Annotated in this window: 99 protein-coding genes, 2 tRNA genes and 16 pseudogenes (2 of these 117 only partly in view); 74 read left to right on the forward strand and 43 right to left on the reverse strand. The window is 68.2% G+C overall.

Annotated elements, in window-relative coordinates:
• The 3 genes and pseudogenes from QUE79_RS25415 to QUE79_RS08755 all read left to right on the forward strand — a co-directional run.
• A pseudogene (locus QUE79_RS25415) lies at positions 1–476 on the forward strand (ThiF family adenylyltransferase) (its annotated part extends 661 nt beyond the left edge of the window); the annotation flags it as partial.
• Between the two features lie 280 nt (positions 477–756).
• Positions 757–1,839 carry a GTP 3',8-cyclase MoaA gene (gene moaA / locus QUE79_RS08750; RefSeq protein ID WP_286346322.1) on the forward strand — a complete coding sequence of 361 codons (1,083 nt, stop codon included), beginning with the start codon at positions 757–759 and terminating at the stop codon, positions 1,837–1,839.
• Positions 1,840–1,841: 2 nt separating this feature from the next.
• Entirely contained in the window at positions 1,842–2,111 is a 270-nt protein-coding gene (locus QUE79_RS08755; RefSeq protein WP_286346323.1) for a MoaD/ThiS family protein, read from the forward strand.
• A 237-nt stretch (positions 2,112–2,348) separates the two neighbouring features.
• On the opposite strand, the gene QUE79_RS08760 is transcribed toward QUE79_RS08755, so the two are convergent.
• The gene (locus QUE79_RS08760; protein ID WP_286346324.1) at positions 2,349–3,362 is read right to left on the reverse strand and encodes a LacI family DNA-binding transcriptional regulator; all 1,014 of its coding nucleotides are present in this window, start codon (positions 3,360–3,362) and stop codon (positions 2,349–2,351) included.
• A gap of 136 nt (positions 3,363–3,498) precedes the next feature.
• Between QUE79_RS08760 and QUE79_RS08765 the strand changes: the two genes are divergently transcribed.
• From QUE79_RS08765 to QUE79_RS08780, 4 genes are read left to right on the forward strand one after another with little or no spacing between them, the layout of a single operon-like run.
• The gene (locus QUE79_RS08765) at positions 3,499–4,443 is read left to right on the forward strand and encodes a carbohydrate ABC transporter permease (RefSeq protein ID WP_286346325.1); all 945 of its coding nucleotides are present in this window, start codon (positions 3,499–3,501) and stop codon (positions 4,441–4,443) included.
• Between the two features lie 9 nt (positions 4,444–4,452).
• Positions 4,453–5,340 carry a carbohydrate ABC transporter permease gene (locus QUE79_RS08770; protein ID WP_286346326.1) on the forward strand — a complete coding sequence of 296 codons (888 nt, stop codon included), beginning with the start codon at positions 4,453–4,455 and terminating at the stop codon, positions 5,338–5,340.
• On the forward strand, positions 5,337–6,719 hold the full coding sequence (locus QUE79_RS08775; protein ID WP_286346327.1) for an ABC transporter substrate-binding protein: 1,383 nt from the start codon (positions 5,337–5,339) through the stop codon (positions 6,717–6,719). Before QUE79_RS08770 ends, QUE79_RS08775 begins: the two co-directional genes overlap by 4 nt.
• 28 nt (positions 6,720–6,747) lie before the next feature.
• Positions 6,748–7,986, forward strand: coding sequence for a Gfo/Idh/MocA family protein (locus QUE79_RS08780; RefSeq protein WP_286346328.1), 1,239 nt, complete (start codon positions 6,748–6,750; stop codon positions 7,984–7,986).
• An 84-nt stretch (positions 7,987–8,070) separates the two neighbouring features.
• Here the strand turns inward: QUE79_RS08780 and QUE79_RS08785 are convergent, their stop codons facing one another.
• Both QUE79_RS08785 and QUE79_RS08790 read right to left on the reverse strand, forming a co-directional pair.
• Positions 8,071–8,472 (reverse strand): TOBE domain-containing protein, encoded by a 402-nt coding sequence (locus tag QUE79_RS08785; protein WP_286346329.1) that lies wholly within the window; start codon positions 8,470–8,472, stop codon positions 8,071–8,073.
• A 102-nt stretch (positions 8,473–8,574) separates the two neighbouring features.
• Positions 8,575–9,999, reverse strand: a complete 1,425-nt coding sequence (locus QUE79_RS08790) for a glycosyltransferase family 87 protein (RefSeq protein ID WP_286346330.1) — start codon at positions 9,997–9,999, stop codon at positions 8,575–8,577.
• A gap of 103 nt (positions 10,000–10,102) precedes the next feature.
• On the opposite strand from QUE79_RS08790, the gene QUE79_RS08795 reads away from it, so the two are divergent.
• Positions 10,103–11,464, forward strand: a complete 1,362-nt coding sequence (locus QUE79_RS08795) for a molybdopterin-dependent oxidoreductase (protein ID WP_286346331.1) — start codon at positions 10,103–10,105, stop codon at positions 11,462–11,464.
• Positions 11,461–11,913: a hypothetical protein gene (locus tag QUE79_RS08800; RefSeq protein ID WP_286346332.1), complete on the forward strand. Its 453-nt coding sequence runs from the start codon at positions 11,461–11,463 to the stop codon at positions 11,911–11,913. The genes QUE79_RS08795 and QUE79_RS08800 overlap by 4 nt, the downstream gene beginning before the upstream one ends.
• 224 nt (positions 11,914–12,137) lie before the next feature.
• Here QUE79_RS08800 and QUE79_RS08805 read toward each other — a convergent pair whose 3' ends face one another.
• Positions 12,138–12,806 carry a methyltransferase domain-containing protein gene (locus QUE79_RS08805; protein ID WP_286346333.1) on the reverse strand — a complete coding sequence of 223 codons (669 nt, stop codon included), beginning with the start codon at positions 12,804–12,806 and terminating at the stop codon, positions 12,138–12,140.
• The gene (locus QUE79_RS08810; protein WP_286346334.1) at positions 12,803–12,964 is read right to left on the reverse strand and encodes a hypothetical protein; all 162 of its coding nucleotides are present in this window, start codon (positions 12,962–12,964) and stop codon (positions 12,803–12,805) included. The genes QUE79_RS08805 and QUE79_RS08810 overlap by 4 nt, the downstream gene beginning before the upstream one ends.
• Positions 12,965–13,074: 110 nt before the next feature.
• Here QUE79_RS08810 and QUE79_RS08815 point away from each other — a divergent pair, with 110 nt between their 5' ends.
• The gene (locus QUE79_RS08815) at positions 13,075–13,869 is read left to right on the forward strand and encodes a response regulator transcription factor (protein ID WP_286346335.1); all 795 of its coding nucleotides are present in this window, start codon (positions 13,075–13,077) and stop codon (positions 13,867–13,869) included.
• Complete coding sequence (locus QUE79_RS08820; RefSeq protein WP_286346336.1) at positions 13,866–15,056, forward strand: sensor histidine kinase; 1,191 nt, start codon at positions 13,866–13,868, stop codon at positions 15,054–15,056. Before QUE79_RS08815 ends, QUE79_RS08820 begins: the two co-directional genes overlap by 4 nt.
• A 127-nt stretch (positions 15,057–15,183) precedes the next feature.
• Here the strand turns inward: QUE79_RS08820 and QUE79_RS08825 are convergent, their stop codons facing one another.
• From QUE79_RS08825 to QUE79_RS08845, 4 genes and pseudogenes are all read right to left on the reverse strand, one after another.
• A complete protein-coding gene (locus QUE79_RS08825; protein ID WP_286346337.1) occupies positions 15,184–15,828 on the reverse strand; it encodes a TIGR04282 family arsenosugar biosynthesis glycosyltransferase in 645 nt (214 codons plus the stop codon).
• Positions 15,829–15,940: 112 nt separating this feature from the next.
• Positions 15,941–16,537: a glycosyltransferase family 2 protein gene (locus tag QUE79_RS08830; RefSeq protein ID WP_350271671.1), complete on the reverse strand. Its 597-nt coding sequence runs from the start codon at positions 16,535–16,537 to the stop codon at positions 15,941–15,943.
• 75 nt (positions 16,538–16,612) lie between these two features.
• Positions 16,613–17,670, reverse strand: a pseudogene (locus QUE79_RS25420) (NAD-dependent epimerase/dehydratase family protein).
• Positions 17,667–18,563, reverse strand: coding sequence for an MTAP family purine nucleoside phosphorylase (locus QUE79_RS08845; protein ID WP_286346339.1), 897 nt, complete (start codon positions 18,561–18,563; stop codon positions 17,667–17,669). The pseudogene QUE79_RS25420 and the gene QUE79_RS08845 overlap by 4 nt, the downstream one beginning before the upstream one ends.
• 51 nt (positions 18,564–18,614) lie before the next feature.
• On the opposite strand from QUE79_RS08845, the pseudogene QUE79_RS08850 reads away from it, so the two are divergent.
• The 10 genes and pseudogenes from QUE79_RS08850 to QUE79_RS08890 all read left to right on the forward strand — a co-directional run.
• Positions 18,615–19,520 (forward strand): annotated as a pseudogene (locus tag QUE79_RS08850) (molybdopterin molybdotransferase MoeA); the annotation flags it as partial.
• A complete protein-coding gene (locus tag QUE79_RS08855) occupies positions 19,478–19,837 on the forward strand; it encodes a hypothetical protein (protein ID WP_286346678.1) in 360 nt (119 codons plus the stop codon). The pseudogene QUE79_RS08850 and the gene QUE79_RS08855, both read left to right, overlap by 43 nt.
• Positions 19,830–20,312 (forward strand): cyclic pyranopterin monophosphate synthase MoaC, encoded by a 483-nt coding sequence (gene moaC, locus QUE79_RS08860; protein WP_286346340.1) that lies wholly within the window; start codon positions 19,830–19,832, stop codon positions 20,310–20,312. The genes QUE79_RS08855 and moaC overlap by 8 nt, the downstream gene beginning before the upstream one ends.
• A pseudogene (locus QUE79_RS08865) lies at positions 20,309–20,817 on the forward strand (MogA/MoaB family molybdenum cofactor biosynthesis protein). The gene moaC and the pseudogene QUE79_RS08865 overlap by 4 nt, the downstream one beginning before the upstream one ends.
• The gene (locus QUE79_RS08870; RefSeq protein ID WP_286346341.1) at positions 20,810–21,241 is read left to right on the forward strand and encodes a molybdenum cofactor biosynthesis protein MoaE; all 432 of its coding nucleotides are present in this window, start codon (positions 20,810–20,812) and stop codon (positions 21,239–21,241) included. The pseudogene QUE79_RS08865 and the gene QUE79_RS08870 overlap by 8 nt, the downstream one beginning before the upstream one ends.
• Positions 21,242–21,292: 51 nt before the next feature.
• Positions 21,293–21,922, forward strand: a complete 630-nt coding sequence (locus QUE79_RS08875; RefSeq protein ID WP_286346342.1) for a hypothetical protein — start codon at positions 21,293–21,295, stop codon at positions 21,920–21,922.
• Between the two features lie 42 nt (positions 21,923–21,964).
• The gene (locus QUE79_RS08880) at positions 21,965–22,189 is read left to right on the forward strand and encodes a hypothetical protein (RefSeq protein ID WP_286346343.1); all 225 of its coding nucleotides are present in this window, start codon (positions 21,965–21,967) and stop codon (positions 22,187–22,189) included.
• 234 nt (positions 22,190–22,423) lie between these two features.
• Positions 22,424–22,826 (forward strand): annotated as a pseudogene (locus QUE79_RS26135) (ATP-binding cassette domain-containing protein); the annotation flags it as partial.
• A 170-nt stretch (positions 22,827–22,996) separates the two neighbouring features.
• A pseudogene (locus QUE79_RS26140) lies at positions 22,997–24,175 on the forward strand (ABC-F family ATP-binding cassette domain-containing protein); the annotation flags it as partial.
• A 5-nt stretch (positions 24,176–24,180) separates the two neighbouring features.
• Complete coding sequence (locus QUE79_RS08890; RefSeq protein WP_286346345.1) at positions 24,181–24,663, forward strand: hypothetical protein; 483 nt, start codon at positions 24,181–24,183, stop codon at positions 24,661–24,663.
• Positions 24,664–24,884: 221 nt separating this feature from the next.
• Here QUE79_RS08890 and QUE79_RS08895 read toward each other — a convergent pair whose 3' ends face one another.
• Positions 24,885–25,406: a MarR family winged helix-turn-helix transcriptional regulator gene (locus QUE79_RS08895; RefSeq protein ID WP_286346346.1), complete on the reverse strand. Its 522-nt coding sequence runs from the start codon at positions 25,404–25,406 to the stop codon at positions 24,885–24,887.
• Between the two features lie 67 nt (positions 25,407–25,473).
• On the opposite strand from QUE79_RS08895, the gene QUE79_RS08900 reads away from it, so the two are divergent.
• Together QUE79_RS08900 and QUE79_RS08905 are read left to right on the forward strand one after the other, a co-directional pair.
• A complete protein-coding gene (locus QUE79_RS08900; protein WP_286346347.1) occupies positions 25,474–25,767 on the forward strand; it encodes a putative quinol monooxygenase in 294 nt (97 codons plus the stop codon).
• 56 nt (positions 25,768–25,823) lie between these two features.
• Positions 25,824–25,895 (forward strand) — tRNA-Gln (locus QUE79_RS08905).
• Between the two features lie 75 nt (positions 25,896–25,970).
• On the opposite strand, the gene QUE79_RS08910 is transcribed toward QUE79_RS08905, so the two are convergent.
• From QUE79_RS08910 to QUE79_RS08930, 5 genes are all read right to left on the reverse strand, one after another.
• The gene (locus QUE79_RS08910; RefSeq protein ID WP_286346348.1) at positions 25,971–26,756 is read right to left on the reverse strand and encodes a sugar phosphate isomerase/epimerase family protein; all 786 of its coding nucleotides are present in this window, start codon (positions 26,754–26,756) and stop codon (positions 25,971–25,973) included.
• Positions 26,757–26,952: 196 nt separating this feature from the next.
• Complete coding sequence (locus tag QUE79_RS08915; protein WP_286346349.1) at positions 26,953–27,486, reverse strand: hypothetical protein; 534 nt, start codon at positions 27,484–27,486, stop codon at positions 26,953–26,955.
• Between the two features lie 14 nt (positions 27,487–27,500).
• Complete coding sequence (locus QUE79_RS08920) at positions 27,501–27,623, reverse strand: hypothetical protein (protein ID WP_286346350.1); 123 nt, start codon at positions 27,621–27,623, stop codon at positions 27,501–27,503.
• Positions 27,624–27,712: 89 nt separating this feature from the next.
• Positions 27,713–28,597: a L,D-transpeptidase gene (locus QUE79_RS08925; protein WP_286346351.1), complete on the reverse strand. Its 885-nt coding sequence runs from the start codon at positions 28,595–28,597 to the stop codon at positions 27,713–27,715.
• 76 nt (positions 28,598–28,673) lie between these two features.
• The gene (locus QUE79_RS08930; protein ID WP_286346352.1) at positions 28,674–29,846 is read right to left on the reverse strand and encodes a hypothetical protein; all 1,173 of its coding nucleotides are present in this window, start codon (positions 29,844–29,846) and stop codon (positions 28,674–28,676) included.
• 247 nt (positions 29,847–30,093) lie between these two features.
• Here QUE79_RS08930 and QUE79_RS08935 point away from each other — a divergent pair, with 247 nt between their 5' ends.
• The gene (locus QUE79_RS08935) at positions 30,094–30,273 is read left to right on the forward strand and encodes a twin-arginine translocation signal domain-containing protein (protein WP_286346353.1); all 180 of its coding nucleotides are present in this window, start codon (positions 30,094–30,096) and stop codon (positions 30,271–30,273) included.
• Positions 30,231–31,025: a ferritin-like domain-containing protein gene (locus QUE79_RS08940; RefSeq protein WP_286346354.1), complete on the forward strand. Its 795-nt coding sequence runs from the start codon at positions 30,231–30,233 to the stop codon at positions 31,023–31,025. The genes QUE79_RS08935 and QUE79_RS08940 overlap by 43 nt, the downstream gene beginning before the upstream one ends.
• Here the strand turns inward: QUE79_RS08940 and QUE79_RS08945 are convergent.
• From QUE79_RS08945 to QUE79_RS08955, 3 genes are read right to left on the reverse strand one after another with little or no spacing between them, the layout of a single operon-like run.
• Positions 30,983–31,879 carry an alpha/beta fold hydrolase gene (locus tag QUE79_RS08945; RefSeq protein WP_286346355.1) on the reverse strand — a complete coding sequence of 299 codons (897 nt, stop codon included), beginning with the start codon at positions 31,877–31,879 and terminating at the stop codon, positions 30,983–30,985. The genes QUE79_RS08940 and QUE79_RS08945 overlap by 43 nt on opposite strands.
• Positions 31,876–32,730: an alpha/beta fold hydrolase gene (locus QUE79_RS08950; RefSeq protein ID WP_286346356.1), complete on the reverse strand. Its 855-nt coding sequence runs from the start codon at positions 32,728–32,730 to the stop codon at positions 31,876–31,878. Before QUE79_RS08950 ends, QUE79_RS08945 begins: the two co-directional genes overlap by 4 nt.
• 24 nt (positions 32,731–32,754) lie before the next feature.
• Positions 32,755–34,038 carry an MFS transporter gene (locus tag QUE79_RS08955; RefSeq protein WP_286346357.1) on the reverse strand — a complete coding sequence of 428 codons (1,284 nt, stop codon included), beginning with the start codon at positions 34,036–34,038 and terminating at the stop codon, positions 32,755–32,757.
• Positions 34,039–34,190: 152 nt separating this feature from the next.
• Here QUE79_RS08955 and QUE79_RS08960 point away from each other — a divergent pair, with 152 nt between their 5' ends.
• Complete coding sequence (locus tag QUE79_RS08960) at positions 34,191–35,177, forward strand: LacI family DNA-binding transcriptional regulator (protein ID WP_286346358.1); 987 nt, start codon at positions 34,191–34,193, stop codon at positions 35,175–35,177.
• Between the two features lie 30 nt (positions 35,178–35,207).
• Here the strand turns inward: QUE79_RS08960 and QUE79_RS08965 are convergent, their stop codons facing one another.
• From QUE79_RS08965 to QUE79_RS08980, 4 genes are read right to left on the reverse strand one after another with little or no spacing between them, the layout of a single operon-like run.
• Positions 35,208–36,140 (reverse strand): LacI family DNA-binding transcriptional regulator, encoded by a 933-nt coding sequence (locus QUE79_RS08965; RefSeq protein ID WP_286346359.1) that lies wholly within the window; start codon positions 36,138–36,140, stop codon positions 35,208–35,210.
• Positions 36,028–37,527: an MFS transporter gene (locus QUE79_RS08970; RefSeq protein ID WP_286346360.1), complete on the reverse strand. Its 1,500-nt coding sequence runs from the start codon at positions 37,525–37,527 to the stop codon at positions 36,028–36,030. Before QUE79_RS08970 ends, QUE79_RS08965 begins: the two co-directional genes overlap by 113 nt.
• A gap of 6 nt (positions 37,528–37,533) precedes the next feature.
• The gene (locus QUE79_RS08975) at positions 37,534–37,863 is read right to left on the reverse strand and encodes a hypothetical protein (RefSeq protein ID WP_286346361.1); all 330 of its coding nucleotides are present in this window, start codon (positions 37,861–37,863) and stop codon (positions 37,534–37,536) included.
• Positions 37,864–37,865: 2 nt separating this feature from the next.
• Positions 37,866–38,816, reverse strand: coding sequence for a DUF6772 family protein (locus tag QUE79_RS08980; RefSeq protein WP_286346362.1), 951 nt, complete (start codon positions 38,814–38,816; stop codon positions 37,866–37,868).
• Positions 38,817–39,118: 302 nt separating this feature from the next.
• On the opposite strand from QUE79_RS08980, the gene QUE79_RS08985 reads away from it, so the two are divergent.
• The 4 genes from QUE79_RS08985 (at position 39,119) to QUE79_RS09000 (ending at position 43,681) form a co-directional block, all read left to right on the forward strand.
• On the forward strand, positions 39,119–39,958 hold the full coding sequence (locus QUE79_RS08985; protein ID WP_286346363.1) for an endo alpha-1,4 polygalactosaminidase: 840 nt from the start codon (positions 39,119–39,121) through the stop codon (positions 39,956–39,958).
• 423 nt (positions 39,959–40,381) lie between these two features.
• A complete protein-coding gene (ngcE, locus tag QUE79_RS08990) occupies positions 40,382–41,764 on the forward strand; it encodes an N-acetylglucosamine/diacetylchitobiose ABC transporter substrate-binding protein (RefSeq protein ID WP_286346364.1) in 1,383 nt (460 codons plus the stop codon).
• A 16-nt stretch (positions 41,765–41,780) separates the two neighbouring features.
• Positions 41,781–42,779 (forward strand): carbohydrate ABC transporter permease, encoded by a 999-nt coding sequence (locus tag QUE79_RS08995; protein ID WP_286346365.1) that lies wholly within the window; start codon positions 41,781–41,783, stop codon positions 42,777–42,779.
• Entirely contained in the window at positions 42,776–43,681 is a 906-nt protein-coding gene (locus QUE79_RS09000; protein ID WP_286346366.1) for a carbohydrate ABC transporter permease, read from the forward strand. Before QUE79_RS08995 ends, QUE79_RS09000 begins: the two co-directional genes overlap by 4 nt.
• A 31-nt stretch (positions 43,682–43,712) precedes the next feature.
• Here QUE79_RS09000 and QUE79_RS09005 read toward each other — a convergent pair whose 3' ends face one another.
• The 5 genes from QUE79_RS09005 to QUE79_RS09020 form a co-directional block, all read right to left on the reverse strand.
• On the reverse strand, positions 43,713–44,180 hold the full coding sequence (locus QUE79_RS09005) for an N-acetylmuramic acid 6-phosphate etherase (protein WP_434011050.1): 468 nt from the start codon (positions 44,178–44,180) through the stop codon (positions 43,713–43,715).
• Entirely contained in the window at positions 44,062–44,532 is a 471-nt protein-coding gene (locus tag QUE79_RS26145; protein WP_434011051.1) for a hypothetical protein, read from the reverse strand. Before QUE79_RS26145 ends, QUE79_RS09005 begins: the two co-directional genes overlap by 119 nt.
• Positions 44,533–44,680: 148 nt before the next feature.
• Entirely contained in the window at positions 44,681–45,556 is an 876-nt protein-coding gene (locus QUE79_RS09010; protein ID WP_286346679.1) for an N-acetylglucosamine kinase, read from the reverse strand.
• 129 nt (positions 45,557–45,685) lie between these two features.
• On the reverse strand, positions 45,686–47,092 hold the full coding sequence (locus QUE79_RS09015) for a C1 family peptidase (protein ID WP_286346368.1): 1,407 nt from the start codon (positions 47,090–47,092) through the stop codon (positions 45,686–45,688).
• Positions 47,089–48,267, reverse strand: a complete 1,179-nt coding sequence (locus tag QUE79_RS09020; protein WP_286346369.1) for a serine hydrolase domain-containing protein — start codon at positions 48,265–48,267, stop codon at positions 47,089–47,091. Before QUE79_RS09020 ends, QUE79_RS09015 begins: the two co-directional genes overlap by 4 nt.
• Positions 48,268–48,476: 209 nt before the next feature.
• On the opposite strand from QUE79_RS09020, the gene QUE79_RS09025 reads away from it, so the two are divergent.
• From QUE79_RS09025 to QUE79_RS25430, 9 genes and pseudogenes are all read left to right on the forward strand, one after another.
• Complete coding sequence (locus tag QUE79_RS09025; RefSeq protein ID WP_286346370.1) at positions 48,477–49,475, forward strand: LacI family DNA-binding transcriptional regulator; 999 nt, start codon at positions 48,477–48,479, stop codon at positions 49,473–49,475.
• Between the two features lie 121 nt (positions 49,476–49,596).
• Complete coding sequence (locus tag QUE79_RS09030) at positions 49,597–50,904, forward strand: ABC transporter substrate-binding protein (protein WP_286346371.1); 1,308 nt, start codon at positions 49,597–49,599, stop codon at positions 50,902–50,904.
• 68 nt (positions 50,905–50,972) lie between these two features.
• Positions 50,973–51,926, forward strand: a complete 954-nt coding sequence (locus tag QUE79_RS09035; protein ID WP_286346372.1) for a carbohydrate ABC transporter permease — start codon at positions 50,973–50,975, stop codon at positions 51,924–51,926.
• Positions 51,927–52,113: 187 nt separating this feature from the next.
• Positions 52,114–52,836: a carbohydrate ABC transporter permease gene (locus tag QUE79_RS09040; protein WP_350271672.1), complete on the forward strand. Its 723-nt coding sequence runs from the start codon at positions 52,114–52,116 to the stop codon at positions 52,834–52,836.
• Between the two features lie 50 nt (positions 52,837–52,886).
• Positions 52,887–54,935, forward strand: a complete 2,049-nt coding sequence (locus QUE79_RS09045; protein WP_286346373.1) for a beta-galactosidase — start codon at positions 52,887–52,889, stop codon at positions 54,933–54,935.
• A pseudogene (gene yicI / locus QUE79_RS09050) lies at positions 54,932–57,189 on the forward strand (alpha-xylosidase). The gene QUE79_RS09045 and the pseudogene yicI overlap by 4 nt, the downstream one beginning before the upstream one ends.
• Positions 57,190–57,309: 120 nt before the next feature.
• A complete protein-coding gene (glmU, locus tag QUE79_RS09055) occupies positions 57,310–58,842 on the forward strand; it encodes a bifunctional UDP-N-acetylglucosamine diphosphorylase/glucosamine-1-phosphate N-acetyltransferase GlmU (protein ID WP_286346374.1) in 1,533 nt (510 codons plus the stop codon).
• A gap of 43 nt (positions 58,843–58,885) precedes the next feature.
• Positions 58,886–59,461: pseudogene (prs, locus tag QUE79_RS25425) on the forward strand (ribose-phosphate diphosphokinase); the annotation flags it as partial.
• The gene (locus QUE79_RS25430; RefSeq protein ID WP_350271690.1) at positions 59,404–59,820 is read left to right on the forward strand and encodes a phosphoribosyltransferase family protein; all 417 of its coding nucleotides are present in this window, start codon (positions 59,404–59,406) and stop codon (positions 59,818–59,820) included. The pseudogene prs and the gene QUE79_RS25430, both read left to right, overlap by 58 nt.
• Before the next feature lie 91 nt (positions 59,821–59,911).
• Here the strand turns inward: QUE79_RS25430 and gnd are convergent, their stop codons facing one another.
• Positions 59,912–61,315, reverse strand: coding sequence for an NADP-dependent phosphogluconate dehydrogenase (gene gnd, locus QUE79_RS09065; protein ID WP_434011052.1), 1,404 nt, complete (start codon positions 61,313–61,315; stop codon positions 59,912–59,914).
• A 317-nt stretch (positions 61,316–61,632) separates the two neighbouring features.
• On the opposite strand from gnd, the gene QUE79_RS09070 reads away from it, so the two are divergent.
• The 3 genes and pseudogenes from QUE79_RS09070 (at position 61,633) to mfd (ending at position 66,614) form a co-directional block, all read left to right on the forward strand.
• Positions 61,633–62,241 carry a 50S ribosomal protein L25/general stress protein Ctc gene (locus QUE79_RS09070; protein ID WP_286346376.1) on the forward strand — a complete coding sequence of 203 codons (609 nt, stop codon included), beginning with the start codon at positions 61,633–61,635 and terminating at the stop codon, positions 62,239–62,241.
• A gap of 36 nt (positions 62,242–62,277) precedes the next feature.
• Positions 62,278–62,864: pseudogene (pth, locus tag QUE79_RS09075) on the forward strand (aminoacyl-tRNA hydrolase).
• Positions 62,865–62,999: 135 nt separating this feature from the next.
• Positions 63,000–66,614, forward strand: a complete 3,615-nt coding sequence (mfd, locus tag QUE79_RS09080) for a transcription-repair coupling factor (RefSeq protein WP_286346377.1) — start codon at positions 63,000–63,002, stop codon at positions 66,612–66,614.
• A 290-nt stretch (positions 66,615–66,904) separates the two neighbouring features.
• Here the strand turns inward: mfd and QUE79_RS09085 are convergent, their stop codons facing one another.
• Positions 66,905–68,134 (reverse strand): Na+/H+ antiporter NhaA, encoded by a 1,230-nt coding sequence (locus QUE79_RS09085; protein ID WP_286346378.1) that lies wholly within the window; start codon positions 68,132–68,134, stop codon positions 66,905–66,907.
• A 106-nt stretch (positions 68,135–68,240) separates the two neighbouring features.
• Between QUE79_RS09085 and QUE79_RS09090 the strand changes: the two genes are divergently transcribed.
• The 9 genes from QUE79_RS09090 (at position 68,241) to QUE79_RS09130 (ending at position 77,515) form a co-directional block, all read left to right on the forward strand.
• Positions 68,241–69,185 (forward strand): MazG nucleotide pyrophosphohydrolase domain-containing protein, encoded by a 945-nt coding sequence (locus tag QUE79_RS09090; protein ID WP_286346379.1) that lies wholly within the window; start codon positions 68,241–68,243, stop codon positions 69,183–69,185.
• Between the two features lie 76 nt (positions 69,186–69,261).
• The gene (locus tag QUE79_RS09095) at positions 69,262–69,861 is read left to right on the forward strand and encodes a TetR/AcrR family transcriptional regulator (protein WP_286346380.1); all 600 of its coding nucleotides are present in this window, start codon (positions 69,262–69,264) and stop codon (positions 69,859–69,861) included.
• Between the two features lie 445 nt (positions 69,862–70,306).
• Positions 70,307–71,554, forward strand: a complete 1,248-nt coding sequence (gene hisS / locus QUE79_RS09100; RefSeq protein ID WP_286346381.1) for a histidine--tRNA ligase — start codon at positions 70,307–70,309, stop codon at positions 71,552–71,554.
• A 117-nt stretch (positions 71,555–71,671) separates the two neighbouring features.
• Complete coding sequence (gene eno, locus QUE79_RS09105; RefSeq protein WP_286346382.1) at positions 71,672–72,952, forward strand: phosphopyruvate hydratase; 1,281 nt, start codon at positions 71,672–71,674, stop codon at positions 72,950–72,952.
• A 268-nt stretch (positions 72,953–73,220) separates the two neighbouring features.
• A complete protein-coding gene (locus tag QUE79_RS09110) occupies positions 73,221–73,766 on the forward strand; it encodes an FtsB family cell division protein (RefSeq protein WP_286346383.1) in 546 nt (181 codons plus the stop codon).
• A gap of 29 nt (positions 73,767–73,795) precedes the next feature.
• A complete protein-coding gene (locus QUE79_RS09115) occupies positions 73,796–74,332 on the forward strand; it encodes a DUF501 domain-containing protein (RefSeq protein ID WP_286346384.1) in 537 nt (178 codons plus the stop codon).
• 7 nt (positions 74,333–74,339) lie between these two features.
• Positions 74,340–75,605: a S8 family peptidase gene (locus tag QUE79_RS09120; protein WP_286346385.1), complete on the forward strand. Its 1,266-nt coding sequence runs from the start codon at positions 74,340–74,342 to the stop codon at positions 75,603–75,605.
• 39 nt (positions 75,606–75,644) lie between these two features.
• A complete protein-coding gene (locus QUE79_RS09125) occupies positions 75,645–77,153 on the forward strand; it encodes an NAD(P)/FAD-dependent oxidoreductase (RefSeq protein WP_286346386.1) in 1,509 nt (502 codons plus the stop codon).
• 288 nt (positions 77,154–77,441) lie between these two features.
• A tRNA-Leu gene (locus QUE79_RS09130) sits at positions 77,442–77,515 on the forward strand.
• An 8-nt stretch (positions 77,516–77,523) separates the two neighbouring features.
• Here QUE79_RS09130 and QUE79_RS09135 read toward each other — a convergent pair.
• The gene (locus tag QUE79_RS09135; protein ID WP_286346387.1) at positions 77,524–77,907 is read right to left on the reverse strand and encodes a hypothetical protein; all 384 of its coding nucleotides are present in this window, start codon (positions 77,905–77,907) and stop codon (positions 77,524–77,526) included.
• Positions 77,908–78,762: 855 nt separating this feature from the next.
• The gene (locus QUE79_RS09140; protein ID WP_286346388.1) at positions 78,763–79,863 is read right to left on the reverse strand and encodes a hypothetical protein; all 1,101 of its coding nucleotides are present in this window, start codon (positions 79,861–79,863) and stop codon (positions 78,763–78,765) included.
• 198 nt (positions 79,864–80,061) lie between these two features.
• On the opposite strand from QUE79_RS09140, the gene QUE79_RS09145 reads away from it, so the two are divergent.
• Positions 80,062–80,643 carry a LemA family protein gene (locus tag QUE79_RS09145; RefSeq protein WP_286346389.1) on the forward strand — a complete coding sequence of 194 codons (582 nt, stop codon included), beginning with the start codon at positions 80,062–80,064 and terminating at the stop codon, positions 80,641–80,643.
• A gap of 43 nt (positions 80,644–80,686) precedes the next feature.
• Positions 80,687–81,598 (forward strand): M48 family metallopeptidase, encoded by a 912-nt coding sequence (locus QUE79_RS09150; RefSeq protein WP_286346390.1) that lies wholly within the window; start codon positions 80,687–80,689, stop codon positions 81,596–81,598.
• Between the two features lie 45 nt (positions 81,599–81,643).
• Here QUE79_RS09150 and QUE79_RS09155 read toward each other — a convergent pair whose 3' ends face one another.
• Positions 81,644–82,870: a winged helix-turn-helix domain-containing protein gene (locus QUE79_RS09155; RefSeq protein ID WP_434011041.1), complete on the reverse strand. Its 1,227-nt coding sequence runs from the start codon at positions 82,868–82,870 to the stop codon at positions 81,644–81,646.
• Positions 82,871–83,113: 243 nt separating this feature from the next.
• Here QUE79_RS09155 and QUE79_RS09160 point away from each other — a divergent pair.
• Positions 83,114–84,105, forward strand: a pseudogene (locus QUE79_RS09160) (AI-2E family transporter).
• Positions 84,098–85,339 carry a threonine ammonia-lyase gene (gene ilvA, locus QUE79_RS09165; RefSeq protein ID WP_286346392.1) on the forward strand — a complete coding sequence of 414 codons (1,242 nt, stop codon included), beginning with the start codon at positions 84,098–84,100 and terminating at the stop codon, positions 85,337–85,339. The pseudogene QUE79_RS09160 and the gene ilvA overlap by 8 nt, the downstream one beginning before the upstream one ends.
• A 61-nt stretch (positions 85,340–85,400) precedes the next feature.
• Here the strand turns inward: ilvA and greA are convergent, their stop codons facing one another.
• Complete coding sequence (gene greA / locus QUE79_RS09170; protein WP_286346393.1) at positions 85,401–85,892, reverse strand: transcription elongation factor GreA; 492 nt, start codon at positions 85,890–85,892, stop codon at positions 85,401–85,403.
• 114 nt (positions 85,893–86,006) lie between these two features.
• Positions 86,007–86,447, reverse strand: coding sequence for a DUF4307 domain-containing protein (locus QUE79_RS09175; protein ID WP_286346394.1), 441 nt, complete (start codon positions 86,445–86,447; stop codon positions 86,007–86,009).
• 75 nt (positions 86,448–86,522) lie between these two features.
• On the opposite strand from QUE79_RS09175, the gene QUE79_RS09180 reads away from it, so the two are divergent.
• From QUE79_RS09180 to QUE79_RS09185, 3 genes are read left to right on the forward strand one after another with little or no spacing between them, the layout of a single operon-like run.
• Positions 86,523–87,188 carry a PIG-L family deacetylase gene (locus QUE79_RS09180; protein ID WP_350271673.1) on the forward strand — a complete coding sequence of 222 codons (666 nt, stop codon included), beginning with the start codon at positions 86,523–86,525 and terminating at the stop codon, positions 87,186–87,188.
• Positions 87,185–87,397 carry a hypothetical protein gene (locus QUE79_RS25435; protein WP_350271674.1) on the forward strand — a complete coding sequence of 71 codons (213 nt, stop codon included), beginning with the start codon at positions 87,185–87,187 and terminating at the stop codon, positions 87,395–87,397. The genes QUE79_RS09180 and QUE79_RS25435 overlap by 4 nt, the downstream gene beginning before the upstream one ends.
• Positions 87,394–87,720 carry a hypothetical protein gene (locus tag QUE79_RS09185; RefSeq protein WP_286346395.1) on the forward strand — a complete coding sequence of 109 codons (327 nt, stop codon included), beginning with the start codon at positions 87,394–87,396 and terminating at the stop codon, positions 87,718–87,720. Before QUE79_RS25435 ends, QUE79_RS09185 begins: the two co-directional genes overlap by 4 nt.
• A 46-nt stretch (positions 87,721–87,766) precedes the next feature.
• Here QUE79_RS09185 and trhA read toward each other — a convergent pair whose 3' ends face one another.
• Positions 87,767–88,405: a PAQR family membrane homeostasis protein TrhA gene (gene trhA, locus QUE79_RS09190; RefSeq protein WP_286346396.1), complete on the reverse strand. Its 639-nt coding sequence runs from the start codon at positions 88,403–88,405 to the stop codon at positions 87,767–87,769.
• 101 nt (positions 88,406–88,506) lie between these two features.
• Between trhA and QUE79_RS09195 the strand changes: the two genes are divergently transcribed.
• From QUE79_RS09195 to QUE79_RS09230, 8 genes and pseudogenes are all read left to right on the forward strand, one after another.
• Positions 88,507–88,941, forward strand: coding sequence for a peptidase inhibitor family I36 protein (locus QUE79_RS09195; protein ID WP_286346397.1), 435 nt, complete (start codon positions 88,507–88,509; stop codon positions 88,939–88,941).
• A complete protein-coding gene (locus QUE79_RS09200; RefSeq protein ID WP_286346398.1) occupies positions 88,941–89,831 on the forward strand; it encodes a hypothetical protein in 891 nt (296 codons plus the stop codon). Before QUE79_RS09195 ends, QUE79_RS09200 begins: the two co-directional genes overlap by 1 nt.
• Before the next feature lie 331 nt (positions 89,832–90,162).
• Complete coding sequence (locus tag QUE79_RS09205; RefSeq protein ID WP_286346399.1) at positions 90,163–91,005, forward strand: peptidoglycan-binding domain-containing protein; 843 nt, start codon at positions 90,163–90,165, stop codon at positions 91,003–91,005.
• 1 nt (position 91,006) lies between these two features.
• A complete protein-coding gene (locus tag QUE79_RS09210) occupies positions 91,007–92,917 on the forward strand; it encodes an ABC transporter ATP-binding protein/permease (protein ID WP_286346400.1) in 1,911 nt (636 codons plus the stop codon).
• A 134-nt stretch (positions 92,918–93,051) separates the two neighbouring features.
• Positions 93,052–93,813 (forward strand): annotated as a pseudogene (locus tag QUE79_RS09215) (isoprenyl transferase); the annotation flags it as partial.
• Between the two features lie 70 nt (positions 93,814–93,883).
• Positions 93,884–95,011, forward strand: a complete 1,128-nt coding sequence (locus QUE79_RS09220) for an aminotransferase class V-fold PLP-dependent enzyme (protein ID WP_286346401.1) — start codon at positions 93,884–93,886, stop codon at positions 95,009–95,011.
• 272 nt (positions 95,012–95,283) lie between these two features.
• Positions 95,284–96,663 carry an RNA 5'-3' helicase PhoH2 gene (phoH2, locus tag QUE79_RS09225; RefSeq protein ID WP_286346402.1) on the forward strand — a complete coding sequence of 460 codons (1,380 nt, stop codon included), beginning with the start codon at positions 95,284–95,286 and terminating at the stop codon, positions 96,661–96,663.
• A 201-nt stretch (positions 96,664–96,864) separates the two neighbouring features.
• Complete coding sequence (locus tag QUE79_RS09230; RefSeq protein ID WP_286346403.1) at positions 96,865–97,416, forward strand: prepilin peptidase; 552 nt, start codon at positions 96,865–96,867, stop codon at positions 97,414–97,416.
• Positions 97,417–97,525: 109 nt separating this feature from the next.
• On the opposite strand, the gene QUE79_RS09235 is transcribed toward QUE79_RS09230, so the two are convergent.
• The 5 genes and pseudogenes from QUE79_RS09235 to xseA form a co-directional block, all read right to left on the reverse strand.
• Positions 97,526–98,938, reverse strand: a complete 1,413-nt coding sequence (locus QUE79_RS09235; protein WP_286346404.1) for a class II fumarate hydratase — start codon at positions 98,936–98,938, stop codon at positions 97,526–97,528.
• 83 nt (positions 98,939–99,021) lie between these two features.
• Positions 99,022–99,624, reverse strand: coding sequence for a carbonic anhydrase (locus QUE79_RS09240; RefSeq protein ID WP_286346680.1), 603 nt, complete (start codon positions 99,622–99,624; stop codon positions 99,022–99,024).
• A 52-nt stretch (positions 99,625–99,676) separates the two neighbouring features.
• Positions 99,677–100,345, reverse strand: coding sequence for a DUF4245 family protein (locus tag QUE79_RS09245; protein WP_286346405.1), 669 nt, complete (start codon positions 100,343–100,345; stop codon positions 99,677–99,679).
• Entirely contained in the window at positions 100,342–100,563 is a 222-nt protein-coding gene (locus QUE79_RS09250) for an exodeoxyribonuclease VII small subunit (protein WP_286346406.1), read from the reverse strand. Before QUE79_RS09250 ends, QUE79_RS09245 begins: the two co-directional genes overlap by 4 nt.
• A gap of 9 nt (positions 100,564–100,572) precedes the next feature.
• Positions 100,573–101,808 (reverse strand): annotated as a pseudogene (gene xseA / locus QUE79_RS09255) (exodeoxyribonuclease VII large subunit).
• A gap of 149 nt (positions 101,809–101,957) precedes the next feature.
• Between xseA and QUE79_RS09260 the strand changes: the two are divergent.
• Positions 101,958–102,971: a 4-hydroxy-3-methylbut-2-enyl diphosphate reductase gene (locus QUE79_RS09260; protein ID WP_286346407.1), complete on the forward strand. Its 1,014-nt coding sequence runs from the start codon at positions 101,958–101,960 to the stop codon at positions 102,969–102,971.
• Positions 102,968–103,642, forward strand: coding sequence for a DUF6264 family protein (locus tag QUE79_RS09265; protein WP_286346408.1), 675 nt, complete (start codon positions 102,968–102,970; stop codon positions 103,640–103,642). Before QUE79_RS09260 ends, QUE79_RS09265 begins: the two co-directional genes overlap by 4 nt.
• 105 nt (positions 103,643–103,747) lie before the next feature.
• Here the strand turns inward: QUE79_RS09265 and fbaA are convergent.
• A pseudogene (fbaA, locus tag QUE79_RS09270) lies at positions 103,748–104,775 on the reverse strand (class II fructose-bisphosphate aldolase).
• 127 nt (positions 104,776–104,902) lie between these two features.
• Between fbaA and glpX the strand changes: the two are divergent.
• Positions 104,903–105,901 (forward strand): class II fructose-bisphosphatase, encoded by a 999-nt coding sequence (gene glpX, locus QUE79_RS09275; RefSeq protein ID WP_286346409.1) that lies wholly within the window; start codon positions 104,903–104,905, stop codon positions 105,899–105,901.
• A 7-nt stretch (positions 105,902–105,908) separates the two neighbouring features.
• On the opposite strand, the gene rmuC (QUE79_RS09280) is transcribed toward glpX, so the two are convergent.
• Together rmuC (QUE79_RS09280) and rmuC (QUE79_RS09285) are read right to left on the reverse strand one after the other, a co-directional pair.
• On the reverse strand, positions 105,909–106,313 hold the full coding sequence (rmuC, locus tag QUE79_RS09280) for a DNA recombination protein RmuC (RefSeq protein WP_286346410.1): 405 nt from the start codon (positions 106,311–106,313) through the stop codon (positions 105,909–105,911).
• 110 nt (positions 106,314–106,423) lie between these two features.
• A pseudogene (gene rmuC, locus QUE79_RS09285) lies at positions 106,424–107,317 on the reverse strand (DNA recombination protein RmuC); the annotation flags it as partial.
• Between rmuC (QUE79_RS09285) and iolC the strand changes: the two are divergent.
• From iolC to iolD, 5 genes and pseudogenes are all read left to right on the forward strand, one after another.
• Positions 107,290–108,257 (forward strand): annotated as a pseudogene (gene iolC / locus QUE79_RS09290) (5-dehydro-2-deoxygluconokinase). The pseudogenes rmuC (QUE79_RS09285) and iolC sit on opposite strands and share 28 nt — an antisense overlap.
• Entirely contained in the window at positions 108,250–109,173 is a 924-nt protein-coding gene (locus tag QUE79_RS09295) for a class I fructose-bisphosphate aldolase (RefSeq protein WP_286346411.1), read from the forward strand. The pseudogene iolC and the gene QUE79_RS09295 overlap by 8 nt, the downstream one beginning before the upstream one ends.
• 56 nt (positions 109,174–109,229) lie before the next feature.
• Positions 109,230–110,759, forward strand: a complete 1,530-nt coding sequence (locus tag QUE79_RS09300; RefSeq protein WP_434011042.1) for a CoA-acylating methylmalonate-semialdehyde dehydrogenase — start codon at positions 109,230–109,232, stop codon at positions 110,757–110,759.
• Positions 110,760–110,806: 47 nt separating this feature from the next.
• Positions 110,807–111,724: a 5-deoxy-glucuronate isomerase gene (iolB, locus tag QUE79_RS09305; RefSeq protein WP_286346412.1), complete on the forward strand. Its 918-nt coding sequence runs from the start codon at positions 110,807–110,809 to the stop codon at positions 111,722–111,724.
• 41 nt (positions 111,725–111,765) lie between these two features.
• Positions 111,766–113,438: pseudogene (gene iolD / locus QUE79_RS09310) on the forward strand (3D-(3,5/4)-trihydroxycyclohexane-1,2-dione acylhydrolase (decyclizing)) (it continues 209 nt past the right edge of the window).

Genomic DNA, 113,438 nt, shown 5'->3' on the forward strand with positions numbered 1-113,438 from the left:
CGTGCGCCGACGTCGGGGTGCTCGGCCCGCTCTGCGGCACCGTGGGGTCGGTCATGGCGTCCGAGGTGCTCAAGCTCGTCACGGGTGCCGGCGAACCGCTGCTCGGGCGAGTCGTGACCATCGACGCTCTCGGCGGATCGTGGCGTGAGAGCCGGCTCGTCCGCTCGCCGGCTCGAAGGGCCGCGCGGGCGCAGGATCGACGGACTCCGCGCTCGGCCGTCCCCTCCAGGCCCGCCGAGGCCCCGGCGATCACGGCCGACGACCTCGAAGCCCGCCTGGTCGAGCGAGCGGAGGGGCGCGACGACTTCGTGCTGCTCGACGTGCGCGAGCCCGCCGAGCACGCGGTCGCTGCGATCCCGGGCGATGTCCTCGCCGCGGGATTCGGATCGACCAGCACCGAGCATCCTGCCCTCGACCCGGCCGTGCCGGTCATCGTCTACTGCGCCCGCGGCCCGCGCTCGCAAGCGGCGGCGCGGCTGCTCGCCGACGAAGGACTCGACGCCACCGTCGTCTCCCGGGGCATGCTCGGTTGGACGCTGCGGCCGGGCGCGCTGGCCACCGGCACGGCCGCGTCCGCAGCGGGCCGAGTCGCCCTGCCTCTCGCCGACATCGATCCCGGGGTTTCCACCCCAACCTGCACTCCTAGGGCGTGTCCCTCACGTCACCGCGGGCCGCGTGTGCCCTGGATCGCGATCTGCGGCGGCGGGTTCCGTGAAGCCGTACCCGGCTCGCAGGGACCTCGATTACGCTCGGGGGATGACGGTCTCGCTCGGCATTCCCCTGATCAAGGGCCGGCCCGATCCTGCTCTCCCGCCGCGGCCCGCCGGTGCGCCGGGTCTCATCGACCGCTTCGACCGGGAAGCGACCGACCTCCGTGTCTCGCTGACCGACAAGTGCAATCTGCGGTGCACCTACTGCATGCCCGCCGAGGGGCTCCCGTCGCTGCCGCGCGACCAGGCTCTGACCGCCGACGAGATCGTGCGGCTCGTCGGCATCGCCGTGCGCGACCTCGGTGTGCGCCAGGTGCGCTTCACCGGCGGAGAGCCCCTGCTGCGGCGCGACCTCGTCGAGATCGTCGAACGCTGCGCCGCTCTCGAGCCGCGCCCCGAGCTCTCGCTGACGACCAACGCGATCGGGCTCGCCGAGCGGGCGACGGCGCTGGCCGCCGCGGGGCTCGATCGTGTCAACGTGTCGCTCGACTCCCTGCACGCGCAGACGTTCCTCGACATCACGCGCCGCCCGTTCCTCGACCGCGTGCTCGCCGGGGTCGATGCAGCCGCCGCGGCCGGGCTCGGCCCCATCAAGATCAACGCGGTGCTGCTGCCCGGCGTCAACGATCACGAAGCGCCCAGCCTGCTCGCGTGGGCTCTCGAAAAGGGCCACGAGCTGCGATTCATCGAGCAGATGCCGCTCGACATCGGTCACACCTGGAGTCGGGAGACCATGGTGACGGCCGCCCGCGTGCGCGAGCTCCTGGCCGATCGCTTCGATCTCGCTCTCGCCGACGAGCCGCGGGACGGCGCACCCGCCGAGCGCTTCGTCGCGAGGGGGCGCCGCGACGAGGCCGGTCTCGAGGGCACCGTCGGAATCATCGCCTCCGTCACCGAGCCGTTCTGCGCCGACTGCCGTCGCACTCGTCTCACCGCCGAGGGCAGTGTGCGCAGCTGCCTCTTCTCGCACACCGAGACCGACCTCCGCGACGCTCTCCGGGGCGGCTCCTCCGACCTCCAGGTCGCCGACCTGTGGCGCGATGCGATGTGGGCGAAGCCGAAGGGGCACGGCATGAACGACGCCTCCTTCGTTCAGCCGAGCCGCTCGATGAGCGCGATCGGAGGCTGACCGTGGCTGTCGTCACCGTCACCCTCCGCTTCTTCGCCGCGTCCAGGGCCGCGACCGGTCTCGACGAACTCGAGTGCGTCGCCGAACACGAACCCACCCTCGGCGAGCTGATCGCCGGGCTCGCTCCCGCGCGCGGCACCGACCCCGACGAGCTGATGGGTGTCCTCGACCGGTGCTCGTTCCTCGTCGACGGGATCTCGACGCGCGACCGCTCCCAGGTCGTTTCGCACGGCGCCGTCGTCGACGTCATGCCGCCTTTCGCCGGCGGCTGACCCCGGGCAAGGATCCCCCGGGCGCGCCGACCTCGGGGCGAACGGCGAACACCCGGGGACCGCCGCGCGGGTTGCTCGCTGCGGTCCGCCGGGTGACTGCTGATCCGGTGGTGCTGTTGATCGTGTTGCTGTCCGGCCTGTGGTCTCTCGCCGGACGGAGAGGGTCGCGCCGGAATCCGGCGTCGACAAGTCATTCGGTGCCGATCGCGGAACGGATTGGCAAAAAGTTCTTCTCTTTCAGAGGGCCCGGCGGCGCACCGGCGGGGCCGTGCTCGCGGCGGGCCGGAGCTCCGGGGTGACGAGCTCACCCTCGACGTCGGCGCCGGGGTCGTGGAGTTCGGCGACGAAGCGTTCCACGACGAGCTCGGCGATCCGATCGACCGGGACGCGCATGCTGGTGAGCGACGGGACGAGCGATCGGCCGATGACGCTCGAGTCGAAGCCCGACACCGAGATGTCCCCTCCGACCGTGAGGCCGAGCTTCTCCGCCGCGCGATAGACGGACAGGGCCAGGGAGTCGGACGAACAGACGATCGCCGTCGGACGGTCCGGTTCGCGCAGGAACGCGAGGGCGGCCGCGTCCATGCTCTCCTGGTCGTTGTGCACGGTGACGACCCGGGGGATCAGCCCGTGCTCGGCGATGGCCGACAGGTAGCCCTCCCGTCTCTCGTCGTCCCAGTACGCGATCCGGTGACCGAGGAAGGCGACGTGCCGGTGGCCGAGCCCGATGATGTGCTCGGTCGCCTCGTGGGTTCCGACGACGTTGTCGACGTCGACCCACGCCTGTCTCAAGCCCATCGGAACGCGCCCGAAGGACGCGAACGGCGTGTGCGTGTCTTCGACGATCTCGAGCCGCTCGTCGGAGCCGAACATGTCGCTGAAGACGAAGCCGTCGACCCGACCCGAGCGGACGAGGTCGCGCATTCCTCGCGCACCGTTGGACGTGATGAGGACGTGGTACCCGTGGTTGCCCGCCTGGGTGACGAGCGCCCGGATGAAGTCGCCGACGATGACGTTGTCGGGGGTGAGGGCGGTCTCGCTGAGCGGGTAGGCCAGTTGACCCGAGCGGCGCGAGCGCATGCTGCTCGCGCCCGGATGAGGCGTGTAGTCGAGGCGCTCGATGATGTCGCGGATCCGCTCGCCGGTCTCCTGACCGACGCGGCCCTTTCCGCGGATGTAGTTCGACACGGTCTGACGCGAGACTCCGGCCTCGCCGGCGACGTCATCGATGGTGACGCGGCGGTTGTTCATCGACTTTCACCTCTCGTATCGACGGCGGGTGTTGACACGGACTTGAGTGCTCTGCAACCATATCGGCACACGCGGTCGAACGTTCAACCATGAGCCGCATCCGTCGCACAAAGGAGTTGCAAATGGGAACCATCGAATGACCCAGATCGCCGCCGGCAGGCCAGCAATCCAACCCGCAGCCGAGGAGCCGAGAAGCACCCACAGCAGCGTTCGAAGACGCTCCCTCACCGCCTACGGCCTTCTGGCGCCGAGCCTGTTCGGCGTCATCGTGTTCCTCGGGATCCCGGTGATCCTCGTCGTCGTCTTCTCGTTCCTCAAGTGGAATCTGCTGACGGCGCCCACGTTCGTGGGACTGACCAACTACCTCGACGTGTTCCAGCACGAGGGTGCGGGGCACGCACTCCTCGTCACCTTCTACTACTTCCTGCTCAACATCCCGGTCCAGACGGCCCTCGCCCTCGGCATGGCGCTCCTCATGAACCGAAGGGGCCGGTTCACCGCCCTCATTCGCGTCCTCTGCGTCCTGCCGTACCTGGCGACACCGGTCGCCATGGGTGTCGTGTGGCAGTGGATCTTCGCCCCGCAGACCGGCGTCGTGAACACGCTTCTGCACTTCGTCGGGGTCTCCGGGCCCGACTGGCTGAACTCGCCCGGATGGTCGATGCCCGTGGTCGCGTTCGCGAACATCTGGCAGTTCGTCGGCTACAACATGCTCTTCTTCCTGGCCGGGCTGCAGGCGATCCCGCCGATGCTCTACGAAGCCTCCGCCATCGACGGTGCCAGCACCGTGCAGCGGTTCTTCCGCGTCACGCTGCCGCTGCTCCGCCCGACGATGCTGTTCGTGCTCGTCACCGGGGCGATCGGATCGTTCCAGGTCTTCGACTCCGTCTACGTCATGACGAACGGTGGTCCGGGCACGAGCACGACGGTCATGAACATGTTGATCTACCAGAACGGCTTCATCGGATTCCGGATAGGCGCGGCATCCGCACTGTCGGTGATCCTGTTCGCGGTGATCCTGGTGGTCACTCTCATCCAGTTCCGGTACTTCAACCGGCGCACCGTCTACGAGCTGGTCTGAGGCGCGATCATGACGACACTGACGAAAGCACCCGCCGCCCGCCTCGCGAGGACGACCACGGCGACGCCGCCGGTCACCCGCGGAGTCCGCACCTTCCTCTACGTGATCGTGCTGCTCGCGATCGCTGCGATCTTCATCACGCCGTACCTGTTCTCCGTCATGGCGGCCTTCAAGCCGCTGTCCGAGATCCAGGCGGACCGTGCGTGGGATCTCCCCAGCCACCCCACATTCGACAACTTCGTGACGATCTTCACGCAGTACAAGTTCGGGACGTTCCTGCTCAACACCGCCGGAGTGACGATCATCATCACCATAGGTCAGGTCGTCTTCTCGCTGCTCGGGGCCTACGCGTTCGCTCGCATCCAGTTCCCCGGCCGCGAGGCGATCTTCTGGGGCTACCTCAGCATGCTGATGGTCCCGAACGTCGTCACGATGATCCCGCTCTACGTCATGATGTCGAAGGTCGGTCTCACCGACACCTACTGGGCGCTGTTCCTGCCGTACGTGTTCGGAACGCCGTACACGATCTTCCTCATGCGGCAGTACATTCAGTCGATCCCGTCCGAGGTGATCGAGGCGGCCCGGCTCGACGGCTGCTCGGAGCTCGGAGTGCTCCGCCGCGTGGTCGTCCCGATGTCGCGGCCGATCATCATGACCGCCACGATCATCGCGGTGATCTTCTCCTGGAACAACTTCCTCTGGCCGCTCATCTCGACCAGTTCGAACGACCTCCAGGTCCTGAGCGTCGGGGTGGCGAACTTCAACTCGAACTTCACGTCGCAGTGGAACCTGGTCCTCGCAGGATCCCTCGTGGCGCTGATTCCGATGGTGATCCTGTTCGTCCTCTTCCAGAAGCACATCGTCAACTCGGTCAACCTGTCGGGAGCGAACCGATGAGCCCGCAGAAGTCGACCGGCGTCAGCCGGCGGCAGTTCCTCGGGCTGACCGGTGCCGCCGCAGGAACCCTGGCGCTCGCGGGATGCTCCGCGTCGTCCTGGGGATTCCGCGGAGCCGGTTCGAAGACAGCCGAGATCACCTACGCGCTGTGGGATGCCAACCAGCAGGTCGGCTACCAGAAGTCGATCGACGAGTTCCAGAGGGCCAACCCCGACGTCCACGTCACCATCGAGCAGATCCCCTACGGCAACTATCAGCAGAAGATCACGGCGCAGTACATCTCGGGCGATGCGCCCGACGTGTTCTGGGTCAACACCCCGTGGCTCGGCGACTGGGCGAAGGGCGGGCTGCTCACGGACATCGCCCCGAGGGCGAAGAAGGCGAACATCGACTTCGGGCAGTACATCCCGACCCTCGTCGACCTCCACCGCGACGGGTCGAAGCTGTGGGGCCTCCCGAAAGACTGGGACACGATCGCGATCTACTACAACAAGCAGCACCTGGCGAAAGCCGGCTTCCGGACCCCGCCCACCGACCTGGCGTGGAATCCCGAGGACGGCGGATCGTGGCTGCACTTCTTGAAGCAGGTCACGCTCGATCACAAGGGCAGGAACGCTCTCGATCCGGCCTTCGATCCCGGCAACGTCGACGTGTACGCAACCGCCATGACCAACGAGTTCCAGGCGATCTTCGGCAGCTACCTGGCGATGAACGGTGGCGCCATGCTGCCCCACGCCTACGCGACCAAGTCGGTCTTCGACAGCAAGGCCAACCGCAAGACGATGACGTTCTTGACGGAGATGCTCCACGCGGCGCACGTGCTCGTGCCGAACGGTGAGACCGGACCGAACGGTAACAGCAACAACTCGCAGACGATCTTCGCCTCGGGCCGCATGGCCATGTGGCAGGCCGGTGACTGGAACACCGGCTCCCTCGCGGGGCTGTCGGACTTCCATGTCGGGGTCATTCCGCTACCGATCGGCCCGAAGGGTCGGATCAGCGTGATCAACGGCCTCACCGACGGGATCGCCAGCAACACCCGGAACCCCGAAGCCGCCTGGCGGCTCGTCCAATGGCTCGGCAGCGAGAAGTCGCAGCGGATCATGGGATCCGGCGGCTACATCTGGCCCGCAATCGAGAAGCTCGATCCGCTCTTCCAGTCGTACTGGAAGAAGAAGGGCGTCGACGTCACCCCGTTCCTCACCGAGGCGCAGGGAAAGGTCGTCAACTTCCCGGTCGGCACGGGGATGAACGAAGCGCTGAGTAACGTCGAGACGGCCCTCGGCCCGACGTTCCTCGGGCAGAAATCCGCCACGTCGGGCCTTGCCAGCGCAACCGAGATCCTCGATTACCGGATCTCGTACGCGACCACGACCTGAACCACCACCCCCTGAAGAAAGGCCACACATGGTATCCATCGGCATGATCGGCGCCGGGCAGTTCGCCGGTTCGTTCGCGAAACTGTTCGACATCCACCCGGACGTCGAACGAGTCCTGGTCACCGACCTCCTGCCCGAACGCGCGCACGAGCTGGTCGAGCGCGAGAGTCTCGCCGGCTTCGTCGCCGACTTCGACGCCATGCTCGAGTCGGACGTCGACGCCGTCGCGATCTTCACGCAGCGCTGGACGCACGGCCCGCTCGTCGTCCGCGCGCTCCGCGCCGGCAAGCACGTCTACTCGGCCGTCCCGATGGCGATCACGGAAGACGAGATCGCCGCGATCATCGAAGCGGTGAAGGAGACCGGGCTCACCTACATGATGGGAGAGACGAGCTACTACAACCCCGCGACGATCTACGCCCGCAACAAGGTCGCCGAGGGCGCCTTCGGCCGCATCATCTACGCCGAGGGCGACTACGTCCACGACATGGATCTCGGCTTCTACGCGGCGTACCAGTACAGCGGCGGCGAGAACTGGAAGGCGACGGCGAGCTACCCGCCGATGCTGTATCCGACGCACGCCATCGGCGGAGTCCTCGGGGCCATCCCCGGCCACGCCGTGAGCGTCAGCTGCATCGGCATCGTGGACGACCGCGGAGACGGCGTCTTCGACAAGGAGGTCAGCCAGTTCGGCAACGACTTCTCGAACGCCAGCGCGCTGTTCGAGCTGAACGACGGCAGCGTCATGCGCACCAACGAGATGCGCCGCGTCGGCTACCCGTCGCAGATCCGCGAGTCGCGCTTCCGCTACTTCGGCACCGAGGCCAGCTTCGAGCAACTCGCCACGGTCAGCGTCTGGCAAGACAAGAAAGAGGTCGTCGACGTCAGCGAGCAGATCACGACCAAGCCGACGCTGGCACACGACGACCCCGCACTCGCGAACGTCGACCCGGCGCTCCGCGACGCGTTCGTGTCGGGCTACGCCGAGGTGCACGACATCTCGCGCCTGCCGGAGGAGTACCGCGGGGTGCCGAGCGGCCACGAGGGGAGCCACCACTTCCTGGTCGACGACTTCGTCCGTGCCGTGGTCGACGGCACGCTGCCGCCCGTGAACGCCTGGGTGGCCGCGCGCTACACGCTGCCGGGCATCATCGCCCACGAGTCGGCGAAACAGCACGGTGCACGCCTGCCGATCCCCGACTTCGGCGACCCGATCGAGCCGTCCCCGGCGGCCGTCGAGGCCGGAGCGGCACACCGCGAGGGCTGACGCCGAGAGATGACCACCGGAGGCATGGCGCGGCTCGCGACCGTGCCTCCGGCCGTCCTCAGGCTGCGCGCCTCGTCCGCTCGCCTACTTCGTCGTCGGCGTCTCGATGATGACCATCGTCGCCTTGACCACCGCGACCGCCTCCGAGCCGAGTTCGAGACCGAGGTCGTGCACCGCCTCGGTGCTCATGAGCGACACGACGCGGAACGGCCCGCACTGGAGCTCGACCTGTGACATCACGGGATCGGAGGTGATGCCCGTGACGAGGCCGACGAACCGATTGCGCGCCGAGCTGTTGCCATCGGACGGATCGTCCGGCAGGACGGCGTTCCTCCGGGCCAGCTGAGCCAGCGCGAGGCCGTCGACGACGGTGCGGCCCGAGGCGTTCTTCGAGCTCTCGAGGGTTCCGTTCTCGATCCAGCGCCTCACGGTGTCGTCGCTGACTCCGAGGTAGCGGGCGGCTTCGGTGACCCTGATCTGCGGCATGCGGCGAGCCTACTGCCGGGCTTGCACAGCCGTCGGCGAGGGCAGACTCCGAGACGGTGCCCACCCGGCTTCCGTGACCCTGATCTGCGGCATGCGGCGAGCCTACTGCCGCACGCCGGGGGCGGGCAGAGGCCTGCGGCGGAGCAGAGCCCACTCGTCGCGGGCGCGCTCGCGGATCCTGCCCCACCACCCCGGCCCCGACCGGTGGATGCTGACGATCACGATGATGAGCAGAGCCACCCCGAGCGTCGAGGCCCGGACGTACGCGAACGGCCAGAACTGCCGGACGGAGATCGCGAGGGCCACGGCCAGCCACTCCCAGCGGCCGGTGAGAGCGACGAACGGGACGAGCAGCAGCGCGTACCACGGGTAGCGCGGGCTCAGCACGAACAGGAAAGTCCCGATCATCACGAGCTGCCCGAGCCACGGTGCGGCAGGATCGGTCGTGCGCCAGACGATCACGGCGACGACCAGCAGGATCAGCACGGCCACGACTGTCGTCGCCTTCCCGTGCACGAACAGGTAGACGAGTGCGAAGCCGGACCCGTCGTCGACGCCCTCCTCCGACAGGTACCCCGGCAAGTACCCCAGCACCTTCGGCCCCGTCGACAGCAGGTACGGGACGTAGAGCAGCACGAAAGTCGCCGCGGCGCCCACGATGATCTTGGCGGGCTGGCGGCGGAGCAGGGCGGGCGCCGCCACGATCGGGATGAGCTTCGTCGCGATGGCGGCCCCCAGTGCGATGCCGCCGAACCAGCGCCGACCGCCGGCGACGAGAGCCGTCGCCACGAGCGCGAACCCGGCCGCCAGGAGGTCGATGTGCGAGTTGGTGATCCCCTCGGAGGCGACCAGCGGACACCAGGCCCAGAGCGCGGCCCAGCGCGGGTCGAGCGAGCGGCGTCGCAGGATCACGAGGAGGCCCACCGTGATCGCGAGGCTCAGGATCAACCCGGCGGCCTGCAGCGGCCAGTAGGCGGCATCCACGGCGACGACGCCCCGGACGGCGGCGAAGTAGAGCTCGGCCGCCGCCGGGTAGATCGTGAGGACGCTCGGCCGGTTGATCGTCGTGCAGAGCCTTTCGTGGCTGCCGTACTCGTGCGTCGAGAACACGCGCGTGCCCGTGCAGGTCTCCTTCCCGGCCGAGGTGGTGACCGTGGCGGGGAACAGCCACGGGGTGCGCAGGCTCTCGGTCACGCGCGAGTTCGGGGTGTGCTCGTAGGGCGAGAGGCCGTGGTCTTGCACGATCCCGTCCCACGCGTAGCGCGCCGAGTCGGTGCTCGTGTTCGGCGGCCCCGAGACCGCTGCGCCGCCCACCAGCGCCGCTCCGACGAGGACCACGACCGTGACCGACTTCGCGGGGACCCTCCGCAGGAGCAGGAAGGCGCCGATGAAGAGCGCCCAGCAGACGAGGGTCCAGAGCTGGAAGGAGTGGCCGATTCCGGCGACGTAGAACCCGAGCGCGTGGACACCCCAGCCGACGGTGGCGGCGAGGATCGTCACGCCGAGGAGGCCGAGGAAGGTGCGCACGTGCCCACTCTGCCCGAACCGAGAGGGCTTCCGGTCCGAACTCCTTACGACTCGGCGACATCTGACCCCAAAAGGCCCGATCACGCCTGCCCAGGACCGATCCATGGTGAGATTCAACATGCGCGAACTGATGTACGGACTGCGACGGTCGATGACCTCGCCGAACCGTAACGCGCGCACCGCCGTCGTCCTCGGTCGCCTGCTCGGTCTCGCTTTCACGATCTGCCTGTTCACAGGCCTCTACAGCCACTTCCTCCAGGAGCCCGCGTCGTGGATGCACTTTCCGACGCAGCCGGTGTCGCTCTACAAGTGGACGCAGGGCGTCCACATCACCGCCGGCATCGCCTGCTTCCCGCTGCTGTTCGGGAAGCTCTACGCCGTCTTCCCACAGCTGTTCCAGTGGCCGCCGATCAAGACACCGGTACAGATCCTCGAGCGCGCGTCCATCGCGCTGTTCGTCGCGGCGTCGCTCGTGCAGATCTTCACGGGGCTGCTGAACACGTTCCAGTACTACCCGTGGCCGTTCCCGTTCAAACAGGTGCACTACGCCCTCGCGTACGTCATCATCGGCTCGCTCGCCGTGCACATCGGCATCAAGCTGCCGATCATCGCGCGCTACTGGCGCAAGAAGGACTCGTACGACGAGGACGGCACCTTCCTGGTCGGGGAGTCCGACTACGTCCCGCCGTCGAAGCACCGGGTGGCGCGGGAGAAGCTCGCGACGTACGTCGTGTCGAAGGACGAGCTCGAGGATCCTGCGCTGGTCATCCCGGCCGAGGTCAGCGCGGCGTCTGTCACCTCGCGGCCTCCGAAAGGCATCGTGGGGCGGATCTTCGACTGGATCGACCGCACCCCCGACGTCGACGTGAAGACGTCGCGGCGCGGCTTCTTCGGCGCGATCGGCGTCACCACCGGCGCCGTCATGGCGTTGACGGCCGGCCAGTCGTTCAAGCCGCTCGATCGCCTCAACGTCTTCGCCCCGCGCAAGCTCGCGTACGGCCCCAACGGGCTGCCGATCAACCGGACCGCCGCCGCCGCGCAGGTGCTCGAGACGGCCATGGACCCCGGCTGGCAGCTCGTCGTGTCGAAGGGCTCCGCCATCCGCACCTTCAGCATCGCCGACCTGATGGCGATGCCCCAGTACGAAGCCGCTCTCCCGATCGCCTGCGTGGAGGGCTGGAGCCAGCTGGCGCACTGGAAGGGTCCGCGGTTGCACGACGTGGTGGGCGCCGTCGGGGCGACGGACAGCGAGCAGCTCAAGATCACGTCGCTCGAGAAGAAGGGCGGCTACCGGGTCACCCTGATGGGCTCGGAGTACGTCCACGACCCCAACACGCTCGTAGCGCTGCACCTGAACGGCGAGCGGTTGACCATCGACCACGGGTATCCCGCGCGGATGATCGCGCCGGGCCGCCCCGGGGTGCTGCAGACGAAATGGCTGAGCCACCTGGAGATCGTCACATGAGACTCGCCCGCATCCTTCTCGTCGGCGTAGGCGCCCTGGCGATCCTGCTCGGCGCCTGGGTGATGTTCGACACGGTCAAGCCGAAGAGCATCTGGGGGTTGCTGACCTGGCTGATCGCCGCGGTGATCCTGCACGACGGGATCATCTCGCCGATCGTGGTCGGGATCAGCGTCGGGATGCGCCGCGTGGGCAGGACCATTCCCGCCGGCGTCCTCGCGATCGTGCAGGCCGGCGTTCTGGTCGGCTGCGTGTTCACCCTGATCGTGGTGCCGGAGATCATCCGGAAGGCGAAGATCCCAAAGAACTACACGGTGCTGCCGTTCGACTACGGCACGCGCCTCGGTCTCCTGTGGATCGCAGTCGCGGTGCTCACCGCGCTGGTCGTCGTGGTCTACCTGCGCACCCGTCGTCGCACCCCGGCTGCCGTAACGCGTTTTGCGGACAACTAGACGCGCCGCGGCCGGTCGCTTTGTCCGCACGCCGTCGGGTGGCTCGACTTGGTGCTGGGCTGCCGCAACGCGTTTTGCGGACAACGAGACGTGCCGCGGCTGCGGGTCGTGTCCGTAAGACGCGTTGCGGCAGAACTACGCGCCCCGGCGCGAGGAGACGTGCTGCGGACACTTAGGCGTGCCGCGGCAGGTCTATTTGTCCGCAAAACGTATTGCGGCAGGGGTTATCGGCACAGCCTGACGAAGACGCGAGAGTCGATCCGCCAGACCTGGTCGAGCTCGAGGCCCGCCGCGGCGGCGTGACGAGCCAGGGCGGTGGCTCCGACCTCGGCCCACGGGAACGTCGACGACGTCCGGCCGTCCTCGTCGACCACGTGCGCGGTGAAGACGTCGTCGACGTCGTCGTCCGGCTGCGTCTCGACGAGGACGGCGCCGCGGCGGCCGAGGAGTTCGGCGGAACGCGTGAGAAGAGCGGCAGGATCCCCGCCGATGCCGATGTTGCCGTCGATCAGGAGCGCCGTCTTCCAGTGGCCCTCGCGCGGCAGGCGGTCGAAGACGCTGCGAGCCAGCACGGGCAGCCCCGCGCGACGGGCGACTTTGACCGCCGCGCGGGAGACGTCCACGCCGAGGCTGACGAAGCCGAGGTCGATGGCAGCGGCGACCATGCGCCCCGGGCCGCAGCCGATGTCGAGAATCGGCCCGGACTCCCCGGCGAGGATGGCGCGGTCGACGTCGTCGGCGGCCGCCATCCAGCGTCCGAGGTCGTAGTCGTTGCCGGGGTGACCTTGGTCGCGGACGAGCGTCAGCTGCCCTTCGCGGCGGAGGGCGTGAGCGTACGGCTCGGAGCCGCCCGACCCGAAGGTCGCCTCGCGGCCGAGCTCGGCGATGCTCATCGGAGGGCCCCTCGGCGGAGTTCGAAGTGCGCCGCGGGGCGGTGGGTGCCGCGGTCGTCGCGGGTGGGGAAGTCGAGGTGGGTCACGTGTACTAGTTCGGAGCGGAGGGGGCGTCGGTTGCCCCGGAACGGCTGGAAGACGTGGAGCGGAGGGGACATGGACCGAGGCTAGGCGCGTCAGAGGACGCTCGTGCGCCGCAATCCTTACGGAACCCGAACATCTGTGGAAACGCGCCTCGCGCCCTCCGCGGACGCGGGATCATTTCCTCATGACGCTTTCGTCCCCGACGCCCGCCACCGCCTCCGAGGCGGTCCCGTCGCGCGTCGTTCTCGTCGTCGAAGACGACCCGATCGTGGCCGAGGTGGTCGTGTCGTACCTGCGCAGGCGCGGGCACGTCGCCGAGCTGATCACCGACGGTCTCGCCGCCGTGGCCCGCGTTCGCGAGAGCCGACCCGATCTGATCCTGCTCGATCGGATGCTGCCCGGCATCGACGGTCTCGAGGTGTGCCGACGCATTCGGGCCGAGGTCGACGTGCCGGTGATCATGCTCACCGCCCTCGGACAGGAGGACGATCGCATCGACGGGCTGGAGGCGGGCGCCGACGACTACCTCGTCAAGCCGTTCTCGCCCCGCGAGCTGATGCTGCGCGTCGACGCGGTCCTGCGCCGGACCGCGGTGCCGTTCGAAGCCATCTCCGTGATCCAGCGCGGGCCCTTTCGGCTCGACACGTCTCGGCGCGAGATCACGCTCGACGGCCGCGTACTACCGCTGACCGTTCGCGAATTCGACCTGCTCGAGTTCTTCGTGCGGCACGCCGACCAGGTGTTCCGGCGCGACGAACTCCTGAAGGCCGTGTGGCAGTGGGAACTCGGCGACCTGTCGACCGTGACGGTGCACGTGAGGCGCCTGCGCGAGAAAGTCGAGCCCGATCCGTCCTCACCCGTTCACCTGTTGACGGTGTGGGGCGTCGGCTACCGGTTCGCACCGACGCTCGCTCGCCCGACGCTCGCTCGCCCGACGGCCGCGGACTCGGGTGCCGCGGACGAGGCAGGTTCGGAATGAGCTTCGTGGACTTCCTGCACGTCTGGGCTTTCGCTCTCGGCGCGGCCGTCGCCGTCGGCGTCGTGGCGCTGGTGGTACTGCGCCTTCTGAGGAGCGCGAGCCTGGTGCTGCAAGTCGTCGTCGTCGCCGTCGCCACTGTCGGGTCGCTCGTCTTCGGGATGCTGATCGCGTCGAAGCAGATGTACGTCTCGTCGAACGACTTCGCCCTGTTCCTGTGGCTCGCCCTGCTGGCCGGCGCGGTGTCGGTCGGGCTCGCGATCCTGCTCGGCTCGTCTCTCGTGCGCAACAGTCGGCGCCTCGTCGTGCAGGCTCGCACCGTCGGTGCCGGGCCTGAAGGCCCCGCCGGGCGCGAGGGCGCGGGCGGCTCTGGCGGCTCTGGCTTCGATTCGGGGCGCCACGTGGCGAACGAGTTCGCGGCGCTGGGGCGCGAGCTGGCGGCGTCCGACCTCCGCCTTTCGCAGTCGCGCGAGCGCGAGGCGCGCGCCGAGGCGGCTCGCCGTCAGCTCGTCGCTTGGATCTCGCACGACCTCCGCACGCCGTTGGCCGGCCTTCGCGCCATGGCCGAAGCGCTCGACGACGGCGTCGCCGAAGACGCCCCGAGATACCACCGCCAGATGCTGGCCCAGGTCGACAGGCTCGGCGGCATGGTCGACGACCTCTTCCAGCTCTCGACGTTGCACGCCGGCGCCCTCCGTCTCGCCGTGCAGACGATGAGTGTCACCGAATTGGTCGACGACATCGTCGGCGAGCTGGGGCAGATCGCTCGGTCGCGCGGGCTCACGTTGGTCGGTCGTGACGTCGCCGACATCGCGCTGGAAGCCGACCCCGACGAACTGGCCCGCGCGGTGGCCAACCTGACGATGAACAGCATCCGGTTGTCTCCTCCCGGCAGCGAGATCGTGCTTTCCGCTCGACTCGGCGAAGACGACTTCGTTGTGCTCTCCGTCACCGACTCGGCCGGCGGCATTCGTGAGACCGACCTGGGCCGCGTGTTCGAGCCGGGGTGGCGGGCGAGCGTGTCGCGGACCCCGGGTGCCGGCTCGCCGGCCCAGGTGGGAGGCGCCGGCCTCGGTCTCGCGATCGTGCAGGGCATCGTCGTGGCCCACCACGGCCGGGTGACGGTGTCGAACGTCGACGCCGGGTGCCGGTTCGAGCTGGTCCTGCCGCGTCGCTCCGGTCTCGTGTAGGGAGGGACGCTCTGCCGTCGACGTGACCTGCCGAGAGGGCCGAAATGTACCTCCGGTGCAACCAAAGCGTGCATTTCGGCCCTCTCGAGGCCCCCGAGGACCGGGGGCGTGGCCGATCCGTGATGCGTCAGGCGGGCTCCACGACGAACTGCCGGATCACGTCGAAGTCGCGAAGCGTGCGGGCGAAGCGCGTGTCGGGTGCGAGCCCGGCGACGGTGCGAGCGTCGTCGATCGTGTCGACGTCGGTCAGCTCGGGCAGGAAGTCGACCTCGAGGCCGTGGCGGGCCAAGCGGTGGAGCTGGTGGTTGCCCGTGTCGCTCTGAGACATCGGCACACCGCGGACGACGTCGCCCGTCGGGTTCCGGAGCGCCAGCGCCCAGTAGCCGCCGTCGTCGGCCGGACCGAACCAGGCGTCGACGCCGGTGGGCCACTCCTCGAAGACGGGTGCCAGCATCGCGGCGGTGAGTTGCGGGGTGTCCATCCCGACCAGCACGAGGGGCTCGTCGATCAGGTCGAAGACGGCGCCGAGCCGCTCGTCGAGCCCTCCGGAGACCTGCGGCACGACCTCGTACCCCGCCGCGTCGGCCGGCGGGTTCTCCCCGTCGAAGAGCAGGATCCGACGACTCGCCGGCAGGGCGGAGAGCGTCTCGAGCGTGTCCGAGAGGCTGGCGGAGGCGACGAGCGCCGCCTGCTCGAGGGTGAGCGGCGGGTGCAGTCGCGTCTTGACCTTGCCGGGCAGGCACTCCTTGGCGATCACCACGAGCGCGGTCATCGGGTCACCGCCGACGTGGCCGCGGGGCGCGGAGCGGCGGCCCGGGACGGTGCGTCGCGCAGCAGCGCCGACATGTCGTGGATGGCGCGCATCGTCCCGCGCAGGGTTCCGGTCACCTTGCTGCGCCCGACCCGCGGCGAGTACGGCGCGTCGAGTTCGACGATGCGGAAGCCGCGCTCCGACCCGCGCAGGACCATCTCGAGCGGGTAACCGCTCCGGCGATCCTGCAGGTCGAGGAGAGGAGGTCTTCGCGGCGCGCGGCGCGCATCGGACCGAGGTCGTGCAGGCGCACGCCCGAGGCGCGGCGCATCAGCCGCGCGAGGACCAGGTTGGCGAATCGCGCGTGAAGCGGCCATGCGCCGCGGACGGTCGGGCGTCGGCGGCCGAGAGTGAGGTCGGCGTCACCGGCGGCGACGGGAGCGACGAGGCGAGGGAGATCCTGCGGGTCCATCGAGGCGTCGGCATCGCAGAAGGCGACGACCGGCGCGGTGGCCGCGAGAAGGCCGGCGTGAGCGGCGGCACCGAAACCGCGTCGTGCTTCGGAGACGACGGTGGCGCCGAGTTCGCGGGCCAGGGCGGCGGAGCGGTCGGTCGAACCGTTGTCGACGACGATGGCGCGATAGCCCTCGGGGAGGCGGGAGAGGATCCACGGCAGCGCGGCCTCTTCGTCCAGACAGGGCAGGATCACGTCGACGACGGCGATGCTCATGATGACTCCGGTTCTGCGGCAACCCCAGACGGTGCCGCGAAGAGTGTTCGGAGCCGAGGTCGATTCGGTGGGATGTTACACGCTCGCGCGGAGCGGCGCGCTCGCGAACTCCGCCATGCCCGCGTCGAACGACACCGAGGGCGACCAGCCGAGCTCCACCCGGAGACGTTCGGACGACGCCGTGATGTGCCGGACGTCGCCGGAGCGGTACTCGCCCGTGACGACGGGTTCGAGGCCGCCCGCGTGCCGGCTCAGGGCGGCGGCCATCTCGCCGATCGTGTGGACGTGGCCCGAACCGACGTTGAAGGCCCGGAACGTGTCGGCGCCCTGCTCGGCCGTCCAGTCGAGGGCGGCGACGTTGGCGCCGGCGACGTCGCGCACGTGCACGAAATCGCGCCTCTGGGCGCCGTCCTCGAACACGCGAGGGCTTCGCCGCGCTCGATCGCCGAGCGGAACAGCGACGCGACTCCGGCGTAGGGCGTGTTCTGCGGCATGCTCGGGCCGTAGACGTTGTGGTAGCGCAGCGCTGCGGCGCGTCCGCCGGTGCTGCGGGCCCACGACGTCGCCAGATGCTCCTGCGTCAATTTGGTGATGGCGTACACGTTGCGGGGGTCGAGAGGCGCATCCTCCGCGATCAGCTCGGGCCGGAGGAGCTCGCCGGCATCGTCGCGGGGGTCGAAGACGCCGGCGTCGAGGTCGGCGATGCGGCGCGGGGCCGGCCTCACGATCCCGCCGCTCCCGCGGTAGGCGCCCTCGCCGTAGACGACCATCGACGAGGCCACGACCAGGCGGTCGATCTGCGCCCGGGCCATGGCCGCGAGCACCACCGCGGTGCCGAGCTCGTTGGTCGAGACGTAGTCGGGAGCGTCCTGGAAATCGACTCCCAACCCCACTTTGGCCGCCTGGTGACAGACCGCCGTGACGCCATCGAGGGCTGCGTCGACGGCCGCAGGATCCCGGACGTCGCCCTCGCGGAAGTCCACCCGCGGATCGAACGTCGGCCGGGCTCCGTGCACGTCCGGCCGCAGGTCGTCGAGGACGCGTACCGCCCAACCTCGCTCGAGCGCCGCCGTCACGACGGCGCCGCCGATGAAACCGGCACCGCCCGTGACCAGGAGCAGGTCGTCGCTCACGCCGGAGGCCGGGGAGCGGCGCTCACGGGGCGTGCGAGCACCTCGGTGACCGCCGCCGCAGGGATCAGCTCGCGCGGCGCGAAACCGGCCGGGATGGCCGCGACGATCCGCTCGATCGCTCTGACGATGACGGGTTGCGCCTCGGCGAGTCGCTTCATCACGAGGTCGTGACTCACGCTGTCGCCGTCGGGGGAGTCGTCCTCGTCGCTCGGGGCCAGACCCGCGTCGCTGTCGGTGACGAACGACAGGTTGACCGTGCCGATGTTCAGCTCGGCCGCCAGCGGCACCTCGGGCACCATCGTCATGTTGACGGTGTGCGCGCCGGCCTGCTGCCACCAGAGCGACTCCGCGCGGGTGGAGAACCGCGGCCCCTGGATCACGACGCAGGTGCCGGAGGGAGCGAACGAGCCGAGCTCGGAGGCGAGGGCGTCGATCGCGAAACGGCGAAGCGCAGGATCGAAGGGATCGGCGGCCGCCAGGTGCTGCACCGAGCCCTGATCGAAGAACGTGTCTGCCCGGCCCCAGGTCCGGTCGATGAACTGGTCGGTGACGACGAGGGTCCCCGGCGGGTAGTCGGGGTGCACGCCGCCGACGGCGGACGACGAGACGATCGCTTTCGCGCCGAGCGCTGCGAGCGCCCAGATGTTCGCGCGGAAGCCGATCTGGTGCGGCGGAACCGAGTGGCCTGCGCCGTGCCGCGTCAGGAAGGCGACTCGCTTGCCGCCCAGGACGCCGACGGTCACCGGGCTCGACGTGCGGCCGTAGGGCGTGTCGATCTCGTACGACTCCGCGGTGCCGTCGGCGAAGAGCGAGTAGAGGCCCGAACCGCCGATCACCGCGACGTCGACGCTGGGGAGCCGGCCTGTGGAGGAGTCCCGAGGGTCCGTTGTCATGGGTGCGACACTACTGGGAGACATCCCCGAGTTGGTGAGAGCGAGGCGCGAGTGCGCACCATCGAAGAACACAGCCGGCAGATCGGAGCCCTGGTCGACTCCGCCCTCGCCGGTCGGTCCTCCCACCGGGTCGAGCTCGCAGAGACCGGACTAGCGCGAGGCGTCCTGGCTGCCGACGTGGTGTCGGGCATCGATCTGCCGCCCTTCGACAACTCGCAGATGGACGGTTACGCGGTCGCCTCGGCCGACCTCGCCGAGGGCGCTGCCGCCCTGCGCGTGGCCGCGCGCATTCCTGCCGGGCATGCGCCCGGTTCGCTCGCTCGGGGTACCGCGGCTCCGATCATGACCGGCGCTCCGATCCCCGACGGCGCCGACGCGGTCGTGCAGATCGAGCGTGCCGATCCTGCGAGCTTCCTTCCCGAAGGTCCCGGTCACGTCGTGACCCTGCCCGGGCCGATCGCCCCGGGCACGTTCGTCCGACGCTCCGGCTCCGACCTGCCGCGCGGGCGAGTCCTGTTCCCTCAGGGCACCAGCCTGGGCGCGCCCCAGTGGGGGTCGCTCGTCGCCGCCGGCGTCGACAGCGTTCTGGTCGTCGACCGCCCGCGGATCCTGCTCGTCTCGACGGGCGAAGAACTCGCGGCCGCCGGTCGTCCGCTCGAGCCGGCCACGATCTACGACGCCAACGGGGCGTCGATGTCGGCTGCGCTGACAGAGGCCGGCGCCGAGGTCGTCCTCGAGCGCGTCGGCGACGACCCCGAGGCCCTGCTCGCCGTCGTGCGCCGGCACGCCGGGGTCGATCTGATCGTGACGACGGGCGGGGTGAGCGAGGGGGCGTACGAGGTGGTGCGCGAGACGTTCGGGCCGCGAGGCGTCACCTTCGGCGCCGTGGCCATGCAGCCCGGCGGGCCGCAGGGTTGGGGTTCTCTCGCGGTCGACGACGCCTCGGTGCCCGTCGTCTGCTTCCCCGGCAACCCGGTCAGCGCGCTGATCTCGTTCGAGGCGTTCCTGCGCGCGCCGCTGCTGCGAGCGGGGGTCGGGCGCTGCCTCGGCGCGAGTCGACGGCGATCCTGGCCGAGGGAGCCGACTCACCGCCCGGCAAGCACCAGATCCGGCGCGGGCGCCTCGACGAGGCCGGCCGCGCCCGCTTCGTCGGCGGGCCGAGCTCGCACCTGCTGCACGCGTACGCGGTGGCCACGCACCTCGTCCACGTCCCGCTCGGAGTCAGCCGGGTCGAAGCGGGCGACGAGGTCGTAGTGTGGGCCCTCGATGACTGATTCAGCGGGGTCCGGGCTGTCCCACGTGCGCGACGACGGAAGCGCGCACATGGTCGACGTGACGGCGAAGGCCGAGACCAAGCGCGTCGCCGTCGCGCAGGCCGTCCTGCACACCCGACCCGACGTGATCCTGCAGATCTCCGACGGATCGCTGCCCAAGGGCGAGGCCCTCGGCACGGCGAGGATCGCCGGCATCATGGCCGCCAAGCAGACCTCGAACCTGATCCCGCTCTGCCACCCACTGCCGATCGGCTCGGTCACCGTCGACTTCGAGACGGGCTCCGACTCCGTGCGCGTCCTGGCGTCCGTGTCGACGCGCGGGGTGACCGGCGTCGAGATGGAGGCGCTGACGGCCGCCTCGGTCGCCGCCCTGACCCTGTACGACATGATCAAGGCCGTCGACAAACGGGCCATGATCGACGCGATCCAGGTTCTCGAGAAGTCCGGCGGCAAGTCGGGAGACTGGTCGGGATGAGTCTCGTCTCCTCCGACTCCGCTGCGCACCCGACCCGCACCGCGCTCGTCGTCGTCGCGTCGACCCGCGCCGCCCGGGGCGAGGCGCCCGACCGCACCGGCCCCGTCATCGCCGAGTGGCTCGCCGAGCGCGGCTTCACGGTCGACCAGCCGGTCGTCGTCGCCGACGGCGAACCGGTGGGCCAGGCGCTGATCGCCGGTATCGCGCAGCCGGTCTCGGTCATCGTCACGACGGGGGCACGGGCGTCACGCCGACCGACGCGACCCCCGAGATGACCGCGCCACTGGTCGACAAGCGCCTGCTCGGCATCGAGGAGGAACTGCGGCGTCGGGGCTCGGCTCACACGCCGATGGCTCTGCTGTCGCGCGGCGTCGTCGGGGTTTCCGGTCGCACCCTCGTGGTGAACCTGCCCGGGTCCCCCGGGGGCGTCCGCGACGGGCTGACGCTCCTCGACGAGCTGCTCGATCACCTGCTCGATCAGATCGGGGGCGGCGGCCATGACTGACCCTCGAGTGCTTTCGGCCCGCGTCACCGACTCTCCCCTGTCGATCGCGGCCGTCTCCGACCTCGTCCACGCCGCGACGGCCGGCGCCGTCGTGACGTTCGAGGGTGTCGTCCGCGACCACGACGGCGGTCGCGGGGTCACCGCTCTCGAGTACGAGGCGCATCCGACCGCCACCGACGTCCTGCGTGAGGTCGCCCTCGACATCGCGATGCGTCATCCTGCCGTTGCCCTCGCCGTCGAGCACCGCACCGGCGCGCTCGCCGTGGGCGACGTCGCCCTCGCAGCCGCCGTGTCGAGCGCGCACCGAGCCGAAGCGTTCGCGGCCTGCGCCGAGCTGGTCGACGAGGTCAAGGCGCGCGTTCCGATCTGGAAGAAGCAAGACTTCGTCGACGGCTCCAGCGAGTGGGTCGCCTCCCTCGGCTGATCCCGATTGTCGGTCGCCCGCGCTATTTTCTGCGCAGGCGGAAGGAGGCGTATGAACGACAACGAAGCGCCGAAGGCTGGAGACATCCTCAAGACGATCCACACGATGTTCGGTGTGTCCTGGGATCGCGTCTTTCAATGGGTCGTCGTCGGCTGCGCCAGCGCCTGGTTCTGGATCGCCGTCGTTCTCCCCTCCTGGCATTCCGAGCCCCGAAGCGTGGCCCGGCCCTTCTCCTGGTTCGTCGACATCGCGAAAGACCTGGCGATCCCGATTCCCGGGTGGGCCCATTCGGGAATCGCCTGGTTCGACTCTCCCGAGCGGGGATGGCTGTCCGTTGTTCTCGCCTCGATTGCTGCCCTCTGCGCCACCTGCTTGGTCACGTCGAAGGCGAGTTCCGGCCTGGTGGTCCTGGCTGTTTCGTCCGAGCTTGCGGCCATCCAGATCACGGGTGACCTTCGGCCCGTGCTGTGGACCTTCCTCTTCGCCTGCATTCCGTTTGTGGGTGCCTGTGTCGTCGCCCTGCTGCAATCCGCACGCGTCATCAACGACGACACTCTCCGTTCGCATTTCTTCATCCACTTCATCGTGTCCGACTTTCTTGTCGCGGGGATGAGCATCATCTGGCAGCCGGTTCTGGCGCCGTTCCTCGGATTCTTCGGACTGGTGAGCGTCTTCGGGTGAGGTGATTCTTCCGAGCCCGCCGAAGAACTCGTCGCTGATGCGATGCGACGGCTCAAGGAGCGGGGAGGAAGCCTGGCGGAGTCACCGGCCGTCGACGTGCTGGCAGTGCTCGTCGGCCTCTCTCTCGGCACGCCGACGACCTGGCGGCGAAAGTGGCTCGCCTCGCGGATCGAGTACGCCATCACGCGTGAGCCGATCGGGGCTCGCGTCGTCTCACCCGACTTCACCACCGCGGGGCAGCGCTGGGATGATCGCACAACCGGCTAACCCCCCGTCCCTGCTGACACGACGCTGCCGCGGTCTGGAGCCGCGTGCACAGAGCGAGCGTTTCGGCCTCCGCGGCGGAGTCGCACCCGCCGCGGTCTCGGGTGCCGGGCCGAGCGGCTCGACGCCGGCGCGGAGCGGCATCCAGCCGCAGCCCCGTACCCTTGCTGGGTGGCACACCTCCTCGGCGCAGAAGCGCTTCACCTCGAATACCCGACCCGCGTCATCTTCGAGGGCGTGACCCTCGGCATCGACGAGGGGTCGCGCATCGGCGTCGTCGGGCGCAACGGCGACGGCAAGTCGACCCTCATGTCGCTGCTCGCAGGCCGTCTCGAACCCGACTCCGGAAGGGTGACGCGACGGCGCGGCATCACGATGGGCGTGCTCGACCAGCGCGACATCCTGCCCCTCGACTCGATCGTCAGCGACGTCATCGTCGGCGGCCGCGACGAGCACGAGTGGGCCGGCGACGCCCGCATCCGCGACGTCATCTCGGGCCTCGCCACCGACATCCCGTGGGACTCCACGATCGGCGACCTCTCCGGAGGGCAACGCCGCCGCGTCGCCCTCGCGGCCCTCCTCGTCGGCGACTGGGACGTCCTGTTCCTCGACGAGCCCACCAACCACCTCGACGTCGAGGGTGTCGCCTGGCTCGCTCAACACCTCAAGCGCCGCTGGTCGCCGAACCAGGGCGCGCTCGTCGTCGTGACGCACGACCGGTGGTTCCTCGACGAGGTCTCCACCGACACCTGGGAGGTGCACGACGGCATCGTCGAGGCCTTCGAGGGCGGATACGCCGCCTACGTGCTGCAGCGCGTCGAGCGCGATCGCTCCGCCAGCGTCACCGAGGCCAAGCGCCAGAACCTCATGAAGAAAGAGCTCGCGTGGCTGCGCCGCGGTGCTCCCGCCCGCACCGCCAAGCCGAAGTTCCGCATCGAGGCCGCCGAGACCCTGATCGCCGACGAACCGCCGGCCCGCGACAAGGTCTCGCTCTCGCAGATGGCGACCTCGCGCCTCGGCAAGCAGGTCGTCGACATCGTCGACGCGTCGGTGTCGTACGGCGAACGTCAGGTGTTGAAAGACATCGAGTGGCGGATCGCCCCCGGCGAGCGAACCGGTGTGCTCGGCGTCAACGGTGCCGGCAAGTCGACCCTGCTGAAGCTCGTCACGGGCGCGGTGCTGCCCACCACCGGCCGAGTCACCCGAGGCAAGACCGTGAAGTTCGCGGTGCTCGACCAGCAGCTCGCCGACCTGCACGAGTTCGCGAACGAGCGCGTCAACACGGTCGTCTCGCGCTACCGGTCGTCGTACGTCTCGGGCGGCAAAGAGCTGACACCGGGCCAACTGCTCGAGCGCCTCGGCTTCACGACTCCGCAGTTGCAGACCGCCGTCAAAGATCTCAGCGGTGGCCAGAAGCGCCGGCTGCAGTTGCTGCTGATCCTGCTCGACGAACCCAACGTGCTGATCCTCGACGAGCCCACCAACGACCTCGACACCGACATGCTCGCGGCCATGGAAGACCTCCTCGACACCTGGCCGGGAACGCTCCTCGTCGTGTCGCACGACCGGTACCTCCTGGAGCGCGTCACCGACATGCAGTACGCCGTGCTCGACGGCCGCATGCGGCACCTCCCCGGCGGCGTCGACCAGTACCTGGCGCTGCGCCGCGAGGCCGTGGACGGCGCCGGCGAGGCCACCGACCGCCCGACCGCGACCCAGGGAGCCTCCGCCTCGGTCGCCGCGGCAGCAAAGGCGTCCGGCCTCAGCGGCGCCGAGAAGCGGAACGCCGAGAAAGAGCTGGCCTCGCTCGATCGCCGGATCCAGAAGGCTGCCGCCGAGCGTCAAGCGCTGCTCGACACGTTCGCGGCGCACGACCAGAACGACTACACCGGGCTCGGAGAGCTGCAGGCGAAGGTCGCCGCCGTCGAGGCCCGCAGCGAAGAACTCGAGTCGGCCTGGCTCGTCGTCAGCGAGAAGCTCGAGGGCTGAGCCCGATGGCCGCGGCTCCCGACGCGTGGCAGACCACGGTCACGTCGCGGGTGCTGTCCGTGACGTCGGTGGTGCTCGCGGCGGCCGCCGCGGTCGTGCTGGCCTACTGGCTGGCCGTCGGGCAGAACGTCGACCTCCTCGTGGTCGTGATCGCCCTGATCGTCGTCGCGGCCTTCAGCGCGTCCTGCGCACGGGTGCGGGTGACGGTCGGATCGACGGGGGTCGTCGTCGACTCCGTGGTGCTCGGCTTCCCGCTCGCCCAGTTCGCCCTCGACGACATCGCCGACGCCTGGGTCGACCTCGTCTCCGTCGGGAGCTGGTACGGCTGGGGCTATCGCGCCACGCTCGGCGCGAGCGGCGTGATCCTGCAGCGCGGCCCCGGGCTCGTGCTGTCGTTGGTCTCGGGCAAGGAGTTCACCGTGACGCTGCCGTCGGCCGGCGCGGCGCTCGCCGCGCTGGAGGCTGCTGCCGATGCGCGTGGTGTCTGACGCGCTTGTGCGTGCTGCTGCCCACCTGCTGCCTCCTCCTCCCCCTCCCGCCGGGCCGCCCCTCCTGCCTGCCGTCCCCTCGCCCTCCAGAAATCGAAGGGGATTTTCGGCCAACGGCCTGCGATCGGCACGGGGTCGTCGCCTGCGGAAGAATCCCCTTCGATTTCTGGAGGGGTGGTGCGGAGGGGTGGTGCGGGGGTGGTGGGGAGGGGCGACGGGGGCTAGTCGCCGAGCGTGAGCGACAGGGCGCGGAGGAGCGCGGTGAGCCGCTCCCGGTCGTCGGGGGAGAGGTCGCCGAGCAGGTCGGCCTCGGCGCCGATCAGGTTCGAGATGGCAACGTCGACGGCGCTGCCGCCCCGCGGGGTCATCGTGACCAGGATGCCCCGGCCGTCGCGGGGATCGGTGCGCCGCTCGACGAGGCCGCGGGTGACCAGGCGATCGATGCGGTTCGTCATCGTGCCGCTCGAGACCAGGGTCTGCGTCAGAAGCGCCTTCGGCGAGAGCTGGTAGGGAGCACCGGCGCGGCGGAGGGCCGACAGGACGTCGAATTCCCAGGACTCCAGGTCGCTGGCGACGAAAGCGGCTCGGCGGGCGCGGTCGAGATGCTTCGAGAGCCGCCCCACCCGCGAGAGGACGTGCAGCGGGGCGAAGTCGAGGTCGGGGCGCTCGCGATTCCAGGCGTCGACGATGCGGTCGACCTCGTCTTGCGCTGCGGGTGTCGCCTGCGCATCCTGCTCGGGCATTGGTCCATTATGTCGGCCTACCATCACCAGCGGCCCGCATCGAGGCTGGCCGGAAGCGAGGAACACCATGTCCGATCTCAACGTCGTGGCCGTCATCACCGCCAAACCCGGTCGGGAGGACGCCGTCCGCTCGGCTCTCCGCGAGCTGGTCGGGCCGACGCTCGCCGAAGACGGCTGCCTGAGCTACGAGCTCTTCGAGTCGCAGGCGGAATCCTCCGTCTTCGTCACGATCGAGAAGTGGCGCTCGCAGGCCGACCTCGACGAGCACGTGAAGTCACCGCACCTCGCGGCCGCCATGACGGCTGCCGGAGACGCGCTCGCCGCAGCGCCCGCCATTCACCCGCTGGCGCCCGTGGCCTGACGCAGACCGGCGGCCCAGCCGCGATCTGGCAGACTATGTGACGCGCGAAAGCGCGGTCCGCCTTGGTGTAATGGCAGCACGACAGCCTTTGGAGCTGTTAGGTCTAGGTTCGAGTCCTGGAGGCGGAGCTTCGAACGGCCAGGCAGCCTGCGGCACTGTCGGCACGGGGCACCGGGGTGGTGGTGACCCCGACGCACGTCCCCCTAAGCGAGTTCGCTCTCGACGACAGACCGCTGCGCCGCAAGCCCCGCCCACTCGTCGTCGTTCTCGCCGTCGTAGACGAGGGCGAAAGGGCCGTCGTAGCCGGCTTCGAGGACGGTCGAGATGCTCCTGCGGTAGTCCGTTTCGTCCATCACGGCGCCGTGCCAGTGGGCTTTCGCGTGGCACGTCTCGGCGAAGCGGGTGATTCGGGCGAGTTCGGCGTACTTGTCGGCGCCGGTCCAGTTGCCGAGATCGATGAGGAGTCCGACGGCGTCGTCCAACGGCTCGAGGATGCGGATGACGTCGTCGGCGGTGCTGGTGACGTCGAACCAGTTCTCGGTGACGACGCGGATCTCCGGGTTCTGGGCCGCGAGACGAGCGAGCGCAGCAGTGCTCGACGCGTGGGCGTCAGGCGTTCGTGTCTTGCCGGCGATGACACGCACTCGTTCCGCGCCCAGCGCGACGGCGTCTCGAACCTGGGCGGCCACCCAGAGCTCGTCGGCCGCTCCCGTCCCGGGATGGGTCAGGTTGTCGGCGTCGACGAGGAAGGTGTCGAGGCGGACGGCGCTCTCCGAGAGGGCGTCCCGCAGGTCGTGCAGATAGCCGGGGTCGCGTCGGGGCAGGTGGAAGTGGCAGAACTGGACGACGGAGATGTCGTGGGCGCGAAGGGCGGCCGGGAGATTCACCAGCGCCAGGGAGTCCGCGGCCACGGCGTCGGGCGAGTCGGACCGGAACCGTCCCAGGGTGCGGTCGAGAGACCAATCGTGGACGGCAATGTCGTGGGTCACGTGTCTCTCCGCTTCTATCCGGCTGCCCTGCTCGGAATCCGGCTGAGCGCCGCCCTGACGGGCCGCGCGACGTGAGCGCCGGACAGTCCAACCAGGCTAGCGGACGGACCTGCCGCGAACAGCTTGCCGGCGTTCGCGTTCCTCACCGGTTCGACCCCGCGAATCTTGGGAGTCGACGACCTGCGAATCCCACCGATCAGTCTCCCGGGCGCCCGTGCATCTGCACGATCAGCGCTTCGATCTTCGTGACCGCCCGGCGGGCCTGGACGAGGGAGAGGATGGCGACGGCGATGAAGAACGCGGTGACGATCCACGGGATGAAACCGGTGGGATCCTGCGTGATCAGCCAGATGCCGAGCAGGGTGAAGAGGCCGAAAACGATCGGGTTGACCCAGTGTGCCCGTTCATTCTGCTTCCGACGCGCCTCCAGCGCGGGAAGCCAGATGGACGGTTCGGCATCCTCGGGAACAGCGCCTGTCTTCAGCGCGGTCGTGATCTGGACGGAGGTTCTCCTGCCGCCGTCGCGGCGCCTCTGCCTGGCGACGAGTGCGGTCATGATCCCACCGAAGATCCCGGCACCAACCACGCGGATGAGTGCGCTGACCAGGTTCAACTTCGACGTCCCGTCGAGGAGGGCGAAACCGTAGGTGCCGAGGAAGTAGAACCCGGTGAACCAGGCGAACAGCACGCCGAGAGGAGCGCCCTGCAGGTAGGCGCGAAACGCTTTCATGTCCGGCCGCCGGATCAGCGGTTGCGGGTGAAGAAGCGTTGGTCGCCGGTGCCGAACAGGATCATGTCGGCCGGCGACGTGCGACGCAGTGGTCGGCCGGTGGTCGCGGTGGCATTCGATGGGGCAGAGCTGCGCACGGGAATCTCCTCGGGTAAGCGTGCCGGGAAGATTCGGGCTTCGTCGGCCTGCTCACAACAGAGAGCACGGAAGAGCCCTCGGACCCCGGCTACTTCTCGATGAGGACCGACGTGCCGAGCGGCAGCTGGTCGAGAGCGGTGATCGAGGGGCCGTCGAGGCGGACGCACCCGTGCGAGATGTTGCCGGAGTGGACGGCCTCGTAGTGGATGCCGATGAGACCGCCGTCGTGCCCGGTGTAGGGCTCGTCGGCCGCGGTCGAGTGGAGCGATGTGAGTCCGATGGGGTAGACCGTCTGGTTCTGAGCAGGATCCAGGTACCTGGCCTCCATGTAGCCGATCACGCCGGTGGGCGTCGAGGTTCCTGAGGCGCCGACTCCCGCGGCGAAGGTCGAGACGGCCTTGCCCTTGTCGTCGACGATCGACACGGTCTGAGCACCGACCGACACGACGATGTGGCGGGTGAGCGTCTGCACCTGCGACAGGAGAGACGTGCGGATCCACGCGGCCGACTGCGCCGGTGCCGAGGGGTCCTTCGAGGGCAGGGTCTGCCGGCTCGGTGTCATGACGAGGGTCCAGTCGCCGTCCGTGCGGAGCGGGACGATGACGCTCGGCTGGCCGAGGAAGTTCTTGGCGGCGAATCGTGCGACGGGTTTCGATCGGTCGTCGCCGTAGAGCGGGGCGTCCGTCGCTATCTTGTCCACGGCCGTCGCCGGGTGGAGGTCCGAGCCCGCGGCTACGGCCACGAGGCCGGGGATCACGGCGTTGTACTTGGCCTCGGGCAGCGCTGCGATCGTGGCTGCCGCCGGTGCCGAGTAGGGCGTCGGGGTCGGTGTGGGAGTGGCCGGGGCCGAGTGGGTGGCTGCTGCTCGAGGGGTGGGGGAGTGATGGTTCAGCGTGAGCACCGCACCACCCGCGACGGCGACCACGACGACGGCGGACGCGACGGTGATGACGAGGCGGCGGGTGACTTTCACAGGGCGGACCGTTCAGAGAACAGGACGGACCGGCTCCCGCGAGGGAGCCGGTCCGTCCGTGCTGGATGGAGCAGGATCAGCCACTCACCACGGGCAGCGTGCCCACGGGCCCGGCCGGGGTCGTCGTGACCGGATCGGCGACGACCACGAAGGTGCCCGTCGCGACGCGAGCGCTGCGCACGCCGGTGACGGTGACCGTGTAGGTGCCCGTGCCGGACGTCGTCGGGAGCAGGACCGCGCCGATGAAGCTTCCGGTGACCTGGTCGGCGTAGAAGTGCGCCGCGGCCTTCGGAAGAGCGATGGTGGCGCCGCTCGGGTCCTTGACCGCGATGGAGACTTCCTCGTCGGGGCTGAAGCCGGTCGCCGCGAAGGCGACGCCCTTCGTGGTCGCGGACGTGAGGGTCGACGACTTCGGGTCGGTGGTCAGCGTGACCGGGATGAGAGGAGCCGGTGCGGACGGGAACACGAAGTTCACGCCGGTGGCCGAGGTGCCGGGAACGATTGCACCGTTCTGGGTCTCGGTGACGATGGCGGTGCCATCGGTCTGGCCGGGCTCGAGAAGGCTGAAGTCCGTCGGCGTGGACCAGGTGCCGGCGGCCGTGACCGTGGTCGTGGCGGCGACGAGGTTCTGGCCGGAACGGGCTCCGTAGACGATGGTGATCGTGGCTCCGGCGAGGCCGGTGCCGGTGAAGGTCGGCTTCGTGGAGGCGACCGGTGTCGTCGAGTTGCTCACCGGCGAGGTGATGGCGAACGGCTGGGCGGGCTTCGGAGCGACGGCCAGCGTGAACGTGGTCGTGCCGGCGGTGACGTCGGCGTCGACCGCATCGGTGTCGACGTTCTTGGCCGCGACGATCGCGGTCACCGTGGTCTGCCCCACGCTGAGCTGGTCGAACGTCTCGGCTCCGGACCAGGCGCCGCCGCCGTCGTCGGTGCTGCCGCCGAACGTGGCGTTGTGCACGCCTCCGGTGAGGTCGGTGTAGCTCACCGACGCGTAGTCGCCCGTGGGGACGTTGGTGCCGGCGAAGGCGACGACGTTGGGAGCGACCTGCGCCACACCCGTCGCTCCGGTCGCGGGCGTCGTGACGGTGACGACGGGCAGCGGTGCGGCATTCGCGACCCCGACGCCGATCAGGGCGGGGGCTACGGCGACGACGGCGGCGATGCCGAAGACGGCGAGTCGCGAACGGCGAGCAGGATGCCCGCGTCCCTCCTCGGTCGTCGTCGATCGGAAGAGGGCATGAGGCGTCATTGGATCTCCTGAGTCAGGAAGAGTCGGAGATCCTGGCGAGAACTCCCAAGATGCTTTCTAACACGCCGCGGTCCGATCGCGAAGAGAAATCTTGCAGCGCATGACGTTTTGCGGCTACTGCAGAATGGGGGCTATCTCTGAACGGGCTGCTCACCTAGGGTCGCACTCAGCGCGACTCTTCGCGCGGCGAGGGAATTCAGTTCTGGGTCTGACCCCTCTCACGGCCCAACGACTGGAGCAACCTTCAATGTTCGAAGACAAGTTCATCACCAGCGCCATCGCGAGAAGTGCCGAGAAAGGCGTCGACCGCCGCAAACTTCTCGGAATGGTCGGTCTCGCCGGAGCCGGCGTCGCTGCCGCCTCCTCGCGGCCGCCGCTCCCGCCATGGCGGCTACGGCATCACCTCCGAGCGACGCGTCGATCCTGAACTTCGCTCTCAACCTCGAATACCTCGAAGCGGAGTTCTACCTCCGCGCCGTCACGGGCGTCGGCCTTCCCGCCAACATGGTGGGCGGCGTCGGAACCGTCGGTGGTGTGACGGGCGGCAAGAAGGTCACCTTCGCCACGCCGAGCATCCAGAAGTACGCGGTGGAGATCGCCGCCGACGAGAAAGCCCACGTCGCATTCCTGCGCACCGCACTCGGCAGCGCAGCCGTCTCGCGTCCGGCCATCTCCCTCGACGCCAGCTTCACAGCGGCCGCGACCGCTGCCGGTCTCATCAAGCCGGGTCAGACTTTCGACGCGTTCGCCGACGAGACCAGCTTCCTCTTCGCGGCGTTCATCTTCGAAGACGTCGGGGTCACGGCCTACAAGGGCGCTGCAGGGCTCATCGCCAACAAGACCTACCTGGATGCGGCCGCCGGACTCCTGTCGGTCGAGGCGTATCACGCGGGCATCGTGCGCACGACGCTCTATGCCAAGGGTGTCGACACCTCGAGCATCTACGCCAGCATCCAGAAGATCTCGGACGCCCGCGACAGCCTCGACGGGTCCACCGATCTCGACCAGGGCATCGGCACCGCGTCCGTGGCGAACCTCGTGCCGACGAACGCCAGCGGCCTCACCTACAGCCGCACCCCCGGCCAGGTCCTGAACATCGCCTACCTGAACCCCGGCGCCGTCGCCAAGGGCGGGTTCTACCCGAACGGTGTGAACGGCTCCATCAACACCAGCGCCTGACCGCGGGCGCGTGGCGGCGACACGGGCTCGAAGGAGACCGTGTCGCCGCTTCGGCGTGCCGTCACCGCCTGGTGCGCGCGGCGTGCGCGCCGTTCACGGGAGCACACGCGGCGCGCGACATTCGGAATCTCAGACGGGATCGGCCTGCAGGACGTCCCGGAGCACTTCGGCGAGACCGCGCGGATCCTCCTGGTGGAGGTCGTGGCCCCCGCCGGGGATGACCCGGACGTCCCAGCCCTGCTGCCGGAGGGCCGCCGCGAAGGCAGGTGGCGTCGCGATGCTGGGATCGGCGAGCACGATGGTGGACGGCACGCTCGGGGGCTCGCCGGGAACGGCTTCGCGGCGGCGGATTTCACGACGTCTCGCACCGACGAGGTGTCCCACTTGGCCCACATCGCGCGGATCCGCGCCATCATGTCCGGCGGCGAGCCCTTCGGGGGCATGCCGAAGCGGTGCAGGATCACGTCGGGGAGCTTCGGCTGGATCGGACCGAGCAACCGGAGCAGCAGCAGCTCCCTGCGCTCGAAACTGAAGGCGGGGTCGATCCCGATGAACCGCTTCGGCTTCAGCTGGGCGGATGCCCACGCACCGGTGAGTCCTCCGAGGGACTGCCCGATGAGCAGATCGAGTCCCTGGGGGAGCGTGTCCACCAGGTCGCCGACGAACTCGTCGATCCGATAGCTGTCGGCCCGGGGGCTGTCGCCGTGGCCGCGCAGATCCACCACCGTGAGCGTCAGGTCGTGCTCGAGCAGGTAGGGGATGAACTCGCGCCAGGCGTCGCCGCTCATCGACGCGCCGTGCACGAGGGCTGCCGTCCGCGATCCGGAACCGACGGTGCGCGTGGTGAGCTTCATCGGACCGCCTCCTTCGGGATCGACTCCGGCGCGCCGATTCGCCCGGCGTTGGCGACGATGTCCGCCACGATCTCGCGGAAGAGGGCAGCGGGGACCTCGTGCCCCATTCCCGGGAAGACTCGGAGCGAGGATCCTGCGATCCGATCGTGGAGATCCTGAGACGCCGCCGGATCGATGAGCTGGTCGCTGTCTCCCACGAGGATCGCGGTGGGTGCGGTGATCGTCCGGACGAGATCGCCCCGCTCTCGCGAGTGCAGGACCGCGTCGGTCTGACGCTGCAGGCCGGACTGGCGGGGGTCTCGGTCGAAGGCATGACCGCCGAGTTCGCGGAGCCACGCGATGTCCTGCGGGTAGTCGCGCGATCGGCACAGGTACTCGTTCGAGAGGTACGCCTCGATGAACGCTGCGCGGTCGGTCGGAATGACGACCGCCTCGGATCGTTCGATGGCTCGGCTCAGAATGAAGCTCGGCGACGCGCTCGTGTACAGCAGGTCGAGCGTCAGGATCTTCTCCGGGTGGCCCGCTGCGAGTTCCTGAGCGATCATGCCGCCCATGGACTGGCCGACGATGTGGGCGGCGGGGATGCCGAGGGCGTCCAGGAGTCCGGCCGTGTCGTCGGCCATGTCGGTGAGGGTGTAGTCGACACCCTCGAATTTCTGGGATTCGCCGGCGTCGCGGTTGTCGAAGCGGACGACGTGGAATCCGGCCTCGGCGAGCTGGCGGCAGAACTCCGGCGTCCACCCGATCATCTGTGCGCCGAGCCCCTGGATGAGGAGCAGGGGTGGGCGGGTGGCATCGCCGATCGACTCGTAGAACAGGTCCGTACCGCTGGTGGTCGTGATGAGGGGCATGGGTGTTGCCTTTCCTGGTGGGTTTCAGCGGACCTTGCGGATGAAGAAGACGACGACGCCGGAGATGAGGGCGCAGATCGCACCGAACACGTAGAGCGCGGCGTATCCGCCTGCGAAGGTGATGAGGAGTCCGGCGACCGCACCGGAGAGGATGGTCGGGAGTCCGGTCGCCACGTTGAGGATGCCGAGGTCGCGGCCTTCGCTCAGCTTGTCGGGCAGTACCAGTGACATCAGCGCCAGGTCGACGGCGAAGTAGGTGCCGATGAAGATCCCGGCGAACAGGGCGAAGACGAGGATGCCCGTCCAGGTCGGGCTGATGATCGGGATGAACATCGTGACGGCGAGGCCGACCGCCGCGATCCCGACGAACAGCTTGCGACGCTGGAGCTTGTCGGAGAGCCAGCCGCCGAAGGTCGCGATCGCGACCCAGCCGATGACCAGGACGACGTCGACGATCGTGACCGCTCCGGTCACGGAGTGCCCCGGAAGGTTCTCGGTGCCGATGTAGTCGCTCAGCGTGAAATAGAGGAAGCCGGTGGCCGTCGCGTACGACAGTGAGAGGAAGAAGCGGCTGATGAATGCGAGGCGGAAATCGTGGTCGGCGAACGCGTGCAGGAAGTGGCCCACGGACGCGATCCAGGTGCCGCTCTCTCGTTTCGGCTGCGGTGGGAGATCGACGCTCGATTCCTCGCGGATCCCGAACACGAGCAGCAGCGCCGTCACGGCGACCACCAGCGCGATGATCACGTAGCCCCAGAACGGGCCCGCTGCGCCGGCGACGGCGACGCCGACGAGCAGGCCGATGGGTGTCGCCAGGCCGATGATGGAAGCCGCCAGGCCTCGTCGCGCCTCGGGCACCCGGTCGGGTAGCAGCGCTGTCACCGCGCCCTGGTACATGTTCGAGGTGAGCCAGAGCGCCGTGTAGAGCACGGCGAGCAGGACGAGGTTGCCGGAGTAGCCCATCGCGATCATGAGCACGCTGGAGACGACGCCGGTACCGAGGATCCACGGGGTGCGGCGACCGAATCGAGAGCGCGTGCGGTCGGACAGCGCCCCGCCGAGCGGGATGCCGATCATCGAGGTGATGGCGACGAACGTGGTCATGAGGGCGAGGACGCCGACCTTGTGCGCCGGGTCGAGCTGTGCGACCTGACTGGGGATGAGGATCTGCTGGATCCCCTGGAAGAGGGCGATCAGTCCCAGGGTGGCCGGGAAGATGAAGGTGAGGAGTCGCCCGACACTCGGCGGCTTCTCCGACGCGACCGCCTCTTCGACGGTGGTGACGATCAGTGGATCAGGATTTGTCATGGTTCCTCCGTTGGAACCTCGGGCCGGAGCATCACCGGGCACTGGCCGCGCCGTCGTCGCTCTGCAAGCCTAGAGTGGTCACTAACTCGTATTAGATTGTCTGAACATAGGCCCGGTCGAGGTCGAACGCAAGAGCGTGGAAGGATTTGCTCATGAAGCGAGCCACCAGTGTCGACGTCGCACGAGAGGCCGGCGTCTCGCAGACGACGGTGAGCTTCGTGCTGAACGGCCGCTCCGACATGGGCATCTCGGAGTCGACCCGCTCGCAGGTCCTGAGTGTCGCCAAGCGTCTCGGCTACGTTCCGTCGGCGAGCGCCCGCTCGCTCAAGCGGGGGCGAAGCAACATCGTGCTCTGCGCCCTCCCCACGCTGCCCGTGGCGCGGGCCCTCGAAGAGCTGAAAGAAGATCTCAGCCTGCAGTTGGGCGAGGCGGGCTACGCCTGCGTGTTCGTGTACAGCGGCGCCGTGACCACACCGCTCGCCGACCTTCTGCAGTTCCTTCAGCCCGATGCCGTCCTCGCCGTCGGAGACCTGACCGAGGCGGATCGACAGGCTCTGGGCCTGTCTGCCGTTCCGTTCATCGACGGGATCCTGAGCCCGAGGGGCCCGGAGGCGACCGCGTTCCGGCAGGAGGCGATCGGCGATCTCCAGGTCACCAGGCTCGTCGCATCGGGGCGTGATCGCATCGGGTACGCGGGCCTCTCCGATCCCGTGGAGGAGCGCTTCTACCTCCCGCGTCTCGACGGAGCCCGCAAGGCGTGCGAACGCCTCGGCATCGCCCCGCCCGTCGTGGCGACGCTCGAGTACACGCGCGAGAGCGCGCAGTCCGCGCTCGCCGTGTGGACGGCCGGCGACACCCGGGTCAACGGAATCGCGGCCTTCAACGATCTCGCCGCCCTGGCCATCCTCGCTGCCTGTCGTGTCGCGGGCGTGCGGGTGCCCGGCGACGTGGCCCTGATCGGCGTGGACGATCTCGAACTCGCGGCCCTCACCTCGCCGGCCCTGTCGACCATTCGGATCGACGTCGCCGCCGCGACAGCGACGATCGTCGCGGCGACCCTCGACCTCCTCGGCGCCTCGAGCGCACCTCCCGAGCAGCCCCCGTCGACCATTCGATTCGTGCAGCGCGAGAGCTCCTGACCACCCGATCGAACGCGACCGCGAGCCTCGTCAGGTCGACGCGCGAACGACGACGACCGGCGCCGGCGTGCCGACGACGACGTCGCTCGGCGTCCCGCCGGCCAAAAGCGTGCGGACGGCCGTGGCCCCGAGTTCGCGGAGAGGCAGCGCGACGGTCGTGAGAGTCGGGGCGAGGTAGTCGGCGAACCACGCGTCGTGGATGGCGGCCACCGCGAGGTCGTCCGGCACTTTCACCGCCAGGGAGGTGGCTTCGGACAGGGCGCCGAGGCCGATCAGGGTGTTGCCGGCGATGACGGCTGTCGGCGGACGGGACTGCGCCAGGGCCTCGTGGACGCCCGCAGCACCCGTGGCCGCGGTCCAGTCGCCGTAGAACACGAAGGCGTCGTCATCGACGCCGGCTTCGTCGAGCGCCGCGCGGAACCCCGCGAGGCGCAGGTGGGACGTGGACGAGTCGCGGGGACCCGAGAGGAATCCGATCCTGCGGTGCCCTCGCACCAGGAGGTGCTCGGTCAGAAGCCGCGCGGCACCGACCTCGTCGGCGTAGACGCCGCTGACGTCCACCGCGGAATCGTGCATGGGTGCGTTGAAGACCACGGTGGGCACATGGGCTGCCACGTCGCCGATCCGCTTGTCGAAGTCGGAGTGTCCGGCCTGGATCAGGATGCCGTCGACGCGCCGTGCCTCGACCAGGGCTCGGAACGTCGCCGGATTCGTCATGAGTTCGTCGGCGTCGCCGAGCAGCAGGAAGTAGCCGTTCTTCTCCGCCTCGGCTCGTGCCCCCGCGAGGACCTCGACGTAGATCGGGCTGCTCAGGTCGTGCACCACCAATCCCAGCAGGCCGGTCCGGCTCTCACGCAGCTGGCGCGCAGCGGCGTTGGCGACGTACCCGAGAGCGGCGGCGGCGTCGACGATCCGCTTCTTCGTCTCGGGCGCGGCACGGGCGCTCGTGTCGCCGTTCAGCACGCGCGACACCAGGGCCGGCGAGACCCGAGCAGCCGACGCGACATCGGCCAGGCGCGCCGAGCGCGGTGCCGGGTCTGCTGCCATGCCCCCTACTCTGCCAGCGAGGGGCCTCCTCCGTGACAGTGGCCGAACCGCGGGTCTCGGGCAGGAAGAACATTCCGACGGCCGCGAGCAGCATGAGCACGACGCAGTAGAGGGCCACCAGCCAGCTTGCTCCGCCTGCCGCCGCTGTCAGGGCGGTGGCGATGAGCGGAAGGGTCCCACCGACGACGGCCCCGGGGATCTCGCGCGAGAACGTGACACCCGTGTAACGGAGCCGGACATCGAACAACTCGGACATGAACCCCGATTGCGCCGCCAGCATGGCGTCGTTGCAGAAGGTGAAGATCATGACCAGCGCGACCCAGATCAGGATGGGCGTGCCGGTATCGAGCAGGAAGAAGAACGGATAGGCCAGGATCACGGCGCCGATCGCCCCGGCGAGGAAGACCGGCCGGCGACCGTACCGGTCGGAGAGCCAGCCTGCGGTGGGGATGGTGACGAACTTGAGGGCGTTGCCGATGATGATGCCGGTCAATCCGATCCACGCCGGTGCGTGAACGGAGGTGGCGAGATAGGTGAGGGCGTAGACCGAGGGCAGGTAGCTGGCCACGTTCGGACCGATGCTGGCGAGCATCGCGAAGGGCACCCGGGAGCGAGCGCTCCGGAAAAGCTCCGTGAACGGCACGCGGGGGATCCGCTCCGCCTTCTGCGCGCGCACGAACTCCGGGCTCTCCGTGACCCTGAGCCGGATCACGACTCCGGCGATTCCGACGAAGATGCTGATCAGAAACGGGATGCGCCATCCCCAGACGAGGAATTGCGACCCCGTGCTCCCGGTGACGACGGCGAAGACGATCGTCGCGAGGAGCGAGCCCGCCGCGTTGCCGACGGCGGGGATGCTGGCGTTGAGACCCCGCGCTTTGTTGCGCGCGTGCTCGGCCGCGAGCAGGGTCGCCCCGGCGTATTCGCCGCCAGCACCGAACCCTTGGAACACTCGCAGCACGATCAGGAGCACGGGAGCGGCGATCCCGATCGTCGCGTAGCCGGGCAGACAGCCGATCAGCGTTGATGAGATCGCCATCAGGATCAGCGTCAGGAACAGCATCCGCCGTCGGCCGAACCGGTCGCCGAGATTGCCGATGATCACCCCGCCGATCGGTCGAGCGAAGAAGCCGACGGCGAACGTGGCGAACGACGCGAGCGTCGCGGACACGGCGTTGCCCGTGGGAAAGAACACGGTCGGGAGCACGAGGGCTGCGGCCGTGGAGTAGAGCGTGAAGTCGTACCATTCGAGAGCCGTTCCGACCGCCGAAGCGATCGTCGGCCGGGTGATGTGCAGCGCCATCGACTGCTATCCCTTCAATGCGAGGCGCACGGTGAGCGTTGCGCCGTTGGTGGTCCCGCCGGCGACCGTGCCGGCGAGTCGGAGGAAGCCTCCGAAGTGAGTGACGCGCACGAAGCCGGATGCCGGGCCTCTCAGCGTCAGGACCGATCCCTCGTCGAGCCACCGGATGCCGTCCGCGCTCAGTTGAACGCCCAGAGACACCTGCGCGCTCTCGTCGGTGCCGGTCTCCGCGGTGACGAAGAAGATCGCCTCATCGGCCCAGCCGCATTCGTACGGGAAGGTTTCGACGGTCTCGACGAACGGCTGCCGGAGATCGGTGACGGAGGTGTGGAACATCCTCATCGCGCGACCTCCTCGTCGGTCGCGTACGAGACGACGACCGAGTCCACGTAGAGGTCGACGCGGCGATCGCCGTCCGTCTCGACGAAGAAGACCGGATTCAGCAACCCCGAGATGTTGGCGTAGGGAGAGGCCAACGACGGGCCGGCACCGGGTGGGAAGGCGTACTCGCGTCCGTGCGCCGTGAAGGACACGTAGGTGCGGGATCGCAGGTCGAATTCGAGCGCGATCGGCATCCAGTTGATCTTGTCGTCGGTCTCGTTGTAGATGAGTCGTTGCTCCCGTCCATCGAACCAGGAGGTGGCGGACGTCGATCCGTCGGCGTCTCGAACGCCGAACCACTGCGGGTCGACGCCGGCCTGGTGCCAGGCACCCTCCCTGCCGTAGCTCCAGTCGACGTCGGTCGAATCCGTCTGCCGGTAGTACTGCCAGCGTCGGACCGGCTCGCCCGAGACAGCATTCACGAACCGAACGCCCGGCATGAAGCGGTGCTCGGAGTCCTGCAGATCGATGAACAGGCCGAACGCGCGCATGGCCTCGGAGCCGAGGCCCGGTCGATCCTGGACCGTGGAGTAGGCGATGACCGCCTCGATGCGGATGCGGGCCGCCTCGGCCGGACACGACAGCCTCTTGATGGCGAGGCTCATGGAGCCCGGCGCCGGCGGCTGATCGGGCGGCGCCGCGGGTGATCGCGTCGGCAGCCGGAGGGAATACGTGCCGGATGCCGAACCGTGCGTCCCGGCGAACGCGAACGTGGCCGAGCTGAGCATCACCGGGCCCCAGTGTTCGAGATCGATCTCGTGGGAGTGTGCGGCGAACTGGGCACCCACGAAATTGGGTCGGAGGTCCATCCACCCGTTCAGGCCGGCGTCGAAGTCGTCGGCGACGATGACGTTCGGAAGCGGCTGGAAGTAGCCGGGCAACCGGTCGAGCTGTGTGGGGAGCATCATTGGCCTCATTCACGCTGTGATAAATCGATTTACCACAGCATAGACAGGCATCGGCTCGCACGCAATCATCAGCCGGAGACCGAGCGTCGGCCGGTGTTCCGTTCCGTCTGAGCAGACAGCGACTCGCTCACTTCTCCTGATCGTTTGGGAAGGGAAGACAGAGTTGTCTTGAGGGGTCGGGCAGGGCTCCCGTAGGGTGTGCTCGTCACGGGGAGCCCGACCGGTATCCAGTCCATCGGTGAGTCCGGTACACATCGCCAGAGATCAGCTCGAGGCGGGGTATCCGTAGATGGGAACGGCGCATGCGCGCTCTTAGATCACCCCTCGCGAAAACGATCCTCAGCACCACGACGGTTCTGGCTGCCGTGATCGGCGTCACCCTCACCGGGACGTCGGCCCAGGCTGCGACTCCGTCCCTTCCACCCGCCAACGGGCAGTTCGACTACCAGATCGGCGGCGCCTACACGCCGGCGTCGAGCGTGTCGATCGTCGACCGGGACCGGTCGTCGAGCCCCGTGGTCGGCAAGTACAACATCTGCTACGTGAACGCCTTCCAGACGCAGCCCGAGGAGAAGTCGTTCTGGACGGGATCGCACTCCGATCTGTTGCTCAAGAACAGCGACGGCAGTTACGTCGAAGACCCCGACTGGAAAGGCGAGTATCTGCTGGACACGTCGACCGCCGCGAAGCGGACCAGTATCGCCGGCATCGTCGACGGCTGGATCGACGGCTGCCAGAGCAAGGGATACCAGGCCGTCGAACCGGACAACCTCGACTCGTGGACGCGCTCGAAGGGCAAGCTGACGAAGGCGAACGCCATCGCCTACGCCACCCTCCTCGCGACCCACGCGCACGCGGACGGGCTCGCGATCGCGCAGAAGAACACCACCGAGCTCGGCTCCGCCGGCAAGAACACCGTCAAGTTCGATTTCGCGATCGCCGAGGAATGCCAGTTCAACACCGAGTGCGACGCGTACACCGACGTCTACGGGAACAACGTGATCGAGATCGAGTACACCGACAACCGTCGCAGTGCCTACACGAACGCGTGCGCGGCGCAGGGGAAGACGATCTCCGTCATCTTGCGCGACCGCGACGTCGTTCCCAGCTCCGACCCGGCCTACCGCTACGAATACTGCTGAGCGCCGGCGCTCGACGGCACGCCTCCTCCGCGCGGGGAGGCGTGCCGTCGTCCAGGGCGATTCGGGGCGCGGCGACTCCCCGTCCGACAGATCGTCTCCAACTCGCGATCCGTGTGGCACACTGTTGATCACATTCAGGCAAGGAGGCATGATGTGGGGCCAATTCGCGCCGCGAAACGCGGCTGGAAGGCTTGACCTCTCCGTGACGATTCCGGAGGGCCGCCCGACGAACGTCCCCCGCTTTGCCATCGCTCCCACGGTGAGATCCCTCCCGCTCGACGCGTTTCCCCTTGCCCGGATCATCCGACGGTTCCCGCCCGACTCGTAGTCGCGGAACATTCGTTACCACAACCGATACAGCACCGAAACATTGGTCTGGTCAAATGGACTCGGCCGATGAAGACCTTTAGGAAAGGCATTGCGATGAGCATGAAAGACAAGCAGATCGAGCGACGCACCTTCTTTCGCGGCGCTGCAGTCGCCGCGATCATGATTCCGCTCAGCGGCACGCTGGCGTCATGTGCAACGAGCGGCGGCGGGGATAGCAGCACCGGTAAGAAGTCGAAGAACAACCCGTTCGGCGTCGCCGCCAATTCGACGACGGACGCTGTCATCTTCAAGGGTGGCTATGGCATCGCATACGCGCAGTTCGCCGGCAAGCAGGTCTCCAAGCTGCAAAAGGGTTCGACCGTCAAGGTCACCGCTCAGACCAACATCGCACAGACGCTGCAGCCTCGATTCGTCGCCGGTAACCCGCCGGACGTCATCGACAACTCGGGTGCCAACCTCATCGGTATCAACACCATCCGCGGGCAGCTCGAGGATCTCACCGACGTCATTAATGCTGACAACTACGAAGGCAAGAAGATCAGCGACACGCTCTACGCGGGTGTGACGAAGCCGGGAACATTCGACGGCAAGTTCGTGCAGTTGAACTATGTGCTGACGGTATATGCACTGTGGCATTCCGAAAGCCTGTTCAAACAGAACGGCTGGACCGTTCCCACGACGTGGGACGAGATGTACGAGCTCGGCACGAAGGCCAAGGCCGCCGGCAAGTACCTCTTCACCTGGGGCAAGGAAGCGGCGACCTACTACCAGACCCTGGCGATCAGCTCGGCGATCAAGGAGGGCGGCGACGAAGTGCGACTCGCCCTCGACAACCTCGAGGCCGGTTGCTGGTCGAAGGACGCCGTGCAGCAGGTCTTCACCGCCATGAAGAAGATCATCGACGCCGGCTACGTGAAGCCCGGCGGTGCCGGAACGCAGTTCACGGCAGCGCAGGCCCAGTGGTCGGACGACGAAGAGGCGATCCTCTACCCGTCCGGCAGCTGGATCGAGAACGAGATGAAGACCCAGACGAAGTCGGGCTTCACGATGACCGGAACGCCGGAGCCCACCGTCACGAAGAACTCGAAGTTCCCCGCCGCGGCCCTGCACTCGACGGCCGGTGAGGGTTACATCGTGCCGAGCCAGGGCAAGAACGTCGCGGGCGGCAAGGAGTTCCTGCGCGCGATGCTCTCGAAGGACGCGGCCGTGAACTTCGCGAAGTCGACCCTCTCGTCAACCATCGTGAAAGACACCATTCCCGAGGACGGCTTCGGCTCGACCGCGCTCGTCTCGCAGGTGAAGATGCTCGCCGACGCGGGCACGAACGTCTTCAGCTGGAACTTCGTCGACCTGTACGGCATGAACACCGACCAGCTCGTCGTCTGGAACACGTTCCTCTCCGGGGTTCCTCCGTCGCCCAGCTCACGAGCGCGCTGCAGACGATCACCGACAAGGTGCGCAACGACGACTCGGTGAAGAAGGTCAAGGTCAAGTGACGTCGACCGACACACCGGCGACCACTCGTAGCGGCGTCTCCGGCCCTCCCGTCCGGAGACGCCGCAAGAAGTTCTCGTTCGATCGCGTCAGCTTCTTCGTGGTGTTCCTCGGGATACCGGTGGTCGGCTACCTGATCTTCGTGATCTGGCCCTTCCTCCAGGCGTTCTACTACTCGCTGACAGACTGGTCGGGCTTCAGCCCGGACATGAACTTCATCGGCCTGAAGAACTACGTCAACCTCTTTCAAGACAGCATCTTCCTGAAGGCCGTGGGCAACAGCGTCACCCTTCTGATCGTGCTGCCGTTCGTCACCCTGGTGATCGCCATGGCGTTCGCGTCGATCATCGTCCTGGGTGGTCCGAGCAACGGACCGATCCGCGGTCTGAAGGCGTCGAGCCTGTACCGGGTCGTCTCCTTCTTCCCGTACGTGATTCCGGCCATCGTGATCGCGATCATCTGGTCGTTCGTCTACGATCCGAGTGCCGGTCTCCTGAACGGCATCCTGCAGTCGCTGGGCGGTAACTGGGCGAACTCGTTCGCCTGGCTGGGGAATCCGAGGACGGCCCTCGTCTCGGTCATCTTCGTCATCGTCTGGGGCCTCGTCGGCTTCTACATGGTGCTGTTCATCGCCTCCATCAAGGGTGTGCCCGCCGAGATCTACGAGGCGGCGCGCATCGACGGAGCCGGCCGCTTCCGAACGGCGATCTCGATCACGGTGCCCCTGATCCGCGACAACATCCAGACGGCGTACATCTACATGGGGATCCTGGCTCTCGACGCCTTCGTCTACATGGCCGGGCTCGAGGCCGGAGGCGGTCCGGGCAACTCGACGCTGGTCATCTCTCAGCGGCTGTTCACCACGGCCTTCACCAAGGGACAGTTCGGCTACGCGTCGGCGATGGGCGTGACGCTCGCTCTCATCACCCTTCTGTTCGCGGCGGTCGTCTTCGCCGTGAACCGACTCACCGGCGGAACGAACGAGGTTTCCGAATGACGACCACCCAGTCCGAAGCCACCCCGGCGGTCGTCGCCGATCGAGCGAGCACGCGTACCCAGCGTCGGTCGCGCCGCGGCGACCGCACCGTGGGAACGATCTCGCACGTCGTCCTGGTCATCTGGACGATCCTCATCGTCGTCCCGCTCCTGTGGACCCTGATGTCGTCGTTCAAGACCAGCAAGGAGATCTTCGCTTCTCCCTTCTCCTTGCCGACACGGTTCAACTTCGACAACTACGTCAGCGCCTGGACGACGGCCGGTATCGGTAGCTACTTCGTCAACACGCTCATCGTCGTCTTCGGAGCGCTCATCCTCACGATGCTCTTCGGGGCGATGTGCTCGTACGTTCTGGCGCGCTTCGAGTTCCGCGGAAACCGGGCGATCTACTACCTGATGCTGGCCGGCCTCACCTTCCCGGTGTTCCTGGCGATCGTGCCGCTGTTCTTCGTGCTGAAGAACCTGGGGATCCTGAACACCCTGCCCGGGCTGATCGTGACCTACGCCGCGTTCGCGCTGCCGTTCACGGTGTTCTTCCTCTTCGCGTTCTTCAAGACCCTGTCGAAGTCGATGGCCGAAGCGGCCTCGATCGACGGCGCGGGGGAGTGGCGCACGTTCTTCCAGATCATGCTGCCGCAGGCCCGTCCGGGGCTGGCGACCGTGACGATCCTGAACTTCGTCGGGCTGTGGAACCAGTTCCTCCTGCCGGTGGCCCTCAACTCCGACCCCAAGAACTGGGTGCTGACCCAGGGCATGGCGGCGTTCTCGTCGCAGGCCGGATACTCGGTGAACTTCGGTGCGCTCTTCGCGGCCTCGATCCTCGTGATCCTGCCCGTGCTCGTCGTGTACCTGATCTTCCAACGTCAGCTGCAGGGCTCCGTGTCGATCGGCACCAACAAGTAACTCGGCGGCACCGGCGTGGAGAGATCGACACTCAGCCGTGCAGGTCGAAGTCGCGGAGAGCGTCGCGAAGGTGCCCGTTGTTCGCTTCGAGCAGCTTCGCGGCGTCGCCCGGCGACAGCCTCGTCTTGAGGGCGAGCACGGCACCTTTGACCGAGCCGCCGGCAGCCTCGAGCGCGTCGGCGGCGGCGTGCGGGTCGGCTCCGGTGACCGCGGAGACGGTCCGTCGTGAACGGGCGACGAGCTTCTCGTTCGTGGCCTGCAGGTCGATCATGACGTTTCCGTAGGTCTTGCCCAAGCGCACCATCGTGAGCGTCGAGAGCATGTTCAGCACGAGCTTCTGTGCGGTCGCCGCCCCCAGGCGCGTCGATCCGGCGATGAATTCAGGACCGGTGACGACCTCGATGGCGACGTCGGCCAGCGCGGCGATGCGCGAGGGGCTGTTGCACGCGACCGAGACGACAAGGGCGCCGGAGCGCTTCGCCTCGCCGAGCGCGCCCAGCACGTAGGGGTCCGCCCCGAGGCGGCGAGCCCGACGACGGAGTCGAGCGCGCCGATCCCGATGTCTCTGAGGTCGGTTCCCCCTGCTCGGAATCGTCCTCGGCTCCCTCGACCGCGGAGCGGAGCGCCACGTCGCCTCCCGCGATGAGGCCGACGACGAGCCCCGGATCGGTGCCGAACGTCGGGGGGCACTCGCTGGCGTCGAGCACCCCCAACCGGCCGGAGGTGCCCGCGCCCACGTAGACGAGGCGCCCGCCGCGACTCATGCGCTCGCTGATGGCGTCGACGGCGCGGGCGATCTCCGGAAGGGCGCCCTCGACGGCGTCGACCGCGACGCGGTTGTGCGCGTACATCGACGAGACCAGCTCGGGGGTCGGAAGCAGATCGAGGTTCTCGAGCTCTTCGTCGATGACCTCGGTGGTGAGCGAACCGAGTTCCGCGGACAGGGCGTCGACGGACGGAAGCTCTGCGGCCGATCGTTCGCGGTTCGGATCGGACGGTTCAGCGGGGGAATGCGGATCGGACACGGGTCACCTGTTTCTCGTGGGGGAGTCGGGGTCGGCTGCCGATGAGCACGGCGCCGTCGAGCGCATCCCCGCGGGGCGTCGTCGACCGGAGGTTGCGCTCGGCGAGAGCAGTGGCGAGGGCTGCGGCGAATCCGGCGTGGCCGGTGAGCCCGCCGAGAACCGCCACGGGCGAGTCGCCGTCGGGTGCGGCGGCGCGAGCGGTCACGGCGAGTGCGGCCGCGGCGGCGTCGCGGATCGCGAGGGCGATCGCGTCACCGGCCTCGGCGGCGTCCAAGACGGCGGGGGCGAACGAGGCGAGGACGCGTTCGGGTGTCGGCGAGCTGCCGATCCGCGTGGGGAGATCGGCCAGCGGCCCCAGCTCGGCGATGGCGGCTTGCACCAGCGAGGTGGTGCCCCCACGTCCGTCGGCAGCCCGGAGCGCCGCGGACAGCCCCCGTTGCCCGATCCAACGACCGGACCCGTCGTCGCCGAGCCAGATGCCCACCCCGTCGGTGCGGCGCAGTCGCCCCCGGCGATCGATTCCGCAGGCGACGGCGCCCGTCCCCGCCACCAGCACCGTTCCGGGTTCGCCGTCGAGGGCGCCGGCGTGCGCCGTGACGACGTCGCTCGTGACCGCGAGATCGACGCGCGTGGCGTCGCCGAGGTGCCGGGCGATCTCTGCCGCCGCGTCGGGGGCGGTCAGGGCTCCGGCCGCGCCCACCGAGATGATCTGCACGTCGGCGCGCAGATCGTCCGGCTGCTTCGCCAGCGTCGCGAGCACGGTCTCGACGGCTCGGGCCGGGCCCCTCGCTCGGCGAGCCCGCTGGCGCCGTCGCCCTCGGTCACCGAGGTGCCGATGCGGACCCGGCAGTGCGTCTTGCCCAGGTCGACCGCAGCGACGACGTCCTGGAGATCGGACCTCGCGGAGGACGAAGTCACCTCACGCTCCTCGCGTCGCATCGATGCCTCTCATCTCACGACCGTAACGGCGTCCGCGGCCTCAGGCCAGCGCACCCATCGGATCCCAGGCGGGCAGGATCCGAGGTTCCGACGTGAGTGCCGCCCGGAGCGACTCGGGGAGGGCGGACTTCTTCACGACGACCTCGAAGACGTACTCGGCGAACCAGGAGTCGTCCATCGTGTAGAAGCCCTGGTCGCCGTTCGCGTCACCCCAGCTGTTCTCGACTCGCCACCGACGCGCCTCTCCGTCGTCGAGGTCCACGCCCGTGAGGAGCATGGCGTGGGTCATGGCCGAGTCGCCCGACAGGACGCGCTCCTCTTTGGTCATGCCGAGGTCGAGGCCGTACACGCCGTCGTAGTCGAACAGGTCGGCCGCCCAGCGTCCTTCCTTACGCAGCACCTGCTTGCCGACGTCGCAGCCGAACCAGACGGGCTCGCCGTTTCGGATGCTGGCGGCGGCCAACTCCTTCATGGTCTGGATCGGTGCGTTCACGTAGCGGACCTCGCTGCCGCCACGGACGTTGCCGAGGCCTGCGACAGTCAGAGCCTCTCCCTTGGGGTGGTCGCGACGAGGGTCGTCGACGAGGCACACGTAGTCCTGGAGATCGAGGGTGACGTACCTGTCGAAGAACTCCTGCGGGGTCGTGACGCCGTCCCGGTGGAAGGTCTTCGCGTCGTCGGTCCACTGCCACTCGAAGCTGGTGGGCGGAGTCCCGAGGTGGACCGTGAGGATTCGGTGGACGCCCTGGAGAGCGCTCCGCTTCGCCTCCTCGAGCGTGGCCTCGTCGGCCCCGTCCGCCGCCAGCCCACGCAGCGAGAGGGCCGACTTGCGCAGGTGCACCCGCAACTGCGTGTTCAGCTTGGCGGTGTTCGACGACGACTCCGTCTCGGGCATCGCCTCCTGCGGAACGACTCCGTGCTTCTCGAAGATGCTGACAGCCATGTCCCACTGGCCGCCGTCTCCGAGCGGTTCGCTGAGGAGGAACGTGAGCAGGCGGGATCCTGCCTCGTCCTGGCTGGTGTCGAGGATGTCACCCAGCCAGAAGTTGGCCCTCTCGAGCTTGTCCCAGTACATGGCGTAGTTCTGGCTGAACTCGAAGTCTTTGAGGCCCAGCTCTTTCTTCGTTCCGACGCGGAGAAGATTGAGGGCGGCGAACAGCCAGCAGCGGCCGCTCTTCATCTGATTGGTCACTTTCCAATCGTCGAGCCGGTGCGACACCGTCGAGGGGATGCCGACGAACCGGTCGCGTCGCAGAGCGATGTCGTCGAGGGTCGTCCGCGTGACGGCGTTCTGCATCCTGACCGCGTTCGCATCGGCCAGGAAGTCGCTGCGGAACTCGTCGAGCGTCTCTGCCGTGAGGACGTCGGCGGAGGCGCGGGCTGCGTCGGGCTTCGGCCCGGTCGCCGAGGTGGATCCGGTCGCGGGTGTCGCTTCGGTGATGCTCATGATCGACCTTTCGTGTCACTTCTTCGCTGCCGCGAACGCGGCATCGGCAAGGGCGCTGCGGAGAGCGGTGAGGCCGTCCTCCGAGCGGTGGGGGTGGACGTGGTTGGTGAGGAGCGCGACGGTGACGCCGGAGGTGCGGTCGGTCTGCAGCGATGTCCCCGTGAAGCCGGTGTGGCCGCGCGATCGGGACGCCGCGCGGCCCATCCACGCGGTCTGACCGATGCGCAGCCCCAGACTGGCACCGAATTCGCCCGCTGCGGCCGGCCCGGCCCCGATGAGGGCGGGAAGCTGGTCGTTCCACAGGTCGGCCGCCGTGATGGGGGTGCCGCCCGCGCGGATGATCTCCCCCAGGCCAGCAGATCGCTCGAACTCGCGAAGAGCCCCGCGTTCGCGCAGGCGCCGCCGAGCGACCAGGCGGCTTCGTCGTGGACGATGCCGCGCACGACGCCGCGGCCGAACTCGGGCTGGTATTCGGTGGCGGCGCTCCGGTCGACCTCGGGTGTGAAGCCGGTGTCGGCGAGGCCCAGCGGGGCGAGCGTGAACTCGTCGACGAGGTCGGACCAGGGGCGTCCGGTCGCGGTCTCGGCGAGTGCCATCGCCGTGTTGTAGCCGGTGCAGGAGTACTCGAATCGCACGCCGGGCGCTGCCGTGAGAGGCGTGCGGAGGAGGTCGTCGAGGAGGGCTCCGCGGTCGGTGAGAGGAGTGCTGCGGAAAAGGGTGGGGGTCGCGGGGACCGCGCGCCGCGCGCCGAGGAGCTCTGCCAGGGCCGGACGCCAGCCCTGCCAGGTCGACGGGAGCCCCGCCGTGTGGGTCAGGAGGTGCCTGAGGGTCACCTCGCGTCGCACGGGCTCGCGGTAGGTGGGAAGCCGGTCGGCGATCGGCCGGTCGAGGTCCAGGACGCCGACGCGGACCAGCGCCAGAAGCGTGTGAGCCGAATAGGTCTTCGTGATCGACGCGAGATCGAACAGGGTCGCCTCGGTGACGGGCTGTCTCGCGTCGACGCTCACCTCGTCACCGCTGTCGTCGATTCGCGCGAGGACGCCGACGGCGACGGAGGCGACCTCGTCGCCCTCGATCGCCACGCGACAGGTCGCACCCGAATACGTGTCGGCGGTCAGCGCCGCGGTCATGAGTTCTCTGACCCCGGCAGCGAGATCGCGCGAGCGGTCTGCCATTCACTCTCCTGGTTCCACGGTCACAACGACGTTAGTCCTGATCCGTCGGAGGCGGGTGAGCGGCCAGGATCACGGCGAGTGGCACACCGAGGGACGCTGCGCTGAATTCTCGTCATTTGTCGTCCTGGACAACAAAAAGCTTGCACATCCGACGAGGACCTTTTATCGTGGAGCCACTCAGTCGAAGCGTTTCAACAATGGAGTTCCGAATGGCCACGATCCACGACGTCGCTCGCGTCGCCGGCGTGTCCATCAGCACGGTGTCGTACGCGCTCAGCGGCAAGCGATCGATCGGGCCGGCTGTTCGCGCTCGTGTGGATTCGGCCGTGGCCGAGCTGGGGTATCAGGCCAACGCCGGAGCGCGCATGCTCGCCGGAACCCAGACCAACATCCTGGCCCTGAGCGCTCCGATGCACGCCGAGACCCATCCGCCCGCCTTCATGTCCTTCGTCGTGTCGATCGCAACCGCCGCGCGCGAGGTCGACTACGACCTGCTCCTGCTGACCGAAACCGAGCCCCTGGCGGGTCTGCGTCGCGTCGCGTCGAGCAAGCTCGTCGACGGCATCGTGGTCATGGATGTCTCCACCGACGATCCGCGGGTCCCTCTGCTGCGCGATCTCCGACTCCCGTCCGCGATCATCGGGGTGCCGGACGACGTCGACGGGATGACCTGCGTCGACTTCGACTTCGAAGCCGCCGCCGACCTCGCCGTCGAGCGTCTTGCAGCACTCGGGCATCGTGAGATCGGCCTCCTCGGGCATTCCGCGGCCCTCTACGAGCGCGGAAGCAATTTCGCCCCGCGGTTCCGCGACGCCTTCCTGGCGTCCGCTGCGGCCCGAGGTGTCAAGGCCCTCTTCACAATGTCCGATCTCGGGTCCCGAGCCGACGTCGTCGGCGAGATGCGCCGAGAACTGCCCGGGATGACCGCGCTGGTCCTCAACTGCAACGAAGAAGAGCACCGTCGCGTGCTCCACAGCCTCGAGCGCGACGACGTCACGATCCCGTCCGACCTGGCCGTCGTCTCCGCGTGCTCGAGCTTCTCCACCGACAACTTCACGACCGCGCTCGACGTCATTCCGCTCCCGGCCGAGAAATCAGGTCGGCGGGCGGTCGAACTCACCATGGCTCAACTCCGTGGCGATTCTGAGGCGCACGTGGAGCTGATCCCACCCGAGTACGTCGCCAAGGGGTCGACGGTCTCCGTCTGATCTCTCTCCCGGAAGTTTTTTCGACGGCCCATTGTCGAAGCGCTTCGACACTCACCACTCCATCACCGATCCCGCACAACCCGCGGCGCCACCGGCGCCGACCTACAAGGAAGTAGACACGATGAAGAAGAACCGAATCGTCGCCCTCGCGGCGACAGCCACCGTCACCGCCCTGCTGGTCGCAGGCTGCTCGAGCGGCGGAGGCTCCAGCAGCCCGAGTTCCGCGACGGGCAAGGTGACTCTCAAATTCTGGTCCTGGGCTCCCGGCACCGACAAGCTGGTGGCCGAGTGGAACAAGTCGCATCCCGACATCCAGGTCAAGCACACCGATGCCGGCGGTGGCGACGCCTCCTCCGCGAAGCTGTTGACTGCCAGCCGGGCCGGCAACGCGCCCGACCTCTCCGCGGTCGAGTACACGACTCTCCCGTCGTTGATCGTCGCCGGTGTCCCCGTCGATCTGACGAAGGACGTCACGGCGGCGACGAAGAAGAACTACGCCAAGGGCACCCTGCAGCAGGTGACGTTCGACGGGCACATCTACGGACTGCCCCAGGACGTCGGGCCGATGGCCCTCATCTACCGCTCGGACATCCTCAAGAAGTACGACATCGCCGTTCCCACCACCTGGGACGAGTTCGGTGCCGCCGCCGCCAAGGTCAAGGCGGCCGACCCCTCCGCGACGCTGGCATCGCTTCCGCCGGACCAGACGGGTTTCTTCGCCGGGGTCGCGACGCAGGCCGGCGCCGAGTGGTGGAGCATCAAGAACGGCAAGTGGACAGTCGGGATCGCCGACAAGGCTTCGCTCGACGTCGCCGACTTCTTCCAGGGTCTCGCCGACAAGGGCTACATCTCGACGGAGCCGATCCTCACGCCGGCGTGGAACGCCGAGGTCAACACCGACAAGGTGCTCTCGTGGCCGTCCGCTCTGTGGGCTCCCGGTGTCATCTCGGGCGTCGCTCCGGCCACCGTCGGCAAGTGGACGATGGCGCCCCTGCCGCAGTGGAAGAAGGGTGACTCCGCCGTGGCGTACCAGGGCGGATCCGCCGTCATCGTGACCAAGGACTCCAAGCACACCAAGGAAGCCGCCGAGTTCGCCCAGTGGCTCAACGCCAGCAAGACCGGGGCGAGCAACCTCCTGACGATCTCGAACGTCTACCCGGCTGCCATCTCCGGCCAGCAGGACGCCACGAAGACGGCGCCGCCCGCGCTCATGCCGAAGCAGACCGACTACTACTCGACCGCCGCGAAGATCTCCTCCAACACGATCCCGGTCACCTGGGGGCCCGACTACAACGTGGCCAACACCGCTTTCGGCGACACGTTGAGCAAGGCCATCCAGGATCACACGTCGTGGAGCCAGGCGTTCAAGGACGTCCAGAAGACCGTCGTCGCCGACATGAAGAAGTCCGGCTTCAAGGTCACCAACTAGCAACTCGATCGATGGTCACCGCCGGCGCGCCACGCGCGCCGGCGGCCCGCGACGGAAGGACGGCCTCCATGACCGCAACGCTCACCCCGCGAACACCGACCACGGCCCGGTCACGCCCGTCACGGCGTCGTCGCGGTCGATCCGCCCCGTACTTCTTCCTGCTTCCCGCGCTCGTCCTGTTCGTGCTCTTCATGGTCGTCCCGATCATCTACGCGGCCTGGTTGAGCCTGCAGACGTATCGGATCGAGGGCGGCGGCATCCTGGGCACCCGAGTCCGCGTCTTCACGGGTCTCAGCAACTACGTCTCGGCGCTGACCGATCCGGATCTCCTCTCCGGCTTCGGCCACCTCGGGCTCTACGCGGTCATCGCCGTCCCCGTGACGCTGGGCCTGGCGCTGCTCTTCGCGCTGCTGCTCGACGTGCCGGCGGCCAGGGGCACCCGGTTCTCCCGGACCGCGATCTTCATCCCGTACGCCGTTCCCGGAGTCGTCGCGGCGCTCCTCTGGGGCTTCCTCTACCTGCCGGGTACGAGTCCGTTCTCCGACATCACGAACGCCCTCGGGCTCGGTTCGATCCCGTTCCTCAAGGAGCCCGGAATCTTCGGCTCGATGGCGAACATCTCGATCTGGGGCGGCGTCGGTTTCAACATGATCATCATCTTCACGTCGCTGAGAGGGATCCCGGCGGACATCTACGAGGCTGCTCGCCTGGACGGAGCGGACGAACGCCAGATCGCCCTGTCCATCAAGATCCCGCTCGTCGTTCCCGCGCTCGTCCTGACGGCGATCTTCTCGCTGATCGGCGCCCTCCAGCTCTACGGCGAGCCGACCACGCTGAAGCCGATGACCAGCATCATCAGCCAGACCTGGGTGCCGCTGATGACCATCTACAAGGACGCCTTCCTCACGGACGACCTCCCGTCCGCCGCGGCTCTCTCCGTCATCCTCGCCCTCGGAACCGTCGTCCTCTCGGCGATCGTTCTCGGCATCACCAACCGTCGTACCTCCGGAGCACGCTCATGACCGCCCCCACTCTGTCCACCGCACGGGCTCGCCGCTCGGATGCGCTCCCCCGCGGAGAGACGCGGATCTCCGCCGCGGCGTTCCCTGGGGCAAGATCGTCCCCACCGTCGTCCTCCTCCTCGGGGCGATCTACTGCCTCATCCCGGTCGCGTGGGTCTTCGTCGCCTCGAGCAAGTCGCCCGGCCAGTTGTTCTCCACGTTCACCTTCGCGCCGGGGACGGGGCTGTTCCAGAACCTCGCCGACCTCTTCTCCTACGGTGACGGACAGTTCGGTCTCTGGGCGCTGAACTCCGTGCTCTACGCGGGGCTCGGGGGCTTCCTCTCCACCCTGGTCTCGGCGATGGCCGGCTACGCCCTGGCGAAGTACGAGTTCCGGGGTCGGAGCCTCATCTTCTACTCGATCCTCGGCGGCGTCCTCATCCCCGGCATCACGCTCGCGATCCCGCAGTACCTGCTCCTGTCGGAGGTCGGGCTCGCCGGAAGCTATCTGTCGGTCCTGCTCCCGATCATCATCAGCCCGTTCGGCATCTACCTGTCCCGGGTCTACGCGGCCTCGGCCATCCCGACGGACACCGTCGAGGCCGCCAGGATCGACGGTGCCAGCGAGTTCCGGATCTTCCGCTCGATCGCGCTGCCGCTGATGGTCCCCGGCATGGTCACCGTCTTCATGCTGCAGTTCGTGGGCATCTGGAACAACTTCCTGCTGCCCTTCGTGATGCTGTCGGATCAGAGCAACTACCCGCTGACCGTCGGTCTGTACACGCTTCTCTCGAAGGGCTCGGGTACTCCGGCCCTCTACTCGCTCGCCATCACGGGTGCCGCCGTGTCGATCATTCCCCTCATCGTGCTCATGCTCGTCCTGCAGCGGTTCTGGAGGCTCGACCTCCTCTCCGGAGGTCTCAAAGGCTGATCGATCGCTCGAGCCCTCCCTCTTCACCACAACGGAAGTCCTTCTCCTTCATGCCCTCCAGACTCACCTCCCACTCGTCCGACCTTCGACCCGGTACGACGTTCCCAGCCGTAGCAGACGGCTTCGCGTTCGGCGGCGACTATTCGCCCGAGCAGTGGCCGGAGGAGGTCTGGCGGGAAGACGTCCGGCTGATGCGAGAGGCGGGAGTCACTTCGGTCAACGTCGGCGTCTTCTCCTGGGGGTGCATCGAGGTGGCCGACGGTGTCTTCGACTTCGGCTGGCTCGACCGAGTCCTCGATCTCCTGCACGAGAACGGAATCGGAGTGAACCTGGCGACGCCCACGGCCGCGCCGCCGATCTGGCTCCTCCGGGCGCACCCGGAGATCCTCCTGGTCGGTCCCACGGGCGTGCGCGTGTCGCAGGGCGGCCGCCTCGGCTGGTCGCCCAGCTCCGCGGTGTTCCGGCGCTACGCGCTCCGGGTCGTGGAAGCACTGGCACTGCGCTACGGCTCGCATCCCGCGCTGCGTCTGTGGCACGTCAGCAACGAGCTCGGCAACGAGAACAACCACTGCTACAGCGACGAGACCGCCGTCGCCTGGCAGCACTGGCTCGAGCGCAGATTCACCTCGATCGAGGCTCTGAACGAGGCCTGGGGCACGGCGTTCTGGGGACACGTGTACACGACGTTCGAGCAGGTCGAACCGCCGCGGTTCGCCGCCACGAGCCAGAACCCCGGGTTGCTGCTCGACTTCGAACGCTTCTCGAGCGACGCCCTCCTCGCCCACTACGAAGCCGAGCGTGAGGTTCTCCGCCGGGTCACGCCTCAGATCCCCATCACGACCAACTTCATGATCCAGAACCACCCCGGAGTCGCGGACTACGGTCGCTGGTCGCACGAGGTCGACATCGTCGCCAACGACCACTACACGATGGGATCCGATCCGGAGGGCTTCGGGGAGCTGGCATTCAGCGCCGACCGGACCAGGGGCATCGCCCACGGCGAGCCGTGGCTGCTCATCGAGCACTCGACCTCCGCCGTCAACTGGCAGCCTCGCAATCGAGCGAAGGGGCGCGGCGAACTGGCCAGGAACAGCCTCGCCCACATCGCCCGCGGCGCGGACGGCGCCCTGTTCTTCCAGTGGCGTCAGTCGTCGGCGGGGAGCGAGCAGTACCACTCGTCCGTCGTTCCACACGCGGGAGCGGACACGAAGGTCTTTCGCGAGGTGGTCGAGCTGGGAGCGGTGCTCGAGAGGATCGCGGAGGTGGCCGGCTCGGTGACCGAAGCGGCTCGGGTCGCGATCCTGTTCAGCGACGACTCGGCGGCGGCGCTCCGCTCCGGCCCGAAACCGAGCGTCGACCTCAACTCGCTCGACGAGGCCCTCGCCTTCCATCGCGCGCTCACCCGACTCGGGATCGCGGTCGACGTCGTCCCGCCGGGCACGCCGCTCGATCGGTACGACGTCGCGATCGTCGCGACCGTGTACTCCCTGCCCGAGACGGCCGCCGAGCAGGTGGCCGACTGGACAGCAGCCGGCGGAACCCTGGTGGTGACCCCGTTCAGCGGCCTCGTCGACGAGCACAACCGTGTGCTCACGGGCGGGTACCCGGGCGCTCTCCGCGAGCTCCTCGGCGTGCGTGTCGAGGAATTCTTCCCGCTGCTCGAAGGGGAATCCGTCGTTCTCAGCGACGGGTCGGTGGGCTTCATCTGGTCGGAGCTGGCGCAGAGTGCGGGTGCCGAGATCACCGCGTCGTACACGAGCGGTGCACTCGCGGGTGAACCGGCGGTCTTCCGGAACACGGTCGGGGACGGTGCGGCCATCTACCTGTCGACGCACCTCGATCCGGCCTCCAAGGCGGTCTTCGTCGAGGACCTCGTGAGGGGAGCGGGAATCGAGCCGGTCGCCGCGGGCGATCCCGGTCTCGAGCGTGTTCGGCGGATAGGGGCGAACGGCTCGTGGCTGTTCGCCATCAATCACGGCGACGAGCCCGCCTCGGTGGCCGCCACGGGGATCGACCTGGTGACGGGAGACCGGGCAGACGGTGCACTCGTCGTCGCCGCCGGAGCGGTCGCCGTGATCCGCGAGGAGGTCTCCGCATGAAGTTCACCGACGGTTTCTGGGAGACGCGAGACGGCTTCACCGCGCTCTACGCACAAGAGGCCCACGACGTCTGGGCCGACAACGGCGGCCTGCGGGCGTTCGCCCCGACGAAGCGGATCGTCTCCCGCGGCGACACCCTCAACCGCCCGATGCTGACCGTGTCGGTCACCTCGCCCCTGGAGAACGTCGTGCGCGTGCGGATCTCTCACCACGAGGGAGTCACCGGTCGGGGCGGCTTCGAGCTGCCCGGCCTCGATCCGGACAGTGCCGTCGGCGACGTCGTCCTCGATCCGGAAGGCGGGGGATCGCTGTCGACGGGGGACCTCAGGGTCACGATCGGCGCCGGAGCCCCCTGGTCGCTCGATTTCTCCGCGGGAGGCGAGCGACTGACCGGGTCGGGTCACCGGTCGGTCGGTCACATCACGGCGGACTCGGGGAGACCTTCGTCCACGAGCAGCTCGAGCTCGGTGTGGGCGAACTCGTGTACGGACTCGGGGAACGATTCGGGCCGCTCGTGAAGAACGGCCAGACGGTCGACATCTGGAACGCCGACGGCGGCACCTCCAGCGAGCAGGCCTACAAGAACGTCCCCTTCTACCTGACGAACAGGGGCTACGGAGTACTGGTCAACGACCCCGGAAAGGTCGCCTTCGAGGTCGGCTCCGAAGCCGTCGAACGCGTGCAGTTCTCCGTCCGGGGAGAGAGCCTCGAGTACTTCCTGATCTACGGGCCCACTCAGAAAGACGTGCTCGAGCGATACACGCAGCTGGCAGGACGACCCGCGCTGGTCCCGGCCTGGAGCTACGGCCTGTGGCTGACGACGAGTTTCACGACCGAGTACGACGAAGCGACCGTCACGTCGTTCATCGACGGATTCACCGCGCGCGATCTGCCCCTCGCGGCGTTCCACTTCGACTGCTTCTGGATGCGCGAGTTCAACTGGACCGATTTCGAGTGGGACAGCCGAGGATTCCCGGATCCCGAGGGCATGCTCGCCCGTCTTCACGACAGGGGGCTGCACACCTGCGTCTGGATCAATCCCTACATCGCTCAGCGCTCGCCGCTGTTCGCGGAGGCCGCATCGCAGGGCTTCCTCGTCGTACGCCCGAACGGGGACGTCTGGCAGTGGGACATGTGGCAGGCCGGGATGGGCATCGTCGACTTCACGAATCCTCGGGCGACCGCTTGGTACCAGGAGAAGCTCCGGAACCTGCTCCGGCAGGGGGTGGACTCGTTCAAGACCGACTTCGGCGAGCGGATTCCCATCGATGTCGTCTGGCACGACGGCAGCGAACCGGAGGCCATGCACAACCTCTATGCCCAGGCCTACAACCGCGCCGTCCACGAAGTCCTCGTCGAAGAGCGAGGTGAGCGGGATGCCGTCGTCTTCGCGCGCTCGGCGACCGTCGGCGGGCAGACCATGCCGGTGCACTGGGGCGGCGACAACTCGTCCAGCCACATCTCGATGGCGGAGTCGCTGCGTGGCGGGCTCTCCCTCGCCTACGGCGGGTTCGGCTTCTGGGCCCACGACATCGGCGGCTTCGAAGGGCTCCCCGACGCCGGCGTCTTCAAGCGGTGGCTCGCCTTCGGGCTGCTGTCGTCGCACTCGCGCCTTCACGGGTCGAGCTCGTATCGGGTGCCGTGGCTCTTCGACGAGGAGGCCGTCGACATCACCCGAGCGTTCACCACGCTCAAGCTCTCGCTCATGCCGTACCTCTTCCAGGCCGGAGTGGAAGCACACGAACACGGAATCCCCGTCATGCGGCCGATGACGCTGGAGTTCGATCGTGATCGCGCCGTCGAGCACCTCGACGCGCAGTACATGCTCGGCCCCGACCTCCTGGTCGCGCCCGTCTTCACCGCCGACGGAACAGTCGAGTTCTACCTTCCGAACGGGCTGTGGACCGACTGGTTCACGGGCGAGACCGTCGTCGGAGGCCGCTGGCGGACCGAGACACACGGTTTCCGCACGCTGCCGCTCTACGTCCGGGAGGGCGCCGTCGTCCCCGTCGGCTCGCGCACCGACCGCGCCGACTACGACTACCTCGACGACCTGACCCTCCGCGTCTTCCCCTCGACGGGGGCGGACTCCCGACGACTCACGGTCACCGATCAGGCCACGGGTGCCGCGACGACCTTCGACATCGATCGGGCCGCGGACGGCACGGTCACCGTCACCGGCGGAGATCCTGCGCGCTATCGCGTGGAGGTCGTCGGGTTCCCCGCAGGATCGGCGGTCCGGGCCGCGGGGTGAGCGCGGGATCGCTCCCGCCGACACCGCCTCGCCATCGATCAGGACGGCCGAGGCGCTACTGTCGAAGGCGGCGACTTCCCGGAGTCGCCGCCCGAAGCAGCGAACCGAGGAGAACACACCTTGTCACCACTGGCCGTCATCGTCCTCGCCGCGGGCCAGGGCACGCGCATGAAGTCCTCGACTCCGAAGGTGCTGCACCGCCTCGGAGGGCTGCCGCTGATCCATCACGTCCTCGAGTCGTCTCGCGCGCTCGAACCGGACCACCTCCACGTCGTCGTGCGGCACGATCGCGACACGGTCACGGCCAGCGTGCTCGAGGTCGCCCCGCACGCCGTGATGATCGACCAGGACGACGTCCCCGGCACCGGTCGAGCGGTCGAGCAGGCCGTCCAGGCGCTGCCCGGCGATTTCGAGGGCGACGTCGTGGTGGTGAGCGCCGACGTGCCGTTCGTCGACCACGGCACTCTGCAGAAGCTCCTCGAGCAGCACCGGAGCGCGGGCGCCGAGGTCACCCTGCTCAGCGCGATCCTGCAGGATCCCCGCGGCTACGGTCGCGTCATCCGCAACGGCGACGAGACGGTCGCCCGGATCGTCGAGCACAAAGACGCCACGGAGGCCGAGCTCGCGGTCGGTGAGATCAACTCGGGCACCTACGTCTTCACCGTCGCCTCGCTCCGCAAACACCTGCCGTTCGTCACGACCTCCAACTCGCAGAACGAGAAGTACCTCACCGACGTGGTCGGCCTCTCGACGACGAACGGCGGCACGGTGGCCGCGCTCGCCGTCGACGAGCCATGGCGCGTCGAGGGCATCAACGACCGCGTCCAGCTGTCGGTCGCCGCCCGTCGCCTCAACGACCGGATCGTCCGCCACTGGCAGCTCGAGGGCGTCACGATCGACGACCCGCAGACCACCTGGATCGACCGGGACGTGAGTCTCGCCCGCGACGTCGAGATCCTGCCGGGCACCCAGCTCAAGGGCGCGACCGTCGTCGAGACGGGCGCCGTCGTCGGGCCCGACACCACGCTGGTCGACACCGAGGTCGGCGAGCGAGCGGTGGTCAAGCGCACCGACGCCACCCTCGCCGTGATCGGTGCCGACGCGAGCGTGGGGCCCTTCGCCTACCTCCGACCCGGCACGATCCTCGGAGCAGGAGGCAAGATCGGCACCTACGTCGAGACGAAGAACGCGACCATCGGCGAGGGGAGCAAGGTTCCGCACCTGAGCTACGTCGGCGACACCGAGGTCGGTGTCGGCGCCAACATCGGGGCCGGCACGATCACCGCCAACTACGACGGCGTGAACAAGCACCGCACGGTCGTGGGGTCTCACGTTCGAACCGGGTCGCACAACGTGTTCGTCGCGCCCGTTAGGATTGGTGACGGAGCGTACACAGGTGCAGGAACCGTCGTCCGCAAAGACGTGCCGGCCGGATCCCTCGCCATCAACGTCGCTCCGCAGCGCACGATGAGCGGATGGGTCGAGGCCAAACGCCCGGGCACCGAGGCAGCGAAAGCGGCCGCGGCAGCCGAGGCTCTGGAAGCGGCCCGTGCGATCGAGACGTCGCAGAGCACCAGCGAGACGAACCACGATTGGGCCCCTGTGTCGACAGAGCGACGCACGGCCGAGGCCCCCGGGCCAGAGAGCGAGTGACGTGTCCGGAATCAAGATCACGGGCGAAAATCGACTCGTGCTGGTGACGGGTCGGGCACATCCTGCTCTCGCCGACGAGATCGCCCGCGAGCTCGGCACCGAGCTGACGCACACCGACGCCCGCACCTTCGCCTCGAGCGAGATCTATGCGCGCTACGACGACAGCGTCCGCGGTTCCGACGCCTTCGTGATCCAGTCGCACACGCGGCCGATCAACGAGTGGCTCATGGAACAGCTGATCATGGTCGACGCCCTCAAGCGGGCCTCCGCCAAGCGCATCACCGTCGTGGCCCCCTACTACCCCTACGCCCGCCAAGACAAGAAGGGCCGCGGCCGCGAGCCCATCTCCGCCCGCCTGGTCGCCGACCTCTTCAAGGCCGCCGGTGCTCACCGGATCATGAGCGTCGACCTGCACGCGCCGCAGATCCAGGGCTTCTTCGACGGCCCCGTCGACCACCTCTTCGCCATGCCCGTGCTGCTCAAGCACTTCCAGGAGAAGCTCGACCCCGAGACCCTCACCGTGGTCTCGCCCGACATGGGCCGCGTCAAGGTCGCCGACATCTGGAGCGAGAAGCTCGGCGCGCCCCTGGCCATCATCCACAAGCGTCGCGACCCCCGCGTCATGAACGAGGTCTCCGTCCACGAGATCGTCGGTCAGGTCGAGGGCGCGTCTGCCTTCTCGTCGACGACCTGATCGACACCGGTCGCACGATCGCGAAGGCGGCCGAGGCCCTCAAGAAGGCGGGCGCGCTGGGTGTCGTCGTCGCGGCCACCCACGCGGTGTTCTCCGATCCTGCGCCCGAGATCCTCTCCAACGAGTTCATCGACTCGGTCGTGGTGACCGACACGCTGCCCCTGACCGAGCACCAGCGCTTCGAGAGCCTCACCGTCCTGCCGATCGCCCCGCTCATCGCCCGGGCCATCCACGAGGTGTTCGACAACGGGTCGGTCACGAGCATGTTCGACGGCGCCGCCTGAGTCGGCCCGGCTTCGCCCCGAACGCCGAGTGGGCCGATTCGCACGTTCTCCGAAACGGAAGCGTGCAAATCGGCCCACTCGGCGCGGGTGCTCAGTGAGTGCTGGGCTCCGTCTCGATCTCGGAGCGGTCGTCCGACCAGAGGGTGTGGAACACCAGGTCGCTGTCGACGCGCTTGTAGGTGTGCGCACCGAAGAAGTCGCGCTGACCCTGGATCAGGCTCGCGGGCAGACGCTTAGCTGCAAGCGAGTCGTAGTAGCTGAGCGCGCTCGCGAAGCCGGGAACCGGGATCCCCGAGAGACTCGCCTTCGCGACGATGCGGCGCCACGCGTCTTCGCCGTCGGCGATGGCCTTGGCGAAGTACTCGTCTTCCAGCAGCGTCGCGATGGTGGAGTCGTTCTGGTACGCGTCGACGATGCGGTTCAGGAACTGCGCGCGGATGATGCAGCCACCGCGCCAGATCTTCGCGACGGCGCCCTTGTCGATGTCCCAGTCGTACTCTTTCGCGCCGGCGATGATGGCGTCGAAACCCTGCGCGTAGGCGACGATCTTGGAGGCGTAGAGCGCCTTCTGCACGTCGTCCTCGAAGCCCTCACCGGCTTCCTGCACGGTGGGCCGATTCTTCAGCGTCTTCTGCACGGCGGCGCGCTGATCCGGCTTCGACGACACGGCGCGCGCGAAGACGGCCTCGGCGATGCCGCCGACCGGAACGCCGAGGCCGACGGAGTTCTGAACCGTCCAGACGCCGGTGCCCTTCGAGCCCGCCTCGTCGACGATGACGTCGACCAGGGGCTTGCCGGTCTTGGCGTCCTTCTGCTTGAGGACCTCTGCCGTGATCTCGATCAGGTACGACTCGAGCTCGCCCTTGTTCCACTCCTCGAACACGGCCGCGATCGCGTCGGGGTCGTGGCCGCCGATGTGGCGCAGGAGGTCGTACGACTCGGCGATGAGCTGCATGTCGGCGTACTCGATGCCGTTGTGGATCATCTTGACGAAGTGCCCGGCGCCGTCGTGGCCGATGTGGGTCACGCACGGCTCGCCCTCGGCGACCGCGGCGATCGACTTCAGGATCGGTCCCAGCGTCTTCCAGGCCTCATCACTGCCGCCCGGCATGATCGACGGACCCTTTAACGCGCCCTCTTCACCGCCGGAGATGCCGGTGCCGACGAAGTTGAGCTTCTTTTCTTTCAGATCGTGCTCGCGACGGATGGTGTCCTGGAAGTTGGCGTTGCCGCCGTCAACGATGATGTCGCCCTCTTCGAACAGCCCGGCGAGCTGATCGATGACCGCGTCGGTGCCACGGCCCGCCTGGACCATGATGATCGCGGTGCGCGGCTTCGACAGCGAGTCGACGAAGTCTTCGATCGTCTTCGACGCGATGAACCCGGCCTCGCCGTGCTCCTCGATCAGGGTGTCGGTGCGCTCGGGGGAGCGGTTGTAGACGGCAACGGTGTTGCCCTCTCGGGAAGCAAGGTTCCGGGCCAGATTGGAGCCCATCACGGCGAGCCCCACGACGCCGATGTTCGCCTTGCCAGTGTTCTCTCCGTGTTCGGCCACGGTGCCTCCTTCGCTTGGTAACGACAATCTATCGATCCGTGCGCCGCCTTTCCCAGTGTGTGACGGCCCCAGGGCCTGCGGATGCCAGGTTCGACGTGGCGAGGCGCGTGCCGTAGACTCGACGACTGAACTTCGGCGAGGGATGCACGGCATCCGTGATCGACGCGGTGGGCGGACAAAAGGGGAGCGTTTCCCGGTCTTTCCTCACGCTGACAATGCGTTCGAGTTGAACACACCAGAACCCCTAGGAGAAAACCATGTCCGACGACAACAAGCTCGCGGTCGAGCTGCGCACCAACTTCGGCAAGGGAGCGGCTCGCAAGATCCGCGCCCTCGACAAGATTCCCGCCGTCCTCTACGGCCACGGCACCGACCCCGTGCACCTGACCCTCCCGGGTCACGAGACGATGCTCATCACGCGTCGCGCCAACTCGGTGCTCGAGCTCGACATCGAGGGCAAGGGCCAGCTCGCCCTCGTGAAGGACATCCAGCGCGACCCGGTTCGCCAGATCATCGAGCACATCGACCTGGTCATCGTCCGCGCCGGTGAGCGCGTCGAGGTCGAGGTCCCCGTCCACATCGAGGGCGAGTCGTACCCCGGCACGATCCACGTGGTCGAGTCCAACACCCTGCTGCTCGACGTCGAGGCGACTCACATCCCGCAGAACGTCGTCGTGTCGATCGAGGGCCTCGAAGAGGGCGCCCAGATCCAGGCCCACGAGGTCACGCTGCCCGCCGGCGCCAAGCTGGTCACCGACCCCGAGATCCTCGTGGTCAACATCAGCCTGCCTCGCGCCGAGGTCGCCGCCAGCGACGAGGAGACCTCGACCGAGGACGCCCCCGAAGAAGACGCTCCCGCAGAGTAGTCACTCCCTCGAAACGAAGGCGGACGTTCGCCGCGAATGGCTGACGACAACAGATGGCTCGTGGTCGGGCTCGGTAACCCCGGGCCCGGCTACGCTTCCACCCGGCACAACGTCGGGCAGATGGTGCTCACCCTGCTCGGCGACCGCCTGCAGTCGGGTTTCAAGAACCACAAGACGCAGGCGACCGTCGCCGAAGGGCGCAGTTTTCCCGGCGGCCCGCGGCTGGTCCTGGCGAAACCGTTGACCTTCATGAACGTGAGCGGCCCGCCGGTCGCCGCGCTCCTGCGCTACTACGACCTCGACGTGTCGCGGTTGATCGTCGTCCACGACGAACTCGACATCCCGTTCGACACCCTCAAGCTCAAGCAGGGGGCGGGCACGGCGGTCACAACGGCCTGCGCGACATCATCGCCGCCTGCGGCTCCAACGACTTCACGCGGGTCCGCGTCGGCATCGGCCGCCCTCCCGGTCGGCAGTCGGCGGCCGACTTCGTGTTGCAAGACTTCTCGGCCGCGGAGCGCAAGACGCTGCCCAACCTCCTCGACGAGGCGGCAGACGCCGTCGAACTGATCGCCGGCGACGGTCTCACCGCCGCCCAGCTGAAGTTCCACACCGCCGAGTAGCACCGACCTCGACGCCGCAACGCGTTTTGCAGACATCTCGACGTGCCGCGGCACGTCTCGATGTCCGCAAAACGCGTTGCGGCGGGCAGCGAACACCCCGGGCCAGTGTCGGGGGTGCCACGTAGACTTCGTCGAGTGATCCTTCAGGGCTTGATTCCTGCGCTTTCGCGCGCCTCCACGTTCGACGCTGCCCTGGCTCAGGCCGGTAGGTCCAGCGACTTCTCCCTCGTCGACGGCCTCCGCATTCCGCTGCTGGCAGGTCTTCTGTCCAGGCGCGAAGGGCCCCAGGCGCTCCTCGTCATCACGGCGACGGGCCGTGAGTCCGAGGCGGTTCGCACCTCTCTCGACAGCTATCTACCCGACGCCGAGATCCTCGAGTTCCCCGCGTGGGAGACCCTGCCGCACGAGCGCCTGAGCCCGAGCGCCGAGACGGTCGGCAAGCGCATCCACGCGCTCCGGCGGCTGGCCGCGTGGCAGAGGCAGGCCGACGCCGATCCTGCGGGCCTCCGCCCTCTGGTGCTCGTGGCCGGCGTCCGGGCGGCGCTGCAGCCGATCTCCGACAACCTCGCCGACATCGACCCCGTGGTGCTCACCACGGGCGAACGCGGCTACGACCTCACCACGATCGCCCTGCAGCTCGTCGACCTGGCCTACGCCCGCGTCGACATGGTCACGCGCCGCGGCGAGTTCGCCGTGCGCGGCGGCATCCTCGACGTGTTCCCGCCCACCTCCGAGCACCCCGTGCGCGTCGACTTCTTCGGCGACGAGGTCGACCAGATCCGCCTGTTCTCGGTGGCCGACCAGCGCAGCCTCGACACCGAGGTCGACAGCGTCGAGCTTCCGCCGAGCCGCGAGATGCTGCTCACGGAGGCGGTCCGGCAGCGGGCCCGCGAAATGCAGCACGAGTTCCCGAGCCTCTCGACGATGCTCGAGAAACTCGGCCAGGGCATCCCGGTCGAGGGCATGGAGTCGCTGGCGCCGGCCCTCGTCCACCGACTGGTGCCGCTGACCCACTACCTGCCGGCATCCTGCGCTGTCGCCGTGCTCTCACCCGAGCGCGTCGTCTCCCGCGCGAAGAGCCTGGCCGAGACCAACCGCGAGTTCCTCGAGGCGGCCTGGAGCGCCGCGACGGCCGGTGCCGAAGCTCCGATCGACCTCGACTCGGGCGACTTCCTGACGCCGCGCGACCTTCGCGACTCGGCCGGCGACCGCACGTGGTGGTCGCTGTCCGGCTTCGACGCGGGGCTGGTGCTCACCGACGAGGAGAAGATCGAGGCCGCGGGCGACTACGTGCGCCTCGACGCCGAGACGGTGCCGAGCTTCTCGGGCAACGCCGAGGGTGCGCTCGACCACGTGGCAGCCCGCGTGGCCGACGGCTGGAGCGTCGTCGTCACCGCCCGCGGCGCAGGCCTCGTCGAGCGGGCTCGCGACGTCCTGGCGGATCGCGGTATCGCGGCTCGTCTTCTCGACGCTCTGCCGCCCGAACTGGAGCCGGGGGTCGTGCACCTCGTCGCCGGCGGCATCGAAGCCGGCTTCGAGCTGCCCGACGCCAAGATCGCCGTGCTCGGCGAGTCCGACTTCTACGGTCGGGCTGCGGGCTACGAGTCGCGCCAGGTGAAGAAACTCGCCTCCCGGCGCAAGAACGTGGTCGATCCGCTGCAGCTCAAGACGGGCGACATCGTCGTGCACTCCACGCACGGCATCGGCAAGTTCCTCGAGCTCACCAGCCGTGAGGTGTCGACGGGCGGTCGCAACGCGGTCAAGCACAGCCGCGAATACCTCGTCCTCGAGTACGCCGCGTCGAAGCGCGGTCAGGCCGGAGACCGCCTCTACGTGCCGACCGACCAACTCGATCTCCTCAGCCGCTACGTCGGCGGCGAGGCGCCCAAGCTCTCGAAGATGGGCGGCAGCGACTGGTCGCAGGCGAAGGGCAAGGCCCGGAAGGCCGTCCGCGACATCGCCGTCGAACTCGTGAAGCTCTACTCGGCGCGCATGGCCTCCAAGGGCTACGCGTTCAGCCCCGACACCCCGTGGCAGCGCGAACTCGAAGAGGCGTTCCCATTCGCCGAGACGCCCGATCAGCTGACCACCATCGACGAGATCAAGGCCGACATGGAGCGGCCGATCCCGATGGATCGCCTCATCTCAGGAGACGTCGGCTACGGCAAGACCGAGGTGGCGATCCGAGCGGCGTTCAAAGCGGTGCAGGATGGCAAGCAGGTCGCGATGCTGGTGCCGACCACCCTCCTGGTCAAGCAGCACATGGAGACCTTCGCCGAGCGCTTCGCCGGCTTCCCCGTCCACCTCAGGGCCCTCAGCCGCTTCCAGTCCGCCAAGGAGTCGAAAGAGACCATCGCCGGCATCGCCGACGGAACGGTCGACATCGTCATCGGCACCCACCGCATCCTGACCGACGGCCTGGCGTTCAAAGACCTGGGGCTGGTCGTCATCGACGAAGAGCAGCGGTTCGGCGTCGAGCACAAAGACCAGCTGAAGAAGCTCAAGACCAACGTCGACATCCTGGCCATGAGCGCGACGCCGATCCCGCGCACGCTCGAGATGGCGGTCACCGGCATCCGCGAGATGTCGACGCTCGCCACGCCTCCCGAAGACCGCCACCCCATCCTCACGTTCGTCGGGCCCAACAGCGACCGGCAGGTCGCGGCCGCCATCCGTCGCGAGCTGCTGCGAGAGGGCCAGATCTTCTTCGTCCACAACCGTGTCTCGACCATCAACCGCACCGCGGCTCAGATCGCCGAACTCGTGCCCGAGGCCAGGATCGCGATCGCCCACGGTCAGATGCCCGAGTCGGCTCTCGAACAGGTCATGGTCGACTTCTGGGAGCGCAAGTTCGACGTGCTCGTCTCGACCACCATCATCGAGACCGGCCTCGACATCGCGAATGCGAACACTCTGATCATCGACCGGGCCGACCGGTACGGACTGTCGCAGCTGCACCAGCTCCGCGGCCGCGTGGGCCGCGGGCGCGAGCGCGGGTACGCCTATTTCCTCTACGACGCCGACAAGCCGCTCTCCGAGACCGCACAGGATCGCCTCGAAACGATCGCCGCGAACAACGAGCTCGGCGCGGGCATGCAGGTGGCGCTGAAAGACCTCGAGATCCGCGGCGCCGGAAACCTCCTCGGCGGCGAGCAGTCGGGCCACATCGCGGGCGTCGGCTTCGACCTGTACCTGCGCATGATCGGCGAGGCCGTCAACGCCTTCCGCGGCGACGTCGCCGAGGGCCAGACCGAGCTGCGGCTCGAGCTGCCCGTCGACGCGCACATCCCCGAAGACTACGTCGAGAGCGAGCGACTGCGTCTCGAGGCGTACCAGAAGCTCTCGACCGCTTCGTCGCCGACGTCCTCCGACGAGCAGATCACCCAGGTCCTCGAAGAGTTGACCGACCGCTACGGCGAGCCGCCGGCGCAGGTGCTCGCCCTCATCGAGGTCTCGCGGCTCCGCCGCATGGCCCAGAAGACCGGGCTGAGCGAAGTCGTGGCGATGGGCTCGAACGTGCGCGTGGCGTCCTTCGAACTCGCCGACAGCGTGCAGCTGCGGCTCCAACGGCTCTTCCCGGGTGCCCGCTACTTCGCGCAGACGAAGTCCGTCACCGTCCCGATGCCCCGCAAGCACGGCGAGCCCCTCCCCGACGCCGAGCTGATCACCTGGGTCGAGCAACTGCTCACCAGCGTCTACGGCGCGGAGGCCGCACGCCCCGCGGCCGACAGCGCTGCGTCGCAGGGCTAAGGCGCGGCGGCGCGCCCGGGTTGCCAGCGGTAGGCCGGTGGCCGCTGGCCGGTGGGCGCCAGGCCTGCCCGCTGGCCAGTGGGCGCCAGGCCTGCCCGCTGGCCGGTGCGCGCCGGGCCTACCCGGTGGCAACTCAGGAAAAACCCGTGATTTCTGCCTCGTGACGGGCAGAATCACGGGTTTCTCCTGAATTGCCGACACGGCACGCGGGCAGCGGCGTTGCGGCAGCCGCGCGGGACCGCAACAGTGGGGGACCGCAACAGTGCGGCAACCGTGCGGCGAGAACCGACCTAGCCGCGACCCGACGCGGCGGCACCGGCACCGGCGCCGCTGCCGGAAGCGCCAGCAGCCGCGGCCAGGCGCCGGCGGCGGTCGGCGCGCTTGAGCGAACTGACCAGGACCGCGGCGACGACGATCGAGATCGCCGACCCGAGAAGCACGGCGAGGGTGCCCTCGTCGACGATCTCGGCCGACTTCTTGAACGCCAGCTCGTTCATCAAGAGCGACACGGTGAAGCCGATGCCGCCGAGCATGGCGACGGTGACGAGTTCGACGGTGCTCAGCGTCTGGCTTCGACGCGCGGGGTCGGGGTCGCGGAAGATGCGCGACGCGACGCTACCGGCGATGGTGATGCCGATGAGCTTGCCGACCGGAAGCGCGACGACGATGGCCCAGAACACCGGGCTGAGCTGGCCGAGCCCGACGCTCGGTACCGCCACGGCCGCCGCGGCGAAGGCGAAGATCGGCAGGACGATCCCGTTGGTGATCGGCTCGAGGGTGTGCACCGCTTTGCGCGCGGGCCCCAGCGGCAGAACGAGCCCCACCGCCACGGCCGCGATCGTCGCGTGCACGCCCGAGCGGTAGACGAGGTACCAGGTGACGACGGCGAGCACGACGACCACCACCACGGCGAGGACTCCGGCGGCACCGCGATGGCGCCCGAGGAACCGACCGGCGACGAAGGTCGCGACCACCGCGACGATGCCCAGGCCGAGGAAGAGCAGGTTGCTGCCGTGCGTGAAGAACACCGCGATGATCAGGATCGCGACGAGGTCGTCCAGGACCGCGAGCGCGAGCAGGAACACCCGGATTCGCCCGGGAAGGGCGGAGCCGAACACCGCCAGCACCCCGAGCGCGAAAGCGATGTCGGTCGCCGTGGGGATCGGCCAGCCCGAACCGTACGCGGTGCCGAGCGTGATGAGCGCGTAGATTCCCGCCGGTGCGAGCACCCCGCCGATGGCCGCTATGGCGGGGACGATGGCCTTCGAGACGGTGTTGAGATCGCCGCGGATCAGCTCGTGCTTCAGATCGACGGCGACCACGAAGAAGAACAGGGCGAGAAGGCCATCACTGACCCAGTGCCCGACCGACAGGTCGAGGCCGATCGCAGGCAGGTCGAGGTGATGGTTCTTGATGGCCAGGAGGCCGGGGCCCGTGGGCAGGTTGGCGAGGACGAGCCCGAGGACGGCGGCCCCGAGAAGGAGACCGGCGGAGGCGCGTTCGGAACGGAAGAGGCTCATGGCGTCCTGTCAAAAGAGGGTCGGCTGCAAAGTTGTCGACCAGGCTTCCCGACTCACCGAGAACGATTCTATCGTGAGGGGTCCGACATTCGGCGACGGGAGCGCAGTGGAGAACACGAAGTCCGAGGAGGCGCTCCGAGCGCTCGAAGCCACGGTCGATTCACTCCTGGATCCGCCCGGCTGCGAGTGGAATCGATCCCAGACCCACCGGTCGCTCGTCACGTACCTCGTGGAGGAGTCGTTCGAGCTCGTCGAGGCGATCGAAGACGGCACCGTCGACGACCTCCGGGAGGAGCTCGGCGACGTGCTGTATCAGGTGGTGCTCCATGCCGGGATCGCCGAACGCGCGGGAGAGGGCTTCGGCCTGGCGGAGGTCATGGCCGAGGTCGATGAGAAGATCCGGCGCCGCCACCCCCACGTCTTCGGCGACGACACGGCGTCGGACGTCGACGACATCGTGCGTCTCTGGTCGCTCGCGAAGGCGCGCGAGAAGAAGTCGCGGGCGAGTGCGTACGACGGCGTGCCCGTCGGGTTGCCGGCTCTCGCACGGGCGCAGAAGGTCGCGGCGCGGGCGGAAGCCGAGCGGGCGCGTCGAGGCGAGGGCGCAGGATCCTGCCCCCTCGTCCGGCAGAAGACGAGAGTGCCCCCGACTCGGAGGAGGCGTGGGGTCTGTGGTTGCTCTCGCACGTGGACGCGGCCTCGGAGCGAGGCTGGGACGCGGAACGCGCCCTCCGCGGGGCGGTCCGAGAGCGTGAGGCGAGCCTTCGTCGAGCCGAGGCTGCTCGACGAGAGTCGGCCGGCGACGCCTGATCTGGCTGGGATCCGGACGCCGACAGACGTGAGGGAGGTGGCGGGGCGCCCCACAACCCGAATAGAGGGGACCCCGCCCGAGCAGGTGATCAGCCATGCTCGACCGCGCTTGTTCAGCGCGGTGGTTCCATCATACACACAAGTGAAATGTCATAAAATCGTTCACGGTATTTCAGAAGTTTCGCACGAATTTCAGCGGGCTCCGGAGGCCGCTCACGGCCTGCTCCGTCCCGCTGTCTAGCGTCTGTTATGGTGATCGTTGCTCGCCGGGGCTGCGTAGGGCGGCCCGCGACGGCGACACACGAAAGACGATATCGATGCCGCGCAAACCTGACCCGACCCGCAAGCCTGAGCTGCTCGGTCAGATTCTCGATCATCTCACGGGGCGGACGCTGGCGACGGTCTCTTTCCGCACTCTTGCCGAAGCGCTCGGGGTCAGCACCTACGTGTTCGTCTACCATTTCGGGAACCGCGCTCAGCTCGTCGACGAGATCGTCCGAGCGATCGTGGCCCGCCAGGACGACCTGCTGGCAGTCGACCCCGCCGAGCTCGACGAAGGCGCCTGGCGCGAGTTCATGTCGTCGTCCTGGGAGGTCGTCTCGTCGCCGCGGAACCTCCAGCTGCAGCGACTCGAGTACGAAGCCGCGATGCTCGAGATGATCGAGGGCCGGGGGTCGGGTATCTCGCGCTCGGCGGTGGCCAAATGGCACGCATTCGCGGCGGCGTGGTGCGTCGCTCGCGGAGTGCCGGCCGACCAGGCAGACGTCGAAGCGCGCCTGTTCACGGATGCCGTGTACGGCCTGCAGTACGACGCGCTCGCCACCGGCGACGTCCGGGGCGTGACCGCCGCCTTCGACTTGCACGTCGACGCCTTCGCGCACCGCGTGCGAGCCCTCGCCGGGGTTTCGGCGGCCTGAGCCGCCGCACTCGCGCGCGCTCGGGCGGCCTGAGCCGCCGCGCTCTGACGCAGGCCGTCGGCACGTCGCGGTCGGCCTCGTAGGCCGGAGCCGCGCGCCGTAGCCGCGCGCCGCGCCAGCACGCCTGAGCCAGCAAGCCTGCGCCAGCAAACCCGCGCCTGCAAGCCCGCGCCAGCCGGGCGAGTGGCGGTGCCCGGTGTTCTCGCACCGGGCGCCGCCGGCCAGCCCGGATCGCTTCCGCAGGGAAGGAGCGAGCCGTCTGGCAGACAGACGTGCAACCCGATTCACGTCTGTCGTCGTGTGGCCGAGGGAAGGCCCCTCGGCCGAGTTTGGAGAGCCGGTCGAACCGCTGCGAGCTCGACCGACAGATCTAGAGTACATGAAATGTCACATCCGCGCAACGAGTCGTTCGAGCGCCCCGTCTCCGGTCTGGAAGAATCGCCTCATGCCTTCTCCCGTCACCCCGCCCCGCGGCATGCGCGACTTCCTCCCCGCCGACAAACGTCGCCGCGACCTCGTCCTCGACGTCATCCGCTCGACCTACCGCTCCTTCGGATTCGACGAGATCGAGACCCCGGTCGTCGAAGACAGTGCGCGGCTGCACGCCGGCCTCGGCGGCGACAACGAGAAGCTGGCGTTCGCGGTGATGCGTCGCGGCATCGGGGTCGAAGACCTGCGCGGGGCGGAGACGCCCCTCGACCTCGCCGACCTCGGCCTCCGCTTCGACCTCACGGTGCCGCTGGCCCGCTTCTATGCGACGCACCGGGCCGCCCTCCCTCCCGTGTTCCGATCGATTCAGATCGCTCCCGTCTGGCGCGCCGAGAAGCCGCAGAAGGGGCGCTACCGCCAGTTCGTCCAGTGCGACATCGACATCATCGGCGAACCGGGCGCCATGGCCGAGATCGAACTGCTGTCGGCGACGTCGGCCGTGCTGGGTGAACTCGGGCTGACCGGAACCTCGATCCGGATCAACGATCGCAGGATCCTGCTCGCCCTCCTTTCGCACTGGAAGGTACCGATCGAGCGCTTCGACCTCGCTCTCGTCATCATCGACAAGCTCGACAAGATCGGCGTCGCCGGGGTCGTGAAAGAGCTTTCCGAGATCGGAGTACCGGTCGACGGCCTCGCCGAGCAGCTCGAAGAGCTCGCCGGAGCCACCTGGGAGTCGGTGTCCGCTCCCTCCCACCCCGAGTGGCTCGATGCCGGCGCGTTCGCCGATCTCCTGGCGCTCAGGGCGGCCCTTCCCGAGGCCCGACTCGAGTTCGATCCGACCCTGGTCCGCGGCATGGGCTACTACACCGGCACGATCTTCGAGGTCGCTCACCCCGACTTCGGCTACTCGCTCGGCGGTGGCGGCCGCTACGACGGAATGATCGGCCGGTTCCTCGGGGCCGACGTTCCGGCCGCCGGTTTCTCGCTGGGCTTCGAGCGCCTGGTCGACCTCGTGGAGCTGCCGGCCGACGCGAGCGGCGAAGGAGTCGTTCTGCTGTACGACGAGGCGCAGGATCCTGCCGCCCTCGTCCGTCTCCAACACGAGGTCGCTGCGACGCAGGGCCGGGTGAGACTCGATCGCAAGGCCAAGAACCTGAAGAATCAGCTGTCCGGCCTGGCTGCGCTCGGCTACGGCCGATTCGCGATCGTGTCTCGCGCCGAGGTGTCGGCCGACGAGCTGGAGTTCCGCACCTTGGCGTGATCCTCGTGAATTCTGGCGGGCTGCCCTGTGGATAACAGCAGCAGCGGTTTTCCCGCGGTGACTAGGATTGGTGCGGGCTTCGGCCCCTCGAAAACAACACGATCTAAGGAGTTTTCCGTGGCAGCAATCGACGCCGTAGGCGCCCGCGAAATCCTCGACTCGCGGGGCAACCCCACGGTCGAGGTCGAAGTCCTGCTCGACGACGGTGTCGTCGCCAGGGCCGCCGTTCCCTCGGGTGCGTCGACCGGTGCCTTCGAGGCCTACGAGCTCCGCGACGGAGACAAGGCCCGCTACCAGGGCAAGGGCGTGCTCAAGGCCGTCGACGCCGTGATCGACGAGATCGGGCCGGCCATCGAAGGTCTCGACGCCACCGATCAGCGTCTGATCGACCACGCGATGATCGAGCTCGACGGCACCGAGAACAAGAAGCGCCTCGGGGCCAACGCCATCCTCGGCGTCTCGCTGGCCGTCGCCCGTGCCGCCGCCGACTCGGCCGACCTTCCGCTGTTCCGCTACGTCGGGGGCCCCAACGCGCACACGCTGCCCGTCCCGATGATGAACGTCATCAACGGCGGTTCGCACGCCGACAGCAACGTCGACATCCAAGAATTCATGATCCTGCCGATCGGTGCCTCCTCCTTCTCCGAGGCGCTCCGCTGGGGCACCGAAACATACCACGTGCTCAAGAGCGAGCTGAAGTCGAAGGGGCTGTCGACCGGTCTCGGCGATGAGGGCGGCTTCGCGCCGAACCTCGACAGCAACCGCGCGGCGCTCGACCTGCTCGTCGAAGCGATCACCAAGGCCGGCTTCACGCCCGGCAAAGACATCGCGCTGGGCCTCGACGTGGCTTCGAGCGAGTTCTTCACCGACGGCTCGTACGCCTTCGAAGGCGGCTCCAAGTCGGCCGAAGAGATGTCGGCGTACTACGAAGAGCTCGTGGCGTCCTACCCGCTGGTCACGATCGAAGACCCGCTCGACGAAGACGACTGGGAGGGCTGGGCTCACCTGACCTCCGTCATCGGCTCGAAGGTTCAGATCGTCGGCGACGACCTGTTCGTCACCAACCCGACACGTCTGGCCCGCGGCATCGAGGCCGGCGCCGCCAACGCGCTGCTGGTCAAGGTGAACCAGATCGGCACGCTGACCGAAACCCTCGACGCCGTCGCGCTCGCGCAGCGTTCCGGGTACAAGACCGTCATGTCGCACCGCTCGGGCGAGACCGAAGACACGACGATCTCCGACCTCGCGGTCGCAACCGACGGCGGCCAGATCAAGACCGGCGCGCCGGCTCGTTCTGAGCGCGTCGCGAAGTACAACCAGCTCCTCCGCATCGAAGAAGAGCTCGGCGACGCCGCCGTCTACGCCGGTCGCAGCGCTTTCCCGCGCTTCACCGCGTAGTACTCGCGCCGCCACCGTCCAGGCTGAGGCCCGTCCCGCGTTCGCGCGGGGCGGGCCTTCGTTTTGCTCGTCGGGCGCCGTCGCCGGGCTGCCCTCCCTGTGCCCGGCGCTCCTTCGTGCGACGCGCGCTCCCGAAATCGAAGGGGATTTTCGCGCAGACCCGCTTCGAGCCGCATGGGTTGCGCCGCCCACCGAGAATTCCCTTCGATTTCAGGAGACGCCGGGCAGCGGAGCAGGATCCCGCGCAGTTGTCGCTTAGGGTCGGAGCATGCCCCGCGACACCACCGACCACGCCACGAGCGACGACGCCGGCAAGAACCGCCGCGTGCCCGTGAGCCTGCCGGCGATGGAGACCGCCGCAGGAGGTTGGCTCCGCGGCATGCGCTTCTCGGGGTTCAGTCTGCTGATGCTGGTGATCATCGTCCTGTTCGTCGTGATCCTGGCCCCGAGTCTCCGTACTCTGATCCAGCAGCAGCAACAGATCTCGTCGCTGCAGTCAGCTGTCGACAAGCAGAAGTCCGACGTCAACGCTCTGAAAGACGACGTCGCGCGCTGGAACGACCCCGCCTACATCGAGGCGCAGGCCCGCGATCGGCTGCTCTACGTGTATCCCGGCGAGTACAGCTATCTCGTCATGAATGCCGACAAGGCGTCGACGACGCCCACCACGTCGTCGGGCGCAGCGATCTCGAAGAAGATCCAGACCCCCAAGGTCGACTGGGTCGGCGCCATGATGTCGTCGGTCCTCGACGCCGGGCTCACCGACGAGCCCGCGACGAAGCTCGTGGCCCCCGACATCAGCGGCAGCAAATAGCCGAATCGGCCAGGTATCGTGGAGGGCTCATGACAACGCCTCCCTTCGCCCCCGTGACCGAGCACGACGTCTTCGTCGTGACCCAGCAGCTGGGCCGACCCGCGCGTGACGTCATCGGCGTCGCAGCGCGCTGTGTGTGCGGCAACCCGACCGTCGTCTCGACGAAGCCGCGCCTCGGCGACGGAACCCCGTTCCCCACTCTCTATTACCTGTGCCACCCCGGTGCGACGGCCGCCATCTCGACCCTCGAGGCGAACGGGGTCATGGCCGAGTTCACCGAGTTGCTCGCCGCCAGCCCCGAGCTGCAGAGCCAGTACCTGGCCGCGCACGAGGCCTATCTCAGCGACCGCGAGAGCATCGAGCACGTCGACGAGATCGACCATGTCACTGCGGGTGGCATGCCCGAGCGCGTCAAGTGCCTGCACGCGCTCGCCGGCCACGCCTTGGCGGCGGGCCCGGGCGTGAATCCGTTCGGTGACCTCGCTCTCGAGCGCGCCGCGTGGAGCCCCGACGTCTGCACGTGCCCCGACTACTCCGCGGCCACCGACGCCCCAGCAGCCGAGTAGAAACGCAGTGCGCAGGATCCCACGTCTCGGCGCCCTCTCGGCCTTCGCCGTCGCGCTCTCGATCCTGCTCGTTCCCAATCTGCTCTCGGCCGACTCGGCGCGTGCCGAATCCCTCCGCGACCGCGAGTACTGGCTGAACGACTACGGAATCCGGCAGGCCTGGTCGACCACCGAAGGGCAGGGCGTCACCGTCGCGGTCATCGACACGGGGGTCGACGGCACCGTGCCAGAACTGCAGGGTGTCGTGTCGGGCGGAACCGACTTCTCGGGCACGGGTGCGTCGAACGGGCAGAAGCCGATCGACGAGGACTCCTCACACGGCACCCTCGTCGGATCCCTGATCGCGGGGCGAGGGACGGGCCCGACCTCCGGCATGATCGGCGTGGCTCCGAAGGCGAACCTCCTGTCGATCTCGGTCGGTTTCGGATCGAAGGCGGTCGACCCCGACGGACAGATCGCCAAGGCGGTCGTCTGGGCGGTCGACCACGGGGCCAAGGTGATCAATATGTCGCTGACCCGGAACACGCTCGACTGGCCGGCGAGCTGGGACAAGGCGTTCCTCTACGCGATGCAGCACGGCGTCGTGGTCGTTGCGGCCGCCGGCAACCGGGGGAGCGGAACCGACGAGGTCGGTGCTCCCGCGACGATGCCGGGCGTCCTCACGGTGGCGGGCGTCGACCAGTCGAAGAACGCCAGCTTCGACGCCTCGAGCCAGGGGATCACGATCGGCGTGGCCGCTCCGAGCGAGGGCCTGGTCGGGGTCGCGCCCGGCGGCGACTACCTCCTCTGGTCGGGCACCAGCGGTGCGACCCCGATCGTGGCGGGTGTCGCCGCGCTCGTGATCGCCGCGCACCCGGGCATCTCGGCGGACGACGTGATCCAGCGCATCGTCTCGACGGCCACGCCCAAGGGCTCCCCGTCGCCGGGGCCGATCTACGGCCACGGTCTCGTCGATGCCGAAGCCGCCGTCACGGCCGACGTGGCGCACGTGACGACAAATCCGCTCGGCGACCTCTCCGAGTGGATCCGGCTGCATCGGCGGGCTGCCGCGACGCCTCAGCCGACGTCGTCACCGGTGCCCACCAGTCGGGTCACGGCGACACCGACGACGGCTGTCGCCAATAGAGACGAAAACGCTGGATTCCTGCCGACAGTCGAGGGCTGGAGAGCGTTCGGCATCCCGCTCGCGGTTTATTCTCTCTTTGGAGTCATCTTGCTCGCCGTCGTCATCGGGGCCGTGCGGCATTTCAGAAGGTTGCGAGCCAGGCGCTAGCCTGGTTCCCGTCCACACCTACCTAGGAGTCCATTTCTCGTGCCCAAAATTCTCATCGTCGGCGGCGGCTACGCCGGTTTCTACACCGCCTGGAAGCTCGAGAAGTGGCTGCGCAAGGGTGAGGCCGAGGTCACTGTCGTCGACCCGCTGCCGTACATGACCTACCAGCCGTTCCTCCCCGAGGTCGCTGCCGGTTCGATCGAGCCTCGCCACGCCATCGTCTCGCTGCGTCGTCACCTCAAGCGCACCAACGTGATCACGGCGAAGGTGTCGAAGATCGACCACGCCACCAAGACGGCCACCATCACGCCCGAGGTCGGCGACGAATGGACCATCGACTACGACCAGGTCGTCGTCACGGCCGGTGCCGTCTCGCGCACGTTCCCGATCCCCGGTGTCGCCGACGAGGCCATCGGCCTCAAGACGATCGAAGAGGCCGAGGCCATCCGCGACAAGCTCCTCACCAACTTCCAGAAGGCCGCCAACCTCCCCGCCGGCCCCGAGCGCGACCGCCTGCTCACGACCGTCGTCGTCGGCGGCGGCTTCGCCGGCATCGAGATCTTCGCCGAGCTGCGCAGCTTCGCGACCGACCTCCTCAAGAATTACCCCGGCCTCACGATCGACGACACCCACTTCCATCTCGTCGAGGCGATGGGCAGGATCATGCCCGAGGTCGCCCTCGAGACCAGCCACTGGGTGCTCAAGAACCTGGCCGAGCGGCAGGCCATCGTGCATCTCGAGACGCAGCTGCAGTCGGCCGTCGGCGGCAAGGTCGAGCTCTCGACCGGTGAGTCGTTCGAATCCGACCTCATCATCTGGACCGCCGGCGTCATGGCCAACCCGGTCGTTCGCAACACCGACTTCCCGCTCGAGGCCCGCGGTCGCATCACCGTGCAGCCCGACCTTCGCATCATCACCGAAGACGGCACCGTCGTGCCCGACGCGTGGGCCTGCGGCGACGTCGCGGCGACGCCCGACCTCACCGGCGCCGGCGTCGGTGGGTTCTGCGTGCCCAACGCGCAGCACGCCGTCCGCATGGGCAAGCAGCTCGCGAAGAACCTCACCGCGACTCTCCGCGGCGAGAACACGAAAGACTACAAGCACGACAACCTCGGCGCCGTCGCGGGCCTGGGTCTCGGCATCGGTGTCTTCCAGAGCGGCAAGTTCGCGCTGAAGGGCTTCCCGGCGTGGGCCGCACACCGCGGTTACCACGGCCTCGCGATGCCGTCGTACGAGCGCAAGATCCGCGTCGTCACCGGTTGGGCGAACAACATGATCCTGGGTCGCGACATCGCGTCGCTCGACAACGTGACCAAGCCTCGCGCGGCGTTCGAGGAGTTCGCTTCTCGGCCGAAGCCCGCTGCTCCGGCCGCGCCGGTCGAGGCCGCACCGGCCACGGCGCCCGAGATCGGGAAGCCCGCCGGCGAGCCCGGCCCGGCCTACGCCAACCCCGCCGACGGCGAGAAGAAGGCCGCACCCGTCAAGAAGGCCGCCGCGCGCAAGCCGGCCGCGAAGAAGGCGTCGGAGCCCGCTCCCGCCGCCGAGTAGATTCCGACCGCACGGTTCGCCCCCGACCGCACATTAGTGTGGTCGGGGGCGTACTTCGTGCTCGGAGCGCTTCTGCGGAGGATGCCCCCGTAGCCCGATCGGTACGACGATGGAGTCGACCGAAATCGTGGTTCGGTTGAGAAAGAGGAATGCCCCCGTAGCCCGATCGGCACGACGGTACAGTCGACCGAAATCGTCGTTCGGTTGAGAAATGAGGAAGGCCCCCGTAGCCCGATCGGCACGACGATGGAGTCGACCGAAATCGTTGTTCGGTTGAGAAAGAGGAATGCCCCCGTAGCCCAATCGGCAGAGGCAGGCGACTTAAAATCGCTTCAGTCAGGGTTCGAATCCCTGCGGGGGCACCGCTGCGCTAGATCAGGTCGTCGGCTGCCGGCTCGACGTACCGCACCCAGACCCAGGTGCTCAGCGCGATCACGGCGAATGCGATGGCGGCCACGATGAGGGGCAGTACGGGGAAGGCCTCGTCGGGGTTGCCCGCGTAGACGACGGCGGCACACGCGACGCCGACGACGACGAGACCGACCAGTGTCGGCCGCGACCAGGAGTACAGTGCGCGCCCGGGCAGCCGCCCGATCGGGACGAGCAGCAGGATCAGGGACCCTAGACCGGTGAGGCACACGGTGGCGAGGGTCTCGCGGCTGATCTCGACGGCGAAATCGGTGCTGGCGGCCGGCAGCAGCCCGTGGACCACCCAGGCGGCGAACGAGACCACGGCGAGCGACGAGAGCTGCACCGTGGCCAGGATGCCGCCGCGCCGGACGTCGCCCGTCTCGTCGAGGTCGCGGCCGGCACCGTCGACGAGGAGGCGGCGGCCAGGACGCCCAGGACCATGGGGGGATCGATGTCGAACACGCGCGTGACCAGACAGGCGAGCGCCGCGGCGACGAGCAGCCCGGGGAGACCCGCAGGTGCAGTCGGAAGCCGAGGCGTCGCCCGACCAGCAGGCTCGGGAGCACGACGCCGAGCGCGTTGATCAGCCCGAGACCGATGACGATGGCGACGACCAGGCGGACATAGCGGAGCTGGTCGTCGACTCCCGCTGCGAGGGCGACGAGCAGCGCCCCGACGACCAGCGCAGCGGTGGTCGCGGCCACCGGCGACAGGGTCGGCGAATCGTCGCTCGGGCTGCGCACCCGATTACGGCCCGTGAGCCGGCGCGCCCGAACGGCGAGCCGGCCACCGAGGGCCGTCGCTGCGAGGCGGAGGGGAGCCAGCACGAGCACGACGAAGATCAGCCCCAGTGCCAGCGCCCAGACCCACGACCATCCTCCGAACCCTTGCGCGAGGGTGGGGAGGTTGCGTCCGAAGCCGGTGGACCCGGTCCACGACGAGGCCGCGGCCATGGACGAGCCGGAGCCGGCCTCCGCACCGCCGCCGCCCGATCCTGCGCCCTGGCCGCCTCCGGCACCGGAGCCGCCGGGACCGCCACCGCTTCCGGACCCGGAAGACCCGGACGACCCGCCCGAACCCGGCGCGCTCGGGGCCGCGCTCGAGGCGGATGGGGAGGGCTGCGGCTGAGACGGCTGAGACGGCGTCGATGGTGGCGTCGTCGCCTGCGGCGTGCTGGTGGACGTCGTGTCGGCGAAGGTCACCTTCGAGCCGGCGGTCGGGGCCCCGTAGTTGCCGGCGGGATCGCGCTGAGCTGCCTGCACGGTGCGGGTGCCGGCCGGAATGAGGAGACCGGTCGACGTGCAACGCCAGCGGCCGTCGTGGACGACGGCGGTGCAGACCGGATTGCTGTCGACGTAGGTGGTGACGGTGTCGCCCTCTTCGCCCGTGCCGTCGAAGACGAGAGGCTGCGCCGACACCGTGGAGTCGGCGACGGGGTGCTGGACGCGCGGGGCCGGGGAGCCTCCCGGTCGATCGTGATCGAGATCGCCGACGAGGCCGAGGAGACGGGCACGTCGGGAATCGCGGCGGACGACTGCGTGGCCGTCGCGACGTACGAGCCGGAGGGCACCGTCGACGCCGGAAGAGTCGCCTGCCAGGCGCCGGTCGAGTCGGCCACCGCCTTGATCTGAACGGCGGTGCCGGTCTTCGCCGCGGTGACGGTGGCGACGACGCCGGCCCGCGGGTAGGCGATGCCGCTGACGCGGGCGCCCTTGGCGAGGCCCGAGGCCGTGGCGAAGACGGGAGGGGTCAGGACCGAGAAGGTCGGTGACTGGACGTCGGCGAGCGAGGTGTTCTTGACGTCGCGAACCGTGAGCCTCTGGCCGGCGCCGCTGGTGACGGTGATCCGGCAGCTCCAGGTTCCGTCGGCGGGAACGACGAAGTCGGGGCAGAGCGAGGACGCAGGATGCACCGGGTCGAGGATGCGCAGTGTCGCACCGGGCGTCGCCGTGCCGCGCGCCGTGGTTCGCGCGGAATCGGAGTTGGCGACCTGGATCGTCGGTTCGACCGGAGGAGCGGGCGTCGGCGACGCGATGTTGGTCGAGCCCGAGCCGGGAGCGGCGCCTGCTCCGGCAGGGGGAGCGGAGGCTGCTGCATCGGCCGGTGACTGCGAGCCAGCGATTCCCGCGAGGGCGAGGGCGAGCACGGCCAGAGTCGCGCCGACGATGCCCATCGTGCGACGCCCGTGAACCAGTCGCCTCGCGAGAACCGGGCTGCTCCCGGGCAAGACGGCATCACGCTCGCCGCCAAGGGCCGCGGAGCGTGTCGAGCTGGGGGTCGTGTTGGTGAGCACTGTCACCCAGTTACGCAATTTCTGGGGTACAAGTCAATCCACCGTGCGGTTGATCTCGGGAAGAGTATGTGAATCGTTAGCAAACTCCGGGTGCCGTAGAACAACACGGGTCGGCGTGAGTTAGCTCCGAGAATGCCCAGCCGGCTCGGAGGTCTCGCCGAGCCCGCCTATAGTGATTTGCGGATCAACAAGGAGCTCTCGACCATGGATTCCGCCCTCGTAGGCATTCTCATCGCGGTAGGCATCGTCGTCCTGCTGCTCATCATCATCGGCATCTACCTCTGGGCGACGTACAACTCGTTCGTGAAGTTGAAGGTGCGCGTCGACGAGGCGTGGAGCGACATCACGGTGCAGCTCAAGCGGCGCGGTGATCTGATCCCGAACATCATCAGCAGCGTCAAGGGCTACGCCTCGCACGAGTCCGGTGTGTTCGAGAGCGTGACGAAAGCTCGAGCCGAGACGCTCAGCGCGTCGACTCCGGCCGAGGCCAGCGCGGCAGAGGGCCACCTGCAGACCTCGCTCAAGAGCATCTTCGCGGTCGCCGAGGCCTACCCGCAGCTCCAGGCGAGCCAGAATTTCCTGCAACTCCAGTCGGAGCTGGTCGACACCGAAGACAAGATCCAGGGCGCCCGCCGCTTCTACAACGGCGGCGTCCGCGAGTTCAACACCAAGACCACCGTCTTCCCCAACACGCTGTTCGCGCGTCGTCTCGGCTTCACGGGCCGCGACTTCTTCGAGGTGTCCGAGCCGTCGGCCATCGCCGAACCGCCCCGCGTCCAGTTCTGATCCCACGCCAGAAGCCACCGGCCTCCCCTAGAGACGCTCACTCATGTACAGCGCCGTCGCGCGGAACAAGCGCAACACCGTCTTCATCATCCTGATCTTCCTCGTCATCATCGGCGCGCTCGGGTTCGGGGCCAGTGCGCTCTGGAACAATCCGTCGATCGGCTTCACCGTTCTGGTGATCGCGGCTCTGTACGCCCTCGTCCAGTACTTCTGCGCTTCCCGGCAGGCGATCGCGATGAGTCACGGCATCCGCATCGACGCCGCGACCGAGCCGCGGCTCTGGCGCACCGTCGAGAACCTGTCGATCACTCTGGGCATGCCGATGCCCGAGGTGTACGTCGTCGACGACCCGGCACCCAACGCGTTCGCCACCGGTCGCGACCCGCAGCACGCTGTCGTCGCCGCGACCACCGGTCTTCTCGCGATCATGGACGACACCGAGCTCCAGGGCGTGATGGCCCACGAGATGGGGCACGTCAAGAACTACGACATCCGCGTCTCGACCATCGTCTTCGGGCTGGTCGTGGCGGTCGGCTTCCTCGCCGACATCCTGCTTCGTATGTCGTTCTTCGGGGCGATGTTCGGCGGCAACAACGATCGACGCGGCAACAACGGCGGCGGAGGCGGGGGCAACCCCGTCATGCTGATCGTCGGTATCGCCGCGATGGTCGTCGCACCGCTCGCCGCCGCCGGAGTCCAGGCGGCGGTGTCGCGGCAGCGCGAGTATCTCGCCGATGCCACCGGCGCCCTGACCACGCGCTACCCCGAGGGCCTGGCCCGCGCCCTCGAGAAGCTCGGCGCGTACGGGCGGCCCATGCAGCAGCAGAACTCGTCGATGTCGCACCTCTGGATCAGCGATCCGATGCGCCCGGGTGCCATGGCGCGGATCTTCAGCACGCACCCGCCCCTGGCCGACCGCATCGAGCGCCTCCGCTCCACCGCCGGCACCTTCTAGCTCGCGCGCCCTCGAGGCACAGGCGTCTCGCTGCGGGAGGCGGGTCTAGGCCGTGGTCACCACGGCCGCGAGCGCCGGAGCCAGGTCGCCACGCGGCATCACCTCGACGGAGTCGAGCCCCTGCCAGGCGGCCGTGCGCTGCAGGAGCGCGGCCAGACGGTCGAGATCGAGGCTCTGCCCGGCCTCGCGCCACGCCGCCTGCACGCGCAGGATGCCGGCCTGTCGATCGCTCTTGAGGTCGACCCGACCGACGAGGGCGTCGTCTTGCAGGATCGGCAGCACGTAGTACCCGAAGACGCGCTTCGGCTGCGGCGTGTAGATCTCGATTCGATAGTGGAAGCCGAAGAGGCGCTCGGCCCGCGAGCGCTCCCATACGACGGGATCGAAGGGCGACAGGATCGCGTCGGCCTCGATTCGTCGGGGCAGCCGCGCCTCGGCGTGCAGGTAGGCGTGTTTCGACCACCCGGGCACCTCGACCCGATCGAGCGCACCCTCGTCTTCGAGTTCGCGCAGGACGGGGAGAACGTCGACGGCCTTGAGCCGGAAGTAGTCGGCGAGATCGGACGCCGTGCCGATGCCGTGCGCCTTCGCCGCGTGCGTGACGAGCGCGCGGTGGGCATCATCGCGCGAGACCTCGGCGTCGAGCACCTCGGCGGGCAGGATCTGCTCGGGCAGGCCGTAGGTGCGCTCGAAGCGGGTGCGCCCCGCGCTGACGACGTCGCCGGTGCGGAACAGCACCTCGAGACCGCGTTTGACGTCGCTCCAGCCCCACCAGGGCCCCTGGCGCACGTTCGCGTCGTGTTCGATCGCGCTGGCCGGCAGCGGGCCGGAGGCGCGGAGCTCGTCGAGGAGCCAGGCCAGCATCGGCTTGTTGGAGGCCGCCCACGAGTCGTCGTGCGTCGCGAAGTCGTCGCGGTACTGCTCCATCCGCCAGCGCCAGAGCGGCCACGAGGTGACCGGGAGGAAGGCCGCCTCGTGCGCCCAGTACTCGGTGTAGCGGCCCCGCCGTGCGAAGGTCAACCGGTCGGCGAGCGGTCGGTCGTAGGCACCGAGACGCGCGTACAGGGGGAGATAGTGGCTGCGCTCGAACACGTTGACCGAGTCGATCTGCAGGAGGCCAAGGCGGTCGATCGTCTGATTGAGCTGGCGAGTGCCCGGAGGGCCTGCGGCAGGACGCCCGAAGCCCTGAGCCGCGAGGGCGATTCGACGGGCCAGAGCGGGTGAGACGACGGACTTTGCCACGTCGTCGACCCTAGGGCCTGCCACCGTCATTCCTTCATTGCTCCCGACGACAGGACTCCCCGGCGGCTCTCAGGCCAGTCCTAGACTGGCGCAATGCAGTCCGCGCGTGAGGAGGAGCCCGACACGGGCGCCGACACGCGGCCGTCGCCGGACGGCGTGCCCGCGGGCATGGTGATCGCCGGCGAGTGGGCCTGGCGCCTCCTCGCGGTCGCCGGGGTGATCGCCCTGTTCCTCCTGCTGGTCTCCGAACTGCAGGTCATCGTCATCCCGCTGATGGTCGCGATCCTGATCTCGGCCCTGCTCGTCCCCGGCGCCGCGTACCTCCGCCGCCGCGGCTGGCCCAAATGGCTCGCCATCATCGTGACGCTCGTCGTCGTGATCGGCGTGCTGACCGGGCTCGGTTTCCTCATCGTCGACGAGATCGCCGACGGGCTCCCCTCGCTCGTCCGACGGACCATCGAGGCGTATCACGACGCGCGCGGCTTCCTCATGGGCGGCCCGTTCCATTTCACGCACGAGCAACTGCACGACTTCTATCGCGACGTCCTCAAGGCGATCCAGTCCGACACGGACGCGTTGCTCGCCCGGGCCGTGTCGGTCGGGTCGACACTGGGGCGCTTCGTGACGGGGCTCTTCATCGCCATCGTCGCCACCGTGATCCTGCTCGTCGACGGGGCGGCTGTCTGGCGCTTCGTGGTCCGGCTCTTCCCCGACGCGCTCGCGAGGCCGTCGACGGGGCCGGCCGCGCGGGCTGGGTCACCCTGACGAGCTTCGTCCGGGTGCAGATCTTCGTCGCGTTCGTCGACGCGCTGGGCATCGGGGTGATCGCCGGAATCCTGCGCATCCCCCTCGCGCTCCCCATCGCGGTCGCCGTCTTCCTCGGCTCGTTCGTGCCGGTGGTCGGGGCGGTCGTCACGGGAATCCTCGCCGTCTTCGTCGCTCTCGTCTACAACGGCCCCGTCGTCGCGCTGATCATGCTCGCCGGAGTGCTCTTCATCCAGCAGATCGAGGGGCACGTCCTGCAGCCGCTCGTCATGGGCACCGCGGTCAAGGTGCATCCGCTCGCCGTGGTGTTCGCCGTGGCGACGGGCTCGCTCGTGGCGGGCATCGCCGGTGCGCTGTTCGCGGTGCCGGTCGTGGCGACGGTGAACGCAATGGTCCTGTTCGTCGCCGGCGGCCGCTGGCGGCAACCTCACAGGCCCAGCGAAGACGATATGGTGCCGCAATCACGTGCGGCGATGAAAGGTGAACCCGAAGATGTCTGACCTCACCCTGGCAGGCCCGACCCTGGCCGAATTCCGGCAGGCGCGCGAGCGCGTGTCCCGCGTCACCCACGTCACGCCGATGGAGAGCTCCTCGTTCCTCTCCTCGGCGCTCGGCGCTCCGGTCTTCCTCAAGTGCGAGAACCTCCAGCGCACCGGATCGTACAAGATCCGCGGGGCGTACAACCGTCTGTCACAGCTCGACACCGACGAGCGCACCCGCGGTGTCGTGGCGGCTTCCGCCGGCAACCACGCGCAAGGGGTCGCCCTCGCCGCGCGCGAGCTCGGCATCCCCGCCACGATCTTCATGCCGGTGGGGGCCGCCCTGCCCAAGCTGCAGGCCACCCGCGACTACGGTGCCGAGGTCGTCCTGAGCGGCCACTCCGTCGAACAGTCCCTGGCCGCCGCGAAAGAGTTCTCCGAGCGGACCGGCGCCGTGTTCATCCCGCCCTACGACCACGCCGACGTCATCGCCGGTCAGGGTACCCTCGGCCTCGAGATCCTCGACCAGGTGCCCGACGTCGAGACGATCGTCATGGCGATCGGCGGCGGAGGTCTCATCTCGGGCGTGGCCAGCGCGGTCACCCAGGTGCGCTCCGAGACGGGCGGCAGCATCAGGATCATCGGTGTCCAGGCGGCCAATTCGGCTCCCTACGCCCTCTCGATGAAGCTCGGGGCGCTGACCGCCGTCGTGCCGACGCCCACCATCGCCGACGGCATCGCCGTGGCCAAGCCGGGCCTGCTCAACTTCGAGATCGTCCGCGAGACCGTCGACGAGGTCGTGACCGTCAGCGACGACGACACCGCCCGCGCGATCCTGGTGCTCCTCGAGCGTGCCAAGCTGGTCGTCGAGCCGGCGGGGGCGGTCGGCGTGGCCGCGATCCTGACCGACCAGATCCAGCCGCTCGGCAAGACCGTCGTCGTGCTCTCGGGCGGCAACATCGATCCGCTGATGATGGAGCGGGTGATCAGCCGGGGCCTCGCGGCCTCCGAGCGGTACCTGCACTTCCGGGTCATGCTGCCGGATCGCCCCGGTCAGCTCTCTCGCGTCTCCGAGATCATCTCCGAGGCGAACGCCAACGTGGTCGAGGTGCTTCACACCCGCCACGGCCGAGGTCTGCAGATCAGCGAGGTCGAACTCGAACTGAGCGTCGAGACCCGAGGGCCCGATCACGCCGAGCAGGTCATGGAGCGGCTCCGCGAAGCAGGATTCACGCCGGTTCCCGCCGACTCCTGACACGGCACGGGCGCAGGATCGAACGCGACTCGCGTGATCCTGCGCCCGTGAGGCTCAGTCGTTACGGCTGGTAGGGCTCGACCGACGTGATCGAGACGGCGATCTCTTTGCCGTTCGGGGCGACGTAGCTGGTCGAGGTGCCGGCGGCCTGGCCGTTGATGGCTTCGCCGAGCGGGCTCGTGGGGCTGTAGACCGTGAGGTCGCTGCCGGGCGCGATGATCTCTCGGCTGCCCAGGACGAACGTCGACTCGTCTCCGGCGATGGTCGCGGTGATGAGCATGCCGGGCCCGACGATGCCGGTGTCGGCTGCGCCCTCGGAGATCGTGGCGGTCTTGAGGAGGTTCGTCAGCGTGCGGATGCGCGCCTCGATTTTCGCCTGCTCGTCTTTGGCGGCGTGATAACCGCCGTTCTCCTTGAGGTCGCCCTCTTCGCGGGCGGCCGAGATTCGTCCGACGATCTCGTCGCGACCGGAGGTGCTCAGGGTCTCGAGCTCTGCGGCCAGGCGGTCGTAGGCCTCCTGTGAGAGCCAGGTGGCGGAATCGGTGTTGCTCATATCTTCTCCTCCTCGTCGGCGCGGCAAGCCGCCAGTGGACGACCCACCCCTGGGGTGTCGCGCCGAAAAATGAGACCGGCCGTGTGGCCGGTCTCGATGGTGAATCAAGCGAGCTTACGGCAGCCAGCACTTGTCGATCAAGCCCGTGACGCCGCGATTCATCGTCTTGATCTGCGTCGTGTAGGTGTTCGACGACTGCGTCGACGCAGGCAGATGAACCACCTTCCAGCCGACCACGTCGAATCCGGAGTTCAGGACCTCGATGGCGCAATCGACCTTGGTGCCGGCGTTGACACTGACCTCGGAGGTGACCGTCGCGGAGTGGTCGTCGTGGATCACGTAGCCGGCGTCGTTCGTGTCGACCGAGGCGCTGGTGCCGTCGAAGGCGGCGAAGATCACCCACGCGCCGAAGACCACGACGAAGGCGCCGCCGACGATGACGGCGATCCAGCGTCGACGGAGGCGATACGAGCGGGTGCGGCCGTAGCGGCGGTCGAGAGCGGACTCGCCGTCACCTCGGGTGCGCGGGCCTGCTTGCGTTGGGCTGGGAGCCACCGGTGTTTCTCCGTCCGATTATCCTTGAGCACAGGTTAGCAACGCTGGCCGTGACAGAAATCTGAGGAACTCCCCGTGACCCTGCGCCTCCTGGCGGTGCACGCCCACCCCGACGACGAGTCCAGCAAGGGCTCCGCCACCTATGCCCACTACGTCAAGCACGGAGCCGAGGTGCTCGTGGTCAGCTGCACGGGCGGCGAGCAGGGCTCGATCCTCAACGACAAGCTCGAGCCCAAGGCGCACGCCGAGCGCGACATGGCGGGGCTCCGGGTCCTCGAGATGGCACGGGCGCAGAAGGCGATGGGAGTCCAGCACGCCTGGCTGGGCTACCACGACTCCGGACTCCCCGAGGAGGGCGAGAGCGTCGCGGTGAACTCGTTCGCCACGATCCCGCTCGAGATCTCGACCGAGCCCCTGGTGCGTATCGTCCGGCGCTTCAAGCCGCAGGTGCTCATCACGTACGACGAGAACGGCGGCTACCCGCACCCCGACCACATCCGCACGCACGAGGTGTCGGTGGCGGCGTACGAGGCGGCCGCCGATCCTGCGCGCTACCCCGACGCCGGTCCCGCCTGGCAGATCTCGAAGCTCTACTACGACCGCATCATGAACGGCACACGCATGCGGGCCATCTACGACGCGATCAAAGAGGAGACCCCGACTCCCCGGTCCTGGCCCAGATGGACGAGATGTTCGAGCGCTGGGGAGACGACCGACCCGACCTCTCGACGACGCACGTGAACGTCGCCGATTCGTTCCCCGCGCGCGACGACGCTCTGCGGGCGCACGCGAGTCAGATCGATCCCGACGGATTCTTCTTCCAGTACCCGCACGACCTCCAGGTCCGCGTCTGGCCGACAGAAGACTTTCAGCTGGTCGACTCCAAGGTAGAGACGACACTGCCCGAAACCGATCTCTTCGCCGGGATCACCGAAAGCGACCCCGCATGAGTCTCCTCACCCTCGCCACCATCGTGCTGGCCGAGACGGCCAACCCGTCGTCGCCCGCGGGCGTCCAGACCGTGCCCGACAACCAGGTCACTCCGGGCTGGATCGGATTCCTCGCGATCTTCGGCGTCGGCGTGGCCACCGTCTTCCTCATCATCGACATGACCCGGCGGGTGCGCCGCACGCGCTACCGCGGCGAGATCCGCGAGCAGATCGAGCTCGAGCGCCAGGAAGCAGCCCGTGCGGCTGAGGGGCTCGACGACGAGTTGCGCGACGGCGGCCACGTGGCGGAGGCGACGCCGGGGTCACCGACAGAACCCCGCTGATCCTGCGCCGTTTCGTTCCTATCGCGGCCCTGGTCCGGTTGCTGGCCTAACGGGCCACGAGCAGCACAGCCGTCCAATGGCAGAGGAACGCCAGCACGGTCAGAGCGTGAAAGACTTCGTGGAAGCCGAACACCCCGGGCACCGGATTGGGGCGCTTGAAGCCGTAGGCGACGGCTCCGAGAATGTAGAAGAGACCGCCGGCGAAGACCAGGATCATCGTCGCCGGGTTGGCGGCGAAGAGGTCTTTCACGTAGAGCAGCGCCCCGATGCCCAGCAGAACGTACAGCGGCGTGTAGAGCCAGCGGGGCGCTCCCGTCCAGAAGACACGGAACGCGATGCCGAAGATCGCCCCGCCCCAGACCAGGATCAGCAGGATCGTCGCCTTGTGCAGCGGGAGGGCCAGCACCGCGATGGGCGTGTAGGTGCCGGCGATCAGAAGAAAGATGTTCGAGTGGTCGAAGCGCTTGAGCAGGAGCTTTGCCTTCGGCTTCCAGTCGAAGCGATGGTAGGTGGCGCTCGTCCCGAAGAGGAGGAGCGACGTGGCGAAGTAGATCGATGTCGAGATCTTCGCGGGGACCCCGTCGGCCAGAGTGACGAGCACGATCCCGAGCGCGATGGCCAGCGGGAACGTCCCGGCGTGGATCCAGCCGCGCCAGGTGGGCTTGATCTCGAGCGTCGCCGTCATCCGGCGAGCATACGGTTCGGACCTGAGGGCCAGGAGTGGGCGATTTTCGCTCACATTTGCACGTGATACGTAATGTTCTGTACATTGACGGTGAGCCGCAGATGGCTGATCAGTTGGGAGAACATATGTCCACTCGCACGAAAACGACAGTTGCCGCCGGAATGGCGGCCGTTGCCGTTGCTGCATCGCTTTTGGTCGCAACGCCCGCTTCCGCGGCACCGACCGCGTGCAGTTCGGGGAAGGCATGCATGTATCGAAATCACACGTATGGAGGTGGCTACTTCAACTTCGTCAGCTACATTGCAAATCTCGATGGACGCAAATACGCAGACCTCGGCTACTTCAGCGCGAATGATTCCGTTTCATCCGTGTACAACAACGGCACGAAGAAGGCCGTGCGCTTCTACCAGACGAAGAACTACACCGGGCCCTACGTCGATCTGCCGTTGAAGACTGAAGATACGAATTTGAACGACGCGTCTGGACAGATCAAGAAGGTCTTCAACGACCGGATCAGTTCCGCCAAGTTCATCTGATGGCAGAGCCCGTCAGGCCCGTGCGCAGAATGATTGTCGTCGTTATGGCCCTGCCCCTCTTTCTCTCGTCATGCGCTTCGGAGTCATCCGATCAGGAGATAAGTGCGGTCAAGAAAAACATGGCTCAGTGGGCGCTGCCTCTGGATGCTTACCAGAACGACGAGGGCGGCAACGAGGCGTATGCCGAACAGCTCCTGGTCGGCGGGTGTCTGGAGTCGCAAGGCATATCGTGGCCAGTCGCGTATCAACCTGAACAAGCGGATGGCAACGGCAATACTGCGTCCAACGGCCGAACTCTCTTTTCCTCGGACATCGCGCAGAGATTCGGCTATCACCAAGCGAGGACGATCGACCTCCCCGGTTTCGAAAAGGCTCGCGAGATCGAAGAGGTGCCGCGCGAGCTCAGCGCGAGCGAGGATGAGGCGTTCACACAGTGCCTTCGTCAAGCGCGGCAGAAAATGGGAACCGAAGATCCATTGCCTCAGCTATCTCAGGAGTTCGCCGTCGAGCCCTACGACGAGTCGGAGAGGTCGGCACCTGTCCGGGCGGCGGCCAAGAAATGGGTGACCTGTATGAAGCCTCTCGGAATCAGCGACCTGGGTTCCAGTCCGAGTGAAATGCCGAGCGACTCGCTGGCGAAGAGGTTCGGGCTGGCTGGCGACGGAAATACGTCGCCCAAGCCGCACTCTGACGAAATTGCGATCGCCGTGAAAGACGCGTCGTGCCGGACATCGAGCGGCTGGACCCACGTCCTCTACGACACTGAATACGAGCGGCAGCTTCCGGTTGTCGCAAAGCATGCGGATGAACTGAACCGGCTTCGGATTCAGATCAAGGCGCGTCAGGAGCGAGTCCATCAGGTCATCGCTGACAACGCCCCGGCGAGGTGATCTCGCGATGAAGCGCCGGTTGCTCGTGAGCGTAGGGGCGCTGGGGGTCGGGCTCCTGTTCGCTGGTGGCTGGGCTGCCGCGACCGCGCTGCAATCTCCCGCTCAACGCGAAGCCTCGGCTACTGCGCCCCGATCTGGCCCCGTGACAGCGCAGGTTACTCAAGGTGATCTGAGCCGGACGATTACGAGCGAGGCAACCCTTCAGAGGCAGACTCGACAGAGCCTCAGGTTTGTCGCGCCGGACGGTCCCGCTGTCGTGACGGGCAGGCCCCTCTCGTCCGGCCAGGCCCTCCTCGCAGGACGGGCTCTCACCGAGATCAACGGACGGCCCGTGTTCGCCATCCCAGGGGCGTTTGCGTTCTACCGAGACCTCGAACAGGGCATTTCCGGGCCGGATGTCCGTCAGCTTCAGCTGGGACTGACGAGCGCCGGCCTTCGAGTGACGACCGACGGCGTCTTCGGGGAATCGACCGAGGCTGCCGTAGCGGCGCTTTATGGCCGCAGCGGCTATTCGGTGCCGCGTGGTGAGGGTCCAAGCTCGGGAGACGAAACGCTGCAATCGCCTTCGAATGACGAAGTGGCTTCAGTACCTGCGCCGCCAAGTACTCCGACGGCCCCGTCGGTAATCCGCCTGCCAAGAGCCGAACTGACAGTCATGTCGACATCGTCGGCCCACGTTGTGAGCGTGCCGGAGGTCGGCTCGCCGATCTTGGACAGCACACTGGCGGTGGTGGAGCATGGGCCGATGGCAGCTGTCGCTGGGGTACCCGCGGAAGTCGGGTCAGCGATTCGAGAAGGGATGAAGGGCAGTCTCTCCATCGGTGGCGGTCGTCGACCCGTCACCGTGACTGCTGTAATACCGAACAAGGGCGAGGCCGAAACGAGCACGCGCATCGAACTGGCGGGGTCGACGGGTGAGCTCAGCGAGAGCGAGTCGGGGCACGAGGCACTCCTCGAGCTCGAAGTGGAGGTGGTCGACCGCGACTCCCTGCTTGTGCCGACCGTAGCCGTCATCTCCGGCGGCTCGGGTTCAGCGCGCGTACAGAAGCAAACGCGTCAAGGCAGCTTTGTCAGTATCCCCGTCACCGAGATCGGGCAGCTCGACGGCCGCAGCGCAGTAACGGCGACTGGAAGAGAAAAGCTTGCGCCCGGCGATCATGTGAAGGTCGGATGAAGTGCCGACTCTGATCCTGAAAAGAATTCGGCGCAGTTTCGTTCCCACGGAGGAGCCTGTGTTGAAGGGCGTGGATCTCACTTTGCCGCAGGGAAGCTTTGTAGTCATCGAAGGCCCCTCGGGTGAGGGCAAGTCGACACTCCTGAACGTGATCGGTCTCTTGGATTCGCCGGATTCCGGGAGCTACTCGATAGATGACCGGGAGGTGACCGAGCTTGCAGCAACGGAACTGACAGCGCTTCGCTCGGACACCTTCGGCTTCATCTTCCAGAGCTTTCATTTGCTCGACCGGCGCCCGGTGACGGACAGCGTGGAACTTGGGCTGCTCTATCGCGGGGTGCCCAGCCGCGAACGTCGTCGACTCGCTGTAGTGGCCCTCGACAAGGTGGGTCTCCGTGACCGTGGCGGACAGCGTTCGTCCACGCTCTCTGGCGGCGAGCGGCAGCGGGTCGCCATCGCACGAGCGTTGGCATCCGACACTCCCGTCGTCGTCGCCGACGAACCCACTGGAAACCTCGATTCCGCCAACAGCCGACGCGTCGTCGAGTGCCTGGCCGATCTCAACAGAGCCGGCCGAACCGTGATCCTGGTTACCCACTCCCCGGAGGTCGCGGCTGTTACGGAGGCCAGAGTGACCCTTCGTAACGGCACTCAGGTCGACGAGACGAGGTCGCGGGCGCCTGGGGCAGAGATCCCGCTCTCGAACGTCGATGTCGTCACTCCGCCGGTCGGCGCTCCACCGGGCCGGGCGTCCCGGCTGAGATTCCTGGACCTGCTGCGTGACTCCGTCTCCTCTGTCCGGTCACGCCCTGGTCGAAGTGTGGCCCTGATTCTGGCAGTGGCGGTCGGCGTAGCGCTGGCCGTGAGTACCCTCGGGCTGTCCGAGTCGGCGAGGTCGCAGGTCACTGACACGTTCGATGCTCACGCGAATCGATACGTCACGGCGTCCTGGGCTGGAGGAACACTGTCGTCTGCCGCTCCGCGGAACAACATCACATCTCGGCTCCGAGGGCTCGCAGGCGTTGAGAGTGCAGGTGTCCTGATCGAGAACGGGGGAACGTACGTTCGCGCGGCTCCTGCGCGCCCGTCGCTGCAAGTCCCGGAATTTCATGGGACGCCGTCAGCCCTTGCCGTAGCAGGGACGACGATCGCGTGGGCCACTGGTCACCACGGGAAGCTCGGGGCCGGTCAAGCCCTCATCGGACGAAGTCTTGCGAAGCAACTTGCCCTGTCGTCTGTCGACACGCGGCCGGTGGTCACGATCAGCGGCCAGGACCGGACGGTGGTCGGTATCGTCAGCTCCAGCCCGCGCCTGGCCGAACTCGTCGGCGCTGTGGTCGTGCCCATTCACGGCACCAGGATGTTTGACGAAGAGTCAGCTCAAGTCCACGCCCTGCTCGTGACCACTGCGGGTGCCGCCCAGCAGGTGGCGCGTCAGGTTGCCGTGGCGATCGATCCCTACCTGCCAGACGGAATTCACGTCGACGCGCCACCTGACCCGTCGAGCCTGCGAGCCGACATTGAGAGCGACGTTCAGATCACGCTTTGGGCATTCACTGTTCTGGCCCTACTCGGGTCTGTTGCTGGGCTGGCAAATTCAATGGTGCTATCGGTGATCGAGCGGCGTCACGAGTTCGGGCTTCGACGCGCGGTGGGTGCTCGACCGATCCATATCTCTGGGCTCGTGATGGTCGAGTCCGGCGTGATGGGGGTCGTCGGCGGTGTCATCGGGCTAGGACTCGGTCTAGCTGCCGTCATCGGTGTCACCATTGCGCGACAATGGATCCCCGTCTTTGACCTCCGTCTCGCGCCCGTGGCGATCGGAGGAGGCATCCTCGTCGGCGCGGCGGGAGGGTTGCTGGCGGCCGCGCGAGCCTCCCGGATTCTGCCGCATGACGCACTTCGCCACTAGCGTGCACGAATCGTTCGGAATGACTACTCGCCATCGTCGCAGGGGAGGACGCGACGGCTCAGGCGCGTGGACTACCGTAGCCTCGTGACGAAGCGGCGACGAACCCCGGGGACGACTCCGGTGACGCCACCGTCGGCCGCGGGTTCCTCTATGGGCTCTACCAGAACCGCATCCGGCGGGGCCTGGCCGGGCTCGACCTGCCGCACCACGTCGCCATGATCGTCGACGGCAACCGGCGCTGGGCGAAGGAGCGCATGCTCGAGACCGCCGCGCACGGGCACCGGGCCGGCGCGGCCAAGATCCGCGAGTTCCTCGTGTGGTGCGACGACCTCGGCATCAAGGTGGTGACCCTCTACCTGCTCTCCGCCGACAACCTGACCAACCGCGACAACGGCGAACTCGACGCTCTGGTCGAGATCATCGCCGAGCTCGCCGACGATCTGTCACGCTCGCGCGACTGGCGCGTCCAACACGTCGGATCGGTCGACGGTCTGCCGGTCCCGCTCGTCGAAGCGTTGTCGGCCGCCGAGTCGAGCACCGCCTCGCACACGGGTCTTCACGTCAACCTCGCCGTCGGCTACGGCGGGCGCCGCGAGATCGTCGACGCGCTGCGGAGCATCGTGCGCCAGCACGGCGAGGGCGGCGGCACCATCGACGACCTCGCCGAGGTGCTCACGCCCGAGATGATCGCCGACCACCTCTACACCGGCGGGCAGCCCGACCCCGACCTCGTCATCCGCACGTCCGGAGAGCAGCGGCTGAGCGACTTCATGCTGTGGCAGAGCGCCCACAGCGAGTTCTACTTCGTCGAGGCGTACTACCCCGACCTGCGCGAGGTCGACTTCCTCCGCGCCGTCCGCGACTTCGCGAATCGTCACCGACGGTACGGGAGCTGACCGCTTCGGCCATTGCGGTACCCGGTTCCCCGGTACGGTAGGTGGGTTCAGCACACAGCAGGGAGCCCGCGTGACCACCATCGACGAGTACCGCCAGAATTTCGGTGACGATCCGGGGTACCTCGACTTCGCCTCCTTCGGCCCTATGTCCCGAGCCGTCGTCGACGAGCAGGTCGCCCTCAGCGAGATCCACGTTCGCGGCCGCTACGGTGCCGCCGGCGTCTTCGACGAACAAGACATCCGCGTCCGCGAGGCGGTTCGACGCGTCAGCGGGTTCCCGACCGACCGGGTCGTCTTCCAGGCCAACGCCTCGAGCGGCCTCATGCACGCCTTCTTCGGCCTGACCGGTCAGGTCCTCTACTCCGCCCGCGAATACCCGAGTATTCCGGTGGCGGCTCGTCGAGCGGCGCAGGCGCTGCACGTGCTCGACCCGATCACGATGCAGCCGCCCCAGGGTGTCGTCACCCCCGAGGTCGTGCGCGACAACCTCACCCCCGCGACCACGGCGGTCGCCGTGAGCCTCGTCGACTACCGCACGGGCTACCGCGCCGACCTCGAGGGCATCCGCGACGTCATCGGCGACCGCCTGCTGATCGTCGACGCCATCCAGGGTTTCGGAGTCGTCGAAGCGCCGTACGAGCTGGCCGACGTGGTCGTCGCGGGCGGCCAGAAGTGGATTCGCGCAGGATGGGGCACCGGTTTCCTCGCCCTCTCCGAACGCGCCGCCACCGATCTCGTCCCCCTCATCAGCGGTGTCACCGGCACGATCGTGCCGCTGGGCGGTTCGTACGAGGAGGTACCCCCGCCCCTCCAGGGTGCTGCCGCGTTCCAGATCACCCGCTCCGATCCGATCGCGCAGGCTCGCTTCGCCACAGCCCTCGAGGGCATCGCGGAGGTCGGCGTCTCGGAGATCCAGGCGTCGATCGGCCAGACGGTCTCCCAGCTCATCGACCTCGCCGACGAGTTCGTCCTTCCGGTCTCCTCGTCGCGCGACGAGTCCGAACGCGCCGGCATCGTCGTGCTCGAGCCGGAGCCCGCGCAGGTCACCGCCCTCACCGCCGCTCTCATCAACCACGGCATCACCGCCACCGTGCGCGACGGCACCGTGCGTCTCAGCGCTCACGTCTCCACCGGCGAGGAGACCCTGGAGGCGCTGCGCGGGGCGTTCACCTCGTTCGGGTCGAGCGCTCAGTACTGAGGCGAGCGAGCAGGATCACGCCGGGTCGGGCACTCCTCGACCCCCGTCTTCGGGAGGTCCCGCCGGTGAGCGCCCCTGATTTCTGGGGCGGATGTGACTCGCGTTAATCTCCCTGTAACCAAGGCCGGTGTGTCGGATTTGGTCATTGTCGGTGGCAGCACGTAGCTTCGAGCCATCGGGTAGAGCACCCGGTCGAGACGGCCACGTAAGTTCGTCTAGCTCTTGCTCCACGGCCGTCTTGCGGGAAGGTACCGAGTGCCCAGCACTCGGAGATGGAGTGGGTCGTGACCTCTTTCGACACCGCAGCTGTTTCTTCTACTGAAGGCGCCATCGAGGGTCGGGAGCAGGTGACGGGCGCAGGCGTCACACAGCGCACGTACGTTCTCGACACATCGGTTCTGCTTTCCGATCCACAGGCCATGTTCCGCTTCGCCGAGCAGGCCGTCGTCCTGCCCGTCGTCGTCATCTCCGAACTCGAGGGCAAGCGGCACGACCCCGAGCTCGGCTACTTCGCGCGACAGGCGCTGAGGCTCCTCGACGAACTCCGCATCAAGCACGAGCGTCTCGACTTCCCGGTCGAGGTGGGCAAGGGCGGTTCGCTCCGCGTCGAGCTGAACCACTCCAACATGTCCGTCCTGCCGTCGGGCCTCCGCCTCGACGACAACGACTCGCGCATTCTGGCCGTGGCGACGAACCTCTCCAACGACGGGCTCGACGTGGTCGTCGTGTCGAAAGACCTCCCGCTGCGGGTCAAGGCCGCCTCGATCGGCCTCGCCGCCGAAGAGTACCGAGCCGAACAGGTCGTCGACTCCGGCTACACCGGCATCGCCGAGGTCGACATCTCGAGCGAGCAGATGTCGAAGCTCTACGACGACGAGCACATCTCGACCCGTGCCGCCGAGCAGCCCGTCAACACCGGGCTGGTCATGCACTCCGATCGCGGTTCGGCTCTCGGCCGCGTCGTGTCGAAGGGGCAGGTGCGTCTCGTGCGCGGCGACCGCGACGTCTTCGGGCTGCACGGCCGCTCGGCCGAACAGCGCTTGGCGATCGATCTTCTCCTCGACCCCGAGGTCGGCATCGTGTCGCTGGGCGGCAGCGCCGGCACCGGCAAGTCGGCGCTGGCCCTCTGCGCCGGGCTGGAGGCCGTGCTCGAGAAGCAGCAGCACAAGAAGATCATGGTGTTCCGTCCGCTGTACGCGGTCGGCGGCCAAGACCTCGGCTACCTTCCGGGCGACGCCGGCGAGAAGATGAACCCGTGGGCCCAGGCGGTCTTCGACACCCTCGGCGCGATCGTGTCGCAGAACGTCCTCGACGAGGTCGTCGAGCGCGGCATCCTCGAGGTGCTGCCGCTCACGCACATCCGGGGCCGCTCGCTGCACGACGCGTTCGTGATCGTCGACGAAGCGCAGTCGCTCGAACGGAACGTGCTGCTCACCGTGCTGTCGCGAATCGGCCAGAACTCGCGGGTGGTGCTCACCCACGACGTCGCACAGCGCGACAACCTGCGCGTCGGCCGCCACGACGGTGTGGCCTCGGTGATCGAGACGCTGAAGGGGCACCCGCTCTTCGCCCACGTCACGCTCACGCGCTCCGAGCGCTCGGCGATCGCCGCGCTGGTGACCGAGCTGCTCGAATCCAACGAGTTGGCCTAGGGGTGTCTCCCACGTGGCCCGCGGTGACTTGAGAGACACGCCCTAGCCGTCCCACCAGAGAGCGCCGCTTCCTCGTCGAGGGGCGGCGCTTTCGCGTTCCGCGCGGTGGCGGTTCTCCACAGGAGCTCGACGCTCGGGGATCATCCACAGGGCACCCGATGAGGGCGGAGGTGTTCCGTGCCGCGGATCTAGCGTCGGAGCATGAACGCATTCGTCGACGCCGCCGTGATCCTGCTCCTGCTCGGGCTGGCTCTCGGGGCGCCCGAGTCCGGCCTCGACTGGCTCGCGGCCGCGCCCGCGGCCTGCTGGGTGGCTGTGGCCACGCCGGCGCTCGTGCGGAGCGACCTGGAGCACCGTCGGCTGCCCAACGCGCTGACGCTGCCGGCGGTGGGGCTGGTCGCACTATCGGCCGCGGGGTCGTGGGTGTTCGGCGAGGGCGGGCGTGATCCTGCGCTGGCCCTCGGGCTCTGCCTGATCATTTCGGCGGTCGGCTTCTGGGCATCCGCTCGGGGCGGGGTGGGGATGGGCGACGTCAAACTCGCCGTTGCCCTGGTCGGGAGCGCAACCCTGGTCGACGTCCGCTCGCTCGCCGTGGTGGCACTCGTCACCGGTGCCTCGGGCGTTGCGGCCGCGGTCGTCGCAGTACGGCGCCACCGGGCGACGAGCATCGCGTACGGTCCGTGTCTGCTCGCCGGCTACTGGTGCGGCCTGGTGGCCGCGCGCATCGCTGCGTGGCCCGGCCCAGCGGGCTGAACCCCGCAGTCGGTCCGGGCGCCGGACCACGCACGACGAGGAGCCGCGGAAGGCGCGGCCGGGCGCCGCAGACCGAGGGGTCAGCGCCGAAACCGCGCGCTGAGCCCGATCAGCCCGGGTGGGTCATGCTGAGCACGTCGAGCGCCTTGTCGAGCTGCTCTTCGGTGACCTCGCCGCGCTCGACGAAGCCGAGGTCGATGACGGCCTCGCGGACGGTCAACTTGGCGGCGACCGAGTGCTTGGCGATCTTCGCGGCCGCCTCGTACCCGACGATGCGGTTCAGCGGGGTGACGATCGACGGCGACGACTCTGCGAGGGCGCGGGCGTGCTCGACGTTCGCGATCAGGCCGTCGACGGCCTTGTCGGCGAGAGCACGCGTGGCGTTGGACAGCAGTCGGATGGACTCGAGAAGGGCCGTTCCCATGACGGGGATCGCGACGTTCAACTCGAACGCTCCCGAGGCGCCCGCCCAGGCGATGGTGGCGTCGTTGCCGATGACGCGCGCGCCGACCATCAGCACGGCTTCGGGGATCACCGGGTTGACCTTGCCCGGCATGATCGACGATCCGGGCTGCAGGTCGGGGATGTGCAGTTCGCCGAGGCCCGTGTTGGGCCCGGAGCCCATCCAGCGCAGGTCGTTGTTGATCTTGGTGAGGCTCACCGCGAGCACGCGGAGGGCGCCGGAAGCCTCGACGAGACCGTCGCGGGCACCCTGCGCTTCGAAGTGGTCGAGAGCCTCCGTGATGGGCAGCTCGGAGTCTGCGGCCAGTAGAGCGATGACCCGCTGCGGAAACCCTGCGGGGGTGTTGATGCCCGTACCGGTCGCCGTGCCGCCGAGCGGAACCTCGGCGACTCGGGGCAGCGTCGAGGTGACCCGCTCGATACCGAGCCGGATCTGCCTGGCGTAGCCGCCGAACTCCTGGCCGAGAGTGACCGGAGTGGCGTCCATCAGGTGGGTGCGACCGGACTTGACGACGCCCTTCCACTCCTCGGCCTTCTTCTCGAGCGAGACCGCGAGGTGGTCGAGGGCGGGGATGAGGTCGTGCAGGATCGCGCCGGTGACGGCCACGTGGACGGACGTCGGGAACACGTCGTTGGAGGACTGCGAGGCGTTGACGTGGTCGTTCGGGTGCACGGGCGACCCGAGGAGGGCCGACGCGAGGGTGGCGAGCACCTCGTTCATGTTCATGTTGGAGGAGGTGCCGGAACCCGTCTGGTAGACGTCGACCGGGAACTGGTCGTGGTGCTGACCGTCGATGAGCTGGTCGGCGGCGCCGGCGATGGCGTCGGCGATCTTCTCGTCGAGAATGCCCATCTGACCGTTGACCACCGCGGCCGCACGTTTGATTCGAGCGAGGGCCACGATCTGGGCCGGCTCGAGGCCGGCGCCCGAGATCGGGAAGTTCTCGACCGCTCGCTGGGTCTGCGCGCCGTAGAGCGCCGAGGCCGGGACTCGCACCTCGCCCATGGTGTCGTGCTCGATGCGGTAGTCGGGGGTGGCCGAGGTCTCGGTCGTGGTCACGTCGCTGTGGTCCTTCCGTCGGCCCGCGGGGCGGGCGGTGTGCGGGATGTCGCACGGTTGCTCGCCGGTGACGGCGAGTGGGTTCAGAGGGTGCCGACCACGGTGTGCGGGTCGACCTTGCCGTTTGCGAGATCGTAGTTCGCACCGACGACAGCCAATCTACCGCTGGCGACTGCCTCGGAGATGAGAATCGACCGCTCGAGCAGTGCCCCGACGGACGCCTCGATGTGCAGTCGACCGACTTCGCGGGGGTCGACGGCGCGCGCGTCTTCCGACGTCGCGTCGAGCGCTCGGTGAGCACGCTTGACCGACGGCACGATCATGTCGATCAACCGCTGCAGATAGAAGGTCTCGGGCTCGGAATTGGCATCGATCGACTCGATGGCCGCCGCGACGGCCCCGCACTTGTCGTGTCCGAGGACGACGATGAGGGGGATCTTCAGCACGGCGACGGCGTACTCGAGGGAGCCGAGAACGGTGTCGCCCACCACCTGACCCGCGTTGCGGACGACGAAGAGGTCGCCGAGTCCGACGTCGAAGATGATCTCGGCGCCCAGTCGGGAGTCGGCGCACCCGAAGAGGGCAGCGATCGGCTGCTGGCCCTCGGCCACCTGGGCTCGACGGTCGGCATCCTGGTGGGGATGGTCGGGGCGCCCCGAGACGAAGCGGTCGTTGCCTGCGGTCATCGCGGCCCAGGCTTCGCCGGGGGTCGGGTCGTTCGGTTTCACGCGGAGAGTCTCACTTCTCGAGCTGAGCGGTCGCTCGCTTGGCCAACAGGGTGAATTCCGCGTCGTCGGCCGTCCCGGCCAGGACCACGGTGGAGTCGTCGACCGTGGTGACCATGGCGTACTCCAGGTTGCCGGCGCCGTCGTCGGAGCGTCGGTCGTAGATGTTCCAGGTGACGCCGTCGATCCGGGTCGAGGAGGTCGTGTTGCCCTCGTCGAGCTGATTGCTCACCCACGTCTTGTTCGCCTTGAACCCCTGCGTCATGCCGATGAACTGTGTCTTGGGGGTGAGGAAACCGATGTACCACGACTGCACTCCGTCGGACCCGGCCGGCTTGATCTCGGCCCGATTGGAGGTCCAGCCGGAGGGCATCTTCGGAGCCACGAGAGAGGTCGTCACCTGCTGCTGCGCCTGGGAGGCGACCTGCAGATAGTCGACGCTCTTCAGCTGTGAACCGTTGGGCCGGACCACGGCGAGGACGAGCAGGACGACGATCACCACCGAGACCACGATGGCGATCACGAGGTTGAACGCCGTCTGGTTCTCGCGGTGCGCGCGGGAACTGGCGGCCTTCCGGGCCGCGGTCTCGCCGGGCGTCTCGGGTCGGCCGAGCTCGGCGACGACCCGAGGTGCGCGCTGCTTGCCGAGCGAGGGCGGGGGCGAGGACGGCGTGTTGGTCATGAGGTGCTCTCTGTGGCGCGCGCCTTCTCGAGTCGCTCTTTCGCCCCGAGCAGCCACTCTTCGCAGCGGGCGGCCAGGGTCTCGCCGCGTTCCCACAGGGCGAGGGAGCGTTCGAGCGTGGAGGAGCCCTGTTCGAGCTCGTTCACCACGGTGACGAGTTCGTCGCGCGCCTGCTCGTAGCTGAGGTCGGCGACGTCGGGGAGAGAGGTCTGGGCCACGGAATGATCCTATCGAGCGGGGGCGGAGGGAGCTGAACCGGTGCTCGTGGCGCCGAGCGTGCCGGAGGCGAGGGTGAGGAGCAGCGGAGTGTCTTCGGGCGCTTCGGCGGCGTCGCGGAGGACGGCGCCCGACGGGAGCTGGGCGATGGCATAGCCTCGGCGCAGCGTCGACTCGGGGGACAGGGCTCGGAGCTGCCCGGTCAGTTCGGAGACGCGAGTCGAGGCGCGTTCGAGGACGCGATGGAGGAGTTCTTCGCTTCTGGCGACGTACCGGACGAGGCTCGTCGGCGCGGACGTCGATCAGCGTCTGCGGATTGGCCAGCACGGGACGGCTTCTGATCTGGCCGAGGCGGTCGATCTCGGTGTTGATGACCTGGGTCAGCCTCATGCCGATTCGGCTGCGCGCCTGGCGAACCCCTGGAGTTCTTCGCCGACGTCGGGAACGACGCGCTTCGCGGCGTCGGTCGGGGTGGACGCACGGAGATCGGCGACGTCGTCGAGCAGGGGGCGATCGGCCTCGTGACCGATGGCGCTGACGATCGGCGTCGTGGCGGCGGCCGCGGCACGGACCAGACCTTCGTCGCTGAAACCGAGCAGGTTCTGGAAGTCGCCGCCGCCGCGCGCGACGATGATGACGTCGACCCCGGGATCGGCGTCGAGCCTCTGCAGGGCGGCCGTCACCTCGGAGACCATCCGTTCGCCCTGGACAGCGGCGTGGACGACCTTGAACTGCACCGACGGCCAGCGCAGCTGCGCGTTGCGGAGGACGTCTTTCTCGGCGTCGCTGTCTTTGCCGGTGATCAGTCCGATGCACTGGGGGAGGAACGGAAGGGCGCGTTTGCGGTCGCTCGAGAACAGGCCCTCGGAGGCGAGCTGGCGCCGGAGTCGTTCGAGGCGCTCGAGGAGATCGCCGATGCCCACGTGACGCATGTCGAAGACCTGCATCGTGAGCGTGCCGCCCTTGACCCAGAAGTTGGGTTTGATCGCGGCGATGACGCGGTCGCCCTGCTTGAGGTCGGCGGGGATCTTCGATCGGACGCTCGACCAGATCGAGAACGAGATGGTCGCGTCGATCTCGAGGTCTTTGAGCTTGCCGTAGACGTTGCCGCCGGATGAGTTCCACTGCGTGATCTCGCCCTCGACCCAGGCGGTGCCGAGTCGATCGATCCAGTCTCGGACCTTGCCCGCCAGGAGACCGACGGGCCAGGGGCTCTCGGCCGTAGGAGGCGGCGTGACGATCGTCAAGTGGTTCTCCTCCTGATGCGCTGTTCGAGGGCTTCGCGATTTGAGCGGTTGTCAGGGGGCGACTCAGGCGCGCCGCCTACAATCCCTCTGTGAGCCGAATTACCAATGGCGCTCTCGCCATCGACCTTCCGACGCCGCGTGTTCCCGCGGTGCGCAACAGGCTAAAGGATACCCCCGTCATCGGGCGCAAACGTGTGCTCCTGGCGGCTCCTCGCGGCTACTGCGCCGGCGTCGATCGCGCCGTCATCGCCGTCGAGAAAGCTCTCGAGCACTACGGGGCGCCCGTCTACGTGCGAAAGCAGATCGTCCACAACGTGCACGTCGTCTCGACCCTCGAGAAGCAGGGCGCCATCTTCGTCGACGAGGTCGACGAGGTGCCCGAGGGGTCGCACATCGTCTTCAGCGCCCACGGTGTCGCCCCGAGCGTCGTGCAGGGCGCTCTCGACCGCGGTCTCCAGTCGATCGACGCGACCTGCCCTCTGGTCACCAAGGTGCATCGCGAGGCGGTGCGTTTCGCGAAGCAGGAGCAGCACATCATCCTGATCGGGCACGCCGGCCACGAAGAGGTCGAGGGCACGATGGGTCACGCGCTCGATCGCACCACCCTGGTCCAGAACCCCGAAGAGGTCGACCTCCTGGAGGTCGACGACCCCGACAACCTCGTCTGGCTGTCGCAGACCACCCTCAGCGTCGACGAGACGATGGAGACCGTGCGGCGTCTGCGCGAGCGCTTCCCGAACATCCAGAACCCGCCGTCCGACGACATCTGCTATGCCACGCAGAACCGCCAGGTCGCCATCAAGAAGGTCGCGCAGGACGCCGACCTCGTGATCGTCGTCGGAAGCGCGAACTCGTCGAACAGCGTGCGCCTCGTCGAGGTCGCGCTCGAGTACGGGGCCAAGGCGGCCTACCGGGTCGACTACTCGAGCGAGATCCAGCAGGAGTGGCTCGACGGCGTCGAGACCGTGGGAGTCACGTCGGGCGCCTCGGTGCCCGAGGTGCTGGTCGACGAGGTCCTCGCCGAACTCTCCGACGCCGGTTACCTCGATGTCGGCGAGGTCAAGACGGCCGAAGAAGACCTCATGTTCTCCCTCCCGAAAGAGCTGCGGAAAGACGCCACGGGCAAAGACGACTCGCGGGCCCTGGGCGGTCGCAACCGATGAGCGACGCCGACGACCGACCGCGGTACGGCGAGCGCGTCGATCCTGCGGATCTCATGCCTGCCCGGGTCGAGGGTCGCCCGGCTCCCGGCTACGGCGAATACGCGCCGGCCGGCTGGGTGAGCCCGGTCGCGCCCGTCGAAGAACCCGAGGCACCGACGACGGAGACCGACGTCGTGCAGGATGCCCGGCGCGGCGGACCTGTCGGCACCGAGACCCGGCGGCCACAGGTTCCGCGCACGTTCGACGCTCCACCGCCGACGGGTGCCCCGGTGCCCGGGCGCCCGCCCTCCGCCGTGCGGAACGCGTCGTTCAACCGCTTCGCCACGATGATCCTGCTGGCCTACGGCCTCTACGACGTGATTCGGGGCGCGCTCCAGACGTCGGCGTTCGTCCAGACCTACGTCTCCGAGTTCACGAGCCTCGGCTACCTGCGCGGTGACTTCCACAACGGTGCGGCCCTGCACTCGGTCGCCGTGATCAGCGCCGTGGCGTCGGTCGCCGTCTACCTGCTCGTGGCGATCTGGGCCATCCGCCGCCTGCGCGCCGGCAAGCGCTCGTGGGTGGTGCTGCTCGTCACCGGGATCGTCGTCAATCTGGCCACCGGCGTGTGCGTCGTCGCCGTCGTGATGAACGACCCCTCGTTCGTCGGCATCGCTTCCGCACCGCTGTAGGTCCACTCCAGAGAACCGCCTCGGGCGAACCGGCCGGAGAACGAACGACGGGCCCGGCCAGAAGGTCGGGCCCGTGTCGGGTCAGGGGCAGGAGCCCGTCTTCGCTCAGCCCTGCGAGTGGCCGAACGAGCCGAGCTCGCGGGTGGCCTCGACGACGCGGGCCGCCATCGCGGACTCGGCGATCTTGCCCCAGGAGCGCGGGTCGTAGACCTTCTTGTTGCCGACTTCACCGTCGACCTTGAGGAAGCCGTCGTAGTTCTTGAGCACCGTGTCGGCGATCGACCGGGAGAACGCGTACTGCGTGTCGGTGTCGATGTTCATCTTGACGACGCCGTTCGAGACGGCCTCGGCGATCTCGCCTGCGGAGGAGCCCGAGCCGCCGTGGAAGACGAGTTCGAGGGCTTCTCCTTCGTGCCGAACTTCTCCTGGATGCCGGCCTGGATCTCGCCCAGCAGCTCGGGGCGCAGCTTCACGTTGCCCGGCTTGTAGACGCCGTGGACATTGCCGAAGGTGAGCGCGGCGATGTACCGGCCCTTCTCGCCGAGGCCCAGGGCCTCCACGACCCGGGTGACGTCGCCGACCGTCGTGTAGAGCGCGTCGTTGGTGCCTTCGTGCTGGACGCCGTCTTCCTCGCCGCCGACGACACCGATCTCGACCTCGAGGATGGCGTTGATCGCGCGGGTGCGCTTCAGCATGTCTTCGGCGATCGAGATGTTCTCGTCGAGGGGAACGGCGGAGCCGTCCCACATGTGCGACTGGAAGATCGGATTGCGGCCCGCCTTCACCTCTTCTTCGGATGCGGCGATGAGGGGCAGGACGAAACCGTCGAGCGCGTCTTTGGGGCAGTGGTCGGTGTGCAGTGCGACCGTGACGGGGTAGTTCTTGGCGACCTCGGTGGCGAATTTGGCGAAGGCGAGGGCGCCGGCCGCGCGGTTCTTGACCGTCTGCCCGGCGAAGTAGTCGGCGCCACCCGTCGTGACCTGGATGATTCCGTCGGAGCCGGCCTCGGTCAGGCCCTGCAGAACCGAGTTGATCGTCTGCGACGACGAGACGTTGATCGCGGGGTAGGCGAACCCCTGGGTCTTCGCTCGGTCGAGCATCTCGGCATACTGCTCGGGTGTTGCGACGGGCATGACTTCTCCTTCGATGACGGGCACGTTCAGGATCACTCTAGACGCGACCGCCAGGACGCGGGCGTGAGCGCAGCTCGGGACGACCAGCGCGACCGACGCGTCGCGTCGCCCGAGTAAAGTTCGCTTCATGACGACTACTGCGACCGGAACGCTCTTCACGAACCCTGATCGGAACCTTGGGATGGAGTTGGTGCGGGCGACGGAGGCGGCGGCGATCCGGGCTGCTCCGTGGATCGGGCGGGGCGAGAAGAACCTCGCCGACGGCGCGGCGGTCGATGCGATGCGCAAGTTCCTCGGGACGGTGGATTTCGACGGTGTCGTGGTGATCGGCGAGGGCGAGAAGGACGAGGCGCCGATGCTGTTCAACGGTGAGCACGTCGGTACCGGCAACGGCGGTTCGTTCGACATCGCCGTGGATCCCATCGACGGGACGTCGCTGACCGCGACGGGTCGGCAGAACGCCGTGTCGGTCATCGCGGTCTCGGACCGCGGCACGATGTACGACCCGAGTGCCGTGTTCTACATGGACAAGATCGTGACCGGCCCTGAGGGTCTGGGCATCATCGACCTCGACAAGCCGATCGGGGAGAACATCAAGGCGTTGGCTCGGGCGAAGGGTCTCCCGGTCGAGCAGATGGTCGTCGCCGTGCTGGATCGGCCGCGACACAAGCAGCTCATCGCGGACATCCGGGCGGCGGGGGCGGGCACGCGGCTGCTGCTCGACGGTGATGTCGCGGGTGGGATCAACGCGGCGATGCCGGATTCGCGGATCGACATGTGCGTCGGCACGGGTGGTACTCCGGAGGGAATCATCACGGCCTGCGCGATCAAGGCGCTGGGCGGCTTGATCCAGGCGCGGTTGGCGCCGAAGGACAGCGTCGAGCGTCAGAAGGCGATCGATGCCGGTCACGACCTGAACCGGGTTCTCGACCAGAACGACCTCGTCACCGGTGACAACACCTACTTCGTCGCGACGGGCGTCACCGACGGAGGTCTCGTGGCCGGTGTCTCGCGGAAAAACGGCATGATCCGCACCGAGTCGCTCGTGCTTCGCTCGCACTCGGGCACCCAGCGCCGCGTCGTCGCGGACCACCTCGAATCGAAGTGGCTCGGCGAAGAGTCGTAGACACGCCCTAGCCGTCGAGCCGCGAGGTCAGCTCGACGGCGGCAAGATCGCGCGGCACGTCGTCGAGCGGCGCCGGCGTGGCCAGCACGGTCGACTCGTCGAGCATGCTGAGTCGGCGCGCCGAGGGCAGCACCTGCCGCTCGAGAGAACCGACGAACCGGTTGTAGTCGGTGACCGAGGTGTGGAGCGAACGACCGAGCTTGTCGACGTGCGTCGCCAGCGTCGAGATGCGGCCGTAGAGCTCGCGGCTGAGGTCGAAGAGTTGCTTGGCCTCCTGCGTGACCACGTCTTGCTGCCAGCTGAAGGCGATCGTCTTGAGGACGGACCAGAGCGTGACGGGGGAGGCGAGGGCGATGCGTTTCTGAAACGCGTAGTCCATGATCGACGGGTCGGCCTCGAGGGCCGACGACACCAATGACTCGCTCGGGATGAACGCGATGGTGAGTTCGGGGAGGAGTCGAGCCCGGCCCAGTACGTCTTGCCGGCCAGGGTGTCGATGTGGCCGCGGACGGCCTTGACGTGCTCGCGGAGGAGCTCGGTTCTCCGGGCGCCCTCGGCGCCGGTCGCGGTGGCGGGGATGGTCGAGGCCTCGAGGTAGGCGGTGAACGGCACCTTCGCATCGACGGCGATGTTCTTGCCGCCGGGCAGGTGGATCACCATGTCTGGCCTGCCCGCCCCGGCGTCGCTGCGGATGCTGGTCTGCACGTCGAAGTCGACGCGCTCGAGGAGACCGGCGGCCTGGACGACGTTGCGGAGCTGCGTCTCGCCCCAGACGCCGCGGGTGCTGTTCGACTTGAGCGCGGCCGCAAGCGACTCGGCGGTGGAGCGGAGGCGCTCCTCGGACTCGGAGGCGGCCCGGAGCTGTTCGCTGAGCTGGCCGTGCTCTCTCTGCCGCTGCTGCTCGAGTTCGGCCACCTTGGCCTGAACCGCGCGCAGGCTCTCGGCCACGGGGCTCAGGGCTGTCAGTACCCGCCCGTCGGTGGCGCCGCGACGGGTCTCCGCCTCGGCGGTCGCGATCAGGCGGTCGTGGAGCTCGCCGATGCGCTCCTCCTGCTGATCGAGCTGACGCGCGTGCAACGTCTCTTGCGCTGAGAGACGCTCGCGAAGCGCCTCGGAGGTGGATGTGGCCGCGGCCAAGCGGGCGCGTACGAGCGCGACACCGACGAGCAGGCCGATGGCGCAGCCGACGAGAAGACCCAGGAGAAGTGCGAGGACGGGCGACATGGTGGCAGTCTCGCAGGGGCCACCGACATCACCCGGGAGGCTCAGCAGGGGCTCACGGACAATGCTCACCAAGCATGTCCTGACATTAAGCCAAGATGCGTGTACGCTCGATCGCACCAGGCCATTCAGGACGACCTCCAGCACAGAAAGTTGTACAGCGGAGTATGACGCAGACGCACAACCATTCCCCATATGACATCGTCACGATGGGGCGTATCGGGGTCGACATCTACCCCCAGCAGGCGGGCGTACCGCTCGAGAAGGTCGAGACCTTCTCGAAGTCGGTGGGCGGCAGCGCGACCAACGTGGCCATCGCGGCCTCGCGCTACGAGCACAGTGCCGCAGTCGTCACCCGCACGGGCGCCGACCCGTTCGGCCGCTACGTGGTCGAGGAGCTCGACCGCCTCGGCGTCTCGACCGAGTTCATCTCGACCGTGCCCGGTCTCAACACCCCGGTCACCTTCTGCGAGATCTTCCCACCCGACGACTTCCCGCTCTACTTCTACCGGGCGCCGAAGGCCCCGACCTCATGATCACGGTCCAGTCGCTCGACCTGGCCGCCATCGAGCAGGCCGGCGTGTTCTGGACCACCGTCACCGGCCTCTCCGAGGAGCCGAGTCGCCAGGCCCACCACGTCGCCTACCAAGCGCGCGGTCGTCGCCCGCTGACGATCCTCGACCTCGACTACCGGCCCATGTTCTGGTCGTCGCCCGAGGTCGCCTCGCGCGAGGTCGGCAAGGCCCTCGAGCACGTCACGGTGGCCGTCGGCAACCGCGAGGAGTGCGAGGTCGCCGTGGGCGAGACCGATCCGCAGCGTGCCGCAGACGCCCTCCTCGAGCGCGGCGTCGAGCTCGCCATCGTCAAGCAGGGCCCGAAAGGCGTCCTCGCCAAGACGCGCGACGAGAGCATCGAGGTGCCCGCGCACCTGGTCAAGGTCATCAACGGGCTCGGCTCGGGCGACGGCTTCGGCGGCGCTCTCTGCCACGGTCTCCTCTCCGGCTGGGATCTCGAGAAGGTGCTCCGCTTCGCCAATGCGGCGGGCGGCATCGTCGCGACCCGGTTCGAATGCTCGACCGCCATGCCCACGACCGCCGAGGTCGAAGCCGTTCTCGAGGAGGCCCTCCATGTCTGACGTCACTGCGTCTTTCGACGGTCACGTCGCTCGTCTGCGCCAGATCCGGGCGACCGAGCCGGAAGCGATCGGCGCCGCGTTCGCCAGCCGCGTCCGCCGACCCGTGTTGCAGGGCGACGGCAAGCTCTTCATCGTCGCGGCCGACCACACGGCCCGCGGCGCCCTCGGCGTGCGCGGCGATTCACTCGCCATGTCGGACCGCGGCGAGCTGCTGCGGCGACTGGTGGTCGCCCTCGAGCGCCCGGGTGTCGACGGTGTGCTCGGCACTCCCGACATCCTCGAAGATCTCGCGCTCCTCGGCGCACTCGACGGCAAGGTCGTCGTCGGCTCGATGAACCGCGGTGGCCTCCAGGGCGCGGCCTTCGAGATGGACGACCGGTTCACCGCCTACTCGGCCAGGGGCATCGTCGACGCCGGTTTCGACTTCGCCAAGCTCCTCGTCCGCATCAACCTCGAAGACCGCGGCACGGCCGAGACCATCGAGGCGACCGCCCGAGCCGTCAGCGAGTCGGCCTCCCTGAAGCTGCCCATCATGCTCGAGCCCTTCGTCTCGAACTGGGTCGACGGCAAGATCCTGAACGATCTGTCGACCGAAGCGGTGATCAAGTCGGTCGCCATCGCGTCGGGTCTCGGCGAGTCCACGGCCTACAGCTGGCTCAAGCTGCCCGTCGTCGACGACATGGAGCAGGTCATGGCGGCCACGACCCTTCCCACCCTGCTGCTGGGCGGCGATCCTGCCGAGTCCCCCGATGCGACCTACGGCAAGTGGGCGCGCGCCCTGGCTCAGCCGGGGGTCCGCGGGCTCACCGTCGGACGCACCCTGCTCTACCCGCCGGACGACGACGTCGTCGCCGCCGTCGACATCGCCGCGGGCCTCGTCCACGCCGACGTCGCCGCCACCACTCAGAACGCCTGACGGCGTCGCATCTCTCCCTCTGCGAGCACCTGCCCGCCTGTCCTAAGGAAAAAACAGTGACGACCACCGCACCCACGACTGCTTCGAGCAGCACAGAGATCCCCACGATCGACCACTGGATCGACGGCAAGCGCGTCGCCGGCACATCGGGTCGCACCAGCCCCGTCTTCGATCCCGCGCTGGGCGTCGCGACGAAGAACGTCGCCCTCGCCAGCCAGGAGGAGATCGACGCGGCCATCGCCTCCGCCAAGGCCGCTTTCCCGGCGTGGCGCGATCTCTCCATCACCAAGCGTCAGCAGATCATGTTCCGCTTCCGCGAGCTGGTGAACGAGCGCAAGGACGAGCTCGCCGAGATCCTCACCGCCGAGCACGGCAAGGTCCTCTCCGACTCCCTCGGCGAGATCCAGCGCGGCCTCGAGGTCCTCGAACTGGCGACCGGCTTCCCCCACCTCATCAAGGGCGAGTTCAGTCAGCAGGTCTCGACGGGCGTCGACGTGTACTCGACGAAGTCGCCGCTGGGTGTCGTCGGCGTCATCAGCCCGTTCAACTTCCCGGTCATGGTGCCGATGTGGTTCTTCCCGATCGCGATCGCCGTCGGCAACACCGTCGTTCTGAAGCCGAGCGAGAAAGACCCGTCGTCCAGCATCTTCCTGGCGGAGCTCTTCAAAGAGGCCGGTCTTCCCGACGGCGTCTTCACCGTGCTCCAGGGCGACAAGCTCGCCGTCGACGGCCTTCTGAACAGCCCCGACGTCGCGAGCATCTCGTTCGTCGGCTCGACGCCGATCGCGCGGTACATCTACGAGACCGCCGCCAAGAACGGCAAGCGCGTCCAGGCCCTCGGCGGAGCGAAGAACCACATGCTGGTCCTTCCCGACGCCGACCTCGACCTCGTCGCCGACTCGGCGATCAACGCCGGCTTCGGCTCGGCCGGTGAGCGCTGCATGGCGATCAGCGTGCTGGTCGCCGTCGGCGACGTCGCCGACATGGTCGTCCCGCTGATCACCGAGCGGATGAAGGGCCTCACGATCGGCGACGGTCGCCGCTCGTGCGACATGGGGCCGCTGGTCACGAAGCAGCACCGCGACAAGGTCGCCTCCTACGTCGACATCGCCATCGAAGACGGCGCGGACGTCGTCGTCGACGGCCGTGGCATCCAGGTCGACGGCGAGCCCGGCGGCTTCTGGTTCGGTCCGACCCTCATCGACAAGGTGCCGCTCACGAGCCGCGTCTACACCGAGGAGATCTTCGGCCCGGTGCTGAGCATCGTCCGCGTCGACACCTACGAGGAGGGCGTCGCCCTCATCAACTCGGGCGCGTTCGGCAACGGCACCGCGATCTTCACGAACGACGGCGGCGCTGCTCGTCGCTTCCAGAACGAGATCGAGGTCGGCATGATCGGCATCAACGTTCCGATCCCCGTGCCGGTCGCCTACTACTCGTTCGGAGGCTTCAAAGACTCGATCTTCGGCGACTCGAAGGCCTACGGTCTGCAGGGCTTCGAGTTCTTCACCCGCGAGAAGGCCATCACCGCTCGCTGGTCCGACCCGAGCCACGGCGGCATCAACCTGGGCTTCCCCCAGGCGTAGCAGCCGCCCGCACCGCCCGCACCACGACATCGAGGTCAGACATCACCATGCAACACGAGCCCACCTGGTTCTTCCCGCGCAACGCACTCGCCCGCGACGGCTGGGAGAGCGTCGTCGACGACACCCTGGAGGGCTGGCAGCACACCGGGCTGCGTACCGGCGACCTGGCCGCGGGGGCGCTCACCCTCGCGGCCGGCGACGTCGAACGCATGGTCGTGCCGCTGTCGGGCGACGTCCGCATCTCGTGGAGTGGCGCAGGATCATCCGGCGAGATCGATCTCGAAGGTCGCGCTTCGGTCTTCGCCGGTCCGCCCGACGTGGCCTACCTCGGCGTCGGCTCCTCGGCGACGCTCACCGGCTCCGGTCGGGTGGCAGTCGCCGAGGCGCCCGCGACCGAGGTGCTCGACGTGCAGGTGCTCCGCAAGGCCGACATTCCGGTCGAGATCCGGGGCGCGGGTCGGTCGACCCGCCAGGTGCACAACTACGGCACCCCGGCCGGGCTGCACGCCCAGAAGCTCATCGTGTGCGAGGTCATCACGCCGGCCGAGAACTGGTCGTCGTACCCGGCGCACAAGCACGACGAAGCGATCCCCGGTCACGAGTCGCGCCTCGAGGAGATCTACTACTTCGAGTCCGAGGTGTCGCGCGGCGTCTCGGCCCCGGCCGAGGCCGACCCGTTCGGCATGTTCGCGACCTATTCGTCGCCCGCGGGGCAGATCGACATCAACGCCCTGGTCCGCACCGGCGACATCGCGCTGGTGCCCTACGGCTACCACGGTCCTGCCGTCGCCGCTCCGGGCTACGACCTCTACTACCTCAACGTCATGGCGGGCCCGGATCCCGAGCGGGTCTGGAACATCAGCGACGACCCCGCGAGCGGATGGATCCGCGCCGAATGGGCCACGCAAGATCCCGATCCCCGCCTTCCCTACACCGAAGAGACCCCGAAAGGCAGCCGTCGATGACGACACCGAGCCCCAGCACCGAAAAAGCCGGTACCAAGCGCATGACCGTCGGCCAGGCTCTGGTCGAGTTCCTGGCGAACCAGTGGACCGTCGACGGCGACATCCGCGAACGTACGATCCCGGGGATGTTCGGCATCTTCGGGCACGGCAACGTCGCCGGCGTCGGCCAGGCGCTCAAGCAGATCCACGACACGCAGCCGGGTCTCATGCCCTACCACCAGGCGCGTAACGAGCAGGCCATGGTCCACCAGGGCGTCGGCTTCGCCCGCCTGCACCGCCGCCGCGCGACCTACGCCGCGACCGCGTCCGTCGGGCCCGGTGCCGCGAACCTGCTGACCGGAGCCGCCCTGGCGACGACCAACCGCCTGCCGGTCCTGCTGCTCCCGAGCGACACGTTCGCGACCCGCGTGTCCGACCCGGTCCTGCAGCAGATCGAGCAGCCGCACGACACGAGCGTCCAGGTCACCGACGCGTTCAGGCCGCTGTCGCGCTTCTTCGACCGCGTCGACCGCCCCGAGAAGCTCTTCTCGATCGCTCTCGCTGCCCTGCGCGTGCTGACCGACCCCGCCGAGACGGGCGCCGTGACGATCGCCCTGCCCGAAGACGTCCAGGCCGAGGCCGTCGACGTCCCCCTCGAGTTCCTCCAGCCGCGCGAGTGGCACATCCGCCGCCCCCTTCCCGAGAAGGGCCCGCTGGAGCGCGCGATCGCCGCGATCACGGCAGCCGAGCGCCCGTTCATCGTCGCGGGGGCGGCGTCATCTACTCCGACGCCGAGCAGCAGCTCCTCGCGTTCGCCGAGACCACCGGAATCCCCGTCGGCACCACGCAGGCGGGCGGGGAGCCCTCCCCTGGGACCACGCCCAGTACCTCGGCGGCGTCGGCGCGACCGGCACCCTCGCCTCGAACAGGTTGGCAGGGGAAGCCGACGTCGTCATCGGCATCGGCACCCGTTACAGCGACTTCACGACCGCTTCGCGCACCGTCTTCCAGGATCCCGACGTGACCTTCGTCAACATCAACGTCACCTCGTTCGACGCCTACAAGCACGGCTCGCAGTTGCCGATCATCGCGGACGCCCGCGAAGCCATCGAGGCCCTGGCCGGCGCGCTCAGCGAGTACCACGTCGACGCCGCGTACGCCGCGAAGATCGCCGCCGAGAAAGCGGCCTGGGACGACCTGGTCGACGAGGCGTTCCTGCCGAGCGGTCTCGCGCTGCCGGGCCAGCCGGAGATCATCGGCGCCGTCCAGGCCGCGTCCGACCCGACCGACGTCGTCGTCCAGGCCGCAGGATCCCTCCCCGGCGACCTCCACAAGCTGTGGCGCGTCCGCGAGGCGCTCGGCTACCACGTCGAGTACGCGTTCTCGACGATGGGCTACGAGATCGCGGGCGGACTCGGTGTCCGGCGCGCAGCTCCCGACCGCGACGTCATCGTCATGGTCGGCGACGGCTCGTACCTGATGCTGCACACCGAACTCGTCACGGCCGTGGCCGAGGGAATCAAGATCATCGTCGTGCTCATCCAGAACCAGGGCTACGCGTCGATCGGCCACCTCTCCGAGACCGTCGGCTCCGAGCGCTTCGGCACCCTGTACCGGAAGCAGGATCCCGAGACCCTCGACTTCCAGGGATCCGAGATCCTTCCCGTCGACCTCGCCGCCAACGCGCGCAGCTACGGCGTCGACGTGATCGAGATCGAACCGACGGGCAACTCGA

It is taken from the genome of Frondihabitans sucicola, from assembly GCF_030296615.1.
GTDB lineage: Bacteria > Actinomycetota > Actinomycetes > Actinomycetales > Microbacteriaceae > Frondihabitans > Frondihabitans sucicola.

Bases quoted from the DNA above. Each gene is read 5' to 3' on its own strand.
- QUE79_RS08800 (WP_286346332.1), top strand. From the start codon at position 11,461: ATGAGACTCGCCCGCATCCTTCTCGTCGGCGTAGGCGCCCTGGCGATC.
- QUE79_RS09230 (WP_286346403.1), top strand. From the start codon at position 96,865: ATGAACGCATTCGTCGACGCCGCCGTGATCCTGCTCCTGCTCGGGCTG.
- QUE79_RS08955 (WP_286346357.1), bottom strand. From the start codon at position 34,038: ATGACAAATCCTGATCCACTGATCGTCACCACCGTCGAAGAGGCGGTC.
- hisS (WP_286346381.1), top strand. From the start codon at position 70,307: ATGCCTTCTCCCGTCACCCCGCCCCGCGGCATGCGCGACTTCCTCCCC.
- QUE79_RS08975 (WP_286346361.1), bottom strand. From the start codon at position 37,863: ATGTTCCACACCTCCGTCACCGATCTCCGGCAGCCGTTCGTCGAGACC.
- glpX (WP_286346409.1), top strand. From the start codon at position 104,903: ATGACGACTACTGCGACCGGAACGCTCTTCACGAACCCTGATCGGAAC.
- gnd (WP_434011052.1), bottom strand. From the start codon at position 61,315: ATGGGCTCCAATCTGGCCCGGAACCTTGCTTCCCGAGAGGGCAACACC.
- iolB (WP_286346412.1), top strand. From the start codon at position 110,807: ATGCAACACGAGCCCACCTGGTTCTTCCCGCGCAACGCACTCGCCCGC.
- QUE79_RS09295 (WP_286346411.1), top strand. From the start codon at position 108,250: ATGTCTGACGTCACTGCGTCTTTCGACGGTCACGTCGCTCGTCTGCGC.
- QUE79_RS08845 (WP_286346339.1), bottom strand. From the start codon at position 18,563: ATGACAACGGACCCTCGGGACTCCTCCACAGGCCGGCTCCCCAGCGTC.
- QUE79_RS08915 (WP_286346349.1), bottom strand. From the start codon at position 27,486: ATGAAAGCGTTTCGCGCCTACCTGCAGGGCGCTCCTCTCGGCGTGCTG.
- QUE79_RS08940 (WP_286346354.1), top strand. From the start codon at position 30,231: ATGGCGGCTACGGCATCACCTCCGAGCGACGCGTCGATCCTGAACTTC.
- QUE79_RS09115 (WP_286346384.1), top strand. From the start codon at position 73,796: ATGACAACGCCTCCCTTCGCCCCCGTGACCGAGCACGACGTCTTCGTC.
- QUE79_RS26145 (WP_434011051.1), bottom strand. From the start codon at position 44,532: ATGTACGCGCACAACCGCGTCGCGGTCGACGCCGTCGAGGGCGCCCTT.
- QUE79_RS08970 (WP_286346360.1), bottom strand. From the start codon at position 37,527: ATGGCGCTGCACATCACCCGGCCGACGATCGCTTCGGCGGTCGGAACG.
- QUE79_RS09265 (WP_286346408.1), top strand. From the start codon at position 102,968: ATGAGCGACGCCGACGACCGACCGCGGTACGGCGAGCGCGTCGATCCT.
- moaA (WP_286346322.1), top strand. From the start codon at position 757: ATGACGGTCTCGCTCGGCATTCCCCTGATCAAGGGCCGGCCCGATCCT.
- QUE79_RS09155 (WP_434011041.1), bottom strand. From the start codon at position 82,870: ATGACGGTGGCAGGCCCTAGGGTCGACGACGTGGCAAAGTCCGTCGTC.
- QUE79_RS08980 (WP_286346362.1), bottom strand. From the start codon at position 38,816: ATGATGCTCCCCACACAGCTCGACCGGTTGCCCGGCTACTTCCAGCCG.
- QUE79_RS09240 (WP_286346680.1), bottom strand. From the start codon at position 99,624: ATGACCGCAGGCAACGACCGCTTCGTCTCGGGGCGCCCCGACCATCCC.
- QUE79_RS08785 (WP_286346329.1), bottom strand. From the start codon at position 8,472: ATGCCGCAGATCAGGGTCACCGAAGCCGCCCGCTACCTCGGAGTCAGC.
- QUE79_RS09245 (WP_286346405.1), bottom strand. From the start codon at position 100,345: ATGACCAACACGCCGTCCTCGCCCCCGCCCTCGCTCGGCAAGCAGCGC.
- QUE79_RS08875 (WP_286346342.1), top strand. From the start codon at position 21,293: ATGAACGACAACGAAGCGCCGAAGGCTGGAGACATCCTCAAGACGATC.
- QUE79_RS08930 (WP_286346352.1), bottom strand. From the start codon at position 29,846: ATGACGCCTCATGCCCTCTTCCGATCGACGACGACCGAGGAGGGACGC.
- QUE79_RS08760 (WP_286346324.1), bottom strand. From the start codon at position 3,362: ATGAACAACCGCCGCGTCACCATCGATGACGTCGCCGGCGAGGCCGGA.
- QUE79_RS09030 (WP_286346371.1), top strand. From the start codon at position 49,597: ATGAAGAAGAACCGAATCGTCGCCCTCGCGGCGACAGCCACCGTCACC.
- phoH2 (WP_286346402.1), top strand. From the start codon at position 95,284: ATGGAGTGGGTCGTGACCTCTTTCGACACCGCAGCTGTTTCTTCTACT.
- QUE79_RS09045 (WP_286346373.1), top strand. From the start codon at position 52,887: ATGCCCTCCAGACTCACCTCCCACTCGTCCGACCTTCGACCCGGTACG.
- QUE79_RS09110 (WP_286346383.1), top strand. From the start codon at position 73,221: ATGCCCCGCGACACCACCGACCACGCCACGAGCGACGACGCCGGCAAG.
- QUE79_RS08830 (WP_350271671.1), bottom strand. From the start codon at position 16,537: ATGAGCATCGCCGTCGTCGACGTGATCCTGCCCTGTCTGGACGAAGAG.
- QUE79_RS08775 (WP_286346327.1), top strand. From the start codon at position 5,337: ATGAGCCCGCAGAAGTCGACCGGCGTCAGCCGGCGGCAGTTCCTCGGG.
- QUE79_RS09025 (WP_286346370.1), top strand. From the start codon at position 48,477: ATGGCCACGATCCACGACGTCGCTCGCGTCGCCGGCGTGTCCATCAGC.
- QUE79_RS08950 (WP_286346356.1), bottom strand. From the start codon at position 32,730: ATGCCCCTCATCACGACCACCAGCGGTACGGACCTGTTCTACGAGTCG.
- QUE79_RS09185 (WP_286346395.1), top strand. From the start codon at position 87,394: ATGAGTCTCCTCACCCTCGCCACCATCGTGCTGGCCGAGACGGCCAAC.
- QUE79_RS09200 (WP_286346398.1), top strand. From the start codon at position 88,941: ATGGCAGAGCCCGTCAGGCCCGTGCGCAGAATGATTGTCGTCGTTATG.
- QUE79_RS08825 (WP_286346337.1), bottom strand. From the start codon at position 15,828: ATGACCGCGCTCGTGGTGATCGCCAAGGAGTGCCTGCCCGGCAAGGTC.
- QUE79_RS09015 (WP_286346368.1), bottom strand. From the start codon at position 47,092: ATGAGCATCACCGAAGCGACACCCGCGACCGGATCCACCTCGGCGACC.
- QUE79_RS08960 (WP_286346358.1), top strand. From the start codon at position 34,191: ATGAAGCGAGCCACCAGTGTCGACGTCGCACGAGAGGCCGGCGTCTCG.
- QUE79_RS08795 (WP_286346331.1), top strand. From the start codon at position 10,103: ATGGTGAGATTCAACATGCGCGAACTGATGTACGGACTGCGACGGTCG.
- QUE79_RS08985 (WP_286346363.1), top strand. From the start codon at position 39,119: ATGCGCGCTCTTAGATCACCCCTCGCGAAAACGATCCTCAGCACCACG.
- QUE79_RS09150 (WP_286346390.1), top strand. From the start codon at position 80,687: ATGTACAGCGCCGTCGCGCGGAACAAGCGCAACACCGTCTTCATCATC.
- QUE79_RS09035 (WP_286346372.1), top strand. From the start codon at position 50,973: ATGACCGCAACGCTCACCCCGCGAACACCGACCACGGCCCGGTCACGC.
- QUE79_RS08945 (WP_286346355.1), bottom strand. From the start codon at position 31,879: ATGAAGCTCACCACGCGCACCGTCGGTTCCGGATCGCGGACGGCAGCC.
- QUE79_RS08890 (WP_286346345.1), top strand. From the start codon at position 24,181: ATGGCCGCGGCTCCCGACGCGTGGCAGACCACGGTCACGTCGCGGGTG.
- QUE79_RS09145 (WP_286346389.1), top strand. From the start codon at position 80,062: ATGGATTCCGCCCTCGTAGGCATTCTCATCGCGGTAGGCATCGTCGTC.
- ngcE (WP_286346364.1), top strand. From the start codon at position 40,382: ATGAGCATGAAAGACAAGCAGATCGAGCGACGCACCTTCTTTCGCGGC.
- QUE79_RS09085 (WP_286346378.1), bottom strand. From the start codon at position 68,134: ATGAGCCTCTTCCGTTCCGAACGCGCCTCCGCCGGTCTCCTTCTCGGG.
- QUE79_RS08895 (WP_286346346.1), bottom strand. From the start codon at position 25,406: ATGCCCGAGCAGGATGCGCAGGCGACACCCGCAGCGCAAGACGAGGTC.
- QUE79_RS09195 (WP_286346397.1), top strand. From the start codon at position 88,507: ATGGCTGATCAGTTGGGAGAACATATGTCCACTCGCACGAAAACGACA.
- QUE79_RS09095 (WP_286346380.1), top strand. From the start codon at position 69,262: ATGCCGCGCAAACCTGACCCGACCCGCAAGCCTGAGCTGCTCGGTCAG.
- greA (WP_286346393.1), bottom strand. From the start codon at position 85,892: ATGAGCAACACCGATTCCGCCACCTGGCTCTCACAGGAGGCCTACGAC.
- QUE79_RS08900 (WP_286346347.1), top strand. From the start codon at position 25,474: ATGTCCGATCTCAACGTCGTGGCCGTCATCACCGCCAAACCCGGTCGG.
- QUE79_RS08765 (WP_286346325.1), top strand. From the start codon at position 3,499: ATGACCCAGATCGCCGCCGGCAGGCCAGCAATCCAACCCGCAGCCGAG.
- QUE79_RS09020 (WP_286346369.1), bottom strand. From the start codon at position 48,267: ATGGCAGACCGCTCGCGCGATCTCGCTGCCGGGGTCAGAGAACTCATG.
- moaC (WP_286346340.1), top strand. From the start codon at position 19,830: ATGACTGATTCAGCGGGGTCCGGGCTGTCCCACGTGCGCGACGACGGA.
- QUE79_RS08815 (WP_286346335.1), top strand. From the start codon at position 13,075: ATGACGCTTTCGTCCCCGACGCCCGCCACCGCCTCCGAGGCGGTCCCG.
- QUE79_RS08810 (WP_286346334.1), bottom strand. From the start codon at position 12,964: ATGTCCCCTCCGCTCCACGTCTTCCAGCCGTTCCGGGGCAACCGACGC.
- QUE79_RS09070 (WP_286346376.1), top strand. From the start codon at position 61,633: ATGTCCGACGACAACAAGCTCGCGGTCGAGCTGCGCACCAACTTCGGC.
- QUE79_RS08870 (WP_286346341.1), top strand. From the start codon at position 20,810: ATGACTGACCCTCGAGTGCTTTCGGCCCGCGTCACCGACTCTCCCCTG.
- QUE79_RS09000 (WP_286346366.1), top strand. From the start codon at position 42,776: ATGACGACCACCCAGTCCGAAGCCACCCCGGCGGTCGTCGCCGATCGA.
- ilvA (WP_286346392.1), top strand. From the start codon at position 84,098: ATGTCTGACCTCACCCTGGCAGGCCCGACCCTGGCCGAATTCCGGCAG.
- QUE79_RS08770 (WP_286346326.1), top strand. From the start codon at position 4,453: ATGACGACACTGACGAAAGCACCCGCCGCCCGCCTCGCGAGGACGACC.
- QUE79_RS08880 (WP_286346343.1), top strand. From the start codon at position 21,965: ATGCGACGGCTCAAGGAGCGGGGAGGAAGCCTGGCGGAGTCACCGGCC.
- QUE79_RS08780 (WP_286346328.1), top strand. From the start codon at position 6,748: ATGGTATCCATCGGCATGATCGGCGCCGGGCAGTTCGCCGGTTCGTTC.
- QUE79_RS08805 (WP_286346333.1), bottom strand. From the start codon at position 12,806: ATGAGCATCGCCGAGCTCGGCCGCGAGGCGACCTTCGGGTCGGGCGGC.
- trhA (WP_286346396.1), bottom strand. From the start codon at position 88,405: ATGACGGCGACGCTCGAGATCAAGCCCACCTGGCGCGGCTGGATCCAC.
- QUE79_RS08935 (WP_286346353.1), top strand. From the start codon at position 30,094: ATGTTCGAAGACAAGTTCATCACCAGCGCCATCGCGAGAAGTGCCGAG.
- QUE79_RS08820 (WP_286346336.1), top strand. From the start codon at position 13,866: ATGAGCTTCGTGGACTTCCTGCACGTCTGGGCTTTCGCTCTCGGCGCG.